103 protein-coding genes and 9 pseudogenes (2 of these 112 cut by a window edge) are annotated in these 113,303 nt (G+C 59.8%); 59 read left to right on the top strand and 53 right to left on the bottom strand.

Going from position 1 to position 113,303, the window contains the following annotated elements; genetic code table 11:
• Positions 1 to 753 carry the 3' portion of a helix-turn-helix transcriptional regulator gene (locus tag AC1Z3V_RS32695; RefSeq protein WP_483504242.1) on the top strand. Its footprint begins 138 nt before the window's first position, so 753 of the gene's 891 nt are visible here — the last part of the coding sequence; the start codon falls outside the window, past its left edge; the stop codon is at positions 751 to 753.
• 396 nt (positions 754 to 1,149) lie between these two features.
• Here AC1Z3V_RS32695 and AC1Z3V_RS32700 read toward each other — a convergent pair whose 3' ends face one another.
• The 6 genes from AC1Z3V_RS32700 to AC1Z3V_RS32725 form a co-directional block, all read right to left on the bottom strand.
• Positions 1,150 to 3,465 (bottom strand): AAA family ATPase, encoded by a 2,316-nt coding sequence (locus AC1Z3V_RS32700; protein ID WP_483504243.1) that lies wholly within the window; start codon positions 3,463 to 3,465, stop codon positions 1,150 to 1,152.
• 109 nt (positions 3,466 to 3,574) lie between these two features.
• Positions 3,575 to 3,982, bottom strand: a complete 408-nt coding sequence (locus AC1Z3V_RS32705) for a hypothetical protein (protein ID WP_483504244.1) — start codon at positions 3,980 to 3,982, stop codon at positions 3,575 to 3,577.
• Positions 3,982 to 4,437 carry a hypothetical protein gene (locus AC1Z3V_RS32710; RefSeq protein ID WP_483504245.1) on the bottom strand — a complete coding sequence of 152 codons (456 nt, stop codon included), beginning with the start codon at positions 4,435 to 4,437 and terminating at the stop codon, positions 3,982 to 3,984. The genes AC1Z3V_RS32705 and AC1Z3V_RS32710 overlap by 1 nt, the downstream gene beginning before the upstream one ends.
• The gene (locus AC1Z3V_RS32715; protein ID WP_483504246.1) at positions 4,430 to 6,745 is read right to left on the bottom strand and encodes a hypothetical protein; all 2,316 of its coding nucleotides are present in this window, start codon (positions 6,743 to 6,745) and stop codon (positions 4,430 to 4,432) included. The genes AC1Z3V_RS32710 and AC1Z3V_RS32715 overlap by 8 nt, the downstream gene beginning before the upstream one ends.
• 38 nt (positions 6,746 to 6,783) lie before the next feature.
• Positions 6,784 to 8,316, bottom strand: a complete 1,533-nt coding sequence (locus AC1Z3V_RS32720) for a tyrosine-type recombinase/integrase (RefSeq protein WP_483504247.1) — start codon at positions 8,314 to 8,316, stop codon at positions 6,784 to 6,786.
• Positions 8,313 to 9,521: a tyrosine-type recombinase/integrase gene (locus AC1Z3V_RS32725; RefSeq protein WP_483504248.1), complete on the bottom strand. Its 1,209-nt coding sequence runs from the start codon at positions 9,519 to 9,521 to the stop codon at positions 8,313 to 8,315. The genes AC1Z3V_RS32720 and AC1Z3V_RS32725 overlap by 4 nt, the downstream gene beginning before the upstream one ends.
• Positions 9,522 to 9,777: 256 nt before the next feature.
• On the opposite strand from AC1Z3V_RS32725, the gene AC1Z3V_RS32730 reads away from it, so the two are divergent.
• Complete coding sequence (locus AC1Z3V_RS32730) at positions 9,778 to 11,151, top strand: ISNCY family transposase (protein WP_483499432.1); 1,374 nt, start codon at positions 9,778 to 9,780, stop codon at positions 11,149 to 11,151.
• Between the two features lie 6 nt (positions 11,152 to 11,157).
• On the opposite strand, the gene AC1Z3V_RS32735 is transcribed toward AC1Z3V_RS32730, so the two are convergent.
• The 7 genes from AC1Z3V_RS32735 to AC1Z3V_RS32765 all read right to left on the bottom strand — a co-directional run bounded on the left by AC1Z3V_RS32735 (position 11,158) and on the right by AC1Z3V_RS32765 (position 16,237).
• A complete protein-coding gene (locus AC1Z3V_RS32735) occupies positions 11,158 to 11,895 on the bottom strand; it encodes a hypothetical protein (RefSeq protein ID WP_483499430.1) in 738 nt (245 codons plus the stop codon).
• Positions 11,896 to 12,290: 395 nt separating this feature from the next.
• Positions 12,291 to 12,620 (bottom strand): sunset domain-containing protein, encoded by a 330-nt coding sequence (locus AC1Z3V_RS32740; RefSeq protein ID WP_483504249.1) that lies wholly within the window; start codon positions 12,618 to 12,620, stop codon positions 12,291 to 12,293.
• Between the two features lie 680 nt (positions 12,621 to 13,300).
• The gene (locus AC1Z3V_RS32745; RefSeq protein ID WP_483504250.1) at positions 13,301 to 13,717 is read right to left on the bottom strand and encodes a hypothetical protein; all 417 of its coding nucleotides are present in this window, start codon (positions 13,715 to 13,717) and stop codon (positions 13,301 to 13,303) included.
• A gap of 18 nt (positions 13,718 to 13,735) precedes the next feature.
• Positions 13,736 to 14,305 (bottom strand): hypothetical protein, encoded by a 570-nt coding sequence (locus tag AC1Z3V_RS32750; protein WP_483504251.1) that lies wholly within the window; start codon positions 14,303 to 14,305, stop codon positions 13,736 to 13,738.
• Between the two features lie 101 nt (positions 14,306 to 14,406).
• Complete coding sequence (locus AC1Z3V_RS32755) at positions 14,407 to 15,099, bottom strand: thermonuclease family protein (RefSeq protein WP_483504252.1); 693 nt, start codon at positions 15,097 to 15,099, stop codon at positions 14,407 to 14,409.
• Positions 15,096 to 15,632: a thermonuclease family protein gene (locus AC1Z3V_RS32760; protein ID WP_483504253.1), complete on the bottom strand. Its 537-nt coding sequence runs from the start codon at positions 15,630 to 15,632 to the stop codon at positions 15,096 to 15,098. The genes AC1Z3V_RS32755 and AC1Z3V_RS32760 overlap by 4 nt, the downstream gene beginning before the upstream one ends.
• Entirely contained in the window at positions 15,629 to 16,237 is a 609-nt protein-coding gene (locus AC1Z3V_RS32765) for a hypothetical protein (protein ID WP_483504254.1), read from the bottom strand. Before AC1Z3V_RS32765 ends, AC1Z3V_RS32760 begins: the two co-directional genes overlap by 4 nt.
• Positions 16,238 to 16,396: 159 nt before the next feature.
• On the opposite strand from AC1Z3V_RS32765, the gene AC1Z3V_RS32770 reads away from it, so the two are divergent.
• From AC1Z3V_RS32770 to AC1Z3V_RS32840, 15 genes are all read left to right on the top strand, one after another.
• Positions 16,397 to 17,356, top strand: a complete 960-nt coding sequence (locus AC1Z3V_RS32770) for a lytic transglycosylase domain-containing protein (protein ID WP_483504255.1) — start codon at positions 16,397 to 16,399, stop codon at positions 17,354 to 17,356.
• Positions 17,357 to 17,367: 11 nt separating this feature from the next.
• A complete protein-coding gene (locus AC1Z3V_RS32775) occupies positions 17,368 to 17,718 on the top strand; it encodes a TrbC/VirB2 family type IV secretion system protein (RefSeq protein WP_404528432.1) in 351 nt (116 codons plus the stop codon).
• 2 nt (positions 17,719 to 17,720) lie between these two features.
• Positions 17,721 to 18,020, top strand: coding sequence for a VirB3 family type IV secretion system protein (locus tag AC1Z3V_RS32780; protein WP_483504256.1), 300 nt, complete (start codon positions 17,721 to 17,723; stop codon positions 18,018 to 18,020).
• Between the two features lie 2 nt (positions 18,021 to 18,022).
• The gene (locus AC1Z3V_RS32785) at positions 18,023 to 20,479 is read left to right on the top strand and encodes a VirB4 family type IV secretion/conjugal transfer ATPase (RefSeq protein WP_483504257.1); all 2,457 of its coding nucleotides are present in this window, start codon (positions 18,023 to 18,025) and stop codon (positions 20,477 to 20,479) included.
• Positions 20,476 to 21,549: a lytic transglycosylase domain-containing protein gene (locus tag AC1Z3V_RS32790; protein WP_483504258.1), complete on the top strand. Its 1,074-nt coding sequence runs from the start codon at positions 20,476 to 20,478 to the stop codon at positions 21,547 to 21,549. Before AC1Z3V_RS32785 ends, AC1Z3V_RS32790 begins: the two co-directional genes overlap by 4 nt.
• A gap of 11 nt (positions 21,550 to 21,560) precedes the next feature.
• Positions 21,561 to 22,262, top strand: a complete 702-nt coding sequence (locus AC1Z3V_RS32795) for a type IV secretion system protein (protein WP_483504259.1) — start codon at positions 21,561 to 21,563, stop codon at positions 22,260 to 22,262.
• Positions 22,252 to 22,479 (top strand): hypothetical protein, encoded by a 228-nt coding sequence (locus tag AC1Z3V_RS32800; protein ID WP_483504260.1) that lies wholly within the window; start codon positions 22,252 to 22,254, stop codon positions 22,477 to 22,479. The genes AC1Z3V_RS32795 and AC1Z3V_RS32800 overlap by 11 nt, the downstream gene beginning before the upstream one ends.
• 16 nt (positions 22,480 to 22,495) lie before the next feature.
• Positions 22,496 to 23,524 carry a TrbL/VirB6 family protein gene (locus AC1Z3V_RS32805; protein WP_483504261.1) on the top strand — a complete coding sequence of 343 codons (1,029 nt, stop codon included), beginning with the start codon at positions 22,496 to 22,498 and terminating at the stop codon, positions 23,522 to 23,524.
• Positions 23,525 to 23,549: 25 nt separating this feature from the next.
• Complete coding sequence (locus AC1Z3V_RS32810; protein ID WP_483504262.1) at positions 23,550 to 24,245, top strand: VirB8 family type IV secretion system protein; 696 nt, start codon at positions 23,550 to 23,552, stop codon at positions 24,243 to 24,245.
• A complete protein-coding gene (locus AC1Z3V_RS32815) occupies positions 24,242 to 25,054 on the top strand; it encodes a TrbG/VirB9 family P-type conjugative transfer protein (protein ID WP_483504263.1) in 813 nt (270 codons plus the stop codon). Before AC1Z3V_RS32810 ends, AC1Z3V_RS32815 begins: the two co-directional genes overlap by 4 nt.
• Entirely contained in the window at positions 25,051 to 26,262 is a 1,212-nt protein-coding gene (virB10, locus tag AC1Z3V_RS32820; protein ID WP_483504264.1) for a type IV secretion system protein VirB10, read from the top strand. The genes AC1Z3V_RS32815 and virB10 overlap by 4 nt, the downstream gene beginning before the upstream one ends.
• Complete coding sequence (gene virB11 / locus AC1Z3V_RS32825) at positions 26,243 to 27,268, top strand: P-type DNA transfer ATPase VirB11 (RefSeq protein WP_483504265.1); 1,026 nt, start codon at positions 26,243 to 26,245, stop codon at positions 27,266 to 27,268. Before virB10 ends, virB11 begins: the two co-directional genes overlap by 20 nt.
• Complete coding sequence (locus AC1Z3V_RS32830) at positions 27,265 to 29,361, top strand: type IV secretory system conjugative DNA transfer family protein (RefSeq protein WP_483504266.1); 2,097 nt, start codon at positions 27,265 to 27,267, stop codon at positions 29,359 to 29,361. The genes virB11 and AC1Z3V_RS32830 overlap by 4 nt, the downstream gene beginning before the upstream one ends.
• Before the next feature lie 97 nt (positions 29,362 to 29,458).
• Positions 29,459 to 29,800: a hypothetical protein gene (locus AC1Z3V_RS32835; protein WP_483504267.1), complete on the top strand. Its 342-nt coding sequence runs from the start codon at positions 29,459 to 29,461 to the stop codon at positions 29,798 to 29,800.
• Between the two features lie 56 nt (positions 29,801 to 29,856).
• Positions 29,857 to 30,273: a helix-turn-helix domain-containing protein gene (locus AC1Z3V_RS32840; RefSeq protein WP_483504268.1), complete on the top strand. Its 417-nt coding sequence runs from the start codon at positions 29,857 to 29,859 to the stop codon at positions 30,271 to 30,273.
• Positions 30,274 to 30,434: 161 nt separating this feature from the next.
• On the opposite strand, the gene AC1Z3V_RS32845 is transcribed toward AC1Z3V_RS32840, so the two are convergent.
• The 3 genes from AC1Z3V_RS32845 to AC1Z3V_RS32855 are packed head-to-tail and all read right to left on the bottom strand — an operon-like array spanning position 30,435 to position 33,506.
• Entirely contained in the window at positions 30,435 to 30,647 is a 213-nt protein-coding gene (locus AC1Z3V_RS32845) for a hypothetical protein (RefSeq protein WP_483504269.1), read from the bottom strand.
• 6 nt (positions 30,648 to 30,653) lie between these two features.
• Entirely contained in the window at positions 30,654 to 33,101 is a 2,448-nt protein-coding gene (locus AC1Z3V_RS32850; RefSeq protein WP_483504270.1) for a conjugal transfer protein TraA, read from the bottom strand.
• A gap of 3 nt (positions 33,102 to 33,104) precedes the next feature.
• Positions 33,105 to 33,506, bottom strand: a complete 402-nt coding sequence (locus AC1Z3V_RS32855; RefSeq protein ID WP_483504271.1) for a plasmid mobilization protein — start codon at positions 33,504 to 33,506, stop codon at positions 33,105 to 33,107.
• Positions 33,507 to 34,164: 658 nt separating this feature from the next.
• On the opposite strand from AC1Z3V_RS32855, the gene AC1Z3V_RS32860 reads away from it, so the two are divergent.
• The 5 genes from AC1Z3V_RS32860 (at position 34,165) to AC1Z3V_RS32880 (ending at position 37,749) form a co-directional block, all read left to right on the top strand.
• Positions 34,165 to 34,878, top strand: coding sequence for a ParA family protein (locus AC1Z3V_RS32860; RefSeq protein ID WP_483504272.1), 714 nt, complete (start codon positions 34,165 to 34,167; stop codon positions 34,876 to 34,878).
• A complete protein-coding gene (locus AC1Z3V_RS32865; RefSeq protein WP_483504273.1) occupies positions 34,871 to 35,308 on the top strand; it encodes a hypothetical protein in 438 nt (145 codons plus the stop codon). The genes AC1Z3V_RS32860 and AC1Z3V_RS32865 overlap by 8 nt, the downstream gene beginning before the upstream one ends.
• Before the next feature lie 595 nt (positions 35,309 to 35,903).
• The gene (locus tag AC1Z3V_RS32870) at positions 35,904 to 36,359 is read left to right on the top strand and encodes a helix-turn-helix transcriptional regulator (RefSeq protein WP_483504380.1); all 456 of its coding nucleotides are present in this window, start codon (positions 35,904 to 35,906) and stop codon (positions 36,357 to 36,359) included.
• Between the two features lie 336 nt (positions 36,360 to 36,695).
• Positions 36,696 to 37,265 (top strand): hypothetical protein, encoded by a 570-nt coding sequence (locus AC1Z3V_RS32875; RefSeq protein WP_483504274.1) that lies wholly within the window; start codon positions 36,696 to 36,698, stop codon positions 37,263 to 37,265.
• A gap of 112 nt (positions 37,266 to 37,377) precedes the next feature.
• Positions 37,378 to 37,749 (top strand): hypothetical protein, encoded by a 372-nt coding sequence (locus tag AC1Z3V_RS32880; RefSeq protein ID WP_483504275.1) that lies wholly within the window; start codon positions 37,378 to 37,380, stop codon positions 37,747 to 37,749.
• A 30-nt stretch (positions 37,750 to 37,779) separates the two neighbouring features.
• Here the strand turns inward: AC1Z3V_RS32880 and AC1Z3V_RS32885 are convergent, their stop codons facing one another.
• Entirely contained in the window at positions 37,780 to 38,691 is a 912-nt protein-coding gene (locus tag AC1Z3V_RS32885; RefSeq protein WP_483504276.1) for a nucleotidyltransferase and HEPN domain-containing protein, read from the bottom strand.
• Between the two features lie 215 nt (positions 38,692 to 38,906).
• Here AC1Z3V_RS32885 and AC1Z3V_RS32890 point away from each other — a divergent pair, with 215 nt between their 5' ends.
• Entirely contained in the window at positions 38,907 to 39,392 is a 486-nt protein-coding gene (locus tag AC1Z3V_RS32890; RefSeq protein WP_483504277.1) for a ProQ/FINO family protein, read from the top strand.
• A 144-nt stretch (positions 39,393 to 39,536) separates the two neighbouring features.
• On the top strand, positions 39,537 to 39,809 hold the full coding sequence (locus AC1Z3V_RS32895) for a WGR domain-containing protein (RefSeq protein WP_483504278.1): 273 nt from the start codon (positions 39,537 to 39,539) through the stop codon (positions 39,807 to 39,809).
• A 561-nt stretch (positions 39,810 to 40,370) separates the two neighbouring features.
• Here the strand turns inward: AC1Z3V_RS32895 and AC1Z3V_RS32900 are convergent.
• The 4 genes from AC1Z3V_RS32900 to AC1Z3V_RS32915 form a co-directional block, all read right to left on the bottom strand.
• Positions 40,371 to 40,661 carry a hypothetical protein gene (locus AC1Z3V_RS32900; RefSeq protein ID WP_483504279.1) on the bottom strand — a complete coding sequence of 97 codons (291 nt, stop codon included), beginning with the start codon at positions 40,659 to 40,661 and terminating at the stop codon, positions 40,371 to 40,373.
• Positions 40,662 to 40,745: 84 nt separating this feature from the next.
• Positions 40,746 to 41,288 carry a hypothetical protein gene (locus AC1Z3V_RS32905; protein ID WP_483504280.1) on the bottom strand — a complete coding sequence of 181 codons (543 nt, stop codon included), beginning with the start codon at positions 41,286 to 41,288 and terminating at the stop codon, positions 40,746 to 40,748.
• A 112-nt stretch (positions 41,289 to 41,400) separates the two neighbouring features.
• Positions 41,401 to 41,814 (bottom strand): SyrB-like regulator, encoded by a 414-nt coding sequence (locus AC1Z3V_RS32910; protein WP_483504281.1) that lies wholly within the window; start codon positions 41,812 to 41,814, stop codon positions 41,401 to 41,403.
• Between the two features lie 235 nt (positions 41,815 to 42,049).
• Complete coding sequence (locus AC1Z3V_RS32915) at positions 42,050 to 42,289, bottom strand: tautomerase family protein (RefSeq protein WP_483504282.1); 240 nt, start codon at positions 42,287 to 42,289, stop codon at positions 42,050 to 42,052.
• Positions 42,290 to 43,216: 927 nt separating this feature from the next.
• On the opposite strand from AC1Z3V_RS32915, the gene AC1Z3V_RS32920 reads away from it, so the two are divergent.
• The 12 genes and pseudogenes from AC1Z3V_RS32920 (at position 43,217) to AC1Z3V_RS32975 (ending at position 59,169) form a co-directional block, all read left to right on the top strand.
• Positions 43,217 to 43,588, top strand: coding sequence for a hypothetical protein (locus AC1Z3V_RS32920; RefSeq protein WP_334197001.1), 372 nt, complete (start codon positions 43,217 to 43,219; stop codon positions 43,586 to 43,588).
• A gap of 175 nt (positions 43,589 to 43,763) precedes the next feature.
• Positions 43,764 to 44,042 carry an HU family DNA-binding protein gene (locus tag AC1Z3V_RS32925; RefSeq protein WP_058321208.1) on the top strand — a complete coding sequence of 93 codons (279 nt, stop codon included), beginning with the start codon at positions 43,764 to 43,766 and terminating at the stop codon, positions 44,040 to 44,042.
• Positions 44,043 to 44,800: 758 nt separating this feature from the next.
• Positions 44,801 to 45,404: pseudogene (locus AC1Z3V_RS32930) on the top strand (ANTAR domain-containing response regulator).
• Positions 45,401 to 46,618 carry a CmpA/NrtA family ABC transporter substrate-binding protein gene (locus AC1Z3V_RS32935; RefSeq protein ID WP_483504283.1) on the top strand — a complete coding sequence of 406 codons (1,218 nt, stop codon included), beginning with the start codon at positions 45,401 to 45,403 and terminating at the stop codon, positions 46,616 to 46,618. Before AC1Z3V_RS32930 ends, AC1Z3V_RS32935 begins: the two are co-directional and overlap by 4 nt.
• 308 nt (positions 46,619 to 46,926) lie before the next feature.
• Positions 46,927 to 48,189 carry an MFS transporter gene (locus AC1Z3V_RS32940; RefSeq protein WP_483504284.1) on the top strand — a complete coding sequence of 421 codons (1,263 nt, stop codon included), beginning with the start codon at positions 46,927 to 46,929 and terminating at the stop codon, positions 48,187 to 48,189.
• Between the two features lie 16 nt (positions 48,190 to 48,205).
• Entirely contained in the window at positions 48,206 to 50,656 is a 2,451-nt protein-coding gene (gene nirB, locus AC1Z3V_RS32945) for a nitrite reductase large subunit NirB (RefSeq protein ID WP_483504285.1), read from the top strand.
• Between the two features lie 10 nt (positions 50,657 to 50,666).
• On the top strand, positions 50,667 to 50,996 hold the full coding sequence (gene nirD / locus AC1Z3V_RS32950) for a nitrite reductase small subunit NirD (RefSeq protein WP_483504286.1): 330 nt from the start codon (positions 50,667 to 50,669) through the stop codon (positions 50,994 to 50,996).
• A gap of 2 nt (positions 50,997 to 50,998) precedes the next feature.
• Positions 50,999 to 53,653, top strand: coding sequence for a nitrate reductase (locus AC1Z3V_RS32955; RefSeq protein WP_483504287.1), 2,655 nt, complete (start codon positions 50,999 to 51,001; stop codon positions 53,651 to 53,653).
• Positions 53,625 to 55,094 carry a siroheme synthase CysG gene (gene cysG, locus AC1Z3V_RS32960; protein ID WP_483504288.1) on the top strand — a complete coding sequence of 490 codons (1,470 nt, stop codon included), beginning with the start codon at positions 53,625 to 53,627 and terminating at the stop codon, positions 55,092 to 55,094. The genes AC1Z3V_RS32955 and cysG overlap by 29 nt, the downstream gene beginning before the upstream one ends.
• On the top strand, positions 55,094 to 55,405 hold the full coding sequence (locus tag AC1Z3V_RS32965; protein ID WP_483504289.1) for a hypothetical protein: 312 nt from the start codon (positions 55,094 to 55,096) through the stop codon (positions 55,403 to 55,405). Before cysG ends, AC1Z3V_RS32965 begins: the two co-directional genes overlap by 1 nt.
• A 1,738-nt stretch (positions 55,406 to 57,143) precedes the next feature.
• The gene (locus tag AC1Z3V_RS32970) at positions 57,144 to 57,347 is read left to right on the top strand and encodes a cold-shock protein (protein WP_334197010.1); all 204 of its coding nucleotides are present in this window, start codon (positions 57,144 to 57,146) and stop codon (positions 57,345 to 57,347) included.
• Positions 57,348 to 58,386: 1,039 nt separating this feature from the next.
• A complete protein-coding gene (locus AC1Z3V_RS32975; protein WP_334197013.1) occupies positions 58,387 to 59,169 on the top strand; it encodes a universal stress protein in 783 nt (260 codons plus the stop codon).
• Positions 59,170 to 59,398: 229 nt separating this feature from the next.
• On the opposite strand, the pseudogene AC1Z3V_RS32980 reads toward AC1Z3V_RS32975, so the two are convergent.
• From AC1Z3V_RS32980 to fsa, 5 genes and pseudogenes are all read right to left on the bottom strand, one after another.
• Positions 59,399 to 59,598: pseudogene (locus AC1Z3V_RS32980) on the bottom strand (hypothetical protein); the annotation flags it as partial.
• Positions 59,599 to 59,916: 318 nt separating this feature from the next.
• Entirely contained in the window at positions 59,917 to 60,294 is a 378-nt protein-coding gene (locus AC1Z3V_RS32985; protein WP_483504290.1) for a GreA/GreB family elongation factor, read from the bottom strand.
• 289 nt (positions 60,295 to 60,583) lie between these two features.
• On the bottom strand, positions 60,584 to 60,898 hold the full coding sequence (locus tag AC1Z3V_RS32990; protein WP_483504291.1) for a hypothetical protein: 315 nt from the start codon (positions 60,896 to 60,898) through the stop codon (positions 60,584 to 60,586).
• A gap of 50 nt (positions 60,899 to 60,948) precedes the next feature.
• Entirely contained in the window at positions 60,949 to 62,487 is a 1,539-nt protein-coding gene (locus AC1Z3V_RS32995) for an FAD-dependent oxidoreductase (RefSeq protein WP_483504292.1), read from the bottom strand.
• Between the two features lie 184 nt (positions 62,488 to 62,671).
• Complete coding sequence (gene fsa / locus AC1Z3V_RS33000; protein ID WP_334197016.1) at positions 62,672 to 63,328, bottom strand: fructose-6-phosphate aldolase; 657 nt, start codon at positions 63,326 to 63,328, stop codon at positions 62,672 to 62,674.
• A 122-nt stretch (positions 63,329 to 63,450) separates the two neighbouring features.
• Here fsa and AC1Z3V_RS33005 point away from each other — a divergent pair, with 122 nt between their 5' ends.
• Positions 63,451 to 63,822, top strand: coding sequence for a DUF488 domain-containing protein (locus tag AC1Z3V_RS33005; protein WP_483504293.1), 372 nt, complete (start codon positions 63,451 to 63,453; stop codon positions 63,820 to 63,822).
• A 209-nt stretch (positions 63,823 to 64,031) separates the two neighbouring features.
• Positions 64,032 to 64,883 (top strand): LysR family transcriptional regulator, encoded by an 852-nt coding sequence (locus AC1Z3V_RS33010; protein ID WP_483504294.1) that lies wholly within the window; start codon positions 64,032 to 64,034, stop codon positions 64,881 to 64,883.
• On the opposite strand, the gene AC1Z3V_RS33015 is transcribed toward AC1Z3V_RS33010, so the two are convergent.
• From AC1Z3V_RS33015 to AC1Z3V_RS33025, 3 genes are all read right to left on the bottom strand, one after another.
• Entirely contained in the window at positions 64,880 to 65,674 is a 795-nt protein-coding gene (locus AC1Z3V_RS33015; protein ID WP_483504295.1) for a two-component system sensor histidine kinase NtrB, read from the bottom strand. The genes AC1Z3V_RS33010 and AC1Z3V_RS33015 overlap by 4 nt on opposite strands.
• 97 nt (positions 65,675 to 65,771) lie before the next feature.
• Entirely contained in the window at positions 65,772 to 66,194 is a 423-nt protein-coding gene (locus AC1Z3V_RS33020) for a plastocyanin/azurin family copper-binding protein (RefSeq protein WP_483504296.1), read from the bottom strand.
• 101 nt (positions 66,195 to 66,295) lie between these two features.
• On the bottom strand, positions 66,296 to 66,709 hold the full coding sequence (locus tag AC1Z3V_RS33025; protein ID WP_483504381.1) for a DUF5602 domain-containing protein: 414 nt from the start codon (positions 66,707 to 66,709) through the stop codon (positions 66,296 to 66,298).
• Between the two features lie 465 nt (positions 66,710 to 67,174).
• Between AC1Z3V_RS33025 and AC1Z3V_RS33030 the strand changes: the two genes are divergently transcribed.
• From AC1Z3V_RS33030 to AC1Z3V_RS33040, 3 genes and pseudogenes are all read left to right on the top strand, one after another.
• The gene (locus tag AC1Z3V_RS33030) at positions 67,175 to 67,744 is read left to right on the top strand and encodes a PTS sugar transporter subunit IIA (protein WP_483504297.1); all 570 of its coding nucleotides are present in this window, start codon (positions 67,175 to 67,177) and stop codon (positions 67,742 to 67,744) included.
• Positions 67,714 to 67,911: pseudogene (locus AC1Z3V_RS33035) on the top strand (Tn3 family transposase); the annotation flags it as partial. The gene AC1Z3V_RS33030 and the pseudogene AC1Z3V_RS33035, both read left to right, overlap by 31 nt.
• Positions 67,912 to 68,066: 155 nt before the next feature.
• A pseudogene (locus tag AC1Z3V_RS33040) lies at positions 68,067 to 68,806 on the top strand (Tn3 family transposase); the annotation flags it as partial.
• Positions 68,807 to 68,887: 81 nt separating this feature from the next.
• Here AC1Z3V_RS33040 and AC1Z3V_RS33045 read toward each other — a convergent pair.
• Positions 68,888 to 70,684: a chloride channel protein gene (locus tag AC1Z3V_RS33045; RefSeq protein WP_483504298.1), complete on the bottom strand. Its 1,797-nt coding sequence runs from the start codon at positions 70,682 to 70,684 to the stop codon at positions 68,888 to 68,890.
• Between the two features lie 146 nt (positions 70,685 to 70,830).
• Between AC1Z3V_RS33045 and AC1Z3V_RS33050 the strand changes: the two genes are divergently transcribed.
• Positions 70,831 to 71,271: a MarR family winged helix-turn-helix transcriptional regulator gene (locus AC1Z3V_RS33050; protein WP_334197023.1), complete on the top strand. Its 441-nt coding sequence runs from the start codon at positions 70,831 to 70,833 to the stop codon at positions 71,269 to 71,271.
• A gap of 781 nt (positions 71,272 to 72,052) precedes the next feature.
• Here AC1Z3V_RS33050 and AC1Z3V_RS33055 read toward each other — a convergent pair.
• Both AC1Z3V_RS33055 and AC1Z3V_RS33060 read right to left on the bottom strand, forming a co-directional pair.
• Positions 72,053 to 72,235: pseudogene (locus AC1Z3V_RS33055) on the bottom strand (hypothetical protein); the annotation flags it as partial.
• Between the two features lie 584 nt (positions 72,236 to 72,819).
• A pseudogene (locus AC1Z3V_RS33060) lies at positions 72,820 to 73,286 on the bottom strand (IS6 family transposase); the annotation flags it as partial.
• A 156-nt stretch (positions 73,287 to 73,442) separates the two neighbouring features.
• Between AC1Z3V_RS33060 and AC1Z3V_RS33065 the strand changes: the two are divergent.
• From AC1Z3V_RS33065 to AC1Z3V_RS33075, 3 genes are read left to right on the top strand one after another with little or no spacing between them, the layout of a single operon-like run.
• Positions 73,443 to 75,059: a transposase gene (locus tag AC1Z3V_RS33065; RefSeq protein WP_483504299.1), complete on the top strand. Its 1,617-nt coding sequence runs from the start codon at positions 73,443 to 73,445 to the stop codon at positions 75,057 to 75,059.
• A gap of 6 nt (positions 75,060 to 75,065) precedes the next feature.
• Positions 75,066 to 75,947 (top strand): TniB family NTP-binding protein, encoded by an 882-nt coding sequence (locus tag AC1Z3V_RS33070; protein ID WP_483504300.1) that lies wholly within the window; start codon positions 75,066 to 75,068, stop codon positions 75,945 to 75,947.
• Positions 75,944 to 76,807, top strand: coding sequence for a TniQ family protein (locus AC1Z3V_RS33075; protein WP_483504301.1), 864 nt, complete (start codon positions 75,944 to 75,946; stop codon positions 76,805 to 76,807). The genes AC1Z3V_RS33070 and AC1Z3V_RS33075 overlap by 4 nt, the downstream gene beginning before the upstream one ends.
• On the opposite strand, the gene AC1Z3V_RS33080 is transcribed toward AC1Z3V_RS33075, so the two are convergent.
• From AC1Z3V_RS33080 to AC1Z3V_RS33100, 5 genes are read right to left on the bottom strand one after another with little or no spacing between them, the layout of a single operon-like run.
• Positions 76,799 to 77,326: a succinylglutamate desuccinylase/aspartoacylase family protein gene (locus AC1Z3V_RS33080; RefSeq protein ID WP_483504302.1), complete on the bottom strand. Its 528-nt coding sequence runs from the start codon at positions 77,324 to 77,326 to the stop codon at positions 76,799 to 76,801. The genes AC1Z3V_RS33075 and AC1Z3V_RS33080 overlap by 9 nt on opposite strands.
• Positions 77,327 to 77,340: 14 nt before the next feature.
• Positions 77,341 to 78,945 (bottom strand): sugar ABC transporter ATP-binding protein, encoded by a 1,605-nt coding sequence (locus tag AC1Z3V_RS33085; protein WP_483504303.1) that lies wholly within the window; start codon positions 78,943 to 78,945, stop codon positions 77,341 to 77,343.
• Positions 78,942 to 80,096 carry a sugar ABC transporter substrate-binding protein gene (locus tag AC1Z3V_RS33090; protein WP_483504304.1) on the bottom strand — a complete coding sequence of 385 codons (1,155 nt, stop codon included), beginning with the start codon at positions 80,094 to 80,096 and terminating at the stop codon, positions 78,942 to 78,944. Before AC1Z3V_RS33090 ends, AC1Z3V_RS33085 begins: the two co-directional genes overlap by 4 nt.
• Before the next feature lie 37 nt (positions 80,097 to 80,133).
• A complete protein-coding gene (locus AC1Z3V_RS33095; RefSeq protein ID WP_483504305.1) occupies positions 80,134 to 81,156 on the bottom strand; it encodes an ABC transporter permease in 1,023 nt (340 codons plus the stop codon).
• A 31-nt stretch (positions 81,157 to 81,187) separates the two neighbouring features.
• Positions 81,188 to 82,444, bottom strand: coding sequence for a M20 family metallopeptidase (locus tag AC1Z3V_RS33100; protein WP_483504306.1), 1,257 nt, complete (start codon positions 82,442 to 82,444; stop codon positions 81,188 to 81,190).
• A gap of 123 nt (positions 82,445 to 82,567) precedes the next feature.
• On the opposite strand from AC1Z3V_RS33100, the gene AC1Z3V_RS33105 reads away from it, so the two are divergent.
• From AC1Z3V_RS33105 to AC1Z3V_RS33115, 3 genes are all read left to right on the top strand, one after another.
• A complete protein-coding gene (locus AC1Z3V_RS33105; protein WP_483504307.1) occupies positions 82,568 to 82,984 on the top strand; it encodes a MarR family winged helix-turn-helix transcriptional regulator in 417 nt (138 codons plus the stop codon).
• Positions 82,985 to 83,261: 277 nt separating this feature from the next.
• Complete coding sequence (locus tag AC1Z3V_RS33110; protein ID WP_483504308.1) at positions 83,262 to 84,596, top strand: ISNCY family transposase; 1,335 nt, start codon at positions 83,262 to 83,264, stop codon at positions 84,594 to 84,596.
• A gap of 221 nt (positions 84,597 to 84,817) precedes the next feature.
• Positions 84,818 to 85,150: an Abi family protein gene (locus tag AC1Z3V_RS33115; protein WP_483504382.1), complete on the top strand. Its 333-nt coding sequence runs from the start codon at positions 84,818 to 84,820 to the stop codon at positions 85,148 to 85,150.
• Here AC1Z3V_RS33115 and AC1Z3V_RS33120 read toward each other — a convergent pair.
• Positions 85,109 to 85,546 (bottom strand): annotated as a pseudogene (locus AC1Z3V_RS33120) (ATP-binding protein); the annotation flags it as partial. The gene AC1Z3V_RS33115 and the pseudogene AC1Z3V_RS33120 overlap by 42 nt on opposite strands.
• Before the next feature lie 174 nt (positions 85,547 to 85,720).
• Complete coding sequence (locus AC1Z3V_RS33125; protein WP_483504383.1) at positions 85,721 to 86,083, bottom strand: P-loop NTPase fold protein; 363 nt, start codon at positions 86,081 to 86,083, stop codon at positions 85,721 to 85,723.
• Positions 86,084 to 86,571: 488 nt separating this feature from the next.
• Between AC1Z3V_RS33125 and AC1Z3V_RS33130 the strand changes: the two genes are divergently transcribed.
• Positions 86,572 to 89,001: an argonaute/piwi family protein gene (locus AC1Z3V_RS33130; protein ID WP_483504309.1), complete on the top strand. Its 2,430-nt coding sequence runs from the start codon at positions 86,572 to 86,574 to the stop codon at positions 88,999 to 89,001.
• Positions 88,989 to 90,269, top strand: coding sequence for a PD-(D/E)XK nuclease domain-containing protein (locus AC1Z3V_RS33135; protein WP_483504310.1), 1,281 nt, complete (start codon positions 88,989 to 88,991; stop codon positions 90,267 to 90,269). Before AC1Z3V_RS33130 ends, AC1Z3V_RS33135 begins: the two co-directional genes overlap by 13 nt.
• 144 nt (positions 90,270 to 90,413) lie before the next feature.
• Here AC1Z3V_RS33135 and AC1Z3V_RS33140 read toward each other — a convergent pair whose 3' ends face one another.
• Positions 90,414 to 91,553: an RHE_PE00001 family protein gene (locus AC1Z3V_RS33140; RefSeq protein ID WP_483504311.1), complete on the bottom strand. Its 1,140-nt coding sequence runs from the start codon at positions 91,551 to 91,553 to the stop codon at positions 90,414 to 90,416.
• A 184-nt stretch (positions 91,554 to 91,737) separates the two neighbouring features.
• Between AC1Z3V_RS33140 and AC1Z3V_RS33145 the strand changes: the two genes are divergently transcribed.
• Genes AC1Z3V_RS33145 through AC1Z3V_RS33160 form a run of 4 tightly spaced genes read left to right on the top strand, consistent with a single transcriptional unit; the run spans position 91,738 to position 94,679 of the window.
• Positions 91,738 to 91,995: a type II toxin-antitoxin system VapB family antitoxin gene (locus AC1Z3V_RS33145; protein WP_077498148.1), complete on the top strand. Its 258-nt coding sequence runs from the start codon at positions 91,738 to 91,740 to the stop codon at positions 91,993 to 91,995.
• Positions 91,992 to 92,408: a type II toxin-antitoxin system VapC family toxin gene (locus tag AC1Z3V_RS33150; protein WP_483504312.1), complete on the top strand. Its 417-nt coding sequence runs from the start codon at positions 91,992 to 91,994 to the stop codon at positions 92,406 to 92,408. The genes AC1Z3V_RS33145 and AC1Z3V_RS33150 overlap by 4 nt, the downstream gene beginning before the upstream one ends.
• On the top strand, positions 92,405 to 93,496 hold the full coding sequence (locus AC1Z3V_RS33155) for a hypothetical protein (protein ID WP_483504313.1): 1,092 nt from the start codon (positions 92,405 to 92,407) through the stop codon (positions 93,494 to 93,496). The genes AC1Z3V_RS33150 and AC1Z3V_RS33155 overlap by 4 nt, the downstream gene beginning before the upstream one ends.
• A gap of 10 nt (positions 93,497 to 93,506) precedes the next feature.
• Positions 93,507 to 94,679, top strand: coding sequence for a site-specific integrase (locus tag AC1Z3V_RS33160; RefSeq protein ID WP_483504314.1), 1,173 nt, complete (start codon positions 93,507 to 93,509; stop codon positions 94,677 to 94,679).
• Between the two features lie 6 nt (positions 94,680 to 94,685).
• On the opposite strand, the gene AC1Z3V_RS33165 is transcribed toward AC1Z3V_RS33160, so the two are convergent.
• The 5 genes and pseudogenes from AC1Z3V_RS33165 to AC1Z3V_RS33185 all read right to left on the bottom strand — a co-directional run.
• Positions 94,686 to 95,027, bottom strand: coding sequence for a hypothetical protein (locus tag AC1Z3V_RS33165; RefSeq protein ID WP_483504315.1), 342 nt, complete (start codon positions 95,025 to 95,027; stop codon positions 94,686 to 94,688).
• A gap of 75 nt (positions 95,028 to 95,102) precedes the next feature.
• Positions 95,103 to 96,317: a plasmid replication protein RepC gene (gene repC / locus AC1Z3V_RS33170; RefSeq protein ID WP_483504316.1), complete on the bottom strand. Its 1,215-nt coding sequence runs from the start codon at positions 96,315 to 96,317 to the stop codon at positions 95,103 to 95,105.
• A gap of 193 nt (positions 96,318 to 96,510) precedes the next feature.
• The gene (gene repB, locus AC1Z3V_RS33175; protein WP_483504317.1) at positions 96,511 to 97,503 is read right to left on the bottom strand and encodes a plasmid partitioning protein RepB; all 993 of its coding nucleotides are present in this window, start codon (positions 97,501 to 97,503) and stop codon (positions 96,511 to 96,513) included.
• Positions 97,500 to 98,717 (bottom strand): plasmid partitioning protein RepA, encoded by a 1,218-nt coding sequence (gene repA / locus AC1Z3V_RS33180; protein WP_483504318.1) that lies wholly within the window; start codon positions 98,715 to 98,717, stop codon positions 97,500 to 97,502. The genes repB and repA overlap by 4 nt, the downstream gene beginning before the upstream one ends.
• A 247-nt stretch (positions 98,718 to 98,964) precedes the next feature.
• A pseudogene (locus AC1Z3V_RS33185) lies at positions 98,965 to 99,072 on the bottom strand (antirestriction protein); the annotation flags it as partial.
• A 145-nt stretch (positions 99,073 to 99,217) separates the two neighbouring features.
• On the opposite strand from AC1Z3V_RS33185, the gene AC1Z3V_RS33190 reads away from it, so the two are divergent.
• Positions 99,218 to 99,664 carry an NUDIX hydrolase gene (locus AC1Z3V_RS33190; protein ID WP_483496785.1) on the top strand — a complete coding sequence of 149 codons (447 nt, stop codon included), beginning with the start codon at positions 99,218 to 99,220 and terminating at the stop codon, positions 99,662 to 99,664.
• A gap of 59 nt (positions 99,665 to 99,723) precedes the next feature.
• Here the strand turns inward: AC1Z3V_RS33190 and AC1Z3V_RS33195 are convergent, their stop codons facing one another.
• Positions 99,724 to 101,133: a cation:proton antiporter gene (locus AC1Z3V_RS33195; protein WP_483496783.1), complete on the bottom strand. Its 1,410-nt coding sequence runs from the start codon at positions 101,131 to 101,133 to the stop codon at positions 99,724 to 99,726.
• Between the two features lie 317 nt (positions 101,134 to 101,450).
• Here AC1Z3V_RS33195 and AC1Z3V_RS33200 point away from each other — a divergent pair, with 317 nt between their 5' ends.
• From AC1Z3V_RS33200 to AC1Z3V_RS33210, 3 genes are read left to right on the top strand one after another with little or no spacing between them, the layout of a single operon-like run.
• Positions 101,451 to 102,683: a site-specific integrase gene (locus tag AC1Z3V_RS33200; protein WP_483496781.1), complete on the top strand. Its 1,233-nt coding sequence runs from the start codon at positions 101,451 to 101,453 to the stop codon at positions 102,681 to 102,683.
• Positions 102,680 to 104,056, top strand: coding sequence for a tyrosine-type recombinase/integrase (locus AC1Z3V_RS33205; RefSeq protein ID WP_483496779.1), 1,377 nt, complete (start codon positions 102,680 to 102,682; stop codon positions 104,054 to 104,056). Before AC1Z3V_RS33200 ends, AC1Z3V_RS33205 begins: the two co-directional genes overlap by 4 nt.
• Positions 104,053 to 105,057 carry a tyrosine-type recombinase/integrase gene (locus AC1Z3V_RS33210; RefSeq protein ID WP_483496778.1) on the top strand — a complete coding sequence of 335 codons (1,005 nt, stop codon included), beginning with the start codon at positions 104,053 to 104,055 and terminating at the stop codon, positions 105,055 to 105,057. Before AC1Z3V_RS33205 ends, AC1Z3V_RS33210 begins: the two co-directional genes overlap by 4 nt.
• A gap of 119 nt (positions 105,058 to 105,176) precedes the next feature.
• On the opposite strand, the pseudogene AC1Z3V_RS33215 reads toward AC1Z3V_RS33210, so the two are convergent.
• A pseudogene (locus tag AC1Z3V_RS33215) lies at positions 105,177 to 105,269 on the bottom strand (antirestriction protein); the annotation flags it as partial.
• Between the two features lie 488 nt (positions 105,270 to 105,757).
• Here AC1Z3V_RS33215 and AC1Z3V_RS33220 point away from each other — a divergent pair.
• Positions 105,758 to 106,213 (top strand): NUDIX hydrolase, encoded by a 456-nt coding sequence (locus AC1Z3V_RS33220; RefSeq protein WP_483504319.1) that lies wholly within the window; start codon positions 105,758 to 105,760, stop codon positions 106,211 to 106,213.
• A 51-nt stretch (positions 106,214 to 106,264) separates the two neighbouring features.
• Here the strand turns inward: AC1Z3V_RS33220 and AC1Z3V_RS33225 are convergent, their stop codons facing one another.
• From AC1Z3V_RS33225 to AC1Z3V_RS33250, 6 genes are all read right to left on the bottom strand, one after another.
• Positions 106,265 to 107,662: a cation:proton antiporter gene (locus AC1Z3V_RS33225; protein WP_483504320.1), complete on the bottom strand. Its 1,398-nt coding sequence runs from the start codon at positions 107,660 to 107,662 to the stop codon at positions 106,265 to 106,267.
• Between the two features lie 158 nt (positions 107,663 to 107,820).
• On the bottom strand, positions 107,821 to 109,608 hold the full coding sequence (locus tag AC1Z3V_RS33230; RefSeq protein WP_483504321.1) for a cation:proton antiporter domain-containing protein: 1,788 nt from the start codon (positions 109,606 to 109,608) through the stop codon (positions 107,821 to 107,823).
• Between the two features lie 304 nt (positions 109,609 to 109,912).
• A complete protein-coding gene (locus AC1Z3V_RS33235; RefSeq protein WP_483504322.1) occupies positions 109,913 to 110,830 on the bottom strand; it encodes an ArdC family protein in 918 nt (305 codons plus the stop codon).
• A gap of 213 nt (positions 110,831 to 111,043) precedes the next feature.
• Positions 111,044 to 111,484, bottom strand: a complete 441-nt coding sequence (locus AC1Z3V_RS33240) for a hypothetical protein (RefSeq protein ID WP_483504323.1) — start codon at positions 111,482 to 111,484, stop codon at positions 111,044 to 111,046.
• The gene (locus tag AC1Z3V_RS33245; protein ID WP_483504324.1) at positions 111,481 to 111,876 is read right to left on the bottom strand and encodes a hypothetical protein; all 396 of its coding nucleotides are present in this window, start codon (positions 111,874 to 111,876) and stop codon (positions 111,481 to 111,483) included. Before AC1Z3V_RS33245 ends, AC1Z3V_RS33240 begins: the two co-directional genes overlap by 4 nt.
• A 30-nt stretch (positions 111,877 to 111,906) precedes the next feature.
• On the bottom strand, positions 111,907 to 113,303 hold the 3' portion of the coding sequence (locus AC1Z3V_RS33250; protein ID WP_483504325.1) for a hypothetical protein. It continues 340 nt past the right edge of the window; the window shows 1,397 of its 1,737 coding nt (coding positions 341-1,737); its start codon lies off the right edge, out of view; it ends in the stop codon at positions 111,907 to 111,909.

The raw sequence follows: 113,303 nt of genomic DNA on the forward strand, positions 1-113,303 counted from the left end.
CGTGGAGAAAAGATCTTCACAGCCGCCAAGGAAGAATGGCTGGTAAAGTCAGGCGAGGCGGTCGTTATCGCCAAGGGACATCGCTTCGACATAACCAACCGCCCGGATGCCAATGGCAGCTATCAAGCGAATTGGCTCGTGTTTGAACCGGAAGTCCTTCAATCTTGCGCATCGGTTGCGCCCCCGATGTCTCAACCTCTCCATTCGCTCGGCCGCTTAGAGATCGACTTTATGGAGGCTTTCGCGCGCGCGCGGGATGCAATCCAGAACCCGGCGGTTGTCCCGCATGAGATTGCGCGGCACAGGATGACGGAAATTCTTCTGTGGCTTAACCAGCGGGGTGTGAGTCTGGCAGACACACTCCCCAATACGTTCTCGCAACGCGTGCGCGAAATACTGATGGCGACGCTAGATGGAACCTGGACGGCGGCAATTGTCTCGCGTCAACTTCATATGAGCGAGGCGACCCTGCGGCGGCATCTCGCCGCGGAAGGCTCGAGCCTCAGCTCCCTTCTTGCTGACGTGCGGATGTCGCATGCACTTTCGCTCCTGCAGTCGACGGATCTGCCTGTGGGCAACATCGCTCGCGATGTCGGCTACGAATCGGCTTCCCGATTTGCGACCCGGTTTCGCAAGCGCTTTGGATTCACGCCCACCGCTGTTCGAGGTCATCGACGCCACAATTCTCTCTCAGCCCCAACGCACGCCTCGTGGAGGGAGGAGGTCGCTCACCCAAAGGCACGCCGCCGATAATTTTGAGCAGGCAGAGGGCGGTCACCGAGACGCGTGCTCATCGATGTGTGAAGTTGGAGCGCCTTCTATTTCGTGATGACATAAGCTTTGCCATTTTTGCAGCGCGGGAAGGAACTGGAAACGTTATCGGTTCCTCACTTAAAGCACGGAACCTCTGACCTTCGGGCCTCAGGGATATTTCGGCTTCCCGATCTAAAGTTCCAAAGAGTGCAATTTCGGCCGCTGTAGCTGAGTGAGTGAGTGGCTGAATGCTCGCCAGGGCAGGGGCTGAAGGCGTCACGCCCTCTGTCTCGGTGTTGCGGTACCGATTTTGGGACGTTTGTTGCTCTTATTTCGGAGACCATTCGCAACAACGAACGGCACTGTAGCGCGGCCTGCTGAGGCCGTTGTTGCTTTTTATTGCGTTTCGAAGTTCAGGGCACTGTTCCGTTGCAGGTTCCTCGGAGCCATGGAGATGACCTCGTTGAGGAGGACTGGATCCCCGACCAAAACCACGGTTTCGACGGCCCGAGTGATGGCGGTGTAAAGCATGGTCCTGTCCAAGAGCCTGGATCGGACCAGAGGAATGATTACCCGGCTGAAGGCGGAGCCTTGCGCCTTATGAACGCTGATCGCCCAACCGTGGGTCAGCTTTTCGAGGTCGGTCGCCGTGATAGCGTCCTCGGCGCCGTCGTCGAAGACGACCCAAGCGCCCTTGGGATCGGCCTTCGTCACAACGCCGAGGGACCCATTCATGAAGCCTGAGCAGATGGGTTCGCCCGTGGCCTTGTCGAGCACCGGATTGCCCACTGCATCGAACCGCGGCGACTTCGAGTAATCGTTCTTGAGCCACATAATCTTGGAACCGACGCTCAGGCCCCAATCGTCGATATCAGGCTGGCGGGCCATGTATTCCGCCTCTATGGCGCGGTTTAGCTCCTTCGACCCGGCCGGACCGTTCTTCGCCTGGGTTAGAATCTGAACTTTGTCGTGCAGGGCGGCGATTCGGCCATAGGCTGGAGGCTGACCGCACATGGCACGGAACGCGGCCAAGGTTCGTGCCGCCACTTCCTCCTTCTGCGCGGGAAACAGGTACACGCCAGGCGACAGAGCCAAGTTTGGATCGAACCGGCGCAAATCGACGGCCTTGCCCGACCGGACCGCAGCCGCGACGACAGGAATGCCGGTGGCGTCATCCTGACGGTGGACAACATCGAGGGTGACCGAAGGAATGCCGGTCGTCTTGACCATCGTATGGAACGGCAGGCCCGGTCCGATTGGCGGAAGCTGCCCTGGATCGCCGATGAAGATCAGATTGACCTCGGTCGGCAACTGCGTGAGCACCCGGTAGATCGAGGGCGTGTCGAGCATCGAGGACTCGTCGAAGATGATCGTCCCGGCCCGAACCCGGCGGCCTGCGTCCTCGATGTCGTGGACCAACCGGGAGAGTGTGCTTCCCGGACGACCGGTAGCCTCGGTAATCCTTCTGACCGCGCGTCCTGCAAGCGCCACCTGCAAGTGCTCGATCCCGTCGCGCCGGGTAGCCGGGAGATCGTTCCGCAATGTTTCCAGCGCAGCGAGGATCGCCCGGACGACCGTCGTCTTGCCCGTTCCCGCGCCCCCGCTGATGACGCAGATGCCGCAGGAGGTTGCCATGAACACCGCCTCGCGCTGGGCATCGGTAAGGGGGTAGCCGATCTCCCGCTCGACCTTGGCGATGGCATCGACGATGAGGTTTCCGTCGCAGTCCGGAAGCTGCCGACGAACCCGCTCCGCGATCAGTTGCGCGAGCTCGTCCTCCATGAACCGGCATGCCCGCGACTGCAGCATCTCAGGGGTCGGAGACACCACACGGCCGCTCTCCAGCGCGACGTTGACGGCCCGCGCCGGATCGCCGTTCCAAGGCGCCAGCAGTCGGCGAACCAGTTGCTTGACGACGGGAGCAGGGGAGGCCATGTGCCCCGATCGGAACCGAATGGCCAACGCCTCCTCGACCGCCGCGGCAAGCCGCTTCTCGTCGTCGAGAGCGACGCCAAGACGGAGTGCGCGCCCATCGACATCCTGCCATGCTTCTAGAAGCGTCATGGTGTAGGGATCGGCCTTGATCCGCTCGAGTGCCCTGGCACCCCAGATACGAGCCGCTGCGCCCGCCACGCGGGGCGAGACGCCGTACCGATCCAGCCAGCGGAAGATTTCGACCTCCTCGGCGAGCATTCCGAATCCGTCGACGATGGCGATGGCTCGATCAGCGCCGACGACCTCCGCAAGTGCCTTCAAGTCCCTATTCCGGATGTAGTCATAGATAGTCTCGCCGAACTGCCCCCACAGCTTCTCCGCCGTCGCCCAACCGATACCGGGAAAGCGCTTGTCGGTGGCCAGATGCCGGATGATCGCCCTGCCTTTCGTCACCAGCGGGAGCGACACTTCGGCATGGAGCTGGGGGCCGTATTCCGGATGGGTCTTGATGGGGCCAGTGACGCGCCAGGTCTCGCCAACTGCTGGGTCGCGCGGCGACCTCCTGGAAGGAACGAGGGCACGACGGAGCTGCTCGGTTTCGTCTCGACCGATGATCACATGGTCGCCGAACCGGCTGGCATGAACGGAGGTGATGGACAACTCCCAGGAGGACTGCTCAGAACGCTCACCAAGGACCAGGGCCGTCTGCCCCTCTGCGCCACCCCGTCGTTCCGCGGCCCCTGCCATGGCGTCCGGCTCTCCGTTCACTGCGGCCACCCACGACGTGCCGTCGCGGGTCCCTGTGCCTCGTTCACTTCGATCCGGTCTCCACGGCCTCTCGGGGCCACGACGGCGCGGCTCCGAGGACCAGACTTCGAGAACCCAATCATGGAAGCCTGCCAGTCTCGGCGATCACAGCGCTCAGTCGTTTCAGACGATCCAACTCCCGGCGCAGCGAGGCATTCTCGGCCAACAGACGAAGGTTCTCCTCCTCAAGCGCCATCTGGTCGGCATCGGTCTTCGCCTTCTGCTCCCGGACGGCCTCAGCCTGGTCCAGTCGTGTCAGGTTCACCTTGCGGTCTCTGTCGTCGGCGTCGCGGAGGATTTCGGCGCAACGCGGATTGGTGCGGAACACCTGCCGGTCAAAGCCGCATTCCTTGGCTATGATACTTTTGTTCAGATCGACGCCGTATCTCGGAAGCGGCTCGTCCTTGTGCCGTTCCAGGTATTCGATCAGGGCATCGACATGCTCCTGGGCGATTTCGACGCCGCTTTTGCCGGTGCCCCGCGCCATCAGGTGTCCCTCCGCGACGACAGGCTGATGACGCTCGCCGCGGGGAGGCTACCCAACTGCTCCAACCGGTCGATGGCTGCCTGATATCGCTCGAAGAACCGCTTCCATGTCGCAAAGCCGCCCATTTCGGCGACGGACAGGATCATCGCACGATGCGACGCGATCAGCAGTTCCTTGTCGGCCTGCAACTGCTCGATCTCGGCGTTCTTCGCTGCTGCGAGCTTCTCAAGCTCCGCGCGGGACTTTTTAGTGGATCGGTTGACAGCTGTGCGGATGGTTTCCTGCTTTTTGATCGCTCCCTCGACCGTCCGGCGACGGGCTTCATTTCGGGTAATGTCAGTGGCGTGCTTGAAGATGCCGTCGCTGCGCCTGCAGACGGCACGGACGGTGACGTCCTCATCTTCGGCAATCATCGCCTCCAGCAGTTCCTCGAGGACCTGGCTCTTATCAATCATCGAGATCCCTCAGGCGCTTCATGGTGTCGATGATCGTGGCGCCGGCCTTCTGCTCGGCCGTCACGGACAGGTCATTGCCGTCCGGGAAGACCTGCATTCCCGGCTCTGTGCCGAGCGCCTTGATGATGTTTTCATACCGTAGGCGGGCGTGGAGAAGCTGGTTCGCCCAGCCAATGTTGCGGCGATCCTCGGGCAGCGCCTCCAGCGTGATGATCACCTTTGCGAACTTGTCTCGCATGCGCTCCAGGTTATCCTGCTCGCTGATGACACCCGTCCGCGCCAGATGGAGGCATCCGTTGAAGCATTCGAGATGTTTGGGGCAGGGGTCGCTGGTGAAGCTGTTGATGCACAGGCCGTAGGGCGTCACGTGCAGGCCGTCTGCCTCGGCGTTCAAGTAGTCGAAAGCGGCCTCGTCACCGTATTCGAGTTGGACGCGGTGGAACTCATCGACGACGGGACCACGCGCCTTGTTGGCCGAGATCAGCTTGAAGACCTGCATCGCCTTGTCGCCAAGGCGCTCCTCAGCTTCCGGCGGAAGATCGATGTCGGCGAGGTCCTCGGCGAGGCTGCGGTGGTCGTAGACGTGGCTCTGCTGGACGCTACGCCGGTTGAACCTCTTGGTGATGATCGTATCGGCGACGCCGAGACGGAATAGCTCGGTGTTCTGGAGATGGCGCAGGGCGTGCGGGGTAAGCCGAAGAGCGCGATCTTCCTCGGTCATTCCATACCGCTCGAACAGGGTTTCGCAGCCCTTGCCGCTGGTCGAGCCGATCAGGTCGCCCCTGTCGATGCGACCAATTGCGGAATACATCGTGGTGTCGAGGATGCCGTTGTTGCGACCTTCGATTACGTTCCTGACCGGCATGATGAACATGAGTTCGTGAGGGTAGAGCAGGGTACCGTCTGTGATCCTGGTCGGCATCGTATCTGACAGCTTGGTCGTGCGATTTTCCCAGACATGTCGCTCGACATCTCCCACGCGAACGCGGGCCGTCCGCCAGTCGGCCCGGCCGTACATAGAGTTTGCCCATGGTTTTCTGACGGGGATGCCTCGTTGCGCAGGAGCGCCCCAGAACCGGGGAAACATCCGAGGGCAGCCGCTAAGTTGGTACTGCCTGATTTTATCGAGTGCCTCGATATCATAGGTTTGTCGGTAATTCTCGACCAAGCTCATGGGGATGTCTGGATCAGAGAAAGCAATATTGCCCGTCATCCTGACGTACATTTCCCAGGCGGGAACCAGTGCGTCCTCGGGGTATTCGGGAAAGATGCGCCCCGTCTCCGTCTGCCGTCTCAGCCGCTCGCGTAGCGGTGCTGTGATCTTTTCGACGTGCTCGAGCGTCTCGATGAGGATTTCCTCGAACATCGGCGGGACATGCTGAGTGTTCTCATAAAGCGATATGCCTTCAGGGCGCTCGTCCTCGTCCTGCTTTTCCGCGAAGTGCCGGATCATCAACGAGCGGGAGAAGCCGCCGCGTTCTGCGGCCGGACGCCCGTCGGCATCCAGATATTCGCGCCATCTCTTCCAGTCCAAGGGCAAGCGGGCGGCTTCGCCGATCCGAAAGCCCATGATGATCTGCACCTTGAAGACGGCGAACCGGATCGCGTCGGAGAAGGAGCGAGGCGTTTGCGTGAACACGATCCGCGCCAACTCCCAGAACGCGCGGTCCTCGGGTAACTTCGCCGCCGATTTCCTTTCGGCGAGCGAGCGGCGGAGGCCCTCCTTTCCGCCATGAGCATTCTGCCGCTTTCGAAGGGTCTCGGTCTGCTGCTGGGCGGAACGGGATTCGCTGGTCGGGTAGGGGATGCAAAAACGGGCGAGCGCGGGGATGTCGGCGAGCTTCTGCCGGTCGAGGATGTTTCTTACCGTGGTGACGAAGTCGAGTGCCAGCTTGCCCGAATCCCCGGAATGCAGAACTGCGTTGTAGGCCTGCTGGATCTGCTCGGGCGTCACCGCCCACGGAGGCGTGGTTCCAGCGGCGGGCGCCATCCGTCGGACGCCCTGAGCCACCAGCATTGCACTTTGCGGCTTGGTCTTGCCAACGAGGAGCTGATGAACGAAGACCGCTTGATACAGGTCACGCCAATGTTGCGGCATCGGGCCAGAGACAAGAGGCTGCTGATTCATTCGTCGCCTGATCTCGTTGAGCTTGCCGAATGCCACCGGATCGACGCCGATCTGCCCCAGCCAAAGCGTTGGGGGCGGCAACATGCCGACCAGCTCGGTCAGGTTCCAGCGGGTATCCTTGCTGACCTTGCCCTGATCGTCGCAGACGAGATCCCAATTGAGGCCGCGCGCCTTCGCCAAGATCTTGGCCGTGGCGATGTATTCCGCATAGAACGGGTTCATGTCTGATCCTCGGACATGCGGTCTGCCTTCAGCTCCTCGACAACGCGGCGGACGGCGTCGAGGGTCGTCTTGAGCTGCCCGTAGGCGGGAGACTGCTGGTTGTAGCGGGAGGCAGCTGCGAACTCGGTCACCACGGGCCGCAGGCTCTCAAGCACTTCCTGGTGGATGTCCGGCTCGCCAACCGGCATGAACTTCGAACAGGTGTAGCAGGATAGGACCGGGTTCTTGAAGCAGAGGCTCTGGCCGAGGCCGCAACCGCCGATCCCCGCGATGAGAATGCCGTGCGGCACGGCCCCGATCTGTTGGTCGGCCGGGAGCCCGAGCAGCATTGCCTTGTCGATGGTCCTGGTCTTGGCGATCTTGGCAAGGTTCGAATAGATCGGCGAGATCGCCAGGGCCTCGTTGATGCGCTGCGCCTGGGCGGGCGAGGTGTCGAAGTAGACGTTGGCGATCCGGTCGCTGGTCTGCCCGAGGAACTCTGTCAGTCCGACATGGGAGATGCCGCCGTCCGCGAGGCGCTGCGCAGCCGTGTGCCTCAGGGCGGTCGGCGTCCAGGCTTCGCCGGTCAGGTCCTCGGTCAGCTCCATGATGGCGCGGCTAACGCCTTGCGGCTTGAGGCCGAACAGCAGGCGAGGGGGCACCCCCTCCTCCGGCGGCATGACACCACTATCGCGGCGCCTCACCAACTCATTGAACAGCGCACCCCATTCGCGCTTGATCCTCCTGGTGACGCGAATTCGCTTGATGTTGTCCTTCTGCTTGATCAGCGAGACGGCGACGTGCACTGCGCCCGTCGAGAAGAGCCGGACATCGGCAAGCTCGATCCGCGCGATCTGCCCAGGCCGGAAAGCGTACTGGTACGACATGACCAGCATGCAGACGTCGCGCAGGCCGGCATTCTCGATAGCGTCAGGCTCAGCGGCCAGCGCCGCGCACATGTCATCGATGTAGTTGACGATCATCGCCTGCTGGTCGAGCGGCAGAAAGCAGTCGCCAGCGCGCACGACACGGTATTTGTCGACCTTCGGGCTTTTGAGCCCTCGTACGATCGAGGCTGCTGGAGATGACCAATGACCGATGTTGAGGCGACAGAGCGAATGAAGCATCGCTCTCAAAGCCCATGATTGGGATGCTGTTACTTTGGGGAGAATCTTCAATGTCCATACGGTGCGAGCTTCGTGTGGAGGTGAGATCATCAATTCGAGCAGCGCCTCGATGTCCTGATCTTCGGCGAACTTGATCGTGCGTTCTGTGTTGATTGCAACAGTGTGTGGGTCGTGACGGCTCAACCAGTCGGTCATAATTTGGCGCATGATCGGCTCAGCAGGCCCGAGCTTCCAAAGTTCGAGGCGGATACGGGCGCCATCGAGGTGGAGAACAACATCACCTTCGTCCCACCTTATAGACCGTGTCTCATTCGAGAAGTCGTCGAAGTAGCGGACGACGGACGGAAGCGGCGGCAGCTTGGCGGACACATTGACGATTTCAGCAAGCAACTCGAGATCAAGCTCGGCGGCAAAAGTGTTCAACGGCCTGCCTCCGGAACCGTGCGCCTGAGAGCGTCGACGAAGTGGTCGAACTTCTCGTCCCAGACCTCCGCCAGCCTGGTCTCGAAGTAGGCCTTGGCATAAAGGCGCGGCATGTTCGAGGCCTTGGACCAGCCGAAGAACACGCGCAGCTTCTCCTGTGCCTTGTCCACGTCGTTGCCTGCATCTTGATACCGCCTCATGCGAATGACCGCCGACGTGTGCCGCAGGTCGTGACAAGAAACGCTCTCAAGCCCCTGTTTCGAAAGGGAGTCTTTCGCTCTGTCCGATAGGGCGTCAGTTACGATTTCGAACATTTTCCCGAACGAGCGGAGTGCCAAGGGCTTGGCTTTCTGCGAGATCAGCAAATAAGGACAGTTCGCCCGACCGCGATAATTGCGGATGTAATGCAGCGCCAAGTCGACGATCTCTTGAGAGAGTGGAAGCTGTCGCCGCGATGGGTCGGTTTTTAAGCCCGGCTGTTCGTATCGTGGATCAATGTCTTCGGTCTCCTCAATGTCGAGCCAGTGGACGCTTTTTCCGGCCTCCGGATCGAAGTCTTCCTTGAAGGAATTGGTGTGCAGCAGCGCTGCCTCGCTGCGACGCAGTCCGAGACGCAGCAGCAGCATGAAGATCAATAGGTTGCGCCAGCGCAGCGCCTCGGTCTTGAAGGGATTTCGCGGCGAATCTGGCCGGAAGATTTCATATAGGTCCTCGACCACCGAGGGCGGCAGCGCACGGACCGGCGGCGCCGGCGTTCCTGGATTCGGTGCGAGCTGCCGGTACAGGGTGTCGATCCTGAGCAGCCTGGCTTCCATTTTGGAAGCCCGAGCGCCGGAGTTTCCAGAAAAGCGGAGCATGTCGGACACGAAGCTGACGGCGGATGTCCAGGTCGATGTCTTATCGACATTGGTGACGGCGGCCTCGTTGCGGAGCTGCGCCAGAAAGCCGACCAAGCAGTCCTCAAGTGCATCGGCGTCGGCCTCGGCGATCAGCCGGTCGAGGCAATCACTGCCGCGCTGGCGCTGTACGGAGTTATAGAGACGATCCAGAGCGGACAGATGTTTGCGGCGCGTCGAAGGCGCCAGCGACGTTTTCATCACGTCAATCCAGATCGTCGCCCAGAACCGAGGGATCCCGGACGAACCGGCGCTGATCAAACCAGCCGTCGCTGGCGGCAACGATGTCGAACTGAGATTGAGTGGCATGTTGCGTTGCAGGTGAAAGGACGCGCTACACTTCGATGTAGCGCGAGAACGCAACAGCCAAATGACCGTTCACGACGGTTTCGGACGATTGCCTAAAAGGTCATTAGGACCGAAAAAGCAACACTTCCCAAATGACCGTCCAGTTCCATAATTAAGCTTATGTGACATATATCTGTAGCCGCAAAGTTGAAGTGTCCTGATCCTGCAAAGTTGGAATGTCACTCTCCCCGGGTTTTGATGACCTGGGAGATTGCGGATGGGATTGATTGCGATGAGCGAACGCGATCTGCAGCGGATTGAGGTTTTGTCGAAAGTGGTCGCCGGACGTATGTCGTTGGTTTCGGCGGCGCATGTGCTTGGCTTAAGCACCCGTCAGGTGCGTCGGCTGCTGGATCGGATCCGCACAGACGGCGCAGCGTCGATAAGGCACAAGGCGATTGGCCGGCCATCGAACAATCGGATTCGTGACGGCGTGCGCGATTATGCCATGGCGATCGTGCGCGAGCGCTATGCGGACTTTGGTCCGACGCTGGCGGCCGAGAAGCTTGCGGAGCGTGATGGTCTGACGGTGTCGCGCGAGACCTTGCGCCAATGGATGTCGGAGGCCGGCCTGTGGCTGTCGCGCAAGCAGCGACGGACGTTCCATCAGCCACGATTGCGGCGCGAGGCCTATGGCGAACTGGTGCAAATCGATGGATCCGAGCATCGTTGGTTCGAAGATCGCGGTGACCCCTGTTCATTGCTGGTGTTCATCGATGATGCGACTGGCAAGCTGATGCAGTTACGGTTTGTGCGCTCGGAAAGCGCGTTCAGCTATTTCGAGGCGCTCGAGCTCTATCTGAAGGCGCATGGTGCTCCCGTCGCCTTCTATTCCGACAAGCATTCGGTGTTCCGGGTTGCGAAGAAGGATGCCAGGGGCGGTCAGGGCATGACCCAGTTCGGGCGTGCGCTTTGCGAGCTAAACATCGAGATTCTTTGCGCAAACTCGAGCCAGGCCAAAGGCCGGGTCGAGCGAATGAACCGGACGCTACAGGACCGGTTGATCAAGGATCTGCGTCTGGAGGGCATCTGCGGCATGGATGATGGCAACGCTTTCCTGCCTCGGTTCATGGAGCGCTATAACCGCCAGTTTGCCATTACCCCTGCCCGAGCTGAGGATCTGCATCGGCCGCTGAACCTTGCCCCGGATCGGCTACGCGACGTTCTGTGCAAACGTGAGCAGCGTTATGTCGGTGCCCAGCTGACGTTTTCGTTCGAGCGCCAGCGGATCATGCTGGAAGAGAACGAGGTGACGCGCGGGCTGGTCGGTCGTTATGTCGAGACTTACGCGCTTGCCGACGGCAGGCTGGATGTGCGCTGGAAGGGGCATTCCCTGCCATACCGGGTGTTCGACAAGGACCAGCGGGTGACGCATGCGGCGATCACCGAGAACAAGCGGCTCGGTGAACTCCTGACCTACATCAAGGAGCGCCAGGACCAGGAGCAAAAGCCGGTTGTGAAGACGAACAGCGACAAGAACGGCTACAAACCGCGTGGCCGCAGGCCGGGCAAGCGGACGGATTTCATGAACGATCCGGCGGTGATTGCGCGACGAGAGAAAGCGTTGATGAGGCGGCCAGCGGCGGAATAAAGAGCGTCAATGCACGCCGATGTCGCTCTGCGTATCCGATTCCAACTGCAGGCAAGCTGGCCAAAGTGGCGTCTTGTGGAAGGCTCCATCCTGGAGGAGCGTGAGCCCCTCTCGTGCCTCATAGAGCACACCGAGCCAGCACAAGCGTCGAAAGACGCCATATTGGAGGTCGGATTTCAACTTCCAGGTTTCTATGGTCATTTCGGTGTCCGACAGAGGCGCCAAGTCTGGATAGAGGATCTTCACAACGTCTATTGGCGTGCACCCTTCTCTGGCTTTGATATTGAGAAGATTGAGGAACATGCGCCACCAGCGTAACCGCGCTCGGACCTCCTCCTCCCGCTCGGTGGTATGGACATACGAATAGAGATAATCCGTGGCGACCAGATCGAAGAAGGCTTGCGGGTTCACCAGGAACTCCCGGCCGCGTCTGGTTGGCAGCAGCACATCTTTTTTCCGGCGAAGAAGCTTCAGATGACGGGTCATGTCGCGCACGACCCAAAGCGGTGGCATGTCGCTTTCATTGAGCACCTTGTTCATGCTGTAGAGGTCTTCGGCTGTGAAGCCTGGCCAAAGGAAGTGCACAGCGGCCCAATGCACGAACTTGCGGTTCATGGCGCCGGTCGCCGTCAATCCTATGCCGCCCTCACCGTCAGCATAGGCAACCGAAAGAAGCATACCGCGCAGAAGTGGGGACAGTGCGGCGACATCGACGTCACCCTTCAGCTTGATTTCCGGAAGCATCGTGCGGCTGTGATCCCTACTCGCCCTATGCAGGTGCAAGCGAGTATCAACCGGCGACAAAACAATTGCTACTGAGAAAGCTAAAGCCGAAGGGGAGCGTCACCACCCGCCCCCTCCCTGCCCTTGCAACCCGGTCCAGCCGGTCCGGTCGGGGGCTTGCCTCTGTCCCAGTGGAGATGTCGCGTGTCGCATGTCTAAATGGCTGAAGACGTGTCCAAAGTGACATTTTAACTTTGCGCAGCGGCGGACAGTTCAACCTTGCCGCCACAATATCATCCCCATCGAAACCTCAACTGCGATAATGTTCGAGTTCCAAATCGTCCTCGATCAGGACTTCGCACACAAAACTAGATCCCGCAGCAGCCAGGAAGTAAGGGCCAGTGCCGCCTCAGTCCTTATCTCCGTGCACGGCGCCATCCAGCTGCACGCGCCTCGGCCTCACTGCAGAACCAGCGCTCGCCGTAGCGCGAGTTGATCACCGTCTCCGAATAGAACGTCTGCCCCGGGACGTGGTAGATTCGCTCTCCGGTATTGATGCTGACATTGCCCTTGATATTGCAGCTTGGGTCGATCGTGGAGAGGAGCGATGATGGCTCTGCGACCCACCCCTCGATCGAAGACACTCCAGCGATGCCGGTGACCCCGATGAGTACTAGCAGGGCCGGCGCTTCACGCAGCAGTGAGGTTTTGCGGCGATGTGGAATTCTCCGGTATTGATGGCGCATGTCTCCCCCATGCCATCGCGGTTGCACAGGAATTGAACGTCAAAGTCGCAAGATTGTCAAAGCAATCGCTAAAATATGATTCTGAGGTCAGCTCATCGCCACGAAAGCGCATCTTTTCAACTCGCTGAGAGGGGGAGAGTGCCCGCTGCCCTCTCTCCCCCCACAAAGCACTAAACCCGTCTCCCCATGCTTCGGCCTCGGCCTGCAGCACGAGTCGGCTGCGCCGACCGGCCCTGCGGATGGGTGATCCCCCTCCGGTTTAGCGCTTGTCCCCCTCGCTTCCGCTGCTCCGCGCGAGCTCGGGGAGCAGCAGCGGGGCTGCTGCCCTCCCCTTCAATTTCGAAGCCGAGGGGTAACATCTGAGCCTGGGATTGAGGGTTACGATGACGGAAAATTTGAAGCCGAGAGCTCCAGCTTCCTTGGCTGGCCTAATGAAGAGCCATATTGCTGCGCAACGGGGCGCTGCGCGTGAGGAAGAAACCGCAAGGGCAGCGATCGTGAACTATGAGCCCCGCGACGATCAGGAATCGAGGCTGAAACTGACCTATATTGCAGCTTATCTAATGGCCACACGGGGCCGTTTGAATGCCCATGAACTGGACGCGGCCTTGCATACGGCTCTCGAAGGGATTAGCGCCGCCTGCGGCCGCCGCTTCTTCTCCCGACCAAGAACGGTCGGCTTAGTTGATTGTTGCCACCCATTCGCCCGTGGCGGACTTCGAGAAGCCTACAACACGATCTAAAGGCTGAGCTTGTGGTGACATTTTTACAGACGTCATGCAGACCACACCGGGATCGGTGTCGATTTTGTCACACTGGCCGAGCTTCAAGGAGATCTCGGGCATGTTGTTTCGATCCCATACGAGTGGCGAGGCGGCGTGCGCCTTTCGAAACGCTGCAAGAGCCTGCTCCTCTGAGGGCGTTTCGACCATCGGCACGGCGCAAAGTGACGGATCAGCGGAGATAGCCGCGACCAACTCCGCCTTGGCTATTGCTTGAGAGTCCACATCAGGTCCGGACGTGGCGAGATATGTGCCGCCAGCGCCGGCTGCGAGACCGACGCTGGCGGCGATCACCAAAAGCATGTTCTGATTCATTGCAGCCTTCCCGACAGATTAGGTTCTGAGGTTGAACCAGAAGCGTTCCTTGACCCCCTTGTCGTTCGGAATGTCGAAGAAATAAGGATTTGAACGTTGGGGTCGAGGCATGGTGACTTGGACCTTGCATCCGTTTTTGCTCAGATTGTCCCAGTCGTTGTATAGAGTGCGCAGTTCGATATTTGCTCGAGCATTGGCGTCCGCGTTGCCGTAACGGGCGTGGAAGTCACTGCGGTTCTCGCACCGGTCGACGACCTGAACACATTTGTTCGGAGTCCGCTTCACCCCATCGCGACCGCTTTCACTGTAGCCAATGTTCGTGCCAGCCAGGCAATCCTCAAATTGCTCGCGACCAGGTTTACCCGCCTTCGCCTCGTGGCAGATAGGCCAAGAGAAGCCGGGCTTCTTCATCGCGTTGATGAGCTTCGTCATCGGCGGTACGCAATAGGGGACGCCTTGCCACGACGGACTTTGGGAGGCGGCGCAGAGGAGTACTTGACAGCCCCAGGTGGCGTCTTGTGCCTTGGCGCCTTGGGGAGCAAGCGCAAACGCGGCGAGACCGACTGTGGCGAAAAACATACGTTTCATTCAGGTGGTCCTCGTGATGGTTGCGGCGGGAAACAGCCGATCGACGAAGATCCGCGTCGATCGCGCGCTGGCGGGTGCTCAATTTGAGCGAAATCCGTCACCTATCGGTCTGTCCTCCTTGGCTTCCGTCGAGCATCGATAAAGGGTGGCGAGATTTCGCTCTCGCGATCCGCGAGAAGATTGGCGTCCGCGATCGGCTGGCGGCCGAGCGTCTTGTCTACGGCTTTGCGCCGCCACTCGTTCATATCGAGAACGTAGGTCGCCCACATGCCATAGCGGGCTGCCATGGCGTACCGCTGATAGGCCATGTACGGAGTGTTGTGCGAGTATGGTGAGGCCACGCGCGCCCAACCAACCCGAAGCATCTCTACCGCAATATCTTGCCCGCTCGTCGTGCAACGGGCCTGCGGGATACCATCATGACCATAGGCGATGACGCTACATTCGACCGGTTTGCTGCCGATGGTCCTTTTGAGCCAGGACTTTGCGAGCGGGCCGCAGGGAACGGGCGAAGGTGCTTGTTGTCGCCGGCGGTCCAGCCACTTAGGGTCGAGCGCCCATTGTGGCAGCTCGCAGGCGTCTATATCAGCGAGGCGGACACGCTGGGGGAATTGCGGATACCAGAGAGTCCGGCCATCTATGACCGCGACGCGACCCTTAAAGACCGGATACGCGTGGGCCGGAGTGTCGCCCTGCCGCCGCCAGGTTGCATCGGGATTCCCGACGAGGTCAGCCGCGGTAGCTGGCAGAATGATCGCGGTGAGAACTGCGGTAGCGGCTAGGTATCGCTTCATTGATCCGCTTTCTTGTTTCGCGCATTCACCTCGCGGCTCAGAAGAATGGCCGGGTGCTGAACGTCTTCGAACTGCCAAAGGCCGGCGCGCTTATCGCGGGCAAGCTGCTCGGCCACGGCATAGGGAACGTGGTAGGGCAGGCCCTCACCGTTGAGGGCCGCGAAGGCGTAGCCGCTCGTGATCAGCACATTCGCCAGATCGAGCCGGTCGTTTCCAACGGTCGCGTAACAGACCACGTAGGCGATACCGTCCTTTTTAACGATCGGTGCGCAAACAGGCTTGGTGTCTTTGATATATGCCGCGAGTACGGCAAGGGAGGCCTCGCCGCAATCGCGCTTCTGCCCGTGATTGTCCGTGTAAGACGTGCCGCGCAGGCAAGATTGAGCACCATAGAGCCGATAGCGCTTGCCATCCGACGTCCACGTATCGCCGGTTTCCAAGGTGACGCCAGGCAACAGATCGAAATATCCATCTGGCGCGGCGGCGGCGGATGTCGGGAAGAGGGTCAGTAGGAGAATGAGAAACTCTCTCATTGCCCCTTTACCCTTGGATCGGCCCACATCCCGAAAGAGCCTTTTTGCCCGATCTCCTCAGCTTTGGTGAGATCCGAGCGAGCGGGCGTTCCGTCAGGCTTCTGCGACAGGCGTAGTGCGCCCAGCGATAGCAGTTGCTCTTCGAACATATCGACGGAATCGAGACTGCCAGGAAAATTGTAATAGCCGTAGCACGTCGCGTTCTGAAGGGGCGCGCCTTGTTCGCTCACGAACGCGCGGCAAAAGACGACCTTTGGGTTTTGCAGCATGATTTGGAGCTGCTTCTGTGCAAAGTCGTCGCAGCTCCCGGCGAAGTCTTCACTACGGTTGACCATTTCACCTTTGCAGGGCTCGAGCCCGTAGAGGCGAAGTGTCGTCTTGTCGTCAACGCTGAAGTCCGTGGGCGATACGGCCTTGAACCCAGCCGTGGTCGCGTAACCCTTGCGATCGGTGACTTTGCCACTTCCGTCGTAATACTCGATCACCAGCACGGTCTTACCCGGCGCTGCCAGTGACTTGATGTAGTTCTTGTCGATGTCCGAGGCAGACAAAGCGGGTGTTGTCATTACACCACCTACGAGCGCGGCAATGATGGTCAGTTTCATTTTCTAGCCCTTATCCAAATTGCTTCTGCCGATCCCCCGGCAAAAGGGGGTTTAAGTGATCCGCAAAAAGTTGTATCGCTGAACCAAATCGATGTCATCCGCGCACCAACTTAAACAGTTTTTATTTCAATCACAACACCGCAAGTCAGGCGGAGGACGATGGAAAAAAGGGCTAGAACAGCAGGCATTTCGGGCAGGCTCACTTTCGTGAGCGCCGCCCTTTTGTCACTGATTTGGGGTGGGACTGCTCACGCCAAGGACGATAATACAATTCAAAATATTGTAAATAATAGAAGCACTTGGCAAAATCTCGATGGACCTGCACTCGCGACGAATTTCGAGGAGCGTTGGTCTGGATCCGAAAGAGAGTTCGTCTTTGGCGCTGACGGCGTTGTGAAACCAGCGACCGAAACGCAAGAGGACCTCCGTAATCTTGGGGGATCGAATCAAATTGATGCACAAATAGGCCACACTCGATCTGCAGGTGATGGCACTTTTCGGCCTGGAGTTTTGCAACCTCCGATCGGAAACTTAGAGCAAATTGATGCATCCCGAACGGCTGAGGGCGGCCAATCCGAAGCACAAACCTGCGGCCCCTCTCCGTTAGGCGCAGACGAAATCAAATCTTTGGTTGTCCGGACGGCTCGGAAATACGGTGTGGACGAGCGTTTTGCGACGGCGATCACTTGGGCGGAAAGTGGTTTTGACCAGAGCCGCAATTCACCAAAGGGCGCCCGCGGACCGATGCAGCTCATGCCGGCGACGGCTGCACGCTTGGGCGTCGAGGACATCTGTGATCCAGCTCAGAACATCGAGGGCGGGGTGAAGTACCTGCGGGCGCTCCTCGACGAGTTTCAAAACCCCCTTCTTGTTGCGGCCGCCTACAACAGCGGCGAACATCGGATTTATGAGCACGGCGGTATCCCGCCGTTCAAGGAAACCGTCGGCTACGTGGCCAAGGTGATCAACTACCAGCTCGGGCTGCCGATGCCGTCGGCAAAAGGCAAGGCGAGAATAGCCGCTTCGCAAGCGGTCTCAGATGCGGATGACAGCGGCGATGCCGGCGTCATCGCCGTGAAGAAAACCGGCACGTTTGTCGGTGGCGTAATGCACTTCTGAAGGAGAGATACATGCAGACGGGTGTACAGAGAGACAAAACCCAAGCGCTGAAGCTTATGGCGATATTCGGCATGGTAGCCGCCATTCAGGTTGTTGGCGCCGATATTGCTTTTGCGCAGGCAGGCGGCGGAGCCGGAGGCGCCTTTGCGCCACTTCAAACGGCCGTCCAGATGATCGTTGACTTCATCACCGGTCCGTTCGGCCGCCTGATGGCGATCATTGCTGTCATCGGCCTTGGCTTCCTCGCCTTTGCCGGACGTCTCTCGTGGTTCACAGCGGGTGCGGTTGTTATCGGTATTGGTCTTGTGTTCGGAGCCCCGGCGATCGTCGACCAGATGATTTCGTCCGTCGGCAGCAACTGAGCATGAGCGAGTTTTCCGACGAACGGCCGGCTCTTACTCCGTTGGTGATCGGGTTAACTCGATCTCCAACGCTTTGGAGCGTGCCATACATGGCGGTGGTGCTGATCGTCGGGGTCACCATTATCGGCTGGCTGGCGACGAACCACTTCCTCGCGCTGCTCATCGCGCCGGTCGCTTACATCGTTCTGTTCTCCCTCTGCACCTGGGACAACAAAATCCTCGACGTGCTGCAGGTGACGTCTCGCAAGACGCCACGCACGCGCAACAAGCGTTTTTGGGGCACCAACTCTTACGGACCGTGATCATGCTGAAAGTCGTGAAAGAAGAGCTTGGATTTGGACGGGTCGCTAGTAACGAGCGGCCCATGTCGACCCATATACCCTACCTCAGTCAGGTCTCCGACACTGTGATCGGGTTGGAAAACGGTTCACTCTTGAGCGTCATCAAACTGGATGGGCTGTTCTTTCAAACCGAGGACCAGGCTGAACTTAACATGCGGTCCGTTGTGCAAAACACGATGATCCGCGCATTGGGGTCGAGCCGCTATTCCCTTTGGTCCACTGTAATCCGCCGCGAAGTCGAAACCGAGATCGGTGGCGCGTTCGACGAGCCATTCTGCGATCTGCTGAATAGGCGTTACGTTGAGCAACTGCGTCACAAGCGCATGTTCACGAACGAAATCTATCTGACCATCGTGCGGTCTGGAATGCGGGGTGCTCTCGGCGTTGGCGACTCGCTAAAGAAGCTCTTCGACAAGACCAGCAAAGACGCACGGGTCCAGCAAACCCGTGAAGATGTTTCCGAGCTTGTAGAGTTGATCGGCAACATCGTGCGGGACCTGCATAAGTACGGCGCCCGAGCACTTGGAATTACCTATCGTCGCAGAAATGACGACGAGGCGACGATCGAGGGGCATGAAAAGAAACAGGGCGAACCCTATTCCGAGCCCTGCGAATTCATCAATGCTATCCTGACCTGTGGTGTGCCGCGCAAAATGCGCCTGCCGCGCATGGGCATCCGCAACTATGTCGGCACGTCGCGGCTGCATTTCAGTAAGCGGACAATGCAGGCTCAGGCGGCAGTCGACGAAGATACCCGTTTTGGCGCACTGCTATCGATTAAAGAATATCCGCCCTTTACGGGACCGGGAATGTTGGACGGCCTGCTGCAGGTGAACCATGAGTTCATTCTGACGCAATCTTTCACCATCGCCGACAAGCCGATTGCGCAAGAGCGAATAAGCCGTCTGCAACGGCAAATCAGGGCATCGGATGAATCCGGCAGCGCGGTCGAGCAGGACATCGACTATGCGCTCAATAGCCTAATGAACCAGGAAGCCGTGTTCGGCTTCCACCATCTTTCGCTGCTGTGCTTGTCCCGCGACCTCGCCGGCGTCAGTCGCACCGTCTCTGAACTTGGTGCGTGCCTGACCGACATGAACATCAATTGGCTTCGCGAGGACCTGAACCTCGAAGCGGGATTTTGGGCGCAACTGCCCGGCAACCACAGCTACATTGCCCGCAAGGCAATGCTGTCGAGTGCGAATTTTTCCGGTCTCTCGTCGATGCACAATTTCGCAACGGGTCTGGCTGATCGCACCCATTGGGGACTGCCGATCACGATCCTCGAAACGACGTCGCAAACGCCGTATTGGTTCAACTTCCATCGCCGTGACATCGGCCACTTCCTTGTCACCGGGCCGACCGGCTCCGGTAAGACGGTCGCATTAACGTTCCTGCTCGCGCAGGCGATGCGCGTTTCACCGACACCAAGGGCCGTGTTCTTCGACAAGGACCGTGGTGCGGAGATCTTTGTAAGGGCGATTGGAGGCTCATATGAGGTATTGTCGCCGGGGACGCCGACCGGCTTCAACCCGCTGCAGCTCGATAATACCGGCCCGAACCGCGAATTCCTGCTTCGGCTGCTGAAGGCGATGCTGCGGTCCGGTGATCGGAGCGAATTCAATCAGGAAGACGAGGACACTCTTGAACGGGCAATCGTCCGTTTGATGCAGGAGCCTGCGGCGGAGCGGAATCTGCCGAACCTGGCCGGGTTGCTGGTCGGTCGGTCGCGGGCGGACGCCAACGATCTTCATTCGCGCCTTCGACCTTGGATCGACGGCGAAAAGGCCTGGCTCTTTAACGCCGCGCATGACGTCCTTTCCTTCTCAGGCCGGAGCGTGTTCGGCTTTGACATGACAAACATTCTCGGAAACGAGGACCTGCGCACACCGGCGCTGATGTATTTGTATCATCGGTTGGATGAGCTGCTGGACGGAAACCCCGTCATGTTCTTCATGGACGAAGGTTGGCAGCTTCTCATGGACGAGACCTTTTCGGCGTTCATCGTCGACAAGATGAAGACCATCCGCAAGCTCAACGGCATTGTTGGTTTCGGAACTCAGTCCGCGGCGGATATCGCCAAGGCAAAAGCCTCACACACGTTGATCGAGCAGTCCGCAACCAACATCCACTTCCCGAACCCCCGCGCCGACGAAGAGAGCTACATCAAGCGTTTTGGCCTGACGGTGAAGGAATTTAACTTCATCAAGAATACCCCACCCGAAAAGCGAACCTTCCTCATCAAACACGGCAATGACTCGGTCATTGCCCGGCTCGATCTCTCCACCATGCCCGATCTCGTGAAAGTGCTCTCGGGGCGCAAGGAGACGATTGAGGAATGCGCAGCGCTTCGGGAACGACATGGCGACGAGCCGGAAAACTGGCTGGCTGAATTCTGCGGATGGGAGAAGGCCGAATGAGGAAAAGTCCTGCTTTGTGGGTAATTTCTGCACTGTCTCTTGTCGAAACCGCACCGGCGCTCTCTCAGGTGCCCGTCATCGATGACAAGGTTCTCAAGACCGATACCACCCGCGACCAGACGACGAGGGAAATCAAAAAGACCGACAGCGATCGACACGCCGTCAGCAAAGGTGTGACGTGCTCGGTTTATCGGCCAGGGAGAGGCGGCGATCCGGCCTCGGCGGCGACTGCCAATCCGGAGATTGCCGGTTTGGTAAAGCGTGTTGCTCAGGAAGAAGGTGTCGATGAAAAACTCTTCATGGCGCTTGTCTACCAGGAGAGCCGCTTCAATCCCTGTGCGAAATCGCCCGTGGGGGCGATCGGGCTTTCTCAGCTTATGCCGGGCACGGCACAAGACCTTGGAGTCGATCCCCACAATATCGAAGACAATCTTCGGGGTGGTGCGCGCTATCTAAAACAGCAACTCCGCCGCTTTAACGGCAACACCAATCTGGCGCTGGCCGCCTATAATGCCGGTCCTGGGAACGTCCAGAAGTATGGCGGGATCCCCCCTTTCAAGGAAACGCAAGGGTACGTCGCGAACATCACCCAAAAGTGGCTGCCGGCCTTCGGCGGTTCCGATGTTGCCAATATCCCGGTGAACTACGGCGGTGGCTCGACGGCCTTCACCGGCATGCGCGATTCCACGATTAATTCCATGGCGACCTCTCAGGCGGTCGGCGAGAGCAGCGGAAACGTCGCGTCGTGGCTGCAGCAATTGGGCGGAATGTACAGCGGCACGGTCCAGGACAGTTGGGACCACAACTCCGGCGCTCGCAATGCCAACCTCGAAATGATGAACCAGGTCATTCGTCTTGGCACGACGATGGCGGATCTCATGAACTCTCGTAGCGCCGTCGATGTTGGCGGCCTGTCCGGATCGTCGCGCACAAGCGATTTCGGAACTAACCGCGAAACGACTGGGCTTTGCGACCCACGGGAACGGCTTGAATGGAGCCCAAAGGAGAAGGCTTGCGTCCAGAAGCGTGAACGTGAGGCCAACGTAGAACTGATGTTGAACGCTCAATGAGGAGAACTGCGATGAGACGTTTGATTTTGACGGCCTGTTCGCTGGCTTTTGCATCCACAACTCTTGCCCAGGTACCGGTCATCGACGGCGCCAATCTTAAGATTGCGCAGCAAACGTCGGCGACGACCGACAAGATTCTTGGCACCAACAAGGAAGTCCTGAAAACGGTCCAGGAGACCCTTCAGGCAGTGACCGGTGATCGCGGTAGCGACGCCAACCAGATGCAGAACCTTGCCATTGGCAATGGGTTCAGCGTCTCCCAAATGCCGTCCTTCGACAGCCTTATGTCAGGCGGCGTGCCGAATTTCGGCAGTATGGGCGGTGACATCGGCAAGGTCGCGACAACCTTCATCAACGGCCTGCAACTCGTGAAAAACCTCTCCGGCCAGACAGGCAGCTCGTTCTCGGGCGACAAGTCATACGAGGAAATGGTCAACACCGTTCTCGGTGTCGCCGCCCTCGTCACCGGCTCGCAAAAGGCCGTCCAGACCCGCCGCACGTCTTTCGAGCAAGCGGGGGCAAACATCGGTCAAGCCAAGGATATCAAGGGCTCGATCGACCAGAATACACAGCTTCAAGTGCAAGCCGGCCTGACGGTCAACGAATTGATCGGCGTGATGAACGGCGCCGTGTCCTCCCTCCAGGCCGATAACCAGCGTCGCCTGACGGACATCTCCAACTCAAAGAAGGCACTCACCTATAGTGACCAGTAAAATCATCCTGACAGCACAGGTTCTCCTTCCCGTCGTGATCGCGGCCGGCCTCGCCGGTTGCGGCACGGCCGCAAAAGAGAAGACCGCGCCCTGCAAGAGGCCTGCCAACCTGACCTCTTACGCGCCGGATCCTCGTCAGGAATGCGGCCCTATGACAAGTGTAAATGGCGAGGCGGCAGCGGCCCTCGCCGGAATCGACGCGATGGCGACTGAATGAGGAAGGGTTCCCACCGATGAACGATTTCCTTGGCGCGCTGCTGGATAGGATCGAACAGACTGGCGCGAATTTTTCAGCAAGAGCATACGGGATCGTCGGCGACGAAATCGTGCCGCTGCTGACCATCATGTTCATCGCATATGCGGGCTACTACGGGCTACAACTCTTCATGGGGACTGCCCGAGTCAGCGTTAGCGAGATTATCGGGCGTGTGACCCGTATGTTGATCATCCTCGCGCTCGTGAGGGAGTGGGACTACTTCAACACGCTGTTCTACTCCTGGCTGAACGACACGCCGGAAGACGTCGGCCGGGCGATCCTAACCGCCACAGGGACCGGCATCACGGAACCGACAAATGGCCTTTCGATGATCTGGAGAACGGCCAACGAGGCCGCTTCCGCGTTTGCAGAACAGTCGGGATATTTTTCGGTGCTGCCGTCGATGGTCGGCATCCTGATCATGTTTGCCGTGGCGGTGTTCATTGCCGTGGCATTGGCGATCCTACTGCTCGCCAAAGTGATGATGTGGGTCCTGATCGGGACCGCGCCGATTTTCATCGGCTGCATGCTGTTCGACCAGACAAGAGGCTTGGGCGTTGCATGGTTCCAACAGGTGCTGATGTATGCGCTGATCCCGCTCTTCGTTTATGTCGTGGCCGCGTTCCTGATCGCAGCAATGGACCCGGAACTGACAAAGGTCAGCAGCGCTGCGAGCGAAAGACGCCTTCAGCTCAGCGACATCTCCGCGTTCCTGTTGCTCTGCGCCGCGGGCGCGTTCGTCCTCTTCAACATTCAGGTTCTCGCCCAGGGCATTACCGGCGGCGTAGCGGCCGGCATTGGCAACGCTGCGCGTGCTTTCGGTCGGTTGACCGGTATTTCCGCGCCTATGTCGGCCCTGTCGGGAGGACAACGGCTGGCGGGGGCCGTTGCCAGTGCAGGCATGCGGGCCAGGGCGCGGACCCAGGAAGGCATGAGAGCCAACATTAGAAATGCCAGTGCTGAGGCGATGCAGAACCGCATCAGCAACAACAGCATGCCTCGCTGAGGGGCGAACCTAAGGGCTAGAACGAATGGCGGAAACAAACGAAACAGCTCTTCGGAGCTATTTTCAGGATGGCGATCGCTGGGAGCAGGAGATCGTGAAGAAGGCCAAGCGATCGCGCACGCTCGCGTGGTTGGTCACGACGATTTTCGCAGCGATAACCTTGCTGTCATTGACGGCTTTGGTGATGCTCGTCCCGCTGAAGAGTTTTGAACCCTATATCGTCGAGGTCGACAAAAACACAGGTTACATGGAAGTTAAGACCGGTCTCACGCGCCCGGCGAATCTCACCGATCAGCAGGCTGTAACTCAGGCCTATGTCGTTCGTTACATTCGGTCGCGTGAAGGCTACGATCCCTTTGCCATCGAGCAGAATTTCGGCATTGCCGCCCTGCTCTCCACTGGCGATGCAGCTCGCGAGCTGCAGGAGCTCTACAGCGCGGCAAATCCCAATAACCCGGCAAGGGTCCTGGGCAAGAACAAAAAGGTGACCGTCGATATCAAATCCGTCACCTTCTCGAATGCAAGCACCGCCTTGGTCCGGTTTTCGACAACCGAAAAATCGGACACGGACTCGATCGTCCGGCATTACATTGCCGTCGTCCGCCATCGCTATACGGATACACCGGCGACCAATGAATGGCGCTTCGAGAACCCCTTGGGTTTCCAGGTCTATAACTATCGTCGCGACCAGGAGACGGTGACACAAGGGGGCGCTGAGTGATGAAACGCCTCCTCCTCTCGGTGGCATGCGCGGCCGCGATGATGACTCACGTCGATGCGGCGCAAGCGCCCCGTCCCGGTTCGCTCGACTCGCGTGTAACCAGCGTCGTGTACCAGTCCAACAACGTCGTGAAGGTTTCCGCGACCTACGGCATTTCCACTATGATCATCTTCGACGAGGACGAAAAGTTCGAGACGATCTCGCTAGGCGACACGGACAGCTGGCAGGTTGCGCCATCCGAAAAGGGCAACATCCTGTTTGTGAAGCCGATCGCGAAGAATGTCGCCACCAACATGAACGTTGTGACCAGCAAAAGGATTTACTTTCTCGAGCTCAACGACCACGCACCGACTGACGGCAAGCAGGTGTTCGGGATCCGATTCGTGTACCCCGAAAAAGACCTGAACGCTTCGCTCCGCAAAGAAGCCGAGTACCGGGCGGCAAACCCGAACATGTCGAACATCGACAAGGCGAACGTGAACATCGACTATTCCTTTTCCGGCGACCCGGCTTTGAAGCCGGCAATGATCTTTGACGACGGCAAGAAAACCTTCTTCAAGTTCGGCAGCCGTGTTCCGGCGATCTTTGCCGTCCAGACCGATTTTTCCGAGACACTCCGAAATTTCCGCAAAGAGGGCGAATACATCGTCGTCGATGGCGTTGCGACGCAGTACACGCTGCGCGACGGCAACCAATGGACCTGCATCTTCAACCTCCGCAAGCCCGACTTCGGCGCTCCGGACCCTGACATACTCGGGCCGGTCCATGACACAAAGGCGGCGAAACGTAGAAGGAGCGGCAACGAATGAAAATCAGCCCCGAACTTGAAGCCATGACGGCGGCCGACGAAACGGCCGTCAGCAATCGTCGTGTCGGTCGCAACCAATCCCTGGGCATGGCTGCCCTCATTGTGGGCGGCGCCGTGGCCGCCTACTTCGTTCTTGCCGGTGCCAACGAAAAGCCGCGTGACGTCGCAGACAGCGACGAGGAGTTTCAAACCACGACCTTCCGACCACCATCATTTGTGCGAGACGAAGAAAAACCGCAGCCGCAGCCCGAGCCGGAAGTTATCAAGCTGCCTGAGCCTCCTGAGGCGGTCGAAGAAGCGCCCGTCGATACGACCGAGTTCAAGGTTCCAGCCCCCCCTGAGGTCGTTGAACAAGCGGCTGAGATTGCGCCTGCCGAGGAATTTCCCGAACGATATAAGTCCGGCCTGATCTCGCTTGATCAAAAAGGAAACGGGACCGGCAGCGGAAACTTGTCGGACGAAGGGGATTCCGGACTGACTGTTGCCGGCGAGGACCGCAACAGCAAGTACCTGGCCACGGCCTCGAGCCTTGCCGACCGAACCGCGAAGGCTCGGCAGATCGAGCGGATCGACGCGATGATACCGGAAGGAACTTTGATTCCCGGAATTCTCGAAACCGCTATCAACAGTGACCTTCCCGGTCAGATTCGTGCGATCATATCGCAGGACGTTTATTCGTTCGACGGCCGGCGCGTGTTGATCCCGACCGGGACGCGTCTCATCGGCGAATACCAGGCCGAAGTGACGCGCGGGCAGAAACGCATTTTTGTCGTCTGGACCCGGCTTCTTCGTGACGACGGCGTCTCAGTGCGGCTCAACTCTATCGGTGCAGACAGCTTGGGTCGCTCCGGTTTGACCGGCCACGTCGACAACAAATGGCGTGAGCGGTTTGGCTCGGCGATCATGCTTTCGGTCGTCGGCGCCGGCGCCAGCTTCCTGACGGGATATGGAAGCGACCAGGCGTTCGGTGATGACGATAGCGACGCACAGCGCGGCGAAGAGCTGGCCCGCGAAACGATCGCCGAGACCTTCTCCGACATGGCCAACCAGGTCTTGGGCGAAAACCTCCGCATTCCTCCCACCATCAGCGTCAGCCAAGGCGAGCGCGTCTTTGTCTATGTACGTCAGGACCTCGATTTCGGCGCCCTGTACGATGATCCGGTCACCGAAGCGATGAAGGAGATTCAGCGTGAACGTCGCGGCAGGTAACGCCACCACCAGGCGCGATCCGCATTACTTCCTCAATCGCGCCCTCGAACCAATCAAGCATTTTCTTGACGAGCCAAAGGTGGTGGAGATCGCGGTCAACAAGCCGGGTCACGTCTACGTCGAACGACTCGGCGCCGATCATATGGAGCATCACCTGATCGAAACGCTGACGGTCGATGAAATCCAGAACATCGGTGAGCGCGTTGCTGCGGCAACCAACCAGTTTATCAGCCGTGCCAAGCCGATCCTCAGCGCCGCGCTCCCCACGGGTGAGCGGATTCAGATTGTCCTGCCCCCCGCGACACCTGATGGTGGCTCGATCTCGATCCGCAAGCAGGTGGTCAACAATTTCACGCTCGAGGAGTATCGCGACAATGGCTCACTCGAAAAGGTATCGGTGGCCGTTGGGGGCCTCAGCGACATTGACCGGGAGCTGATCGGGCATCTGCGCGCAAATCGGATCTATGAATTCATCCATACCGCCATCACCAAGCGGGTCTCTATCCTGATTAGCGGCGGCACGTCCTCTGGTAAGACGACCTTCCTCAATGCCTGCCTGAAGAGCGTGAACCCGCATGAACGCATCATTACGCTCGAAGACACGCGTGAGCTGTTCCCCCCTCAAGCAAACGCGGTTCACATGATTGCGTCGAAGGGCGATCAGGGCACAGCGGATGTGACCATTCAAAACCTACTCGAGTCATCGCTGCGCATGCGTCCGGACCGCCTGTTTGTCGGCGAAATTCGTGGTTCCGAAGCCTTCGCTTTTCTGCGTGCGATTAACACCGGCCATCCGGGCAGCATGTCCACGGTCCATGCGGATACGCCTATGGGCGCCTATGAGCAGCTCGCCATGATGATGCAGCAGGCCGGCATGTCGGCCGGTTTCTCCAAGCAGGATCTCATGTCGTATATCCAGATGGTGATCCCGATTGTTATCCAGCTCCGCCGGGAGGGCGGCAAGCGCGGCGTTTCTGAGATTTATTTTGCCCGGGATGAAACATGACCAAGGGGCTCCAGGCCTTCTATCTTCTCTTCTGCATCGGGATAGCGTTTGTTGTCTGGATGCTTGGGTACGGCCTGGGCCTTCAGCTCTTCTATAAAGACGGGCGGATTCTTGAAACGACCATCACCAGCAATCCTTTTGCTCCAATTCAACAGTTCTTGCTCTACCGGACGAGTCCTTCCCTGCAGAAGGTCGCGCTTGGCTCGATCGCGCCGGCACTGCTGGTCGCTGGTCTTGTTGCTTACATCGGTCTCAAGCCGGTCACCAATCCCCTTGGAGACGCTGCTTTTCAGGACATGACCTCGCTTCGGCGAGGGAAATGGTTCCGCAAGCAGGGCCATATCTTCGGCCGCATCGGGCGCAGCATTCTTCGCACCAAGGACGACCGGCATCACCTGATCATCGGCCCGACGCGCTCCGGCAAGGGCGCCGGATATGTAATCCCGAATGCGCTCATGCATGAAGGTTCGATGATCGTAACCGATCTCAAGGGCGAGGTGTTCAAGGCAACCGCGGGCTATCGGCGCCAGAACGGCAGCCAGGTCTTCCTGTTCGCACCGGGCTCGGAAACAACCAATCGCTACAACCCTCTCGATTTCGTGCGCTCCGAGCGCGGAAATCGGACGACCGACATACAAAACATCGCCAGCATCCTGGTGCCCGAAAACTTGGCATCGGAAAATTCAGTCTGGCAAGCGACCGCACAGCAAGTCCTTGCCGGTGTGATCAGCTACATCACCGAAAGCCCGTTCCATAGGGACCGCCGGAATCTCGGCGAGGTCAACTCCTTCTTCAACAGCGGCGTCGATCTGCAGGCGCTGATGAAGTACATCAAGGGAAAAGAGCCCTACCTGTCGAAGTTCACCATCGAGAGCTTCAACTCCTACATCGCTCTATCCGAGCGGGCGGCCGCCTCAGCCCTGTTGGACATTCAAAAGGCCATGCGGCCGTTCAAAAATGAGCGGATCGTCGCCGCCACCAATGTCACGGACATGGATCTGCGGGCAATGAAGCGCCGACCGATCTCGATCTACCTGGCGCCCAACATCACTGATATTACGCTGCTGCGTCCGCTCCTGACATTGTTCGTGCAGCAAGTGATGGATATCCTCACGCTCGAACACGATCCCAACTCCCTCCCTGTGTACTTCCTGCTCGACGAGTTTCGGCAGTTGAAGCGGATGGACGAGATCATGACGAAGCTGCCCTACGTGGCCGGCTATAACATCAAGCTCGCCTTCATCATCCAGGACCTGAAGAACCTCGACGAGATCTACGGCGAAACCTCGAGGCATTCCTTGCTCGGCAATTGCGGCTATCAGCTCGTCCTCGGCGCCAATGACCAGGCCACCGCCGAATATGCCTCCCGGGCGCTCGGGAAGCGCACGATCCGCTACCAGTCAGAATCGCGCACGATCGAATTGCTGGGCCTTCCTCGCCGCACGAAAGTGGAGCAGATTCGCGAACGCGATCTGATGATGCCGCAGGAGGTCCGGCAAATGCCGGAGAACAAGATGATCCTGCTCATTGAAGGACAACGGCCGATCTTCGGCGAAAAGCTCCGGTTCTTCGCAACGCAGCCGTTCAAGTCGGCGGAGGCGTTTTCGCAGGCCAACATTCCGCAAGTACCGGAGGTCGAATATCTGCCCCCGAAAGCCGTTCCGGCCACGACCCCGGAATATGCGAGGGCTGGAGATCCTTCCGTCGAGGTGCTCTCGCCGAAGCCCGCGGAGGAAGAGAAACTGGAGGCGGCCGCCACCATCGAGCCGATTGTCGCAAAGCTGGACGTTGCTCCAGTGGAGAACGCCGCTCCGACCGCCAAGCGAACCGTCAACAAAAACGCGCTGCGACCAAACCCAAAGTCGGCGCCTGCCAAGACGGAGGCTGAAGCGTCCGCAAGCCTTGCGGCCACGGAAGCCCGGATAAAGGCGATTGAGGACGGCCTGACACCAAAGGCCGCGCAGTTCAAGGCGACGGTCGAAATGAAGGTCGAAAAGCTCGGCGGTAAGTCACCGACTGCGCGCCGCAATTACATCGACATCTTCAACACGACGATACCTGATCCCGTCGAGGTTGGGGTGTCAGCCGAATAGTGATCAGAGCTCTAGAATAGGGAAACCAATGGGGGAATGGCGGTGGCGAAATGGACCCTTTATCTCTTTGCGCTTGCGAGAGAGAGCCGCTGCAGCCTTGCGTGCCTACCGGGAGGTGGAGGCGCGCTTTCATGCGATTCAAGAAACCAAGGATGCACTGGACGCCGAGGAGCGGGTCATTCTGCATATATGGGCAGTGAAGCTGTCAAAAGCTTCACTCAGTCCGGAAGATTGCGAAGCGTTCCAGGCCGCATATCGGTCGCTCGGAGAGCGGCGCCTAGAGCTATTCGAGCCGTGGCAGGTCGCTAACGCGGACTTGGTGTCTGCTCATGAAGACGCGCAGCGCCTGCTGCAGGACATCGGTTCAGGTCTCCCCGAGACGCCTGATGTGTCACTTTGCGTGCACACGGACGACATCGTAACAGAGAAAGGACAGTAATTTACGTTCTCACGGCGTGGCGCATTCCTTTAGCCGCGCATCCAATTGAGGTCATGATGCCCCATAGACTGCAGACCAAGACGCCAAATGCCATTGATCTTCACGTCGGCAGCCGTATCCGCTTGCAGCGGACGCTCAAGGGAATGAGCCAGACGACATTGGCCGAAGGGCTTGGCGTCACATTCCAGCAGGTTCAGAAATACGAAAAGGGCACTAACCGGGTCGGCTCGAGCCGGCTACAGGCCATCGCCAACATTCTCGGCGTCCCGGTGGCTTGGTTTTTCGAGGATGGACCCGTGAGCCCTCCGACTTCGCAAGGACCGGAGTCGGGAGCCGGCAGGGAAATCACGGAGTTCCTGAACTCTGTCGAGGGGCTGTCGCTCAATCGCGCCTTTGTGGCGATTCAGGATGACAAGGTCCGACGGAAGGTCGTTGACCTGGTTAAAACCCTGGCAAGAGAGTCTTCGGCGTAAGACCGGAATCTATTCGGGCAATCGAGGTACCACGACGGCGATCGTCTCGTAGTTTCCGAGCGGTTGCCGTCGACTGTCGAGACATATTTCGGGCGGTTCGATCACCGGCCGATGGTACGAGGGTCGGCCTGCTTTGCTGAGCTGGATAGGTAAACCGGCACCTAAAGCGGCCAGAAGCTTCCCACGTATGCCGCTGTCTCACTTACCCAAGCTATCGTCTCATGATACCAAAACATGACCGCTTCATAGGCATACTGAACCGCAGCCAGAAAAATCACGAACAACACGATTACGCCCATCGCCTTACCGACACCTTCTTCGCCTTTCGCGTCATTGGTCTGGATGACGTATTGCTGCCGGTTTTCGTTCAACATTTTGCCTTAACGGTCCCGATCGTCGCGGTCGCGTTCCTTCTGTTCGATCTGTTCCTGCTCAAGCTCCTCGAGGCGAGGGATATGCTGTTGGGCGGGATCTGTGCGTGTCTCTCCGGTACGTTGTGCGGCTTCCCGATCCTTATTTAACCGATCTTGCAGTCGATTTGTAGCATCGATGGTGGAGCCGAGTTCGTGAACTTCCGGCGCATCGTTATCGGTTGGCGTCCGGTCCGCATCCTCGGCACGCAAACCGCGCTGCTGTTCATCAACGGTCTCGGCAGTCGAAGTCATTGCCTTGTCCTTTACCTCGGACGGACGATCGGCATTGTTTTCCGCCTGATCGATCGTCAATTGTAGATCGGGATCCTGCTCGGCTACTTCTCGAAGGTAGCTGTTGCCCTCGACCGCCATTTTCGCAGCTCGCTCCAATGCCTGGTCCAGCCCAGCCTGCATTGCCTGCTTGCTGTCGGCTGAAAATTCTCCGGTCTCGATCCGATCGAGACCTTGTCGGTAGTGATCGATGTCAAGCATGGCTTCGTTGCCAGTCTCGACAGTAGTTTGGCCGTGTTTCGCGACTGCCGCATCCCATTCGGCATCGGCAGGACCACGCGGCGCATGGCGCGGTTCTTCGCCACCTTGCTCCGCCAACGCTTCTTTGCGCTGCTCGTAGAGGTCCACCAGCTCGCGCTTCTGATTGACGAAATCTCGGGCTAGGCCCGCGACTTCATCAAAGTCAGCCCGATCCTCCGGCGCGACGGAGCGCTCAAGCTTGAACAAGGCCGTCTCCACCTTTTTCTCGTACACCTCAAATTCTGCCCGTGACGTTTCGCGCAATTGCTGACCCTCCAGAACCATCTCCTCCAATGTAACCAAATTGATGCGAAAATTCGATCCAAAATCAGCATGAATTACGGTGTCTCTGGTTTCCGTCGGCGTCTCAGAAAGTCCAGATTGCAAGTATTCTCCATGCCTTATGGCATAAGCTACGATTTGACGGTCCCCGCTCACCCGGGCGATCGACTGCCATGAATTCTGCACCTTTATGATGTATTTCCGACTCCTATCGCTCTGAGGGACCGTCCGCCGGCCGCTGCGCTTTGCGTCATATCGCGCCTGTGCAGGCTCGCTCGTGCCGACATGCTCTGTGCGACCTTCCCGGCTTACCGGTCGAACCTGTGTGCGGGTGAATGCCGGTGGGCTGGCAAACTCGCGCCGATCAGTCATTTCCATCTCGATGCCATGATCGCGCGCCTTCTCGGCCATGACTGTTCGCCATTCCCGGAACACAGCTGGCGTCGTTTCAATGCGATCACCGGAATCTGATTTCATCGCGACGATCGCATGAGCATGAACATGCGGGCGCTTGCCCCCCTCCCCTTCTTCCTTCGGATCGCTCGACGGATCGTGCATGGCAAAAACATAGCGGTGTCCGGCAAATTGATGCGCCAGGAACTCGCGCGCCGCCCCTTCGAATGCCGCAACGTCAGTTCCCGCCCGCGCCGACATGATGACATGCATCACGTCGCGGCTCTTCCGGCTGTGCAACTCGCCGCGCCATTCCTTTTGTACCAGGTCACCCGCTGTCTTCTCGTCAGCGATTTGACGACCGCGTTCGTCGCGGAGATCCTGATGCCGATCGACCAGGTCGCGCAGACGGCCGGCGCCGAACTCGACGCCATTGCCGTAGCCATAAAACGAGAACTTCGCCTCAGCGTCGCGAGCGGCCGAACTAACATCGAATCGGCTCTGGATGATTGCTGCCGCCTTGGCGTCGCCTGTTAGCCGCTCCCCCTGCCCGCTCCTGAGCACTACAAGCCCCTGAACCGTCAGAGAGCCGTCGCCGTGTTTCTCCACGGCATAGGCATAACGGCGATCGCCAAAGCCACTCGACAACGCACTTCGCACCAGCTCGTGCATTGCCGCATCGGATGCGAAGGCCGACGTCGCGATCTCAACTGTGAAACTTCCGATGTCGCGACTTTCTGCCCGGTTTTGAAAAAGGTGATCCCAATCTCCCCGGATCCGCGCCAGCTCCTCACGCCCTTCGAGGACCCTGCCGTTCTCGTTCTCCACCTTCAGCTCGCCGCCGCGGGATACGTAATTCAGCATCGCACCGACGCGAGCGCCGCCGCCATAGGACGCCATTTTCACGACGGCCGGTTGGCTGCCCTTCGCAACTGCCGCCAACCTGACCTTCATCGGACGGCTCGCCGCTTTCGCCGGCGCAACTGGTGATCGAGGCCCGCTCCGCCCCTTCCCTGCACCTCCTCGGGCGGCGGTTCCGGCGCTCGCACTCCCACCGCCACCGGCGACGCCAAGTTCCGCCATCTTCTTCAGGCGCTTGCGCATTTCTTCCTCGGCCGAAGCACGACGCCCACCAGACGACATTTCATGCAACAGCGCTGCGCGCCGCTGCTCCCACTCATTGGTGAATGCGCCGAAGAAGATTTCCAAGCGCTACTTCTCCCCTCGGCGCTGATAACCAGCTCGCCGGGTCAGGCCACGGAGCTCGCTCATGATGGCGGCCTGCACCCGCTGCACGTTCTCAAGGTTGATGTCCAATTCGCTCGGGTGGACACCCCGACCGCTATTCAGCGCCCTCGCGACTTGGTTCAGGTTGATGCCGATCATCCGCATGTCCTCAAGCAAGGCCGCCATAACCAAGCGATCATCGCCGGTCAGGATTGGCCGAACGCCGGCGCCTTCCAAATTCAAAGATCGAAAAAAGCTGGAGACTGTCATGCCGGCCGCGGCGGCGGCCGTTTCGATCGCTGCATGTTCGTCATCCGTGACGCGCACATGCAAAGTGCGATCCTTCTTCGGCGGCTCAAGAAAACCGTTGAATTTCCCCTCATCCATTTGGCCGTGGGCCCCCTACTGGCGCTTGCGACGGATGATCGAGGGCTCGTCCCTCGATTGCAGGAAAAGGCGTAGCACATTTTTCCGTATCCTGCCACTCCCAATATAGATCAACTCAACCTAACAACTTCGAGCCGCACTCGCTTCGCTCGCCCGTTTAATTCCTAGGACCGGGACTTCGCCCGGTCCTTTAAACGTGGGAACGCTCACCAGGGTTCACCTCCGAAATCCGCTTCTGAAGGCCTTTGTCTGCCCCTCGTACTCAGCTGCAAGGGACGCTCCGCTCTTCGCCCTTGCAGCTTCCGTGCGAGCGTCAAAGCCGGCCTTACGCGGCTCCGGGGTTCACTGATCTGACGGCGCCTGCAGGAGCAGCCGTCAGATGTCCGCATTCGCCGGCGTGTGAAAATTCCACACGAGTTAGCAACACGGAATCTCCACACGATGTGGTCACATGAACACACTGACATACCATGGGAATGATTATTCACACGGTACGAACTTGGTTTAATGGCAGAGATCGTCTACACCGTATGGTAGTAGCATGTTGCGAAATCGTGTGGGCGATTGCTCACATCATGTGTGCGTCGACCTGGAAATAGCCGCACACCCAACGAGCGGCCGAGACACACCTATCGGCTGGCAAGAGGAGTTGCCACATATGCCTCTATGCATTTCAGCCGTCAGCGGCAAAGGCGGAGCTGGAAAGACGACAGCAGCAATTCTGATCGCGGGGGAATATGCCCTGCAGGGAAAGCGCGTCCTTCTCGTCGATGCCGACGGTCGGCAAAACCTGCAGGAATGGTGGAAACGCAGCGAGGCGAAAGACAATCTTCCTGAAAACATCGAGCTGGTCACCGCCGCGCGCCAAACCGCTATCGAACAGCTTTTGGAAAACGACGCGAACAGGTTCGACGTGGTGCTTATCGACTCGCCTGGCCAGGACACGGTTCTAAGAGATGCGATCATCTCCGGATCAGATATCGTGCTCACGCCAATTCAGCCGAACCAGGACGAGATCAAAGCTGCAGGACAGGCCGCGGCCGACACTGCCGATATCTCGGACAAAGTAGGCCGTCTGATCCCCCACGCCAATCTAGTCACCAGGATAACGTTGCCGGCCAGAGCGCTTGAAGCGTATCGGCTGATCAGACCTTTTGTGGAGAACCTGCGGGAAGGCGGCTACGACTCCTATCTGCTCGAGACCGAACTCATGGAGCGCAATTGCTATCGTGAGATCCGAAACGGCTACGGCACTTTGCAGATGTTGGACCTCACGGATCCGGTAAGGAAAGCGAGAGCCGAAGTGATGAGCCTGATTCAGAACATCGAGGACCTGCTGGCAGGACAGAAAGAGGTAGCGGCGAATGGCTAAGGGTCAAACAACGGTTTCAGACTTTGCGGTCGCACCGCGCCGCAGCCGCACAGTGGACCCGGCTGCGAAACAGGGTGATGCTCTCCTGAACTCGGAGCGGACGTCAGAGGAAGTCGGCGCCGAAACACAGTCTAAGGCCCCCGCGCCGCACGCTGTCGAGGCTGATCAACCGCCAAGCCGCTTGATAGCACCGACAGAAGAGGCCCGGCGCGAGCGGTCGGTGAGCAAGGCGCTACAGCGAGAAGATTCGAGAGTTCGCCTCCGTGACCTGAAGAGGGCGCGCGATCGCGAATCCAAACATTACGTCAACTGCCCATTGAACTATGAGACGAAGAAACGGCTGGAGAGAGCCTCCTTCGAAAACGACGTGAAGATGACCAAGATCATGCAGGCCGCAATCGATCAGTATCTCAAAGATAACGGCTATTAACCGAAGATCGCCCACGGTTTCCCTTTCGGCTGCGCTTCGGTGAATTGCCCCAGGGGAAAAGAGCTCTGACCGAAAGCAAATTGGCCCAACAGGATCCGGCTGCGATACCCGAAAACGTCATTTGCCGACGGATGTTGAAGCGAGACCGCAGTTGCTCGCACGGGCGAGATGAGACGTACGTGAGCATCGTATTGGCTCTGGGTTAACGTCGGTCGCTGCCTTCGAGTTTCTCAGACAGACTCCGCCAGCGGACAGGCGACGCGGCTCGGCCGGGATCAGTAACGAAACACATTGAAGCTGTTTTCCGAGCGAAGTCTGGAGGTTGGAAGAGGATAGCCGCTAAGAATCGCTAGTTGCGCTATTTTCCCGATTGCTCTCTTCTAGGCGCAAATAGGCTCGAATCTCCGGGCAATGTTGAAGCATTTCGGTTCACGGCCTGAGGGAAGCTCTCCATCGAAAATTCCCCCAAAAAGATAGTGGACTCCGCAGCGTTCATCTGGGATGGACGTGCCAAATTGCTGCAACTGGGTGCATAGTGGCTGCCGAGGGCGGCTCGCAGAAGAGGGTATGATCGGTGAGTGATTTAAGCAGCTATATGCGCGCTCGAGATTTGGTGGAAACAACCGATCCCGAGCTTGAGCGGCCCGTCTATCGAAAGACTGGCTTCGACGGCATCCAAACATCACATGAAATGGATGAGCGCATCTCCGCCTTCCTCAAGAAAACGCGAGAGGACAAGGGGCTTTCCCGCGCCGAGGTGGCGCAACTGCTTGGACTTTCCGTGTCCGTTTACGGGAGATACGAACGCTCCGAGTCGCGCATGACTGTTCCTCGCCTTATTCATCTCTGTGAACTGATGGGCTTCATGCCGATGGACATGATTTTCGAAACCGCTCCCCACCTTTGGGGCAAGACACTTGAAGAAGCAGAGGACCGTCGGACTTTGACGAAACTCATTGAGCAGTTGCCGCATGACACCATGCGGGATCTGATCGGACTCCTGAAGCGCATGACGCCGGCGGAGCCAGCGGCTGCGGTGGCTAAGAGGTGAGAAAGCTCTCTTCCTGCTTGAAGCACCTGTCTTTGAGTGCGCTGCAATTTGGCCGAGCGACTCCTGGTCACGTGCCTTACGTCTATTTCGTCCGGCTTCGCTCTACTTGATACTGCGGCCCGCCGTTACCGTAACTGTCGGTTGCGCTTTCGTTCTGGTCTCTGACCATCTTTGTTCCCCCTAATTTTAGGGGTTTCTCATTGACGCATATGAGTAAATGTGGTCCGGCTTGAGGAGGAAGCTGTTCGCGCGCAGGACCGTTGAAACGAGCAGTTCTGCGCTGTATTGGGGGCTCAGTAGAATGCGGCACATCAGCAAACTTCAGGTGCAGTACTCATGAAAACACCACAACGCAGATTCGTTGTTGAGTTTAAATCCGGTCGCCGCCTGCCAAAGAGTGGAGGAAACTCGATTTGGGGGGACACAGATCTCAAGGCGCTCGCCCGCGAGGTTGAAGATCAATCCTATCATTTGTTCAGGGCCGGAAAGGCCTCTGCTCAAGACGTCAGCGAACCAGCGCCTGGCACAAATGTTTCAATTCCTGCAAGCGAGCTTGCGGTAGAAGATGTCGCTCTTGAGCCGCCGACAAATCTGATAAGCGCAGGCAGCCTCGGATCCGTTTCAGCTGTCACCGATGAGGTTTCCGAGCCCGCGCCGACCGCAATCGAGCCGGCAACAGAGACTGTTAATGCCCCCAAAAAGGCTCCTCGAAAGCGAGTTGCTCGGGTCTTGCCGGCACCTGTTCCGAACGCAAAAGATGTGCCACCGGCGAGGGCTGTGACAGCAGCGACTACCTCGGACGATTTGGCCACGCTTGACGCGGAAAACAAGCGTCTTCGGCACCTGTTGGCAAACAAGCTTCGTGCGCAAAATGCAGAGCTCAAGAGAATGCTTGAGCGGTTTTGACCGTCTCCGAGGGAAGCTTCGGCCCGTGAGCTGAAGTCGTTGCAGGCCCAAAGCCCGATCACTGCGGCGAAGCTCGCCTGTTATACTGACCCAGAATTCGAGGGAGCATTCGATGCAGTTTGAACTTGCGCTTTTGACTATGGTCACCAGGCAGATCATGGCCAATCCGCTGGAGGACGAAACGTCGGCTGCCCGCCTCAAACAGATCGCACTCATGACGGTGATCGTGGTCGAGAACCTGCATACCACCGCCTCGCCGATCACGCTGGCACAACTCGTTGACATGACCGGTCTCGCAAGAAACGTAGCTGCCCAGACGGTCGACCCGCTCGTAGAGCGCGGCCTTCTGATCGAGGAAATGGGCAAGAACTCCATGGGACGCGGCATGGCGCGCCAATTTCAGATCGCGCCTGCGGTGCTCGAGGCTGTCGCACCGTTGATGGGCGCGCCGCTCGGCCGATCGAAGACGAAAGCCGAGGCTTGATGACGGGCTGACTTGCGCGCGAGCGCAGAGTTAGATCGCGTCCGCTGCCCGTGCGAGTTCACTTAACCGCTCCTGACAAACTGTCTCAACAAGCTGAAGAAGATGCTTCGTCCGCTCGAGCAGCCAGCCGAGCCCCTCGTCGGTAATCTCGAAGTGCTTGGAGTAGCGTGCTTTCACATAGGCTTCGTTGAGAATGTTGTACCAGGCGGTATAGCGATGCTGGTCCCGTGGCCAGGCCTCGACCAGTCGCTGATCACGATCCTCGGCGAGACCGCGGAGAAATTTGAGATTGTGCGAAGGCGGGCTGTAGTTGGTAAGGACCAAGAGAACCGCCGCGTACGATTGTTCGATCGCTTGGTGCAGTAGAAAAGCCGCTTCTTTGAGGTCCTGTTCCCTGACGCAGAACGTTGCAGTCTTTAAGAAGACCCTGGCGTGAGGTATCCGGTCATCGAAATACTCCTTGGCAAATCGAAACGCATCAGCTGGGGAGAGCCGTTTCGGCTCGGCCAGCGGCCGGTCATCGAGCTCGTAAAGCACGATACCTTCGCGCAGGATGTCGACAAAGAAGTATTGCCCGTCGGCCAGGAAGTTGTTCACCTCTCGGGCGCCATGGACGATCAGCCCAACCGGCGTCGAGATCCCCTTGTCCCATATGAGACGGTCAGTCGTCTTGTCCCAGTATTGCGGTTCTGCGAGCTTCTTCGAATTGACGATGACGAGGATATCGTAATCTGAGCGATAGCCCTTCATCGTATGCGGTTCGTCAACAAAGGTGCCGCGGGCGTAGGAGCCGAACAGGATGACCTTCAGGATCCGCCCGCGCTTCTTGAAGTCGGCCGAGCCACCCTCGAGCGCATCGGCAAACTCCTCGTGGAGGATTTCCACAACGCGGGCAAGCTCGCGCTGCTTCTTCTCGGGAAGATGTTCCAGGCTCGTTTTCATGTGCAACCGATAGGATAAAGACGACTCGCCGTCTACTACAGGAATTATCAGGCAGGCGCGCTTCTCCTCGATGGCACAGGTGGGCCGTGGCTCGCCGCACTTCACGTTCCGGCACGCACGCTATAGATGCTTTGGAACGCAAGTGGATGTCGCTGGTTCGTGCCGTCGAATGACGTATTCTTAAAGCGTGACATCCTGGATTGGCGGGGGCTGCGATGGGTCAGAAAGCGGACGCGACGAAATCTCCCCGAACGCGCTCTGCGCCGGTTCTGGCGCGCGAACGAGAGGTCGCGAAAACCGCGGCGATCAACGCTCTCCTCACCCGGCCAATCGGGATCCTTCCGGCGAAAGTTGGTGACCCGGTCAGACCCTTTGCGCTCGGGCTCTGGAATGACGTCCGTCCCCTGCTGAAACCGGAAGTCAGCGTCTCGGCTCTGCGCAAGGCAGTGGCAACCTATGTGCACTCGCGATGCTATCAGATGGCGGTGGCAAAGGCCGGGTCCGTCCGCCATGACATCAATGGCGAGCCGGTCGAACCTGTCTCGGATGCTGACCGGATGGATGCGCTCAGGAAGTATGAAGGCTTCCAAGCGCGCGACGGATCCAGCAAGCCCAAGTCGGCATCTCCGGCTCAACCGACAAAGACGGAGGCGATCCAGAGCGCCCTTCTGAGAAGGAAGGAAAAACCGCGCTACAGATAGATGCCCTGGCTCCCGACTTGGCAGCTCGCGGGCGGCGATCGCTGCGCATCGACAGACCGGTCCATCACGAAAATGAATCAGTCAGGCTCAATCGATTCATAACTCTCGTTGGACGGGCGCGGCGCAACGCGCGACTCTGCGCGCATGATCACGCAGCCCTATCGCCTCTATATAGAACGCACGGACGCGATGAAGAACATGGCGCGCTTTTATTCGCTCGAGATCGGCAGCAACCTCTTCGGCGAAATCTGCCTCACACGTCGCTGGGGACGGATTGGCGCGCGCGGACAAACGGCGGCGCATCAGTTTTCGCGCGAAGAAGACGCGGTCGGCCTCTTCCTTGATTTGGCGCGCCGCAAGCTGCGGCGCGGATATCGCCCGCGGACGCGGGCGCGGCCAGAAAAACAGACAACTTGATCTTGACGCCCCGCGCGCGGGCGACCGCCCGCAAAATGCTTCCAGGCGGGATCTGAGAAGAGCCACCCAACCTGGAAGCAAATACGGTGAGCGATGCACCTCACGCGGCGGCCGGATTGCCTGCAGTCGCGATCGCGACATTCGAACCTCGCTGCAGTCCGTGCAGGTAAGCGCACGCTGACAGCGTCAGGACGCCAGGCACTCTTCACAGATCCCACAACCGTCTGAGTCCATGCTCGTCGCTGGGCGCTTTTGACAACAGAGGTAGGTGACGGTGTCGCGCGCGCTCCTGTTGTCGCGCTTCGGCGGTATGATTTCGATGGGATGGTCGGAGACCGCTTGTCTACCTTGTTGATCCATCTCGGCGCTCCGTGTCGAGGCTGCTATTTCAGATAGGAAGCCTTGAGACGGCAACAAGATGGGTAAGCGGCAACAGTATGCTTCCGGCGTCACTCGGTCGGGCGGATAGGAGCGAGATGCGCAACCCCGACTGTGAGAACGTATGGCGCACGAACGGAGACGGTATTTGGGCTGAAATCGCGCTTGAGCCGATACCGGAGCTCATTCCTCACCGTCTTGCATGATCCGCAGCGCCCGGATGAGGTCCGCCGCATCGAGAAGAGTATCTCTCGCGTCCTCTGGTGACAAATCTCGGGCGCGCGACGACGCAACCTGCAAGTCGATCAGAACGTCCCTCGCGCGCCGACTACCAACCCTTCCGGCCTGCTCGCGCATATCGCGGATCGTGTCGACAGACCGGTCAAGAAGACGGCTCATCTCGTGCGGTGTCAGCTTCTCGATCTCATTGGCGGCTCTGATCAATTCGGAGATAAAGGCGGGAATGGAAGACATGGCGGGGAACGTGTGGATGCTATGCCACTTTAATGTTGCGTTCGTCGTGCTCGGGTCAAACGATCGTCGAAAAGCGCGCTCAGATCACGATGCGTCAAACCGCTTCAGCAATCCTGCAAGCTGCTTGTTCTGCAGCCGCAGCTTTTCTGTGAGTTGCCGCCTGAGCTGCCGGACCTCTTCATCCAGAGCAGCAACTTCGTCGGACAACGTCGGTGGCGGCCGCACGACGACGGGCGCTTCCCTCGGCTGAATCGCTTTAACCACAGCAACTGGCCTGGCGCTTGGCTTCCGGACGCGCCGCTGCACTTTTCTCGGTTGCGCCGATTGTCCGCGTTCCGACGCGTGATCGTCGGCGCGCGGAGAATCGACCGTAATGGCCGCGGACACCTGCTCGACTATTTCGGCCGGGACAACGAGGTTACCGGTCGGGTCTGTCGGCTTGTCGGGCACGTCGACTGCCGCGCTTGCAGCGTTGTCGGTCCGATCCAAGGGTGCCGGAGTGCCCTCTTCCGGCGCGGGCGATGGTTCGTCCGGCTTCGAAGAACCGGCTTCTGGCGGGCTCACGGGCTCCTTGATTGTCCTGCCAAAAGACGTCAATCCGGCCAGGTATTTCCAGGGTGACCTCATCGTGCGCCCTCATCTCACGCGGTGGCGTCGGCACCCATCGCTAGGACCGGTAAGCCACCAAAATGTAGGAGGAGGCCGATCGCGCAGACCGATCGGCCATCACCGAAATCGATCAGGAAAGACCGAGCCGCTTGCGCAGGTCCGCGTTCTCGGCCCGCAGCTTTTCGGCCAACGCCTTACGGAGTCGTGCATTCTCTTCTTCGAGCTGAAGCAGGTCCGCGATGTCGTCAAGGACCGGAGCTGCCGCTGCGGTGGTTTGCTTCGGTGCTCGGGTCTTTCCGACGCCCCTGGCGCTGTTCTTTGCCGAGGTCTTGCCGCCGGTCGCGACAGTGGTCACGCCTTCGGCCGACGTCGCGGAATTCTTCCGGCGTCCCCTTCGCGTCTTGACACCATTTTCCTTTGGGGCTTCGGCGGTCGCTTCCGCAGCGACGTTCTTCGGCTTCGGGCCCCGGCGCTTTTTCGGCGGCGCAATTTCGGCCGGGGTGGTCGTCGTCTCGACGGTCTCGATATTGTTGTCGTCTGCCATGGCTGTTCCCTCTGCAACTATCAGGCTTATTTCCAACGCGGAAAGGGCAGAGTCAATGAGACTCTCCGGTCCGCAACAACCCGGCGTCAAAAGACGGCGCCGCTTTTCGGCAGCTTGAGACTTTCGCAGAGGCGTGAACTCAGCGAGCGGGTTTTGTACCGGAGCCCTCTCCATCCAAAAACGCTGGACAGGCGTTGGCGGGCTCCGCTGATCAGAGCCCTTGCTCGGCCTACCACTACGACTGTGCCAGAGGTCCGTAACCCGGTCTCTTGTAGAGTATACTCTCGTTGGCCGCGATTTCAGGATCGTAAACTCTTGCGTCCCACTCCGCTGGTTCAACTTCGGAGATGGAAACGGAAAGCGAAGCATCGCTTGAACCTAAGATGGTTTTCGCGGCTTCGACTACTTTGGCGGCGAAGTCCTGCTTCTGCTCCTCGGTGCGGCCGGGGAACATCTTTACGGCGATGTGCGGCATTTCCATTCCATTCGTTGGTAGCGAGTGCATTGATGCAGACAGAAACGACCTCGAGTATGACGCGGGTCGCGTCTCTGATCGATATCCCACCCGCTCACCGGGCGATAGCCCCGTTGTCGCGATCAAAACGCTAAGAGCGGCAAGCAGGATCAGCCCATCACGGCTGATGCCTGTGCGGTCGCGCATCGCCCGGTCATTCGCAAATCGATGCTGCTTCCTATTGGTCCACTCCGGCGCGCAATCGACTGGAAGCTGGACGCAGATTTTTCTGGCGCCGGAATAAGCTTCAAAAACATAGAGATAGCTGATCCGCAGGAAGAACGCAGCTCTATTAGCTGATTAGAAAATTTTGATGCAAAGCAAGCGATTAACCAGTATAGCTAAATTGGTATGCATCTATTCGCTCGGCGCGCGGTCCGGGATAGGAGCCCGAGGCACGCGCGCTCAGGAGGTATTTCTGCCGGCAGATTGCGCAACTTAGAGGGGAGTCAGCTTGCATAGAAAAGATTGGAGCACAGACGGACGAGGCAATATTCGAGCATCTGCCGTCATCGATTGGAAAGTTGAGGCCGTCACTGCGGATGCGAGTGGCGACGTCTTCTTGAGGATCGAATTCAGCGTCGATCCGAATCGAACTGACGTGTCGTCACTGCAGTTCAGATTAACCGAGCAGCAAGCGAAACACCTTGCTGCGAAGTTGGCGTCCATCTCAAACCAGTCACCGCAATCATCGGGGCTTTTCAGCACAGCCCGACAGTGCGTTTCGACATAAAATAGCCAGCAACCAGGAACGACGAAGGCACCAAACGCCCGCATGCGAAGTACGGTCCCGTGCCGATTGGCGGCCGTGTTCCAGACCGTTCGAACCGTGGATCACCTGCGAAGCGCGCATCGCGCAGGCCCAAGCGCTATTCTAGGAGGCACTGCATGACAGCTGAAGAAATGTCGCCAAAGTTTCTCACGCTCCAGCTTGGCGGCGCCATTGGAGAATTTGCATTGAACCAGGAAATCGCCGCAGCGCTCACGAGGCTTCCGGATGACCCTTCGCTTTACTTCGATCTTTGCGAAGAACACCTGCTCATTCCGCTCGAGCAGTTGGTCAACGCGCGTGCGCGCGAAAGAGGGATCGTCAATGCAAACCGCCATATGCTGGCGGCGGCCAATGGCCGTCAGGAGAGAAGGAAACCGCTCACCGTTCGCGCGCTGGGTAAGGAGCTATGGCTCGTGGTCGATGGGAATTCGACACTGCTCAACGCCCGACATTCGAATTGGCGGGCGCTCCCCTGCAGCGCCGGATGACCAGAGCGCCTTATCCAACAGGTATGGACCCAAGGGCCCAATGGAACGGCTTTCGACGAAAGGCCACAATTGCGCTGTGGAAATCGTCGGCATTTGGGCCGTGCACGCTGGAACGCCAGATGACAAAAGGGATCCCGTCGGATGAGAATTCCCGCGTCATCAAGAGGGGAAAAAAATGACAACAACCAATGAGATTGCAGAAAAGATCGCGACCGAACATGGCTTGACCAAAGTCCAGAGCAAGGCGGTTGTCGAAGCGGTCTTCGCTGCCGTGACTGCCGCCGCCACAGCTGGCGCCGAAACATCGATCCCGGGCTTCGGAAAGTTCAAATTGAAGGACACGCCAGAGCGCGAGGCGCGCAACCCGGCAACCGGTGCGACCATCAAGGTTGCTGCGGCGAAGAAGCTGACCTTCGCGCCGGCCAAAGCTCTCAAGGACGCGTTGAACGGCTGACGCAAGCGGAGCGGCTTCACGCCCGCCGACGGCCTGAAGCGGCGCTCATCATACGGCGCTTATCGAACGCTTACACCTGGCGAGTGACGATCACCGCACCGATCCTCCCTGGAGGGGGTCGGCTTGGCCCCGAAGGGACGAGATATGCGTCGATCGTTCCGGTGCAGCATCGAGGATGCGACTGCAGCACAACCCTAGTGGTGCTCCGGCCCCAGAGCTTCTGCCGCGAGCAGAGGCTCACGCCGACGTCCAGTGCCGCGGTCGGAAAGGCTCATTTGCTCCTCGATTGCGACCCGCAGGTTTACTGGCGGCGGCGCAAACCTGCCCCAGTTCCGGACGATACATTATGCGATGCCAACGCCCAAAATGGGAAGAAGCGCTTCACAATGCTCGTGATGGTCTCACCACGTGGAGTGAGCAGCCGCACCAGGCAACATCCGAGGTCGGCCTCGAATGCGGCCTCACCTGGTTGCCCACGGCGTGACCCAAAGACTGATCCGCAGGCTGTGCGATTTTTTTCGAAAGCGTACCCAAATTGGGGATTCAGACCTTCCCTCCCCTGAGATTTGCCTCCAACGTACATCAACAACGCCTGTTGGATTGTAATCCTGCGCCGGACAGGCGAGATCGCCCGTCCGGATCCGAAACAGCTGTCGAGTGCTCCCGCATCGACCCGCGGTAGTCGACGGCTTCGTTTGGCGAAGTCGTGTTATTCCTGGGTCGAATTTGAATGTCAGTAAATCTGTGTCGTCGGTTTCATGAAACCTAGCAGCCTTAACGTACTGGTCATCGATGAAAACCGCATTCGCGCATCAGTCATTGAAGACGGATTGCGGGATGCAGGATACGTTCAGGTGACAATCATTGCCGACATGAATGGACTTGCCAGGAAGATCACCGAGATCGATCCTGATGTCATCGTCATTGATCTCGAAGAACCCCAACCGGGACATGCTGGAAAGCATGTTCCAGATATCGCGTGCAGTAAAACGACCAATCGCGATGTTCGTCGACAAGTCCGACGAAGCATCGATCGAAGCGGCTGTGGACGCCGGCGTCTCGGCATACATTGTCGACGGTCTGAAGCAGGAACGCGTACGCCCCATCCTCAAAATGGCAATTAGCCGTTTCAATGCGTTTTCGCGACTGAGCCGGGAGCTCGAAGAAGCTCGTGGCGAGTTGGAAAACCGCAAGTTGATCGACCGGGCCAAAGCGGTGCTGATGCGCACCCGGGGGCTATCAGAGGAAGAGGCCTATGCTCTATTGCGGCGAACGGCCATGGGCCAGAATCGGAAAATCGTCGAGATCGCTCAAAGTCTTATCACTGCGGCTAGCCTGCTCGATCCCGGAGCTGAGGTATGAAGAAATACAGGCACGAAATCACAGCGGGCTTCCTGCCACTTCTGGACAGTGCCCTCCTGATCATCGCCAAAGAGAAGGGCTTTGCGGAAGTCGAGCAGATCGACCTTACGCTCATGCGTGAGCGATCCTGGGCAACGGTCCGAGACAGACTGGCGGTCGGACATTTCGAGGTAGCCCACATTCTTGCGCCAATGCCAATTGCCTGCAATCTCGGTCTGACCGCGCCTGCACCGCGAATGATCGTTCCCATGGCGCTCGGGCTCGGCGGCAATGCCATCACTGTGGCGGGCAATCTCTGGTGGAAGATGGTCGACAACGGTGCGACCGCTGACCTCGATGCCCGCTCAACCGGCGACGCCTTGCGCAAAGTGATCACACAACGGGCCGGCGACCGCCTTCGGTTCGGGGTCGTTCATCCCTACTCCGCGCATAACTACGAACTGCGGTACTGGCTTTCAGCGAGTGGCATCGATCCCGAACGCGAGGTCGAAATTCTAACGCTGCCTCCCGCAGACATGGGCAACGCACTCAAAGACGGGACAATCGATGGCTATTGCGCCGGCGAACCCTGGAATACATTTGGTGTTCTCAAACGCGGGGGCCATCTCGCGACCGTCAAGGCAGCAATCTGGAAATCCAGTCCGGAAAAGGTGCTCGGCGTCAACGCACGCTGGGCTGATAGCCATCCCGAAGCGCTCGCCGCTCTTTTGAGAGCGATCTACCAGGCGTCCGTCTGGTGCGCCGAGCCGGCCAACCATGAGGAACTTGCCCGATTGCTCTCGGGAGACGCCTACATAAACAAGTCCGCGGAATGGCTGCGACCCGCGCTGACGGGCGAGCTCAAAATTGGCCTGCGCCACACGCAGACAGTGAAGGATTTTTTTGTCCCGAACGCCAAAGCGGCGACGTTTCCATGGAAGAGCCATGCACTCTGGTTTTATACGCAGATGGTTCGGTGGGGCCAGGCCGCGCATACCGATGCTCATCAGCGGGTGGCCGGCAATACCTATAGGCCGGATATTTACCGGAGCGCGTTGAAGACGCTGGGTCTCGCAATGCCGTCCGCAAGCTCCAAGGTGGAGGGCGCGTTGCGCATGGAGACGCCGGTCGGCTCCAGCGGCGCTTTGACGCTCGGTCCGGACGGATTTTTCGACGGCAACCTGTTCGACCCAGATCGCATCGAAGAATATCTCTCTGCCCAAAAGCAGCTGTGAGCTCTGCTCATAAACTGTGCAGTGCACAATTTTTAGCACCGCCAGCCGATATTTTTGGCCTCCGGCTCAGTCCAGTTCGGGCAGGATTCCGCGGAAAAGGTCCGAACCATACCAATTCTGAAACTGGCATGGCCCTTGCATAATTGTTCTTGAGCCGAAAGGCCGCACAGTGTCCAACGATGGGCGCTTCAAGCAAAGTCGCTGAGCAGGAGATCCCGCGTACATTCGTGCGCGTGCCCTGACGTGCCCTTTCGCATTCTTCCCCTCAACGTTTCACTGGCACGACCTCGTCGGGCCGCGGAGAAGTCATGTCTAGTTCTAAGAAAAGCTATTCGATGCATAGCGGCGAACCAGCGAAAGCACTGTGGATCTCCACCGCCGCCTTTACGGTCTGTTTCGCGGTTTGGACGATCTTTGCGATCATCGGCGTTCGCATCAAGCAGGACCTCGGCCTCTCCGAAGCGCAGTTCGGCTTGTTGGTTGGCACGCCTATCCTGACTGGATCCCTCGTCCGCCTTGTCCTTGGAATCTGGACCGGGCGTTATGGTGGTCGTTTGGTCTACACGCTCACCATGCTGGCATCGGCATTGGCGACCTTCCTGCTTAGCTATGCCACGACCTACACGGAAATGCTCATTGCGGGCCTGGGCGTCGGTCTCGCCGGCGGGTCCTTTGCGGTCGGGGTTGCCTACGTTTCACCGTTCTTTCCGCCGGAAAGACAGGGGACAGCGCTCGGCATCTTCGGCGCAGGCAATGTTGGCGCCGCCGTTACGAAGTTCGCAGCACCCTTCGTGCTGATCGCATGGGGGTGGCAGACCGTTGCCGACATCTGGGCCCTCGTGCTCGCGGCAACAGCAATCATTTTTTGGTTTTCGACCACCGACGATCCTGCATTCCGCGAGCGCCGCAATCGCGGCGTCGCATCCAAGAGCCTTTTGCAGGAATTCGCTCCGCTAAAGAACGTTCAGGTCTGGCGCTTTTCGCTCTACTACTTCTTCGCTTTCGGCGGCTTCGTCGCGCTTTCGCTCTGGCTGCCGCGCTATCTCGTCGGCGTCTACGGCTTCGATATTGCCGTGGCAGGCATGGTTGCCGCCGCCTATTCCATCCCCGGCAGCATCTTCCGCGCCTTCGGCGGCATGCTTTCTGACCGCAAGGGCGCGCGCACCGTCATGTACTGTATGCTCGGCGTCTCTGCCGTGGCGACACTGATCCTATCGCTGCCGGCAGCGAGCGAGGGGCATTCCTTCGGCATCACGCCCGCCGCATTCATCGTCACGGTTTTCGTTCTGGGTTTCGTCATGAGCCTCGGCAAGGCCGCCGTCTACAAGCACATCCCGGCCTATTATCCGGAGAATGTCGGCGCCGTCGGCGGCATCGTCGGCATGATGGGTGGCCTCGGGGGCTTCTTGCTCCCAATCGCCTTCGGCCTTCTCAAGGACCTGACCGGCCTGTGGTCCAGTTGCTTTCTGCTGCTGTTTGCGATCGTCGCGATCTCTCTCATCTGGATGCACGTGTCCGTAAAGCGGATGCAACGTCGGGCGCATTCCGCGACCGCCACGGCAACTGCCTAACCTAGGAATTGGAATTATGATTCAAAAGCTCGTCATCATCGGCAACGGCATGGCGCCCGGACGCATGCTGGAGCACCTTTTCGAACAGGCCCCCGAGCAGTACCAGGTCACGATCTTCAACGCCGAACCGCGCGTCAATTACGACCGCATCATGCTGTCGCCAGTGCTGTCGGGCGAGAAGGACTACGAAGAAATCATCATCCACGGCGATGGGTGGTACATCAAACACGGCATTACGCTCTACAAGGGTCACAAGATCGTTGCCATCGATCGAAACGCCAAGACCGTCACCTCCGACCATGGCGTCACCGAGAGCTACGACAAGCTGGTCATCGCCACCGGTTCGGTGCCCTTCATCATTCCGGTCCCGGGCAAGGATCTGCCCGGCGTCATCACCTATCGCGATCTCGACGACGTGCAGGCAATGCTGCTTGCGGCGCAGTCGCGCGAAAAAGCGGTCGTCATCGGTGGCGGCCTGCTCGGACTTGAAGCGGCAGCCGGCCTTGCCTCGCGCGGCATGGACGTCACCGTCCTGCACGTCATGCCGACGCTGATGGAGCGCCAGCTCGATCCGGCCGCCGGTTACCTGCTGCAGAAAGCTGTCGAAGATCGCGGCATCAAGGTCATCTGTAAGGCCAACACGAAGGCCATCATTGGCGACGGGAAGGTCGAGGGCATCGAGCTCGACGACGGCCGCATCATCCCGGCGACCCTAGTGGTGATGGCAGTCGGTATCCGACCGAACGCCGGTCTTGCCAAGGACGCCGGCCTGGCGGTCAACCGCGGCATCGTCGTCGACGACGGCATGATGACCTCCGATGGGGACATCATGGCGCTCGGCGAATGCGCCGAGGTCGGCGGCATGGTCTATGGCCTGGTGGCGCCACTCTACGAGATGGCTCGCGTCGCAGCATCGCATCTGGCTGGCGACCGCAGCGCCGCCTTTGTCCACTCCGATACACCGACGAAGCTGAAGGTCACCGGCATCAACCTGTTCTCGCTTGGCGATTTCGCCGACGGTGATGACCGCGAGGAGATTGTGCTGCGCGATGCAGCGGGCGGCATCTACAAGCGGGTCGTTTTGAAGGACAACCGTATCATCGGCACGGTGCTCTACGGAGAGACAGCCGACGGCGCCTGGTTCAACGATCTGAAGAAGAAGCAGACCGATATTTCCGAAATGCGGGAAACGCTGATCTTCGGCCAGGCCTACCAGGGAGGGTCGCCGCTGGACCCTATGGCGGCCGTTGCAGCCTTGCCGGATGATGCGGAGATCTGCGGCTGCAACGGCGTCTGCAAGGGCAAGATCGTCGAGACCATTACCGGTAAGGGCCTGAGCTCGCTCGACGACGTGCGGGCCCATACCAAGGCGTCCGCCTCCTGCGGCTCCTGCACCGGGCTTGTCGAGCAACTGATGTCGCTGACGCTCGGCGATAGCTACAATCCGGCCGCCGTCCAGCCGATGTGCACCTGCACCGAGCTCGGCCATGACGACGTGCGCCGGCTGATCAAGGCCAAGGGGCTGAAGACCATTCCGGCGGTGATGCAGGAGCTGGAGTGGAAGACCTCCTGCGGCTGCGCCAAGTGCCGCCCGGCGCTCAACTACTACCTCGTCTGCGACTGGCCGGACGAATATGCTGACGACTACCAGTCGCGGTTCATCAACGAGCGCGTCCATGCCAATATCCAGAAGGACGGCACCTATTCGGTCGTGCCGCGCATGTGGGGCGGCGTCACCAATTCCGGCGAGTTGCGGGCGATCGCCGATGTGGTCGACAAGTTCGAGATCCCGCTCGTCAAGGTGACGGGCGGCCAGCGCATCGACTTGCTCGGCATCGAGAAGGAAGACCTGCCGGCCGTCTGGGCCGATCTCGGCAAGGCCGGCTTCGTTTCCGGTCAGGCCTATGCCAAGGGCCTGCGCACGGTGAAGACCTGCGTCGGCTCCGACTGGTGCCGCTTCGGCACGCAGGATTCGACCGGTCTCGGCATTCGCATCGAAAAGTTCATGTGGGGTTCCTGGACGCCCGCCAAGCTGAAGATGGCGGTCTCCGGCTGTCCACGCAATTGTGCGGAAGCCACCTGCAAGGACATCGGCGTCATCTGCGTCGACAGTGGTTTCGAGATCCATTTCGCCGGGGCGGCCGGGCTCGACATCAAGGGCACGGAAGTTCTTGGCCTGGTGAAGACCGAGGACGAGGCGCTGGAGCATATCGTGGCGCTGACGCAGATGTATCGCGAGCAGGCGCGCTACCTCGAGCGCATCTACAAATGGGCGAAGCGCGTCGGCCTCGACGAAATCCGCCGCCAGATCATGGGCGATGCCGAGAAGCGCAAGGCCTATTTCGACCGCTTCGTCTTCAGTCAGAAATTCGCCCAGGTCGATCCCTGGTCGGAGCGCGTCTCCGGCAAGGACAAACACGAGTTCCGGCCGATGGCGACGGTCGGTTATCCAGAAGCTGCGGAATAGGAGATTGGCCATGACCTGGTTTGCCATTGGAAATATCGCTGACATTCCGCTGCGCGGTGCGCGCTGCGTCAAAACCCCTCAAGGCAAGATTGCCGTGTTCCGCACCGCCGAAAACGAGGTCTTCGCCATCGAGGATCATTGCCCGCACAAGGGCGGTCCACTCTCGCAGGGCATCGTTCATGCCAAAGCCGTGACCTGCCCGCTGCACAACTGGGTTATATCGCTCGAAACCGGCAAGGCGCTCGGGGCGGATGAGGGGGCGGTGAAGACGATCGCTCTTCGCAACGAGGATGGTGCCCTCTTCATCGCGCTCGAAAGCCTCATGATGGCGGCGGAATAGCCATGGAGCGGGAGGTCAAGACCACCTGTCCCTATTGTGGTGTCGGTTGCGGCGTAATCGCAACCGTCACTGACAACGGCGCCGTCTCGGTTCGGGGCGATGCCGATCATCCCGCCAACATCGGCCGGCTCTGCTCCAAGGGGTCGGCGCTCGCTGAAACCTTGTCGATGGACGGAAGGGCGCTCCACCCGGAGATCCATGGAACGAGCGTAAGGTGGGGTGAGGCCCTCGATCTTGTGGCCTCGAAATTCCGTGACACCATCGCCGAGCACGGGCCGGACTCGGTCGCCTTTTATGTCTCGGGCCAATGTCTGACCGAGGACTACTATGTCGCCAACAAGCTGATGAAGGGCTTCATCGGCTCGGCCAACATCGACACCAATTCCCGGCTCTGCATGGCCTCGTCCGTCGCCGGCCATCGGCGCGCCTTCGGTTCGGACACGGTTCCCGGCTGCTATGAGGATCTGGAACTCGCTGACCTGATCGTTCTTGTTGGTTCGAACCTCGCCTGGTGCCATCCCGTCCTCAACCAGCGCATTCAGGCGGCAAGACAAAGCCGACCAGACCTGAAGATCGTCACTATCGATCCTCGCCGCTCCGTCAGTGCCGATCTCGCGGACATGCACCTGATGATCAAGAGCGACGGCGACGTTGCCCTCTTCAACGGGTTGCTCGCCCATCTCGCCGGATCCTCGATATTCGACCGCGACTATGTATCGGCCCATACGAGTGGCTTCCAGGATGCGCTTGAAGCAGCGCAAATCCGGAGCCTCTCGGATATCTCGGCGGAGACAGGTCTATCGATCGCCGAACTGCTGGCCTTTTACCGTCTGTTTGAAACGACAGAAAAGGCCGTCACCTGCTACAGCCAGGGCGTCAACCAGTCTTCGATCGGCAGCGACAAGGTCAATGCGATCATCAACTGTCATCTGGCAACCGGACGCATCGGCCGGCCGGGCATGGGCCCCTTTTCGCTGACCGGTCAGCCCAATGCGATGGGCGGCCGCGAGGTCGGCGGTCTCGCCAACATGCTCGCCGCCCACATGAACATAGAAGACGATGCCGCGCGCGATCGCGTGCAGCGTTTCTGGAAATCCCCGACGATCGCGGCAAGGCCCGGACTCAAGGCTGTCGAGATGTTCGAGGCCGTTGCCGATGGGCGCATCAAGGCGCTCTGGATCATGGCCACCAATCCGGTCGTTTCGATGCCGGACGCCGACCGGGTGCGAGAAGCCATCCGCAACTGCCCCTTCGTCGTCGTTTCCGACATCCAAAAGAACACCGATACTGCTGCCCTCGCCCATGTGCTGCTCCCTGCAGCCGGTTGGGGTGAGAAGGACGGAACCGTCACCAACTCCGAGCGGCGCATTTCCCGCCAGCGCAATTTTTTGGATCTGCCCGGCGAAGCAAGACCGGACTGGTGGCAGATGGCGGAGGTCGCCAAGCGCATGGGCTTTGACGGCTTCGACTACACAAGTCCCGCCGAAATTTTCGTCGAGCATGCTGAACTTTCAGCCTTCGAAAACGACGGCACCCGCGACTTTGATATCGGCGCGAAAGCCGGGATTTCATCTGATGCCTTCGAGGTTATGACACCGTTCCAATGGCCCCATCGCGCCGGCACGCTCGAGAGCGCCACGCGCTTCTTCGCCGGTGGTCAGTTCTACACACCCGACCGCAAGGCGAGATTCATTGCCGTAAGGTCCGAGCGCGAAGAGCGTACCAGCAAGGACATGCCCTTCGTTCTCAATACCGGGCGCATCCGCGACCAGTGGCACACCATGACCCGCTCCGGTAAGGCAGCGCGCCTCTCGTCGCATCTCGCCGAACCATTCGTCGAAATCAACCCGGCCGACGCCGCCGAACTCCAGATTCCCAAGGCTGGTTTGGTGAAGCTGGAGAACGCCTTCGGTTCCGTTGTGCTGCGCGCACTGATCACGGAGCGACAGCCGCGTGGCAGTGTCTTCGTGCCGATGCATTGGAATGACGAGTATGCGGCCAACGCGCGCGTGGATGCCTTGCTCGCACCACGCACAGACCCCGTTTCCGGCCAGCCTGCGCTGAAGAATATTGGCGTCAAGGTCAGACCGGCCGAAATCCCATACTACGGTTTTGCCGTTGTTGCCTCACGACCCGAGAGACTGAATGCGCCGTATTGGGCAATTGCCAAGGCGGAAGCCGGCTGGCGCGTGGAATTCGGCTTCGACACGCCGCTTGACGATATCGAGACGTGGTGCCGCGATACCTTTGGTCTTTGGGATCGCGGTGAACATCTCGCTTATGTAGACAACCCCACGCAACAGCAGCGCCACGGCTTCTTCGACGGCGAACAGCTGCTGCTGGCGTTCTATGCCGCGCCGGAACCTGTCGGCGTCTCGCGCGACTGGGCCGTGAAACAACTCAGCGTCCCATTAGAGACGATGCGGGCACGCGTAGCGGTTCTTGCTGGTCGGCCGGGAGCAGATCAGATGGATCCCGGTGCAACCGTCTGCTCCTGCTTTTCGGTCGGCGTCAATCAGATCGTGGGCGCGGTCGCCAGCGGCTGCCATACGGTCGAAGCGGTCGGCAAGCAACTCAATGCCGGAACCAATTGCGGCTCCTGCCGCGTCGAAATCAAAGGGATTATCGATGGTTGCCTCCGTCAAGCTGCAGAGTGATCGAAAGGAGCGTATCGCTACGCTCGCTTCGCTACCGGTGTTCTTCGATCTCAAGGGAAAATCCGTTCTGGTCGCCGGCGGCAGCGATGGAGCAGCGTGGAAAGCTGAACTCCTGGCAGCAGCCGGCGCAGAGGTCCATGTCTTTTGCGCAGCCAGCGAGCTTGCCGAGGTCTTCCAGGAGAAGCTTGACCAGTTTGTCTACCACGATGCGCCGTGGCAGACGGCATATTTCAAGAGCTTTGCTTTGGCCGTGGGCGACTGCGAGACCGAAGAGGAGGCGCGTGCCTTCCACGATCGCGCAGTAGCCGCCGGAATTCCCGTCAACGTTATCGACAAGCCCGCGTTCTGCCAGTTCAAGTTCGGCTCGATTGTCAACCGTTCGCCCGTGGTGATCGGCATCTCGACCGATGGTGCCGCTCCCATCCTCGGCCAGGCGATCCGCCGGCGCATAGAGACCCTCCTCCCGCAGTCACTCAAATCCTGGGCTCAACTCGCGCAGACCGTGCGCACCTATGTGACGGACACCCTCACCTCGGTTCAACGTCGAAACTTCTGGGAACGTTTCGTTGATCGCGCCTTCGGCGCTGGCGAGCCGGATGCAAATACAATGCGTGGCCTCATCGCTGATGCAGATCGAATCCGTAGCAATGCTGGCACGGCCGGCCACGTCACACTCGTCGGCGCCGGCCCGGGCGACGCCGAACTGTTGACGCTAAAAGCTGTACGCGCCCTCCAAGCTGCCGATGTCATCCTGTTCGATGATCTCGTCTCCGGCGAGGTTCTGGAACTTGCCCGCCGCGAGGCGAAACGCATGCTGGTCGGAAAACGCGGCGGCCGCGAAAGCTGCAAGCAGGAAGACATCAACGCAACGATGTTGGCCTTCGCCAAGGCCGGAAAGCGCGTCGTCCGCCTCAAGTCTGGCGACCCGATGATCTTCGGGCGCGCCGGCGAAGAGATCGCCCACCTCAATCGAGAGAACATTCCCGTCGACGTTATTCCCGGGATCACGGCTGCAAGCGCCATGGCCGCGTGCCTCGGCATATCGCTCACCCACCGCGATCATGCCCAATCGGTACGCTTCATCACCGGCCATTCCCGTCATGGCGGATTGCCCGCCGACATTGACTGGGCGACCGTCGCAGATCCCCGTACGACAACCGTGTTCTACATGGGCGGCCGGACAGCACCGCTCATTTCCGAGCGCCTGATCAGAGAGGGCCTGCAGCCTTCGACCAAAGTGATCGTGGTCAGCGACGTCAGTCGCGCTACTCAGCGCAATTGGCATGGCAATCTCGCGAACCTTGCGAGCGGCATGGAGAAGATCGGCTACGAAAGTCCCGTTCTGATCGCAGTGGGCGAGGCTTTGGCAGCTCGCGGAAATGAGGTCATCGATGCCAGCGACATCGCCGGGGTTCCGGTCCGAGCAGTCGGATTTCACTGATGGAACTGGACGTGATTTCGCCGGCATTCCTCGTTCTCGCGATCAGCCTCAGTTGGAACCGGTTCGCGTGCATTTTTCGCGCGGAGTCAAGCGCCGCGCTTGCGGCCACGCCACTGACCACGGCCGCCACCGCCATCAGTCTGTCGGCCTTGGGGCTAGCGTTCGCTGACAACACCCTATGGCTGGGATTCCTGATCGTGGCGGCCGGCGTGCTCATCGGCTCGACCCTGAAGAGACAGCCCGCCGGGGTAACCGTAGCTCTATCTGCGATCAGCCTCGCTGCGTATCTGCCGTTTCTCCCCGCACCTTAAGCCGCGCGTTAGTCAAAGAGTTTGCCGGTCAAGGAGAATGCACTCCTTTTCGACCTTCGCCCTGAACCTCGGACGTGCCGGAGTATCATGGCATGAGACTGTCGAGCTACCAGTCGTCACGTTGAGGGGGAAGAAAATCAAAGCGACCGTGGCTCCTCCTTGGGTCGCCGTTTTGCAGAACGGGCTCCGGCACTCCCTTTCTCCTACTGGGGCCGCGAGCACAGCACACACTGCATTTGGCCCCATTGTCGCCTTTCGGGGCCATTTTTTGCCCGTCGAGGTCATGTGCGCCGCCGCTGGCAGCGAGGTTGGTAAGGCTCGGTCATGGGTTATACGCCTTGAAAGCTGAAAGTGGTTCCCGCCCGCCGAGTTTTCCTTCGAGTGCTGCATAAACTATGTCGGTTCCGACAATTGCGCCCATGTGTTGCGGATACCGGGCTTCACAGGCTGTTCGCTCATCCCGAGAAGGGACATGCTTGGTACATGCTCACTGTTGGCCCCTCGTCCGTTCAGGGGCCATTTTTCCGGATCCCAGGAATTGGAACCTTTTCCCCCTGTGCACGTTTCGTACTCTCGATCCCCTGCTCTCGCTCGGGGGTCAAACGCTGGCAGGCTTTACCACCCCTGAGTGAAGCCAGAAGCGGCCTCGTCGTACCCCCGGCGGGGCCATTTCTTTTATAACCTTCAGAACACACGCGCTGCTAAGCTTCCCATGATCCCACCGACGTCGGGTGGAGTTTGGGCTCCTTTCTCGCGGCGCGCGCGGAACACCTTGTGCCCTCGTTGGTTTGCTTACTGTCGAAGATCTATAATCTCGACGGGGATCAAAAGCCGGACTCCTTTCCTCCATATGGTGCGGAGTTCGGCCGACTTGCGGACTTACCAGCCCACACCGTTAGTTGCGCTGCGCACACGTCAGAAATCGCTTTCACTGCCCATTACAATCGTGCATTGTGCGCACCCGAGAGAAGGAACATCATGTCCTACGATTGGGAAGGCGCCCGACGTCGACGGTATAAGCACGCCCGGCTCTGGTTTTTGATCGCCTTGGCAGCTTGGCTTGTCGCCCTCGCGTTGACGTCATAGCCGCGCGTCTGAGTGTTAAACCGGGATCTCGCACGAGTTCGAGATTCCCCTGGTGGACGGCGCATCCACGACTTGGGCACCTCTTGAAAATTCTGGGGGCCTCATTTCAAACCCAGCCACTATGCTGTTGGAGCGCCAACTGAATCGGACAGCCCCCGTCACTGGCGCCAAGTGACCGCGGAGCGCGACCCCGGCCCCAAGCGACCCAGCGCTCTCGGGTATGCCTCATCGACAAGACCGAGAGCCAAGGACGCCGCAGAGGTCTCGGGTGTGCTGTGGCTACGAGCAGGGGTGAAGGCCGCTAAGCATCCTGGTTGCTTCCTGCTTGGATAACAGTTACCGCTACCCCGGTATCAGCTAAGGCCACGAACGCGGGTACAATTGGGCGCGACCGTTCTAGAAGAGGCTGGCATTGGCGGCGATATTCCTTTCAAAATTACTCGACTTTTTGTTGTGGTCGTCACGATTGGAACTACGGCATGGTTGCGCCTTCGTTCTGGTCCCGGCTACTTTTGCTCCCCCTAATTTTAGGGGTTGCTTATTCTACACAACGCAACGGATCGAAATTCACCCGTTTGCATGATTGCGGCAAGCCAAGAGGGTGAATAGGCCCCGCACGCATGCAAAAGCCCCACAGTGAACGAGGATGATGATGGCAATTGGTACCGTTAAGTTTTTCAATCAGGACAAGGGTTACGGCTTCATCTCACCTGAGAACGGCGGAACGGACGTGTTTGTCCATGTGTCCGCGGTTGAAGGCGGCAGTCCGCTTCGAGACGGTCAAAAGGTCAGCTACGACCTTGGCCAGGACCGTAAGACGGGAAAATCGCGAGCCGAAAATGTTAGGTCGGCCTGAGCTGCGACGACTGTCGCGGGCCCTTATCCAACGAAGAACGCGCTGACCTTCGAAGCGGAGGTCAGCAAACCACGCTCAGCTTGTTTTGAAGCGTTCAAGTTTGGAGCAGGAGGTTTCCGGCCGACGGCCCGATCAATATGGCGCATCCCGGCGTTTGGCGATGATGCCTTCGGGGCCGAGCTCACACGCGGCGCGGGAGAACTCGGCGCCGTCGGCGTGCGCCTCCGCCGAGAAGCGAAACGCGCCAGTCCTGCCGGCGACAATCGGCTCGAGCCTGCGCCGACGCTCCGCCAACGGCCGCGATCGCATACCGTCGCCGCCGAGTTAGAGGAGGTCGAAGGCATAGAAAATTATCTCACTCGGCTCGTGCAAGCTCGGTTTCTTGCCGACCGCGCGCTGCAGCAACCTGAAATCTGACCGGCCCCTGCTAATCGAGAACGACCGCTTCACCATTGATGATCATGGAAGCAACTCCGGAGCCTCTGCTTTATCCCTCATCGAGCCTGATCGGCTTATCTGATCTGACCACACTTTTGCCGCGAGGAGCGGCAATTGCCGAGCCATGTGAGCAAAGTAATCTTTAAAATGCAGAGCGCAAAGACCAACTGGACCAAACCCTGGTGGAAGCCGGTCCTGATCGGTACCTGCATCGTCCTTGGACTCGCGCAGGTTTTCGGCAGCATTGTTGTGTATTCAACTTATCGATGACTCGGGCGGCGATCGTGCTCATGACGTCGAAAGAGCGGTAGCGAATATGGATCGGACGGCGATCAACGGAATCGAGCGCAGCTAATACGCTCTCCGGACTTCTCGATCGCCAGGTCGTTGTGTCAGATGTCCTTTTAAAGACCAAATGGCACGCCTCGGGAACCTTCAACCACAGCCAACGTTGAATTGGGAGGCGATGCGATTGACCGCAGATTGCCTGTTGGTTGATGACGCAGGTCTCGGAGCGGGGTCGACTATAGCGCGACGATCAGGATGAGACGAATCTCACCGTGATTGTCGCCGCGCAGTCGACTTTCGATCGGAGAAGACCATGTCCTTTCAAGATATCGTTGTATATCTGGATGCGGGGCCAAATACCGCCGGACGCGTCCGTACGGGGGCCGATCTCGCTACAAGATACAATGCGAGGCTCATCGGCGTCGACATTAGCACGAAGGCGGCTTTTGACGGAGAGAGCCACAATGCTGCACTCGCCATTCAACAGCAATTTGTGACAGCACTGCGGGGAATGAAGGTCGATTTCAAATATCGAAAGGCCCCGCCGGATGCGCGGACGTCGGAGGAACTGTTTTCCCATTGCGCCGACCTCCTGGTCGCCACGCAAACCAACCCCGACGACAGCCGCCTCTCCAATTCGGCCGTCCCGGAGGACGTGCTGCTGAGCGCAGGGGTTCCGATGTTGGTGCTCCCCGCTGGATGGACAGGTGAAAAACCAATCGGGACTAACATTGTTGTCGCCTGGAATTTCAGTCGCGAGGCAACCCGCGCCGTTCACGATGCCCTGCCACTCTTGAAAGCGGCGCAGAGGGTCTATCTGTTCATGTTCGCTCCCAACTACAGTGATGACAACGAAGACGTTCAGGATATGAAAGCGCACTTGGAACGCCACGGCGCCAACGTCACTTTGGCAGGTTGGCGCGACCGCGGCGAAACGGATATGACCAGCGCTTTGTTTGCTAACCTTGATCGGGAAGATGCCGACCTTATTGTGTGTGGGGCCTACAGTCACTCGCCCTTTTCTGAAGCCGTGTTCGGCGGGGTGACCAAAATTCTGCTGAGCAACATTTCCATGCCGGTACTGATGTCCCACTGAGCCGCGGTTGATCGGCCAGAATGCGACGCAGAGACTAACGATATGAGCTTATCGGTGACCATGACGCGTGGCCTAGCGCGTTGGCGATTGCGCAGCTTGCGCATCAGCCGACGAACTATCTTCTTCTCCAGCTGTCCTGCACCGTCAAGAGGTCGTTCCAAAACGTAGTGCGGGTCGCCAGTCCATCGTAGGGCGACCGTACGGAGGAGAGAGGGCATGAACCAACAACGGCGGCTTGATCCGTCTGAAACTGCGTCAATTCCTGTTGTAGGCGCCGCTGGATCTCCTTGGCTTCTTCGAGGGAGAGGTCAAAATCGTTGAGACGGGCCCCTCGAGAGACCGGCCGACCTTGGCAATTTCGCAACGCTGCGACACGCCGTCAATGCCAACAAGCTCGACCGAGATGATCATCTTTAATTGCGACGCCAACGAATGCCCTTTCAGAAAAGGCACCTGCTTACCCGAAATTTCTTACCCCCACCTTTTTCCCACTCCCGCTGGCGTTCCACTCGATCGCTGGCTGGACTGCGCGGTCCTGTGCTCGGTCACATCTTGCGCTGAAGTCAGTCGCGAGGATGATGTGGCTTGGATTCGATCGGTCCACGGCAGGTTCTGCATTTCTGGATATCAACCTGGTTCATTCGGCCTCCCTCATCCCTAGGCAGCATCCGGACTGCGATCCCAACAGATCCTTGGCAACAACAACGTCGAGGTGATCACTATTGGGGTGCCTGGAAGCGCAAGGGCTTAAAAGGCAATCGTGATTGCGTTGATCTTCTGTAAGCCGCCCGTTTCTGTCTCCACGGCAATTGCCCGACCTGCTCTCAAGCCGAGCAGCCCCAGCCCCAAAAGCGACCCTACAGAAACGGTATAATTGGGAAAGTCCTGGCTCTCATTGCGGACCAGATTGGCTGTTCTCGGCACACCTGCATCGACGCAGAAGGTTACGCGACTGTTTATCGTCACGACATCATTGGGGACGCTTTGGGGGGAGCAGATTTCAGCTTGCGCCAGCTTTCTCCTGAGCAATCGGCCGTAAGCGCTGTCCCGCGGACGCTGATCAAGTATTTCTCTGAGGACCGCATGGTCGTGTACTGTTAGATAACATTGAAGCCGATCGCTCATGGCAAGCTCCTCGGAGCAGATCTGCTCCGGAAAAACAACTGGATCTCGGTTCGATTTCTCCGACTGCTGGGTCGTACTGGCGCCAGGGCTCACGGTCCTGAAGTGGAGCTACCGCCTTGAGCCCCGAGACGCGGGAATCGTTGAGAAAACAGGACGAAATCCGCGTCCGTTGCAGCTGGTAGACGATAGACAGTCGATGTCAGCGCTGCGTTGCCACACTCAACGCAGCCTTTCGGGAAGTGGCGCGACCACTCGGGCCACTTCACTACAACGCGCTCAATTTGCGTCATCACCAATCCTCTCCGCTTCGCTCGAAGACGAGCCAAGCGGTTCCCTTTTGCGCGATGCGCGTCCTGCGGGCCTCCTGAATCCGCTCCGCTCGTCGTTTGGTAAATGGCCCCATCGGCTGGGTCTTCCGTTGGCCGCAACGGACCTGACAGTACCATTTGTTGCCATCGTGCGAGAAGATATCGACCGAGGTGGACGTGCCAGGAGGCTCTTGCCTGGCGATCTCGTCGATAAAAATGATTGGCCGTGAGTAACGCATAGGTGGCGCATTCTTACGCACGCCAGGAGCCGGATTGCGGTCGGCCGATGTTGACATCGTTGAGCTCCTTTCTTCGCTGCGGTGGTGGATTTGGCGCACCTAGATCGTCAGCGGGAAACCATTTCATGCTCCATTGCCACCTCGATCATCAGATTTTCGATGTCACGGGAAATCGAAGCGGCAGCCAATACGCGGCCGTCGCGCTTGAAGCGAAGCAGACAGTCCCGGCCGGTTATGTCGCCTTCGACCATGACTTCGTCCCACCGTTCCGCATGACCGACATAATTGATTCTGACGTCGTAGTGCTGGCTCCAGAAGAACGGCACGGCATCAAACTTCTCGCGCCGGCCGAGCATATTGACCGCCGCGGTCTGCCCTTGCCTCTCGGCGACCACCCAATGTTCGACGCGAATGCTCTCTCCGCTATGAGGATCGGGCCAGCGCGCGATGTCACCGGCCGCGAAGATTTCCGGTTCGCTGGTTTCCAGAAAACCATTCACGACGACGCCGCGCTCCGTTGCCAGCCCTGCCGTTTCAGCAAGTCTTGTCCGCGGCTGCACACCGATGCCGGCGACCACGAGGTCAGCGACCAGGATATCGCCGCCGCGCAGTTTTACCTCGCTCTCGCTGATGCTGCTTGCAGTCTCCTCCAGGTGGAAAATGACTCCGTTCTTCTCGTGAAGGGTCCGAATGAAATCGCCCAACTGCGGACCCAAGACCCGCCCCATTGGGTGCTTGTCGGGTGCAACGACATGGACTTCGATGCCGCGAGCGCGCAGGGCTGCGGCGACTTCGAGGCCGATGAAACTCGCTCCAAGCACGACCACCCGACGAGCCATCGCGGCCTTCTCTATTATGGCTCGGCAGTCGACGAGCGAGCGCAGCGTGTGAACATGCGGCTGGTCGGCACCCGGAATCGTCAGGCGAACCGGCTCTGCACCGGTCGCGAGCAGCAACCTGTCATAAGGGACGGAGACTCCGCCAGTGAGGACGACCTCGCGGGTCTGCGGCTCGATGCGAACCGCTTGCGTCCGAAGGCGCAGGTCGATCTGGTTCTTGGAATAGTAGCTCTCCCCCCGTAGCGGGACCCAGCTCTCCGGCGCCTTACCGGCAAGATAATCCTTTGAAAGGTTCGGCCGATCGACAGGCGCCGCCTCGTCGTCGCTGAGCATGACAATGCTGCCGCGATACTGCTCTCGCCGCAACATCTCCGCGGCAGCAAAGCCGGCCGCGCCGCCGCCGACGATGACGATCTTCTCGGGCGTTGCCTCGACAGGACGCTCGCTTGTTGTCGGCTCAGCTCCCTTGCGCTTGCCCAACACGAAGATATAGCCGTCACGCTCCTCCACCCGCCAGCATGCCAGCGGCGTGAAGGCGGGTGCGCGCAAGGCCTCCCCGGTTCGCAAACTGAAACACGCGTGATGCCATGGACAGCGGACGGTGTCGCCGGCCACCAGTCCTTCGCCGAGCGGACCGTTGTAGTGCGTACAATGCGCGTCAACCGCGAAAATCTCAGCCCCGCGGCGCACAAGCAGCACCTGCGCATCGCCGCAATGGCCGACCAGCTTGCTGCCGTCAGGAAGATCGGCAAGTCTGATGCCCTCTGCCAGATCAGGTCCAACCATGCTTGTAGGCTCAGCAGCCATTGGTTTCTCCTCCTTGGCGATCGTGATAGCAGCCGTTGCGAGGGCTGAAAGCGACCTCTGCGGGTCGTGGCCTTTGATCTCACCGACCAGTTTGTGGCCGCCGCGTCTGTTAAGCAAACGAATTTAATCATCCGTTGAGTGCAGTTTTTCTGCTGGATAGCTCATTGGTTCGGCAACAGGACATCTAAAGGATGGCCTGCCCCGTCCTGCTCCAGTCGGCGAGGAAGGCCGCCAGTCCCTTCTCGGTGAGCGGATGTTTGGCCAGGATCATAAGCACTCCCGGTGGCACGGTCGCAATATCGGCGCCTGCCATTGCGGCTCGTGTGACATGCAGCGGCGTGCGGATTGATGACGCCAGAATCTCCGTCGTGAAGGATTTGTCGTTGTTGTAGATCGCCCGGATTTCCCGGACGACCTCCATGCCATCCAGGCCGAGATCGTCCAGCCTGCCGACGAATGGCGAGATATAGGCCGCACCGGCTTTTGCCGCGAGCAGCGCCTGGTTCGCTGAAAAGCAGAGCGTGACATTGACCTTCAGCCCGCGTTCGCTGAGAGCCCGGCAAGCCCTGAACCCATCCCACGTCGAGGGCACCTTGACGGCCACATTGGCGGCTATGCTGGCCAGCCGCTCCCCTTCGGCGACCATCCCGTCGAACTCAGTTGCGGCGACCTCCGCTGAGACCGGACCCTCGATCGCCTCGCAGATCTCCTTGATAACCTCCCGGATCGGTCGGCCGGTCTCTGCAATCAACGAGGGATTGGTCGTCACTCCGTCGACGACGCCTGCGGCGGTAAGCTCGCGGATTTCGGCAATGTCGGCTGTATCGACAAAGAACTTCATCGTTTTTCTCCCGGCGTAGTCGCGTGATGCAGTGGCGGCGCCATTCCCGAAGTGATTTGGGCGTAGCAGATGTGCTCGCGTGCCCTACCTCTGTGAAGGTAGGGCAGCAGGGAGCGACGTGCATGAGCGCCAAAATCTCCGGGAAGGACGTCAAGCTGAAGCGTGCCTATGAGAGTCCTACGGACAGTGACGGCACGCGTGTCTTGGTTGATCGGCTGTGGCCGCGCGGAGTGAGGAAGGCCGACGCAGCAATCGATTATTGGGCGAAGGAACTGGCGCCAAGCACCGAGCTGCGAAAATGGTTCGCTCACGATCCCTCCCGGTGGGCGGAATTCCGCCGGCGGTATGTCGAGGAGATCGAGGAGCATTGCGAGGAATTTGATCGGTTGCGCAACCTGACGCTTAAAGGTCCGGTCACACTCGTCTATGCGGCACACGACGAGATGCACAACGATGCCGTCGTTCTCAGGGAGCTCTTGCTGGCACATCGATAAAATGCCCCATCCAATGTGGGGGACGCCCACCAGTTGACGTGAGGGTCGCCCGCGGCGCGTCCATGACCAGCCAACCGCACCGCGTCGGCCCGCTGTCTTCGCGGTATGCAGCGCTAGGACTGCTGGATTCCACCCAAGCTTATGGCTCGGCTAGTATTTAGCAAACGAATTTGATTGACAATTTAGCGCAACTTTCATGCTATACTAAAATGGACATTGAGCTCGCCCGTACTTTCTTGGAAATAGTTTCAACGGGAAGTTTTATTCGAGCCGCCGAGCGCCTGAATGTTGGTCAGACGACGGTCAGCGCGCGGATTCGTCACCTCGAACAACTGCTTGGCCGGCCGCTATTCATTCGGAACAAAGGTGGCGCGTCGCTGACGCCGGCAGGCGAGCAGTTCCTGCGCCACGCCCCGACCTTCGTCCAGTTATGGCAGCGCACCCGTCAACAGGTCAAAGTGCCGGCAGGCCGCCGAGCGGTGCTGACGGTTGGCAGTGAAGTCACCCTTGCGCAACCGCTGCTGCTCGACTGGGTTAGTTGGATTCGTCGGTTTCTTCCCGATATCGCGCTTCGAGTCCATGTCGACGTGCCCCAGGATCTCATCGATCAGGTCGCCTCGGGAATGGTCGATGTAGCGATCATGTACGCTCCCCAGCATCGCCCCGGCCTTAGAATCGACCTGCTGATGGAAGAAAAGCTCGTGCTTGTGACGACCGATCCTGAAGCGAAGCGCCTTGACGAGGTGAATTACGTCTACATGGATTGGGGGCCGGATTTTGGGCGGCAACACGACCTGAATTTCCCGGAGGTCGCACCGGACCTCTCTTTCGATCTCGGTCCCCTGGCGCTCAGCTATGTTCTCGCGAGCGGCGGCTCGGGCTATTTCAGGATGAGCGCGGTGGAACCGCATCTGGCTGCCGGTGAGCTCCACCTCGTACCCGACATGCCGCAATACTCCTATCCGGTTTACTCGGTGAGGTCCGCAAACACCGATGAGAGTGTCGTGGGACCTGCCCTTGCGGGTTTGCGCGCGATCTCCGAAGGCAACCTCGAGGCCTAAGTGGCAGCCTCGGGCAATGGAAACAGCAGATCGACTGTGGTTCCGATCCCGCGCTCGCTGGAAATGCGCAGACGGCCCCCGACCATCCGCATGAACGCGTTCACCTGCGCCAATCCCATGCCGGTGCCGTTCTCGCCCTTGGTCGTAAAGAACGGGTCCAGCACCTTTTGCAAAACTTCCGGCGACATGCCGCAGCCGTGGTCCCTGACGCGGAGGCGGGCGTAGGTTCCCGGCTGGCCGGCTGCACAATCCGCGTCCACGAGCCGCTCGGTTCCAATCCAAATCTCGCCGCCGCCTGGCATAGCATCCCGAGCGTTGAGGACAAGATTAAGAACGGCAGTATCGAACAACGTCGGATCGACTAGACACTTGGGGACATCGGAACCAAGCTCGAGCCTGATGCGGATGTTTGGTCCCGCCCCATATTTGAGGAATGGCTCGGAAGAGTTGACAAGCTCATTCAAGTCACGTGCCTGGATACCGGGCTCCTTATTGTCTGCAAAGTCCAGCAACTGGGAGGTCAATTCGACGCCCCGATCGATGCCTTCGCGCGCCGCCGCGATATAGGCGCGCACGCTCTCCGGCCGGTCGGCTTTTCGTTCGGCGAGTCTCAGTCCGGAGTCAATAACGGCTAGGATGTTTCTGAGATCATGGGCAATGCCGCCGGTCATCTCGCCCAAGGAAGCAAGCCGGCGGATTGCCCGTTCGTTCTGTTTGGCAGTCTGTGTGCCGCCGCTACTCTCCGCCTGCTGGTGCACCAATAACTCTTCTCGGAACGCCATGTCTGTCATGATAGACCCTCATGCTTTCCGACGTCGTCCGGAAATTCCGGTTCTCCAACGTATTCATTATTCGCCCGTGTCACCGCCGCAACGCGCGGCGCGCTATCTAAACTCGGCGGACAGTCCGCTTTGCCATTATTTCTTCGACTGTCGGAAACGCCTTGAGGGCCTCATCCGGTAGGCCGCTTCTACCAGCGACCGCATCCATCCAGCCGCCATGCGCTTCCGGTTCGCCGACTATGATGCGGCCGACCATTCCAGACTGCTCGTGGGGAACGCAATAATAGTCATAAACCCCTTGCTCGGTGAAGGTTACCGAAAAGCTCTCATCCGGCAGGAGATAGCCTGAATCCCAGGATTTTGCCGATACTGGAATGCGCAGCGGCCTCCCGAAGTTTGCTGGATGATAGGCGGTCGTCGTATGCGAATTGCCAGGATTGAAGTTGGTCCAGCGGGCCATCTGACCCGGCTTGATCAGAACACCGATCGGGTCGAACCAGACATGCGAGCCATCGGCGCGCCCCTGCATCCTGATCTCCACGACCTCTTCGGCCCACACATCCCGATGGGGCAGGGAAAGGACGGCGGCGAGCCCGCCCCATAGGCCCAACACTTGACGGCGCGCGACCCTCATTTGGCGACGCTCGCTTCGTCGGCCGCTGCAACATGCCACAGGACGACGTGGAAATGTGGCTCTTCCACGCCTGGATGGCCGGCATTGTAGTAAACGTCGACATGGTCGACGTTGCCGCCGGGCGCTGCGAGGTTGTCGAATGACTTGTCCGGATTGAGATCCTTGGTCGGCAGCATATAGATCGTGCTGACAAGCTTTCCGTCATGATCATATGCGAGGAACGGACCGGCCGGCAATGTCGCCGGGTCAACGAAGAGCTGTCCCATGCCTGGGAGGAAATCGGGCAACTTCACCAGCTTGCTGAGCTGCTGATAGGGCGCGGCTGGCGGCGCTTTTGTGACTTCATCCGCCGCAATCGCACAAACGGAGCTGGCCAGTGTCAGAACAGGTACGAGGAAGAGTTTTTTCATCGGAGGAGATCCTTTTTCAAAGCGAGGTCGCGGCAATTCCGCGGTCAACGGCTGTTCGTACGACCTGTCGCGCGCAGCCATTGAAGAACTTGGCGGCAATATTAGTCCAATGAAATAAACTGGCACTTCAATGCAGTATTTCTGCATTCTTCCTAGTTTCCGGCTTCACCGCCTGTGGTTGCGGGAAGTACTGAACGGGAGGTGTCCACGGATGTATCTCGGTCAACGTTCGTGGCAGTGCGCTTGATTTCAAGAATTCCGCCCCCATGTTTGAGTTATTATGAATATTCGCGTGACCCAGAGAGAGCCCCAACGCCTCAAAGCAGGCCTCTAGCCCGGACGCGAACCTTACTGGGCTTTGCGTCCGGGGCAGCCAGTTCTTCAACTCAACGCGAGACCGCCACAGACGGAGTGCCGAACGCACTTCGCTCACGGTCGCGCGCATTCGGCTGAGAGGCGACCGTGATGATCTTCAGAAATCTGTCGAAAGACGACGTGACTCTTGATCTTGCGACAAAGGGAAAGCACTCGGCGCTCTCCAAGATCGCTGTAAGAATCGCGCGGCGAACCGGTGTCGATGATCGGGTGGTTCTCCGGGGCATTTGGCGGCGGGAAAGACTCGGATCGACCGCCATTGGTCGCGGCATCGCCGTCCCGCACGCGTTGCTGCGCACGATTTCGTCGCCCGTAGCATCGTTTACGCGACTGGCTCCTCCGATCGATTTCAAGAGTCCCGACCTCGATCCCGTCGATCTAGTCTTTACTCTGCTTTGGCCGCGCTCTGAGGCCCGCACCTTCTTGCCCGCACTATCGCAACTATTTCGGCTGGTGCGGACGCCGCTGATCCGGGAGGGGCTCCGGCGGGCCCGGTCACCCGAGGAGGTAATGGCGATCCTGCAGAGCGAGGCATGGTCGATCAACGACATTCCGTCGCGCGCCGGTGCCTCATTGAGGTCGATCAAAAGCTGCGCTTCACCGATGCCTCTACGGATCTCCGCACGGGGATTGCCTGCGGCGATCGGATCGGCGTCATGACCGTTCTGCTCGCCGATGGCGTCAACCTGGATCTCAGGAAGATGGCCGACGCCTGCGACGCCCACACTTTCTGGGAGTTGCTGCGGATCGGCAAATGGCACGTCAGGGAGGAGACGACGGCACGCGCCCTTGCGATGATCGTCGAGGCGCAGTCGCAATTGCCGATGGCCGGCTTCTGGGGCGGCGGAACGACATCGTCCTCGGATGGCCAGCACTTTCCGGCAGGTTCGACCGGTGAAGCAGTATCGTCAATGCCCGGTAAGGCAACGAGCCGGGTCTTTCGGCGTACAGCCATCTCTCTGATCAATACGCTCCCTATTCGACCCAGATCATTCCCGCGACCGCTCACGAAGCGCCTTACATGGTCTGCTGCAGAACGATACTGGAAGGCAAATCCGCGAGCATTATGCTGATACAGACGGCTTCACGGATCATGTTCTTGCCATCTGCTCCGTTCTCGGCTTCCGGTTTGCGCCGAGAATCCGCGATCTGCCGGACGTTCCCGCTCTTGATCAGGTGCCTCACGCGCCTCAGCCGCTGATCGGCGGCCGCATCAACATTCGGCTGATCCGCGAAAATTGGCCCGATATCCTGCGGCTCGCCGCCAGCATGGCCGCCTGGACCGTCGTGCCAAGTCAGATTCTTCGGAAACTCGCCGCCTATCCGCGTCAAAACAGCCTGGCGCTGGCGCTCAGGGAAGTCGACCGCCTGGAGCGTTCGATCTTCATGCTCGACTGGCTGAGCGACATTGATTTGCAGCGTCGAGCGCAGATCGGGTTGAACAAGGGCGAGGCCCACCATGCCCTCAAGCGCGCGGTCAACTTCAACAGGCTCGGCGAAATCCGAGACCGGTCGTCCGAGGGACAGCAACACCGAATTGCCGGTCTCAACCTCCTCACCGCCATCATCATCAATTGGAACACATGGAAGCTCGGCGAAATCGTCGCCGAGCAAATCGCCAGCGGCGAACAGATCGACCTCGGGCTCCTGCCTCACGTGTCACCGCTCGGATGGGAGCATATAACGCTCACCGGAGAATATCGGTGGCCGCCCTTAGGGTAGCATCTCGCCCCTCCCGCAAACACCCCCACCTTCTGCAAGCAACCAGGGTACAAGCGCCTGGTCAGACACTAATCAACGCCGCTATCGCATCCTACCAAGGTATGGTCGCCGTTCCAGTTCAGCGGATTTGTGGGATTGCCTGAGGCGGAGCAGATCCTTGCGGGCGACGAGGCCGACGAGCTTTCCAGAGACGGGATCGGTAATCGGGATCCGCGCCGAGTCGGTCATAATCATGATGTCCGCGATGTGACCAACGGTGTCGTCCGGATGCCCGATCGGGATCGAGGCGTCCGATACCCTGTCTGCCAGCAGATCGGGGCCAATGTCAGGACCTCGCTGCCACCGAAGCGCGTCTGCACGCGAAACCATGCCGACAAGCGCCCCAGCAGCGTCAACCACCGGATAGGTCCGGTGAGCATCGTCCGCCACGGCAAAATATGCACATACCTCCGCCACCGACATGGTCGCCGGCAAGGTATCGACGGTGCTGACCATGATATCGCGAGCCCGTGCGAACTCGAAGGGGTCGACCCCGTATTCCCGGCTGATGTGCTGTCCCCTGCGGGCAATTTTCTCCGTCAGGATCGAACGCCGCAGCAGAAGGACTGTCACCCCGTAAGCGGCAATCGTGGTGGCCAGCAGGGGAATGAGCGTGCTGAGATCACCGGTAATCTCGATGGCGAAAAACGTTCCCGACAGCGGCGCGCGCATCGTGCCGCCCATCATCGCCGCCATGCCCAGAAGCGCCCAGAACCCCGGATCTCCGGGAAGCATCAAACCCGTCAGCCATCCGAGTGCACCTCCAAGGATCAGCAAAGGCGCCAGCACACCACCCGATGTGCCGGACGAAAGAGCGATCAGCCAGATAACGGCCTTGACCAAGAGAATGGCGATGACCGTCGAGGTTGGCAGGCTGTTTTTAAGCAAACCTTCAATGACATCGTAACCGACACCGAGAGCATGGGGTTCGATCAGGCCACCAAGGCCAACTGCAAGACCGCCCAGCGCCGGCCACCACATCCAGTGGATCGGGAGGCGCTCGAACAGATCCTCGATCTTGTAGAGTAGGGTCGTCAGCAAGCCGGATTGGAGACCGGCAACCATCCCCACCCCGGCACAAAGCAGGATCCCCCACCAGGGAAGGTCGGCCCGGAAGTGCGTCGGGAACAGCGGTCCAGCGCCGAACAATAGCGGGCGCCAGGAGATGGCAACACAAGCTGAGGCCGCGACGGGAATGAAGCTACGCGGCTTCCATTCAAATAGAAGAAGTTCGACCGCAAGCATGACGGCTGCGACAGGCGAGCCGAAAATTGTCGTCATGCCGGCCGCCGCCCCTGCCACCAATAAGGTCTTTCGCTCTGCTGCGCTCATGTGGAAGAACTGGGCAAACAGCGAACCGATGGCGCCACCGGTCATGATGATCGGCCCCTCCGCCCCGAAAGGTCCTCCCGTGCCGATCGAAGTGGCTGACGACAGCGGCTTCAATACGGCGACCTTTGCCGACATACGGCTGCCGCCGATAAGGATGGCCTCTATCGCTTCCGGTATACCGTGCCCGCGGATCTTCTCCGAGCCGAAGCGCGCCATCAGGCCGATGACGAGCCCCCCCACCACCGGGATCAACACCATCAAGGGTGAGAAGATTACGTCGGCTATCCGCGCCTCCTGCGTGCTCACCCGACCAAACCAGACGATGTTGGTGACGAGGGATATTAGATTGACGAGAAACCAGGCCGCGAAGGCGCCCCCGGTTCCGACGATGAGCGCCATTCCGATCAACAGGAGCACGCGCCTGTCGGTGGTGAAATCGCCGGCTTCACGGCGTGCAAGGCCTCCCATGAAATCGTGCTGATGCGGACGAGAAGGTTTTGACGACATCGGGAAACCTGTGGGGCGGCTGAAGGGAGGGCGCGATCGCCCGCAGCGCACATATATCGTAGTACGATATAAATCAAGTCGGGTTGGCAGCTTGTCCCGCGAGCGCTATGCACATAGCCCGTGAAACACTCCTGGTGCCAAAGTCTGTGACCAAGAAACAAGACGCACTCACCGATGCCGATTACGAGGCGCTTGCCAACTTGCGCTACATCCTGCGCCGCTTTACGGAATTTTCGACGTCGGCAGCGCAGCACGAGGGGCTGCCAAGTCAGCAGCATCAAGCGCTGCTAGCCATCAAAGGCCATCGCGGCGAAACCCTCATGACGGTCGGGGACTTGTCCGAGCGCCTCGTCGTTGCGCGGCACACCGCTTCCGAACTTGTCGAGCGGCTCGTGGGGGGAGGCTATGTTACGCGCGAGCCCGATTCGCACGACAAGCGACGTCAAACGCTCGCGCTTACTGGCAAGGCGGAAGACGTCCTTACGCGATTGAGCGCCATTCATCTGACCGAGATCCGTGAAATGGCTCCGCGCTTGATAGAGTTACTTGGCGATCTCCAGACAAAGGGCCCTTCTTCGGAGCCTTGACCACTCAGGCGCCTGCGGCCTGCTCATCCCAACCTACGTGCTAAGTTGAACCGTTTCCCCAAAGGAGCCGCTCCGCTTTATTTATATCGTATTACGATATATATTACACCGAGCGGGATCGACGTTGTGCCTTTCCAGTCGGTTGTTTTCCGCCAAATGAGGAGCAGTTCAGTATGTTCTCGAATAAAGACACGTCACCACGGAAACGCGACCCTGGCTCCGTTTCCGTATCATCGCGATACATTCCCTTCGACTTCTGTTCGCCGACGGCAAAAATGGATCTGCTTCGTGCGCAACTTGCCGCACGTGGTCATGCGACTGGCGGCATGAGCTTGAGACTGCTCATCCTGGAGTGGAGATACGACCTTTTTGTTCTCTCGTTCCACCTCGGCAATTGGATGACGGAGGTCGATCGACGCTTTAGCCGGTTGCGTAATTGACGTGCCAGGCTGGGCGTGGCTCGTGTGCCGGGAGCAGGTCGACATAAACACGTCACCATTGCGATCTTCGAACAGACACTGACTGGCCGAAAAGACCGCCGTCCCATCGATTCCCTTGACGCCGAGCTTGGACAAGGCGTCGCTGTCGGCTGCCTTTTTTGACCATCAGCGAGGGGATGGCCCAGATGGTCTTCGGTCCGCCTCAGTCGCCCGATGGCGTTGCGCAACATTTGCGACGGTGTTCTTGCTGATTCCTAGATCACGCGCCCAAGCGCCTTGGCGCTCCGGCTCTCACGAGCCCGATCGCCGGGTGACAGGCACTGCCGACGGTTTCGCGCTGCTCAGCGATAGATATCGAGCGTCCGGTTCCGGTGGCTCGGGTGGGTGCTGTAGACGAAGATGCGGTTAAGGTCGCGGTCGGTCAAAAGGCGCAGGAAGCGTGGTTCGATGAGGTTGGTCGCAAGCACGCGAGTCAGCAGGCAGCCGACCATCTGGATGTGCGCGCTCGGGATGTCGAGATAGAAGGTAGCTGTCTGCGTTTAACCGTGTTGATCGCGCCCCGTGATCTCGAGGGCTGTTGGCACGGCTGAGGCCCTCACAGCAAGAAGGCGTTTTCTCGCCCGCGAGGCTTCACAGCCTCGGTTCGCAACTCTTGACCTATATTCGTTCAACCGGACTCTCGAAGCCGATTACCGAACTTGGCCTTATTGACTTGAACTGACTTTACACACGCGCGACGGCCCGTTGAGCTTGTAGTTAATTTGCAGAATTTGGCCGACATGTCGTTCCTCCCCTATTCTCTCACGGCCACAAGCGACCCTCCACGCGTCCCTTGTTGCGCCCCTTCAAGATACCACCTCAAGCGGCATAGAGGCGAGGGTATATCGCGTTCCGCTCCCGCATCTTCTATCGCGCCCCAAGGGCCGCTTCGGGTCATGGCTCCTCCTTCAAATTCTCCAACGGAGAGGCAGAGAGGGTCGAGTGCGGACATGGACCGACCCGTTGCAACGTCCGCCGTTGGCGCAAGGCGCGAGTTCTGGCAAGTGAGCCGAACTTCAGCTTCCCATCCTGCCGCGCCGGATTGAGAACCGGAAATATCGACCATAGCCGACCTTCTGTGGATTTTCATCGGCCGCTTAAAGCGGCCGTACATCTTAGAGTTCTCCGCCCGGTTATTGAGGCCCTTATGCATCGGTGTTCGACACCTGGCATGATGTCGCGTCTTGCCGCGCCGTACGAGCGCAGCTTGTCGGTGATGATGCGCTTTGGCGTGCACCCTTGCTTCTTCAGCAGCCTTATCAGCAATCGCCTGGCAGCCTTGGTATCGCGTCGGGTCTGGACGATCTCATCGAGAACGTAGCCGTCCTGATCGACGGCACGCCACGGCCAGTGCTTTCGGCCGTCGATGGAAATCACCACTTCGTCCAGGTGCCAGATGTCTTTTGGCGAGGGTTTCCTGCGGCGCAGTTGCTTTGCGTAGGCCGGGCCGAACTTGCGGCCCCATCGCCGGATCGTTTCATAGGACACAGCGACCCCACGCTCCAACAGCATCTCCTCAACCAATCGCAGGCTGATGTCGTTTTGCATTTAACCGCAAGACTCCGACGACAATAATTTCAATAAGATAGCCTGGCACTTAATTTGAGACTTGGCAGTTAATTTGAGATTAGCCCTTTGATTTTAGCACGTAATGTGAGATTCAACCGCCGACGAAATAGACGGTGTTTCTGCATGAACGATCCATTGCCCGACGAGATTGACGAAGCGCTTTGGGATGAGGCGTGTCGACGAGCCGAGGCGATCCGAGGATTTCTGATGCGTCGATCTGGCAAGGTAGCGGCCGGGGATATGGCGCTGCTGGCTGCCGAACTCGAAGTCAGTCGGGCAACCGCATTCCGTCTTATCAAGCTATTTCGAAATGGGGGAACGGTAATCTCGCTGGTGGAGCGTAAACCCGGCCGGCCAGACGGCAGCAGAGTGCTCGACGACAAGCGAGAAGAAATCATTCGCACCACTATCAACCGGTATTACCTGAATAAGAACCGGCCCAGCGTTTCTCAACTGGTTCGGGACGTACAAACGGGCTGCGTCTCGGCCGGGCTCAAGCCGCCGCATCGGCGGACGATTGAAACTCGTCTCGAAGACATCGACCTGCAGAAGCGCGCCAAACGACGGGGCGAAACCGAAGTCGTGAAGCGAACGACTGCTGTTCCAGGAATGCTCGCTGCCTCGCGTCCACTCCAGATCGTCCAAGTCGATCACACCAAAGCAGATATCTTTGTCGTCGACGAGGAAACGCGTCTGCCAATCGGGAGGCCTTGGCTGACTCTTGCGATGGACGTTTGCAGCCGGATGGTGACCGGGTTTTACCTCGCAATGGAAGCCCCTTCCCGGCTCTCGACCAGCTTATGCTTGCTACACTCCGTCTTTGACAAGTCCCCTTGGTTGCGGGAGCGCGAGATCATCGAACCGTGGCCCGTCGCCGGACTGCCAGAGACATTGCATGTCGATAACGGCAGCGACTTCAGGAGTCGTGCCTTCAAGAGGGGGTGTGAGGATGCCGGCATCGCGATCGACTGGCGACCGCCGGGTGAACCGCGCTTCGGCGGCCATATCGAACGGTTGATCGGCACCCAGATGGGAAAACTCTACTTGCTGCCGGGCACGACTTTCAGCAATCCGCAGGAGCTTGGCGAATACGACTCGAAGCGGCATTCAGCTTTGACTTTGCGGGAACTTGAGCGATACATCGCCCTCGACATTGTCGGCACCTACCATCAGTCGATCCACAGGAGTCTAGGCCGCCCGCCAATCGCAGTCTGGCGCGAGCACGAAGGTGAAATACCACTCCGATTGCCGCAGGACCGCATGCGTTTTTGGCTGACATTTCTGCCCGAGCAGGAGCGCACGCTGCAGCCAACCGGGATCCATCTCTTTGGACTACGCTATTGGTCGGCAGCCCTAAGTGCTGACGTCGGGAGTACGGATCGCCGACTGCTCGTCAAATACGACCCAAGGGATATGTCTCGTATCTTCGTGCGGCGGCCTTCGGGCAACTTCGTGGAAGCTCGCTACGCCGATCTCACCTTGGCCTCGGTAACGCTGCACGAAGCATTGGCTGCAAGGCGTACGCTGCTGGCGAAAGGGCGACGAGAGATCAATACCCGCACCATCGTTAGTACAGCCATTGAACGGCGAAAACTGGTGGATGCGGCAGTGAAGGCGACAGCGTCCGCACGACGAGGCCGCCCTGCCAGCACAAAAACGAAGGTGGATGACAGCGGGTGGGGCTCGCTTCGGGGTATCGACTCCAGCAAACCTGTGGCTTTTGATGAGGACACGGAGTGAGCGGGAATGAACACAGGAACCTCCCACCTGACTGCAAACGCCGCGGCATTGCTCGGTGAAGCGGACAAGCAGCGCGTCCGCGCGATACGATCACGTCGCTGGCTCGTCTATCCGCGTGCCAAGCAGGTGCTCGATCGCCTCAACTTCTTGGTAGACCATCCACGCGGGACGCGAATGCCTTCCATCGCCATATACGGCGACAGCGGAATGGGCAAAACAATGATCATGAAGCGTTTCCGTGACCAGCATCCGCCAAGCTTCAATTCGCTCACCGGCAGGCTGAAGACGCCTGTTCTCGCGATGGAGATGACCAGTCGGCCCGGCGAAAGACGGTTCTATGCCGAACTTCTGACCCTCCTCGGCGCACCACAGCGGCCGCGCGCCGATATCGCACAGATGGAGCAAGCTGCGTTGCGCATCATGGAAGCGATCGGCGTGCAAGTCCTAGTGATCGACGAGGTGCACAACATCCTCGCTGGAACATATCGCGAGCAACGCATCGTGCTCAATACGCTGCGTTTTCTGAGCAACCGCCTTCAGATCTCGCTCGTTTGCTTCGGGGTCAATGACGCCCGTGAGGCCATTGGTGGCGATGTACAACTGGCGCGCCGCTTCGAACAGTTCACGCTGAGCCGCTGGGCTGCAAACGAGCAGTTCGAAATCTTGGTCGCCTTGATGCTGCGAAACACGCCATTGCGTTGCCCATCTGTGTTAACCGCAAAATCACTGCGACGGATACTGCAGATCACCGAGGGCATCACGGCCAACATCTTCCACATGATCAACTCCCTGGCTATCGAGGCAATCGAAAGCGGAAAAGAGCGCATTACCGATGAAGCCATTGAAAAGTGGGAACCGGAATTTGACGCCGAAGCAGCGTTCGCATGACGGGGATATACGCACGGCAATTGCCGGTAAGGTTTCCTCCCTGCACCGATGAACTTCTGTCGTCGTGGATCATTCGGCACGCCGCATTTTACGCCATCTCTCCCTTGGCCATGCTTCGGCATTGCCTTCCCGAGGTGCTGTCATTGCGCACCGCCGATTTACATCTCACCGAAGATCAGGTCGACCGCATAGCCTCTATGTTCTCGGTCGATCCGGCCACGGTCCGCCGCATGACTTTCACGAATGTTCCGCAATCGTCACGGCGGCTGATTGCCGGCGAGCCTCGGCAATCATGCAGCAGCTGCCTCCGAATTGTCGACGGGTCGCACATTATTCTTCGAAGCCAACTTCTCGGCTGGCGGATCACCTGCCCGCTTTGCGGAGGTCACCTTCAAACCAGTGGCGGGCGTGACCGCCCCTCTCCTTTCAGCGGCTACCACCATGCTGCGCTGATCGGAGAAGGGATGCTTAACGACGAGGCCGAGCATGGTATCCAAAACTGGTTATCGCCAAGTGAGATTGCCCGCCTCCTTCTCATGCGGCGCGTTCCAAAGTCGCTCCCCGATCGCTACGAACCGTCAAGCTACAGAGTGCTCGGCGTCATCATTCCTGATCTCGATGACGTCTTAAAGATGGAAACTGGGGAACTTCCGACCCCAGCAAGTCCGATTTTGCCGCTGCACTTGCGGCCAGCTCTTTTAGCGGGTGTGGCCATCGTCCAGCGAGCTGGGCCGGAGATGCTTTCCATGCTGCGTGGCCATATGATGGGTGAGAATAAAGCCCGCTTCGGCAGCGCTATAGAAGAGATTGTGGACTGCGGGCGCCAGTCGCGGAGGTCTTCGCAGTTGCACTTAATTTGAGATTCTCAGCCCACAGAATCTCAAATTAAATGCCAACCAAGAAAGAAACGGCCGCATTCTTACGTTCAAGTGCCAAACGACATCGTGATTGCCATGCAGGTCGATGTAATAGTCCGCCATTTGATAAATGGGCCCGAGCAGCGCGCCCATGCGCGCTGTCAAAGTGCCCCTGGGGTCGGTCTTCCAATAGACGCCGGAGGCCATGTTACGGCCGTCCTGCGGCGTAAAGTACACCCCCTGCTCGAACGCCGCGACGTTTGCGACAGGTATTGCAATGACCGATCCTTTCATCCTCGATGGATCGAGCGCCTGCATCAGGCGAATGATCGCGCCTGTCCCGGCGATCTCGTCTCCGTGCGTTGCGCCGGACAGCACCAGGACGGGACCGTCCTCGACACCATGGGCGACGATGCACGGAATGCTCAGTTCGGAGCCAGAGGCCGTTCGAATGGCCCCCAGCAACGTGCGGGAAATTTTGCCGGGCTCGGCGTGGATTTCCCCGATCTTCAGCGGTTTCATAGGCTCTCTCTTCTTCAGTTAGTGGCCGGAGCGAGAGCGTCCGCTGCCCTCACCTCGTTCTGCGCGGAACCAGGGTTCTGATCGTCCATCATGCACAACGCCACGATCCGCTGCTCGCTGAGCGCCGCGCCGCTGAGTTCGGCCGCCTTGCGGCCATGCCGCATGATGACGACACGATCACACAGATTGGCAAGGTCCGCGTACTCGGTGCTGAACATGACGATCGCCGCGCCAGCGTCGGCCGCTTCCTTGATCAGCCGAAAAATCGTTCGCCGCGACCCCACATCGACGCCGTGCGTCGGTTCATGCAGCAGCAGCACATCGGGCTTCATCTGAAACCACTTGGCCAGCAGCGCTTTCTGCTGGTTGCCGCCGCTGAGCGCGGAAAGCGGCAGTTCCGGATCCGACGGGCGAACCTCAAACCGTGCGAGAAGGTCTCGCACATGATTGCGCTCGGACTTCTCGCGCAACACCCCGTTCTGCACGAACCGATTGAGGATCGGCAGACTGACGTTTTCGCGAACCGAAGCGGCGGCGACACCCGAGGCGTTGCGACGGTCGGCGGGCAACAGGACCATGCCTGCGCTGATCGATTTGGCAGGCGAAAGCTCTCCTTGAGGGAAGACCTGACCGCGCACGGCAACGGAACCGGAGCTCGCCTTCCTTGCGCCATAGAGCAGATAGGGGATCTCCTCCTGCCCTGCGCCGATCAGTCCGGTGATGCCCACCACTTCGCCGCGGCGAGCGGTCAGGGACAGTTCCTGGACGCGCGCGCCTGAAAGCCCGGCAACGTCGAGGACGATCTCGCCGGCGTTCGTGTGCCTTTCCGGATAAAGGGCATCGAGTTCGAAGCCGAGAATGGCCGTGACCAGCTCCTGTTCCGTAGATGATCGCGTATCGGCTGCGTGCGCAATGATGCCGTCGCGAATGACCGACACCTGGTCGGTCACCGCAAAGACCTCATCGAGCCGGTGGGTCACCAACAGGACAGCATGACCCTGGCTCGCCACTTTCCGGATCGCGGCAAAGACCCGATCGACACCATCACGAGGAAGATGGGCAGTCGGCTCGTCGAGGATCAACACACCCGGCCGGTCCGAAGGCAGCCCCTGCAAACCTCGAAGGATGGCAAGCATGGCGCGATCGGCTTCCGGAAGCTCGGCTGCCGCCTGCTCCGGCGTTGCGTGAATACCGAACTCGTCCAGCGCCCGCGCCACGTCGTTACGAACGCGGCGCCAGTCGATGCGCCATCCGCGTCCGGTTTCGAAGCGTCCGATCATCAGGTTCTCGAGCACACTTGCCGAATTGATGATCGGAAGGTCTTGATGAACGGCCGCTATACCGGCCGTTGCCGCGAAGTTTGGATCGAGAGGCAGGTCGACCGGCTCGCCGCGCAGCAGCATCCGGCTCTGCTGGTCCGTGTCCGGCTGGTATACGCCGGACAGGATCTTGATGAGGGTGGATTTGCCCGAACCGTTCTGCCCGAGGAGCGCGTGGACCTCACCCCTCGACAGGGTCAGGCTTACGCCATCCAGCACTTTGCGTGGGCCAAATGATTTCGAGATGCTCCGTAGCGAAATCACCGTGCTCGCAAGTGCCATGTCCCGTGCCACGCTCATGACTTTACGCCCCAGAGCTTGCGATAATGGCTTTGGAAGTCGAAGCCGTACCAGGTGGCGGCCGGCTTGGTCAGATCCACCCCATCGATGTTTTCGGTGGTGAACAGCCGCTGCGGCTCGACGCCTTCGAGCGCTGGCTGCTCGGTCAGGAGCCGCGCGACCTGATCAACCGTCGCCCATCCCATCCGCTCGTTGGAGGCGCCGAGATTGGCAACTTCCTGGTCGGTTTTGAGAGCGATCGCCTGCATGTCCGGCAGGGACGCATTGGTCGATACGATCTTGATCCTGTCGCCCGCGCCGACCGCAAGGATTGCCGGCTTGATCGACGGCACCATGGAATCAACCGAAGGAACGACATAGCTGAGGTCAGGATTGACCATGATCAGGGTGCGCACGAGCGATGGCAGTGTCGTCTGCCACTGCGGTAGTGGCGAGTCCTTGTGCACGATCTGGCAACCGGGGCAAAGGCGGGCCAATTCCTTGGTGAATTCCTCGGCAAACACTTCGTCGGAGCGGAACGTGGAACAACTGATGAGCGCGACCTTGGCTTCCGGCTCCCCCTTTGCGGCGATATAGGCGGCGGTGATCTTGCCCGCATCCGTGACGGAAATGTTCACATTGGCGGATAATCCCGCGTCCGCCATGTCTTTCGGAAGCGGTCCAGCCGGAATGGCGGCAGTGCTGACAACGGGAATGCCGGCCTTCTTGGCGTCCGCGATCGAGGCCTGGACGGTGTAGGGATCGATGCCCTGCAGCACGATCGCGGACGCGTTCCGGCTGATGGCACGATCGATGGCTGCCGATGCCTGGGACGAATCCGGGCCGTCAGCCGTGACGACCTCCATTCCGAGTGCGCCCGACGCATCCTCCACACCCTTCAGAACCTCCTGGCTGAACTCAAAGCTCAGGCCCGCCGAGATGTAGAAGATCGACTTGCCGGACAACCTTTGCCCGACGTCGATGGACGTTGCCCCCGGGCCCTCCGACAGCGTCGCACTCGCCTTCTCGACGATCTGCTTTGCCTGTTCGCTTCCCGACATATCGTCAGCCATCGCCGGGACGGCCAAAGACAGCATTAGCAACGCGGACGATAGCGTGAAGAGCTCCTTCGCTTTCGAGCAAAGGCGCGTGTTCGCGGCTGCATGTTTCATGGTTTCCTCCTCCACTTGATGAATAGGCGTGATGCCGTCAGCTCTTCTTGAGACGATTGGCGGCCAGGCGCGACAAGGTGACGGCGACGACCAGGGCGCCTCCGTAAAAGACCTGTTCGATCCACCCGGAGAGCCCGAGGATCTGCAGGCCGACAATTCCGGTAATCAGGAAGTAGACGGCGATGAAGGCGCCCCAGGGATTGAACCGTCCGGGGGTAATCGCCGTCGCACCCAGGAACGCTGCAGCGAACGGCGGCAGCAGATACCCGTTGGCAGCATTGGGGTCGGCCGAGCCCAGGACGCCTGCAAGAATGATCGCAGCGACCGCCCCGATCAGGCTGGAGACGACGAGAGAGCCCGCGCGAAGGCGATCGACGGCGATGCCCGATAGACGCGCCACTTCGCGGTTGGCACCCGTGAACAGCATGTTTCGGCCAAGCGGCGTGAACCGCTGGATGTACCACCAGGCAATCGTCAGAAGCAGGCCGTAGTAGAAAGCCATCTGGATGCCAAAGACCTTGGTCCTGGCGAGATCGGTAAGCAGCGGAGAGATGCCGATGATGCTGAGCCCGCTGATGCCGTAGGAGACGCCCATTAGCAGCGTTCCCATGCCGAGCGTCACAACGAGCGAGTCGACGCCCACCCGCACGGCGATGAAGGCATTGATCAATCCGACGGCAAGCCCAAGCAAGATGATGACGGGTATGACCCAACCGATCGACCAGCCGAACTGAACGTTCAGCACCCCGATCAACATCAGGCAGCACGACATCAGCCCCGTCATGGAGAGGTCGAATTCGCCGACAATGAGCGGAACGATCATGCCCATCGTCATGACGACCAGGATGGCCTGCGATCCGAAAATATTGGCAAAATTCGCCTTGCTCAGAAAGATTTCCGGGCTCGCGACGGAAAACGCCAGAACCAGCAGAAGCCAGGCGATCAGGAGCCCGTAGCGGCTCGCGGCTTCACCGGCATCAAAGCGTGACGCAGGACCGTTGCCCGGCTTCTTGTTTTTCTCGCTTGTCAGGTTCAAGGCCACCTCACCCTGTATTGTCATGGAAATCTCCTCCCTTTCAGATGAAACCCGACTACTCCGCTGCCGATGCGAGCGCGCCGCCGGCAAGGTGCGGGGGACACACCGACCGATCGGCTTGAGCGTTTCGAAAGGTTTCTTGGACTCTTTGGCGCAGGTTCGCATCGGTCATGAAATCGATGGCCGTCATCGCGAGAGCCTTGGCGCCGTCAATTGCGGCTCGCATGCCGTCGTCGGAGGCTGACCAGACCGCGAAGTCGCGATGGTGGTGGGCCGTGCCTTTCGGGGCCATGGCAATCATCGGATGGATCGACGGCACGCGATGGCTGACGTTGCCCATGTCCGAGCTTGCAGCGCGTGTAATCGGTATATCCTCGAAGCGCTCGAAGGTCCGCCCGATACGCTCGGCATTGCGCTGGTAGACTTCGGCCAACGGCCAGTTGGTGCGCATGTCTGCGTAAGCGACATCGTTCCAGCAGATTTCCGGTTTGGTCCCGGTTGCCAAGGCTCCGGCCTCGAGGCACGCGTGGACCCTTGCCTGCAACGACAGCAAAGCCTCAAGCGTCGGGGCTCTGACCACGAACCGGCCTTCGGTGAGGTCGGGCACGACGTTGGTGGCCGCACCTCCGTTCGAGATAATGCCGTGAATGCGCTGCCCTGCCGGCAGATGCTGGCGCAAGGCGGCGATTGCCTGATAGGCGGAAACCAGTGCGTCCAGGGCGTTCAGGCCCGCCTCTGGCGACGACGCGGCATGCGCTGCCCGGCCGTGGTAGCGGACCGTAACGTCGTTGACAGCCAGCAACGGGTAGGCGGCGACATCTTCCGTCGAGGGGTGAACCATCATCGCGCAATCGATGCCGTCGAACGCGCCGCGGCGCGCCATGATCTCTTTTCCGCCGCCGTCTTCTTCGGCAGGTGTCCCGAGGTAACGAACGCGGCCCGGAAGGTCCTTCCCCAGGGAGCCAAGCGCCAGCGTCGCACCAAGCCCGGTGACTGCGATGATGTTGTGCCCGCACGCATGTCCCACCTCAGGGAGCGCATCGAATTCCGAGATCAGGCCGACAAAAGGACCTGTCGCGCCAAACTCGGCGGCAAAAGCGGTTTCGAGGCCAAAGGCCGATCTCTGTGGCGCGTAGCCGAACTCTTCGAGCACATCGCACAGGGCCGCCGATGCCTTGTACTCTTTGAAGGCGAGTTCCGGATCGGCATGGATACGCAGCGACAACGCCACCAAGGTTGGCGCCAGCGTGTCGATCGCCTCAAGCGCTCGATCTTTCAAAGCCTCAATCGCCGTCTTGTCAGCAGCCGTCATGTTGTCGTATCCCAGTATGCAATATGTGAGTTTTGTAATTATGTTATTTTGTCACATATTGCGAAATACAACATGTTTGCGAGGTTGGCAATGGTGCAGTTGAAGCGCTCGTTTCGGAGTTACATGAACATTCGTCTGGAAAAAGTGGCCCGCACCGCCAAGGAGGCAGCCGACAGGGTCTATCGTCGTGACCTGAACATTGACATCCAGCACCTGCGCATCCTGACCATCGTCGTCGAGACGCCCGGCCAGGCGGTCAATTGGGTCGTTCAGGAATCCAATCTCGATAGGACCCTGGTCTCGCGCATCATCACCGCCCTTGCGAAGCGCGGACTGATCGAGCGCGTTCTATCCAAGGAAGATGCCCGGCAATTCCTTCTCCAGCCCACGCCGGCCGGGGAAAAACTCGCCGAGCAAGCCGATGTCATCGGGGACGAAATGAACGAAGACATGCTGAAGGTCCTAACGGAACAAGAGCTGGAAGTGCTCGACAGATGCCTGACGAAGCTGACCCAGTGGAAGCCAGCGGTTAAGGCATAGACCTCGCGAGAAACCACAGGCCGGTTCTTTCGGACTGGCTGAATGTTAGATTCGGACGCCTTGAAGGGAATCGAACCGGGCAAACAGTTGAGCTTCGGAAAAAAGATTGCCAGAGTGAGAAGCCTTAACGTGTAGCTAGTGCTCGTCCATAAACGTTAAACTGCTGAAATTATTGTATTAATCGCGATATCTCCGCGGGCAAAGCCCGGCGGCTTCAGGTATACTTTAGATCAAGCTACTGATTCTAAAGATAAACCCGTAACCGCCGGAGCCGACAATGCGCCAAGAACGCACCGTCCAGGCGAGCATATTCGATCTTTTCGCCGAACACGAGATCGGTTGTGAACTGAAGGTGATGTCGCAATGGCTGGATGAGCATCGCGATCTGCTCGGGCTGGTGACGCGGGACCTGCGCCGGCATGGCCTCAAGGAGACCGGCCGCGAGGGGCTGCCGGCCGAGGCTGTGCTGCGCTGCGCGCTGCTCAAGCAGCATCGCCAGTTGAGTTATCAGGAATTGGCCTTCCATCTCGAAGACTCCGCCTCGTTTCGGGCCTTTGCCCGGTTGCCGTGGGGGTGGAACCCGAAGAAGTCGGTCTTGCACAAGACAATCAGCGCGATCCGGGCGCAAACCTTTGAAGAGATCAACCGGGTGCTGCTGGCGAGCGCTCGGCAGGAGAAACTGGAAAGCGGCAAGGTCGTGCGTGTGGACAGCACCGTCACCGCCGCACCGATCCATGAGCCGAGCGACAGCAGCCTGTTATGGGACGCTGTCCGGGTGATGGTGCGACTGTTGCAGCAGGCTGATGCACTGGGTCGCGCCATCCCATGGCACGACCATCGTCGCGCGGCGAAGAAGCGGGCTCGAGCGATCGAATATACCCGCGGTCGCCCGAAACGGGTGAAGCACTACCGCGAACTGCTCAAGATCACGCGCACCACCTTGAGCTATCTGCAGCAGGCGAGTGGACAGTTGCTCCTCACGGCGGGCCCGGCGGTCGAACTCTGGCAGGCGCAAGTCTGCCGCTACAAGCCGCTGGTCGAGCGGATCATTGCCCAGACCGAGCGGCGGGTCCTGGCCGGCGAGGCGGTGCCGGCTGGCGAGAAGCTGGCGAGCCTGTTCGAGCCGCATGTCGACATCATCGTCAAGGGCAGCCGCGACGTCGACTACGGCCACAAACTCAATCTGACCACCGGCACAAGCGGACTGATCCTCGACCTTGTCATCGAAGCGGGCAACCCGGCCGACAGCGAGCGCTTGCTGCCGATGCTGGAACGCCACATCGCTTTTTACGGCGAGCCGCCGCGTCAGGCGGCGGCCGACGGCGGCTATGCCAGCCGCGAAAATCTCAGGCAGGCCAAAGCCTGCGGCATACGCGACATGGCCTTCCACAAGAAGCGCGGTCTCAAGATCGAAGACATGGTCAGGAGTCGCTGGGTCTATCGCAAGCTCAGAAACTTCCGCGCCGGCATCGAGGCCGGCATCTCTTGCCTGAAACGCGCTTATGGCTTGGGACGCTGCACCTGGCGCGGCCTCGACCACTTTAAGGCTTATGTCTGGTCCTCGGTGGTCGCTTACAATCTCTCCCTCTTCGCTCGCCTCCGGCCCACCTGACTCCCCTTATCTGGCAGTGTTCAGAGCAACCCCGGCGAGCGTCGGCCGATACCCCATGACCCATTGCCGCCAGATCGCTCTTCGGGTGATAAACCGGCATGGCATTGTGCCGTCACGCGTCCAAGAAACACGCGTCAGCCGGCAACAAACCTTTGAAAATCCCACAAAAACAGGCGTTTATGGACGGGCACTAGCTAGGTATCGGTGCTGCATGGCCGGAGCTGTTCCATGAGAGCTTTTCGGTAGATCTAAACAAAGAAGGCCTCACGAACCATCATGGTTGGCTTACAAAACACGCTGCCCTGATCAACCGCTCGAAGGAAGAATTCATAGCTCATAACAAGAGAAAATATGGGCTCCCGCTTCCGATCTGGGTTGCGTGCGAAGTATGGGATTTCGGCACAATGTCGACGTTATTCGCTGGCATGAAGGAAGAAGATCAGGACGCGATTATCAAGCGTCATCGTGAACTGGTCCTTAGGCGACACGCAAATCTGGTCCGCCAAGGGTGTTTAGTTACTCTCCATACCGGCTGCCGTCGTGGACTTTTGTAGAAGCCCGCTACGGCGCTTTTCTCGTAGCCTGTAGCTGTCGCCACGGATTGTGATGACGTGGCTGTGATGCAGCAACCGATCAAGGATAGCAGTTGCCACGACGGGGTCGCCGAACACTGTTCCCCATTCTCCGACACTGCGGTTGGAGGTGACGAGCATTGCACCGCGCTCGTAGCGCCTCGATACGAGCTGGAAAAATAAGTGGGCTGCATTGGGCTCGAGTGGAAGATAGCCAAGCTCGTCGATGATGAGCAGCTTGGGCTTGGCGAGAAACCCAAGTCGTTCTTCCAGGCGTCCTTCGCCATGTGCTCTCACGAGCGTTGCGACCAATGCCTGCGCCGTTGTGAACAACACCGTGTAGTTTTGACGGATGACCTCTCTTCCAAGCGCAATCGCGGGCGACCATGCCGCTCGTCTTTCACAAAAAAGTAGAACTTAAACGAGTTTCTTACCGAACCCAAAAAGTGGGAGACATACGAGCACCGACGTAACCGATGCCCCGAAGACCAGCAGCACGAGAGGTCCAATCGGGATCATCCAAAAGCTGCTGCCACGAACGCATTCTAACGGTTAACTGCCAAACAACACCACCGGCCAAAGGTGCCGGGCGAAGCTACGCACCTGCTCAACGACATCGCCGGCCGCGCGGTTGGTTTTCCCGCTCGCATCTCCTCGGGCGGCTTGAACCTCGGTAATGGCCTTGGCCAGGTCTTCGAAGAGTGCCGTCAACAGTTGATCACGATCACCGATCAACCACGGCCTGAACTCGACAGCTGCGACTTTGGCCCGGTCCATCTCGCGTAACCTCGCCAATGTCAGCGCGAGCAAGCTCGACTGCCCGGACCCCCATTTTCCTTCAAGGCCGAATACGAAGCCTTGGTTGCGGCTTGCGAGGTCAGGGATGCGGCGATGCGGTCGGCGAGCGCCGCAAATCCGAACAGGTCTTCATTTGTGAGATTGAATCGGCAGATCGCCGTTAGAAGTTTGTTCGCTCATGACGCCACAATGGACGGTTGATCGAACAAAGGCGAGGTAGTCCACCGGAGAGCAGCTCGATTTCCGCCCCTCATCAACACACACCTTCGATCATGAGCGCCCTGGCATGCTCCAAAACCGTGAGAGCCGGATTCGAGCCGGAATGTTTGGTTAGGCTCAACCGATCGAGGGGCAGCTTGCGCAAGCGGAAGTCCCCAACCGCTCCAGACAATCGCTGGCAAGCGGAAATTGGCTATCAGCGCATTCATTCGCAGTCGCCCGACCGGCCCTTCTCCGCATAGGGCGGTCGACTGCGGGTGACGGACATTCATCCCTATCCGAGCTAACTGTTCATTCTTGCGAAAGTTGCCGTATATCCACAGCGTATAGGCGAGAAGATCAAATAGCGCTCTGGACAAAGGGGGAACGTTTGCTAGCGTCTAACGGTGAACACGCGCGCACTGGTCGGCGATTCTTCTGCCAGCGGAGATCTCCACGAACAACAGAGCCGGCCCCTCATCAAGCCATTCACTTACGGTGGAGGGCTTGGCCTGAATCTCGCGCCAATCGGCTTTTCCGCAAAACGCTTCGAGGCTGGACGAACGCCCTATCGGGATGAGGACCAATACCTACAGATGCGTGAGGCCCATCAGGCCACGCACGCTCTACGGTTCGATCGGCGTGACGAGGCGATCTACGATATTCCAATGACGAGTGACGCCACCTTCATCGGCGAACGCGCCGTCCTCGACACAGACGAGCACCTCGGCTTGCTTGGCAAGGCCGTCAGTCACGCGCTCTTTACATGGTTGGCTCCTCGAAGAACGATATTGCGCCGCAGCCGGCCACTGCAATGCTGGGGAAACCGCAAGGCAGCGCTTCTTTCTGCAGCTATTCTCGACAACCAGATGGAGCCGACCCCGGGGCTCGACGTCCTTGTTCGCAACAGCTTTGATGTGCGCACGCTCGATGCTCCCGGCCATTTGAACATGTCGTTTCTGGCGCTGGTTCTCGATGTTAGCACGTCAAACGAAATGAACATCTCGGTGAAGGACTTGTTGTCGGGCGGTTTCGACCCCATCGGCTTTTACGTATGCCATCGGGACGAGCCAGCGGACGACAATGTTTTGTCCCGCCTGGAAACACTGGGGCGGGTCGTAGGTATCGACGGCTTCAAGCTTCAACTGGCGGATTTTTCCGGCGATGAATTCGTTGAAGCGCATGACGTAACCCTCGAACCACGCCAGGAAAACATCGAGGCGCTTGTCCGTCACTATTATCGCAACGGGGCCGACCGCATTCTTTCCGGGCTCCGGAAACGGAGGCTTCCCTATGGAAGCGCCAACGGGAAACTTGCCGAGATTCGCAAGGTTTTAGGCGGCGTCGCGGGCCGACTGGAAGCGGTCGAGATCGCCGGAATGAAACTGACAGTCGACCGATTGTTGGAGCAGGGCGACAAGCTCTTTCCGCAGAGTGTCGAAACTCAGCGGCCTGGCTTTTTGTTCGGCGCGCAAGGCCGGGACTCCGGGGCTTATCCCGATCCAGGGATCAAGCGGCATGGTCCGTACAAGTATATGCAGCACGAGCGCAACGAGCCCCTAATCGCGATCATCTGCGAGTCCCGATACCGCGGACGCATCGATCAGCTGGCGCAGGCTCTACGCGACGGCATAGGTGAAGATGCATGGCGTGACGCAATGCGTCGCCGCAACAAACCAGTCGACAACCCTTTCCAGGGCGGGCTTATCGGAAAGCTTCGCCTGTCTCGGGTCCAGTTCGAATTCGAAGAAGTCACCGACGACACCCCGGAAGCGTATCGTAATGCAATCGACCGGCTTCTGTCGCGCCTTCCCGAAACACCTGATCTTGCGCTGGTCCAGGTGCGGGCAAATTTCAGGACGCTCCGGAACGACCGAAATCCATACTTCGCCGCTAAGGCGGCATTCATGACGGTCGGCGTTCCCGTGCAGAGCATCCAGGCCGAAACCGCCGATATGCAGGTCTCCAATCTCGCCTACATGGCAAACAATCTGGCACTTGCATCCTATGCGAAGCTGGGGGGAACCCCCTTTGTCATTTCGACAAGGATGCCGGCCACCCACGAGCTCGTTGTCGGCCTGGGATACACCGAAATCAGCGAGGGCCGTTTTGGTCCAAAATCCCGCTTCGTCGGTATAACCACGGTTTTCCAAGGCGATGGACGCTATTTGGTATGGGGACAGACGCGCGAAGTCGAGTTCGAGAACTACGCGACTGCTCTCCTTGCCAGCCTGAAGACGACGATCGATGCGGTTCGCAAGGAGAACAACTGGCAGCCGAGAGACAGGGTGAGGCTCGTCTTCCACGTCTACAAGCCGCTCAAACATGTAGAGATGGATGCGATCCGCACCCTCGTACAGGATCTGCTTAAAGGCGACCATGAAGTCGAGTTCGCATTCCTCGATGTTTCGCGGTATCACGAGTTCGCCGTATTCGACCCAGCGCAACAGGGAACGACGTATTATTCAGATGGCAAACAGCTTCTGAAGGGCATCGGAGTTCCGCCTCGCGGGCTCTGCCTGCAGCTCGACGATCGCAATGTACTCCTTCAGATGATCGGCACGAAAGAGGTCAAGACCGATGAGCAGGGCTTGCCGCGTCCGCTGAAACTCACGCTCCATCACGAGTCCGATTTCCGCGACATGACCTATCTCGCAAGGCAAGTTTACAGCTTCTCCTATATGTCCTGGCGAAGCTATTTCCCAGCGATCGAGCCTGTGTCGATAAGCTATTCTCGGCTCATCGCCGGCGCACTAGGCAATCTTCGGTCACTGCCAAGCTGGAACAGCAGCGTTCTGACCGCAGGGTCTTTGAGGAATAGGATGTGGTTCCTGTAACGGCGGCGACGATTCTCGAGGATAGACTATCCGCGCTGACCGCGGCGGTGGCGGATTCGTGGGGCCTCGCCTCCGATACATCGATCGGTTTTGCTCTTGCCGTCCTTGCCGGTTTTGCAGGACTCATTCCGGTTCCCGAAATGCTCCGTGGCGACCTCGCCTACGGTGGAATCCCGGCCGTCGCGCGGACAGGCTTTCAAGCGTCGAGTCCGGGAAGTTTTGATCCGCTCCTTTTTCTACAGGCCGTCGACCGCATCCGAGGTCGCCCGAAAAATGGGCGCGATCAGCTGGGCGATGATGACATAGCGCTTCTGGGCATCGCCAACGGCCTGTCGAAGTGCGAGGGCGTCAATGGCGCCCTTGACGAGCGGAAGCGTTGGTTGCTCGCTATCATCGCCGAGGCCGGCCATGCTCCTACTTGGACACAGCGAGCTCGCCAGCTCGCAGGCGACCTTCTGGACGGTGCCGGGCGACTTCGGGCCGATCCAGCAACGGACGCCAACGCGCGCGCACTAGACCTGGCATTGCGAAACTCCTGGCCGCAAGCTTACAGCCGGACCTCTCTCATTGGCCCGAACGAAAGGCGGGAAATTTTAGCCGCCCTGCTTTCGTCGGAACTGCCGCCTGATGGAGAACTTGAAAGAAGTGCTGTCTGGCTTGTCGCTTTCCGTCTCCTTGTACAGAAGATGGCGACAGACCTTGTTCCGGATTACAACACGCTCGTAGAGGCCCTCAAAGCTACACAATCGGCGCTCCGCCGATGGGTGTGGGATGAGAAACCCAACCGCCAGGACATCGGTCCGGCTCGATGGCTGATTGACGACGAGTCCCATGTGCAGTCATTCCTGTGGGCAATCCTTGAGCCGCGGTTTGGCGATCAATTATACGACGAACAGTATCTTCCAGGTTTTGGGCAGAAGCAGCCAAGGTTTGATTTTGGCCTCGCAAACCTCAAGACAATCGTCGAGGTGAAAATCGCGCGGACGCACAGAGACTTTCCCAAGATCGAGGAGGAAGTTGCCGGCGATCTCGGACTGTATTTTTCCGAACCCGAGCGCTACGACCGCATGGTCGTATACGTCTACGACGACAGCGATCGCCCGCATCCAGAGCAATATGACACGTTGCGATCTGCGCTTACGAAGCGCGATCGGCGCATCGTCAATGTCATTATTGTCCAGCGACCTGGAAAAATACCGAGCCGTAATGCGCGGCAGCCATGGATCAAATCCGTGACAGCCAAAGGCAAGGGGAAGCCGAGACCGTAGGCACGCAATTTCTCCACTCGGTAGCTGTATGCTTGCCGCCATTCGCCTTTATCCGCCGCTGGCGAATCTTTGCCCGGGCGTTTCGACAGTCCATGCAAGACCGCGAAGCATTGAAGCGCATTCCACCGCACTTGGTGCACTGCTTCAGAGGATTGCCCATGCCCGAAACCTGCGCCTCCCCGTCATCTCGCGCAAGCCGAGCTCGCCAACAATCCGCCGCGCCGCCTGCGGCGTAACCTCGAGCGTCTTCGTGACCATCCCAGCCGAGACCAGCGGCTTTGCCATGACGAGCTCAATCAGCTGAGGCAGCTTTGACGAGGTTCGCCGGCCGGCCAATTTCCGCTCCATCATCTGCCGCGCCAGCGCCAGCCGGTCATGCTCCTTCAGCCCGAGCTCGGCGGCCGCGATCAGACCGTGGGCGATCGCCAGCAGCCTTGTCTCGCGATCGCGATGCCGGCGGCGATGGATGGGGATGGATTTCAGGCCGAGATTGAAGGCGGTGAGATGCGCCGCGGTGGTGATCCCGGCCTGGCGTAGAACCGACGCCGCCAGCAGCCGCCCGAGCCAGGGCGCGTGTTGCAGAACGGCGAGTTCGTTCCAGGCATCCAGAGCGACGATGGCTTGCAGCACCGGCGGCAGCTCAGCGATCATTGCGAGCACGCCGCGCCATTCCTCGAGGCGCTCGTCCTCGTCCCAATCGAGATCGTAGACCAGTGGATCCCTTTCGGCCCGAGCCGGGCCTGGCATTTTGGCCTGTTTGATAGCAGCCTCAGATCGCGCCAACACCGCATCGATCTCAGCAAGGTCGACATCGAACGAACTGGAATTTTGATCGGATATGTCCTTCCCCTCCCCTCCTTCCACAGCAGCAGGATCCGCCGTGGCGCCAACATTTCTTTCGGCACTGTCGGCTTGAAGTGACGCCGCAGGCCACGACTGCCGGAGGGTGCGCAAACCGTCGGGATCGAGAGCCCAGCCCGGCGGCTGCCCGGCGATGCGCCGGCGGCTGCGCAGTACGTCGCGCGCGATGGTGAGTTCGTGCGTCGGGGTACGGATGTCATGGCCGGCGTCGTGCAGCACCAGGTCCTCGAGGTGGACAAGTTCGCCATCAATCCACAGCGAGGCACAGGCGTCGGCAAAGTGGGCGCGTTCGAGAAAGCCTTCGCCGACCGCTGAGCGGGCGATGCGCTCATCGAGACGGGCGAGCGCGACGCCAGCGTCGGAGATTGGCCGCAGCAGGCTCTGGATGGGCAATCGGGCGAGATCGTAAGGCATTGAAATCATGGTAAATGATTTCTTAGGCGAACTCTATCTCAAAATTAGAGTTCCTCACTTGGTATGATCGCCGGAAAGCGCGCATCACTATCGATAGGTATCAAGTATCGATAGTGAGCCATCTCGTGGTGATTTTCTTGCCATCTAGGGCCGGAATCGCTATGTTCGATGGGATTTCGATCGAGGAAAACCAATGTCCGAACCGCAACTGTCCGTCCGCAGCACCAAGGCCAGGGATCTGGCGCACGCGCTGGCGCGCCGCACGGGTCAGCCGATCAACCGGCTCGTCGAGCAGGCGCTCGAGCACTACGATCTGGAACTGCGCCAGCAGTCTGCCCGGGCGCCGATCGATGTCCTGTCTGATTTGATGGCCGAAGGCCGGCGTGCGGTCCCGGCCGGCACGACGTCAGCGCATGACGATTTCTATGACGAACACGGTTTGCCGCGATGATCGCGGTCGATACGTCGGTCATCCTGGCAATGGCGCTGGCAGAACCGGAGGCCGAACGGTTCACGGCGGTGGTAGGGCAGCAGGCCGTTGCGATCGGTTGGCCGACCCTGCTTGAGGCGCGAATGGTACTGGCCGGCAAGGGGTTCCCCAACGCTTCGGAAATTGTCGATCAGCTCGTCCAACTGCCGAACGTCACGGCGATCGCTTTCGATGAAGCGCATTACCGCGAAGCGGAACGCGCGTTCGACCGCTTTGGCAAAGGCCGCCATCCGGCCATGCTCAACATGGGCGACTGTTTTTCCTATGCTGTTGCGAGGATCGCCAAGGCGCCGCTGTTGTTCAAAGGCAATGATTTTGGCCAGACGGACCTGAAGAGCCATCCGGCCTCGGCCGTCCCGGAGCGCCTGAAATGACCAGTGAACCGATCCGCCTGCCCGCCGCTACTGCCGTTGAAGCCGTGCTGGCTGCGCTCGACCCTCAAGCGGCGGACGCGGAACTCGTCCCTGCCCTGTCGCATGCCTTTCCCGGCTTTGCCTTCACGGCGGCGACGCTCGACGACGCCTACTGGCGCGACACCCGCACCGTTCTCGGCCCCGATGGCTCGCGGCTTGGTGATCATCGCGATTGGGTCGAACGCGAGCTCGCCGACCTCGGCGGTGACCTCACCGCGTTCTGGGCGCGGCATCGCACGAGCGCGTTCCGGTTCACCGAATGGCGCGGCACAAGCGTCTTTGCCGTCGCGCCCACCGGGCCCGGTCCGGCCGACTTCATCCAGATCTCGCTCGGCCGCGAGGTCGAATATCTGGCCGGGCCGGTCGTCGATCCCGATTTCCGTCCCTATAGCGCCGATGCCCTGTTTGAGCCCTCCTGGGTGCGGCGAGAGCCTGGCACGGATGCACCGGCGCTCTCAGGACCGGTCTATCGGCTGCGCGGCCGCGCCGGCGGCGGCATCGTCCACATGCGCAGCCTCCTGGCGCGGCGGGCGCGCCTCGAGCGCGAGCAGCGGGAAGCGCGTCGACCCGAGCTCGAAAGGCGCGTCATCCGCGAGGGCAGCCCCGAGGGCAACCGGGACATCGCCTTTCTTGACGCCAATCCGGGCTGGTTCGATTTCGTGCCGCGCGAAAACCGATTTCTTGCCGACTGGGATCGCTCGAGCGCAGCCGCGACCCACATTTTTCGCTACTGGGCCTTCGACATCCACGACTTCGACCAGCGTGGCCTGCGCGAGATCGGTTTCATCCCCCGGCCACTGCAATATCCGACCGAACGGTTGCGGCTCGACGAAGGCGTCTCGGTCCATCGATTGATGGAGCGGATCGAAGCGATCGACGCCGACGTCAGCCTGCCCTTCGCCTGGTTTTTTCTGATGACGCATGGCCATTGGGTCGATCCTGATGTCGGCCATGCGATCGCAACGGGGCTGCGGAGCGAGCGGGTGCGCCTGCCCGATCGCGACGCCGCTGTCCTGCTCGCCTGGGCGGACCAACCGTATCTGTTTTGAGGCGGTCGTCATGAATGTTCGTCGTTCCATGCCTGGGTCCGCGGCCGCTAACGCCCACCGCGCCGAAGAACTTGACGCGCTCGACGCCATCCTGCCGTTGGATCGGCGCGATCAGCTCGCCGCGCTTTTGACCGACGACGACGTCGCGACGCTCAAGCATCTGGCAAGCGAAGGCATGGGCGAGAACACGCTTCGGGCGCTCGCCTCCGACCTTGGCTATCTCGAGGCCTGGTGCCAGCTGGCGACCGGTGCCCCTCTCCCCTGGCCGGCGCCGGAATCGCTGCTGTTGAAATTCGTCGCCCATCACCTCTGGGACCCTGCCAAGCGCGCCGAGGATCCCGCCCACGGCATGCCGGCGGATGTCGAGGCCGGATTGCGCGCCGAGCGCCTGCTGAAGGTGCAAGGCCCACATGCGCCGGGAACGGTGCGGCGGCGGCTGACCAGCTGGTCGATCCTCACCCGCTGGCGCGGCCTGACCGCCGCTTTTGCCGCGCCGTCGCTGAAATCCGCGCTGCGTCTCGCCGTTCGCGCCAGCGCCCGACCACGACAGCGCAAGAGCAAAAAGGCGGTCACAGCCGACGTTCTGGCGCAATTGCTGCTGGCCTGCGCCGGCGAAAGCCTGGTGAACTTGCGCGATCGCGCCCTGCTGTTGATCGCTTTCGCCTCCGGCGGGCGCCGACGGTCCGAACTGGCAGCACTGCGCCTCGAGGACCTCACCGACGAGGAACCGGTGCATGCCGATCCCAACGACAAGAACTCCCCTCCCCTCCCCTGCCTGTCAATCCGCCTCGGCCGGACCAAGACGACAACCGTTGACGATGACGAACATGTGCTGCTGATCGGTCGGCCGGTAACCGTGTTGAAACGCTGGCTCGGTGAAGCCAATATCCAGGATGGCCCGGTGTTCCGACGCATCGATCAGTGGGGCAATGTCGATCGACGGGCGCTGACACCGCAATCGATCAACCTGATTCTGAAGCGCCGCTGCCAGCAGGCCGGGCTCGATTCGGCACTGTTTTCGGCGCATGGTTTGAGGTCCGGCTATCTGACCGAAGCCGCCAATCGTGACATTCCGCTGTCCGAGGCGATGCAGCAGTCGCTGCACAAATCGGTGGCCCAGGCGGCGAGCTATTACAACAACGCGGAACGAAAGAATGGACGCGCGGCCCGGCTGATCGTCTAAGCGTGACTAGGCGCCGAACAATGCATCGGCTCGCTTCTCGAACGACTGCCATTCTTCCGGCTCTGCTTCCGCCTCCGATCTGTCGCGTTGGTCGGCAGCCGACGCTGCCTTCCACCAGGCTTCAGCGCGCTGCATCAACGACGCCATCTCTGCCTTCAAACGATGCGAACGTTGCAAGTCAGCGGCATGCTCGACGTTCTGGCGAGGATCGTAGAACACCCCGATCGCCTCGCCGGCTGCCTGTCGTGCCGCCTCCAAATGTTCTTTCAAACTCTCCAGCTCAGCTTTCGTTGTGAAATATTGTCGCATCACCGCGATAAGTTCGCGGTCACTGGCGCTAATTTCCACGATCCCTCCTCCCGGAATTTCCTCGGGCCCTGATCTGTAAGATCGGCATAGCTTAGCAGTCGCTTCGCGATGGTACTATCCGGCTTTCCTACCCGCACCAGAGTTCGCCCGCATCTGCGCCATCAGCATTGGCCCGAGCGAAAACTCCCCTCGCCGCGCCTTCGCCGTCAGATCCCGAAGATAGCCGCCGGCGGAATTGATGTGCCCTGCCCTTTCGAGGATGCAGGCGATCGTCGCCGCCGCGTTCTCAGGCCCCATCACTTCGCAGGCATCCTGATAGGCACTCGGGCTCACGCCGAGCATGGATCGAACAACGACGGCGGCCGCCATCAGATCGCGCCAGCTCGAAATAGCCCCGCCTGGCCCGTACATCATGATCTCTGGGCAGGCCTGCAGCACCATACCCAACGGGAACGCCTTTATCGGTTCGTGCTTGGGCGCCGGTTTTTTCTCAGGTTTCGCCGCCTGCTCCTTTTCGGAGCTAGGTTCAAGTTCATGGATGGATTCGGTATTTGAATTCTGTATGTGACGCTCATCCGGAGCATCATTGGAGCTCATATTTTCAGAATTCATCTGCATTTCCAGCAGATTGAGGATTTCAGTCTGCAACATCTCCATTTCGTCGAGGATCGTGATGAGGTCACCAATCGTCGGCGTGCGGGGAATCCGGCCAACGAGCTCGATATACATCGCCTCGATCGCCCCCCAATCGCCGGAAGCACCCTCCTCCATGGCCGCGGAGATGAGCTTGCGCACGTCGCGCCGGCAGACAGTGAGCTTCTCTTTAGTGCGCCTGTATTGCGCGCGATCTGCGGCCACCTGCTGGGCCAATTGCGCGAGTTCCTCGGCTCGTGCGAGCAAGGGCGACAGGTCGAAGCCGTATGCCTCCTCGATCTCGCCAGTGCGGTCCTTGCGCGCGTATCGTTTTCCGTTGGCACTGTCCTTGCGTATGATCAGACCGGCATCAACAAGCGAGGCCAGCTGCCGGCGCAGCGTGGCGCCGGCGATGCCGTGCGCGCGCACTGAAAGCTGCGCGTTCGAGGGGAATACGATCATCGCCCGATCCTGCGACAGTTCTGGGTCCGGATAGAACGTTAGTAATGCATCGAGGACGGCCAGGCCCCGGTCCTGGATGCCAAGAAGTGCCCTCGCCTCCGAGGCGTCGCGAAACACTTTCCACTTGTCGGCTGTCTTGCCTGACTTGATTTCGGCCGTAGTGAACTGCCTTTTGACCAAGGCAAGCGTCATCGGCCGCCGCCCAAAGGGCGTCGTCACATTTCCAACCTGCATTTTTCTTCACCTCTCAGAAGGCAAAAGAAATCTGCTCGCCAAAACGGCGCCAAGACTCTTGACGGGGATTCGTGGAAATGCGATTCTCGATCTTGCTAGAAATACGAGGAAGGCTTCCACGACGGCGACGTTTGGGGGCCTTTTTCTTTTGCGGATCTACGCTCCTATTATTCGTTGTCAGCTGACAATCTTATTAATTGGCTGAATTCTCAGCCTTTTCTTGCTCGAACATCGCCACGAATTCGTCGATCCGAGACGACAGGAACTCTGCAAATTCCGCTGATGTCACCGTGATCTTCGAACCGCGGGTGGTGCGTTCGATCGATGCTAGGGGCAGGCCCTTTTTTGTTCGAACCACTTCAGGGTCCTTCGATTTCTTTTCGGCTACTGTCGAGGCCTTCCATAAACGATCGAACCGCTTGTTGGTCTCGGCAGCCAAAAAGTCGGTCGCCTGCATTTCCTTCTCGATTCTCTTGATGACGGCGTTGTCCTTCAGCCTGTCCGCAAAGGCTAGCCAGCGCGGCCGCCCGACCTTCGGCGCCGGACCTATTGCCAAGATGATTTCGGATGAGACACCATCGCCGACTTGCAGCAAACGCGATAGCTCCGGTTTGTCGACTGACAAGGCTTTGGCAATTGTATCCCGGTCGAACCCATGTTCACCTAAACGTCGGGCGAAAAGCGCCCGCTCAATGAAGCTGAGGTCAACTCGTGGACCGTTTTCCTGTCCCTGAGCGAGAATGACTTGCTCATCGGTCAAATTGCGAACAATCGCCTTGACGGGCCTGCCGAGGTCGGCGGCTGCACGTAGACGTCTATGGCCATAAGCTGCTTGATAATGGCCAGAGTTAGTTGGGTGAGCCCTGACGAGGATAGGCACCTGTTGACCGCTGGCTGCGATCGAGGCCTTCAATTCGTCAAAGTGGGGATCCGAGTCTAGGGGTATCCGATCCCGAATGAACGAGACCTCTACAAGAGCAGGATCGAGCTCAATGACCTTGTCGCCAGCCGCGATTGCTTCGCGCAACTCCTTCGCGGCGGCCGCCTCTTCATTGAGACGGCCGAGCGACAGGTTCATTGCGCGTACTGCCCCGGCGGGCTTATGTGAAACCGGCGCCTGCGGAGTTTCCGACTTAGCGTGCTCGGCCGAGTTCACCAAGCTCTTGAGGATGTCTCTGCCTTTCATGCCCTACCCCATGAAGTTTGAATAAGGGCCTCCACCTCGGAGTTTACGCTATCCATCGCTTCGACGGCCCTGTCGTAGGTTTGCCGGTGCATCGTTTCGCGGCCTGCTTCGTAAATCGTCTGCTTGGAAAGGCCAGCGTCGGAGACGGCAGTCGACTTTACCATCATCGAGGTGAGCACACGCTCGGCGAACAGGCTCCGGAGGAACGCAACGATCTGCGCTTGAGGCCCATCGTTGGGTTCGTACCTGGTCACCAAGTATCGCATCCAATCATAGTCGAGATTGCCGCCGGCCTCCTTGACGACGCTGAGCAGATCTGAAGTCATGGAGAGGAACTGGTTCATCGATGCAACATCGAGCATTTGCGGATGAACCGTAATCAGCACCGATGTCGCCGCACAGAGAGCCGATAGTGTCAAGAAGCCGAGTGTCGGCGGGCAGTCGATAACAACCACATCATACCGATCCTCTAGTTCCATGAGCGCGTTGCCGACACGCATGAAGAACATGTCCGTGTCGGTAGAGTCTCGCGACGCGAGCGCTCTCGGTGTGTCATGCTCAAATTCGTGAAGCTCCAGGTTACCCGGAATCAGATCCAATCCAGGAAAGTAGGTTTGCCGAACCACTTCTCCTACCGGGCGCCGTTCAGTGTCGTATCGGATGGCGCCGTAGAGCGTCTCGTTATCGTGCACATCGAACTCAGGCTGAAAACCGAGCATGGCGGACATGGAGGCCTGAGGATCGAGGTCGACCGCCAAGACGCGATATCCGCGCAATGCAAGGTATTGGGCGAGATGAGTGGCCGTCGTCGTCTTTCCCGAGCCGCCCTTGAAATTGGTCACTGCGACCACCTGCAGGTGGTCGCCCTCGCGGCGGCCGGGTAAATATGACGGTTTCGTCCGTCCGAGAAGCTGCCGGATGGTGTTTACTTCTTCTAGCGAGAACGTCCTTCTGCCTGCCGCAGACTTCTCGGATGTGACGGCTTCTTCTTGCGAGGCAATGTGCCGGACGTAGCTGTCAGTGACGCCGAGAAGCTTTGCCGCCTCCGTGCTACTGAACCGCCTCAGTGTTTTCTTGGCGTTTGGCGAAAAGAGCTTCTCGAATAAGATTTGCAACTGGCCACTGAGGGAGGCCGAGTCGTGCGCGATGGTTTCGTCAATCGAAACACGGTCGCGTTTCTGTCGGTTATCAATAATCGCAGCTTTTGTCGCCATTCACGCAAATTCCAGTAATTCATTGAATTTCCCGCAAATGATCTTGAATCACGCGCTCGCGTCAAGGAGTTTTTGGTTAACTGAAATTAACGGTTGTGGCTGGTCAAAATAAGATAGTAATTTTCGAGACTTAGAAGAATTGTCAGCTGACAATTGGGGGCGAGAGGCTTGACCTCAAAGTGACCCAACTTTCGCTTCGCCCTGAGAATCGTTTGATCGTCGCGACTCACTAGTAGGATGAAGACCGCTAGGCGGCCCTCTCCTGAGTCTGGAGCCCGTGCAGATAGTCGGCTGCTGCCTGAGCCTTGGCGGCGGCCGACACGATCGCACGCTTGTCGTTCTTCAGTACCTTGAGTAATCAGCAGCAGCTCATAATGTGAAGGATGGCCGAAGACGGCCATATGGACCAGATCGTCCAAGCTGTTTTTGCTGGCTTAATTCCACCGTTCCGCTTGATGGAATTTGTCGAAAGGCAGCATTAGCGTTAAATCTGAGCGGCAATGGCGAAAACAAAGACGACCGAATTTGATCTCGTTCTCCGACGGCAGGTTGCGGCGCTTCCTTTCCGTATTTCAGAATCGGGTGCCGTCGAAATTCTGGTTCTTACCTCGCGTGATACGGGGCGCTTTATCATACCGAAGGGCTGGGAGAAGAAAGGTCACAAGAAACCTGACGCCGCCGCGATAGAAGCCTATGAGGAGGCGGGCGTCATTGGGGAAGTGCAACGAAGGCCGGTCGGTACCTATACCTATTGGAAACGCGGCGCGACCGTGTTCGAACGACTCGAAGTGCTTGTATATCCGCTGCTGGTGACGAAGCAACGCACAGATTGGCCCGAGAAAGGTCAGAGGAGACTTGCTTGGCTCTCCCGTGACGATGCAGCGCTCCTCGTAGATGAGCCAGAACTTGCGTCCCTCATTCGGAGCTTCACGGGCAATTCTCGCTGATGGCGACTTCGCGTTCGGCTCCGACGTGTCGACGGCGTCACTTATGCGGGTGATGCTCCTTACCTGACGCGGTGCGGTTCGGCGGCGCCATGGCCGTAGCCGTTGGGCTGAGGGCCGGCACCAGCGAGTGGCGGTATCGGCTGCGGCGGCTCCTCGGGCTCCGGTTCGATCCCGCGGCGGCGCAGGTCGTCGCCGGACAGAAGCGGCCATCCCCGGCGGAGAACATATTCGAGCCAAGCCCCGCACGCCTGTGACGTAAACACCGCGGTAAGGACCAGGGTCGTGAAGAACGGGGCGTTGATGATGCCGGCGTCGAAGGCCACCGAGGCCATGACGATGCCGGGGCCGCCGCGGGCGTTCTGGGTGACGGCGAGATTGACGATGTCGAGGCGGCTCATGCCGGCCAGCTTGGCGCCGAGGCCTACGGAAAGGAATACCACGATGGATGTGCCGACCATGAAGCCGCCGAGCATCAGCGGGTCTAGCGTCTTGGAGAGATCGAGACGATAGCCAACAATGGCGAAGTACAGCGGCACAAGAAAATATCCGGCCACATCACTGATGGACTGCATCGGGAGTCGGAACCGGGCCTGCTCGGTACCTCTCATGCCGCCCATGACGCCGAATCCGGCCAGCAAGGCGGCGAAGGCCAGAGTCACATCCAGAGCCGCCGCCAGGGAGACGTAGGCGAGAAACACGGCGAGCATCCAGGCGACGGGGGAGTGCTTGGCCACGATGTTCCAGTTTGCTCGTGAGAGCTTGCGGAGCACCGTCGGCATGACGGTGAGGGCGACGATAACGTAAACGGCGTTGACAGCCACATGTTCGCCGACGGTGGTGGTTAGCACGTCGCCGGTGGAGCTGAGCGTGGCGGCGGCGATGGCGGTGGCCACGGAGAGGACCCCCCACAACGCAATATCCTCGAGGACGGCGGCTCCCAGTTGGAGGCTGGCGAAGCGGGTGTGGAGGATACCGAGGTCGTAGAAGATCTTGGTGATGACGGGGATCGATGTCACCGCCGCGGCAGCGGCGAAGACGAGCACGACCGCGTCTTCGCTACCTGCGGTCCCCGTAAAGTACTCAAGCGGCAGCAGCGGCGCCAGGAAGAGCGCGATGAAAAACGGCAGCGGCGTGCCGATGCCAAGGACCCAGGCCGTGGCCTTGCGGTTCTCTGCGCCCAACAGGTGCTTGGCCGCGCAGCCTGAGACGAACATCAGCATGAGCAACCCAAGGTGGTACATGAATCCCAGCACGACCGCCTTCGGGTCCGCCTTGTCGGCGCCGAAGAGGTCGGCGACGAAGTCGGGCGCGATTGTCCCGAGGAGTGTAGGGCCGAGAAGGATGCCGGCGAGGATCTCGCCAACAACCTTCGGCTGACGCAAGCGACTGCACAGCTGCCCGAAGAGATTCGCTCCCAACATGAGCAGCAGAATGGCGAGGAGGACTTGGCCCAGCTGTGGATTCGTCATTGCCGCTCTCCTAATGCCCAACGCCCCCGAGGGGCCACATGATGCCCGATGTGTGAACGAGCACGATACTCCAGGCCTAAGCAGGACCGCATTGGAGGAAAAAGGCGTAGTTCTCAATGGAAAGACAGTCTTTAGGAGAATCCATCTATCTCTGGCTAATGCGGAGGGGCTAGCCCGGATCGTCGACGACGAAGGCGGCGCGCACGGGAGGTTCATGCCCGGGCTCCGCAAAGGCCAAACCGCGAGAGCGATTTGCTGCGCATTATCTTTGGCATGAGACCCTCGGCTGTTTGTCAAATACAGTTGAGGGAAATGCCATGTCACATGAACACCGCGCCTTGGTCGAGCGATTTAGAGAGACCTTGACGCTACAACGATACAATCCAGTAGTGGTTCACAATTATTGCCGGAACGCCGATTACTTCCTTTCCTATCTGGCCGAACGGAAGATTGCTCTCGAATCGGTGACGCCGACGATCGTGTCGGATTATCTGCGCCTTGCGGTCCGGCAGTTTCGTAAGCGTCATGGCCGCGCTCCTGCTCGCGATTGGATATCCATCCCCCGATCTGGGATACACGGGTTTCTGAAGTTCGTGCTGAAACGCTGGCCGCCCGAACCTGTGGCCGCCGAAGCCGGCGGCATTCTTTGTCGAGAGGTGTGCGACCAATACCAGACATGGTTGCGGGAGGGACGTGGGCTGGCGGCCGCCTCGATTTACGCTTTAATGTGGGAGGCTCGGCATTTTTGTGCCTGGTACGTCGGGCACTCCGGCATGGCCAGCTTCATGAAGCTGAACGTCCGCGACGTCGATGCCTACATGGACATGCGGGCGCCCGGGCTGACGCGCAGGTCTTTGAAAGATGTCGCCGAGCGACTTCGATCGCTGCTGAAGCATCTGCACAGGACGGGTCACCTCACAACCGATCTCACCCCGCACGTGATCGCCCCGCTGCTCTATGCCTATGAGGGCATCCCGTCCGCCCTGAGTTCGGATCAGATCGCATCTGTGCTGGAATCCGCCCGGAAAGACAGATCACCGATCGGCTTGCGGGACTATGCCATCCTCCAACTCCTGGCAACTTACGGGTTGCGCTCGGGCGAAATAGGTCGTTTGCGGTTGGACGACATCGACTGGCGTGCCGACATCTTGAACATCCGCCTCTCCAAGTCGGGGGCGCGTTCTCAGCTGCCGTTGCTGGATCCAGTTGGGGAGGCGTTGATCGACTACCTTCGGCACGGCCGCCCGGAAACCGATGTGCGGGAAATCTTCGTCCGCACACGGGCGCCATATGTTCCCATGGTTCGCATTTACAGTGAGGTCCGCCGGCGAATGGAAGCGGCAGGTATCCTGCTGACCGGCAAACGCGGCCCGCATATCTTCCGCCATGCACGTGCGGTGAGCCTGCTGCGGGCAGCCGTCCCGCGTAAGGTGATCGGGGACGTGCTGGGTCATCGTTCAGCCGAGTCGACGATCCCCTACCTGAAACTGGCGACGGAGGACCTACGGGCGATTGCCCTGGAGATACCGGGACAGGAGGTGCGCCAATGAGCACCTGGCCCGACACGGACGGCAAGACCATTGCTCGCTATCTCAGCCGGCTCCGGCTGCGCGGTCCGATTAGCCCAATTTATTATCGCCAAACCCTGCACAGCTTCCAGGAGGTCGCTGTTCGGCGGCAATGCCGACCGTCGCAGATCACGCGGGAAGCTCTGGAAATGTGGTTGAACGAGCGGGCGCATATCTGGGCTCGGTCAACGTTGCTCCATCGCGCCCGGATCGTCACTCGCTTCCTCGACTTCCTGCAGCGGGAAAGATTGATCGTCAGCAATCCAGTAGCTGATCTGCGCGCCGAGTATAACGCAAGAAGCGACAAGGCGATCCTGCAGGCCCTGCTCGCTTCCGATCCCGATAAGGCGCTTGAATCGCTACGGCAGTTCCCGCCGTTCGGCAGTGTCCTCGGAGACCTAATGCGCAACCACATCGCGCTGATGCAGGCAAGAGGCTATCGCTACCAGACACAGGCCCGTTGGTTCTGGCGCTTCGATCGCTTCTTGCAGGCACATCCGGAACTGGCGCAGGAGCCGGTATCGGTGATGCTGCAGCATTGGGCGGCGGCGCGGCCGACCGTCAACCATGCCGCCGAGTGCGAACGGCTCGCTCAAGCCCTGAGCAAAGCACAGCATCATCTCGATCCCGACACCAAACCGAGGCGCCCGGATCCGCGGCCGGCACAGCAGGTCGCGCGGCAATGGCGTCGGCCTTACATCTACAGCCCGGAAGAGGTTCGTCGTCTCCTCGATATTGCGCGGACCTATCCATCCCCGCGCGCACCGCTGCGCCCGATTAGCCTCTATACCATGCTGGTCCTGGCTTATTGCGCTGGATTGCGGTTGGGTGAACTTGCGCGCCTGAATCTTGCGGATATCGATCTGCTGGCCGGCACGATCACCATCCGGGAGACGAAGTTCTTCAAATCCAGAATACTGCCATTGGCCGACAGCGCATTATCGGCGCTGCGGGAATATCTGCAAGCCAGATGCAAGGCGAAGGCGCCGCAAAGCCCCGATTCCGGCCTGTTCTGGCACGATCAGGGCGACGCGCGCTACACGTCTCACGCCATCGCGGGCCACCTTGTCGACATCCTGCGGCGGGCCGGAATCAAGCCGCCGACGGGCAAGACCGGCCCTCGCATCCACGACCTGCGGCATTCGTTCGTGGTGAACCGGATTCTCGAATGGTACCGCGCCGGCATCAATCCGCAGGACAAGCTACCGTTGCTTGCGACATATCTGGGGCACCGCGATATCCACTCGACGCTGGTCTACATCACCGTCACCCGGGAGCTCCTGCAGCAAGCAAACGAACGCTTCCGGACGTTCGGAGCGCACTGCCTGCATGCATCGGAAGGGGTGGAGCCATGAAGCCGGCCGACCCGTTCCCGAGGCTCCTGCATGCCTTCTTCTATGAATGGATGGTCCAGCAGCGGAACGCCTCTGTGCACACTGTTCGGTCCTACCGCGACACATGGCGCCTGTTCCTCAGGTTCGTGGCTCAACGTCGGCGCCGACCGGTCGCTCAGCTTACATTGGGCGACCTGACGGCTTCCGAGGTCAGCGCCTTTTTACACCATACCGAACAGGAACGCGGAGACACGATCGGCACGCGCAACGTCCGCCTGTCGGCATTGCGCAGCTTCTTCGGCTTTGTTGCCGGCCGCGAGCCGACTGCGATCGCGCAGTGCACCGAAATCCTGCACGTTCCGATGAAGAAAGCGCCGATCCGTGCGCCATGCTATCTGGAACCGGAGGAGGTGAAGGCCATTCTGGCGCAGCCCGATCGCTCGACGATCGAGGGCCAACGCGACCACGCACTCTTCTCCTTCCTCTACAACACCGGCGCGCGCATCCAGGAAGCGCTCGATGTCTGCCCGCAGGCGATCCGGTTCGACTCGCCAGCCTGTGTGCGTCTTTATGGCAAGGGACGGAAAGAACGGGTCAGTCCTCTTTGGCCGGAGACGATATCATTGCTGAGATCGTTGCTTCAGCGGCAGCCAAGACCCGCCGACCAGCCGATCTTCGTCAATCGGTACGGTGGCCCGCTCGGCGCATCGGGCGTCCGCTTCAAACTGGCGGAATATGTCGAGGCGGCAGCCAAAGATGTGCCAAGCCTGGCCTCGAAGCACGTAACGCCTCACAGCTTCCGTCATGCAACAGCGGTGCATTTGGTGGCGGCCGGCGTTGACGTCACGGTGATCCGAAGCTGGCTTGGCCACGTCAGCCTCGACACCACAAACCACTACGCTCAGGCAAATCTGGAAACTAAGCGTCTGGCGCTGGAACGCCTCGGAGGTCCATCACGTCCGGCCAAACCTCCATCGTGGAAACAAGACCACAGCGTGCTTGCCTGGCTCGATAGCCTTTAGCCATCCTGGAAATAATGTGGAGGAGATCGCCAACCATCGCCGCGTAACAGCTGAGACAAGGAGCTCCTCCACATTATGAGCTGCTGTTGATTACTCGAGTAATGGCGAGCTCGCCATTACTTCGGCCAGCTCTCCAGATAGCTCGCTGTATTGCCCCGAGGGTCGTGTGCGACACGAAGATCAGCGCAGAGGAATGAAGCGGAAAGCTCTGCATTTTATCTGAACAGTCAAGCTGTCTCAGCGCGATCTTGCAGCAGCATTTGCCCTGAAAATCCGCATGTTTCCGATTGGTCTCGGCGCATGAGACAAATTCGTGCGGCGCAAGGCACCCTGGCGCTGCTCGCCCGGCGCAGCAGGACAGCTTGGCGACGTCCTTGCGAACGTCAACGCCACGAGCTCCAGGGGCGTCGACCGTGAGGCCCTGCCGGATCGCGAACGTCGCGGTCTGGATGCGTCGGCGCCCTCCGGCGCGAGAATGCGCGCGCTATGCGGCGCCCCGGGGGTCGTGCTGGCGGGCGCCGGGTACTGCGCGGGCATCCTGTCGGCGGTCTCCTGCGCCTTGCTCTGGCGGTGAAGACGGCTCGCCCGAGCGCAGCACCTCAAGTAACCAGCAGCAGATCAAAGCTCATAATGTGAAGGCGGACCGTTGCCGGCAATGGAATTGCCTAGGGGGAGTATTCGCACTAAATTTTGAACGGTTATGGCAAAGATTAAGAGGACCGATTCGATAATTGATCCTGTTGTTCGACAGCAGGTTGCAGCGCTTCCTTTTCGTATTTCAGAAGCCGGTAGAGTCGAAATTCTGATTCTGACCTCTCGGGATACGGGGCGCTTTATCATTCCGAAGGGCTGGAAGAAGAAAGGCCACAGGAAACCCGACGCTGCGGCGCTAGAAGCCTACGAGGAGGCAGGCGTCATTGGTAAAGTGCAGCGAAAGCCACTCGGAAGCTATGACTACTGGAAACGTGGTGACAGCGAATTCGAACGACTTCGAGTGCTTGTCTATCCACTCTTGGTGACGAAGCAACGCAGAGACTGGCCCGAGAAAGGTCAGCGAAGAATAGCGTGGCTCTCCGTCGGGGATGCAGCGCTTCTCGTGGACGAACCGCAACTTGCATCCCTCATTCAGAGCTTCGCGGGCACTTCCCGCTCATGACAGCTTGGACCTCCCGACCACCTTGCCTGGTGGCCGGGCCGGCGGGCGTCACTACCCAACTCGGTGGGGTTGGACAGAACCGTTGCCGTTGGCGTAAGCATCGACGAGTTGCGGCAACTGCTGCGGCAATTCCTCCGGCTCCGGTTCGATGCCCCGGCGGCGCAAGTCGGCGCCGGACAGAAGCGGCCATCCGCGGCGGAGGACGTATTCGAGCCAAGCCCCGCAGGCCTGTGAGGTAAACACCGCGGTGAGGACGAGGGTCGTGAAGAACGGGGCGTTGATGATGCCGGCATCGAAAGCCACGGTGGCCATCACGATGCCGGGACCGCCCCGTGCGTTTTGGGCGACGGCGAGGTTGACGATGTCGAGACGGTTCATGCCCGCCAGCTTGGCCCCGAGGCCGACGGAAAGGAACACGACGATGGATGTGCCGACCATGAAGCCGCCGAGCATCAGCAGGTCCAAGGTCTTGGAGAGATCGAGACGATAGCCGACGATGGCGAAATACAGCGGCACGAAGAAGTAGCCGGCGATATCGCTGATGGACTGCATCGGCAGGCGGAAGCGGGCCTGCTCGGTGCCTCTCATGCCTCCCATGACGCCGAACCCGGCCAGCAAGGCAGCGAAGGCCAGTGTCACATCGAGAGCCGCAGCCAGAGAGACGTAGCCGAGGAACACGGCGAGCATCCAAGCAATGGGGGAATGCTGGGCCACCACGTTCCAACTCGCCCGCGAAAGCTGACGCAACACGGTCGGCATGACAGTAAGGGCGATGATCACGTAAACGGCGTTGACAGCCACGTGTTCGCCGATGGTGGCCGTCAACTCGCCGCCGGTGGAAGCGAGGCTGGCAGCGGCGATGGCGGTTGCCACCGAGAGGACACCCCACAAGACGATGTCCTCAAGGACGGCAGAGCCCAACAGGAGGCTCGCGAAGCGGGTGTGGAGAATGCCCAGATCGTAGAAGATCTTGGTGATGACCGGGATCGACGTCACCGCCGCTGCCGCGGCGAAGACGAGCACAACTGCCTCTTTGCTCCCGGCGACCCCCGTGAAATATTCGAGGGGCAGGAGGGGCGCGACGAAGAGTGCGATAAAGAACGGCAGCGGTGTCCCGATGCCCAGGATCCAAGCCGTGGCCCTACGGTTCTCCGCGCCCAACAGATGCTTGGCCGCGCAACCGGAGACGAACATCAACATGAGCAGCCCGAAGTTGTTCATGAACGCCAGCACCAGTGCCTTCGGATCCGTTTTGTCGGCGCCGAAGAGGTCCGCCGCAAAATCCGGCGCAATTTTCCCGAAGAGCGTGGGTCCGAGGAGAATGCCGGCAAGGATCTCGCCGACAACCTTGGGCTGACGCAAGCGGCTGAACAACTGCCCCAGGAGGTTGGCCCCCAACATGAGCAGCAGGATAGCGAGGAGGACTTGCCCGAGTTCCGGATTCTTCATCGCGACTCTCCCTTTCCGACGCCCAACAGGGATCACGCCGTCTGTTCTGAACCGATAGACTATCGCACGGCGGAGAGGGGCAGCATTGGATGAATAAGTCGTAGGTCTCGACAGAGAGACAGCCTTTTGGCGTAAGCGCGTACCGCCGATTGACGACTTTATCGGCCAGTCTCTGTGTGCTGGCCTGGCTCGGTCCCGTCCCTCGACAGCGTTTCACTCTCCTCGGTCTTCGCCGCAGCTATGGTCTGCATCCTGCTCAGAATGTGCTCGGAAATGCCGCGGGCGATCTCCCGTTCGACCATGATGATCAGGCTGGCGCCACACTTCTTGAGGTATTCCACCTCCGCATCCGAGTGGGCGCGGGCGATGATCTCCAAGGCGGGGTTTGCGGCATGTGCCTGTTCGATGAGGTTGCCACTCTCGAACGGATTCGGAATAGCGCTGATCAACCATCGGGCTGCGGCAACATTGGCCGCCTCAAGCAGCCCCGGCTGGGCGGCGTTGCCGGCGATCACCTCGATCTTCCGCGCGCGCAATTGATCGACCGTCACCTGCCGTTCCTCGATCACGAGATAGGGCACCCCGGTTCGTTCCAATGTCTCGGCCACCAGACCTCCAACCCGTCCATGGCCAACCAGCACGGCGTGCCCCGTAAGTTTGGTGACCGGCGGTTCGGCGTGGTCGGCTGCATCCGTTCGTTGTGCGGTTCCGGCAGGCTCTGTCGCCTCGAGCCGAGGCGCGAGCCGCTCGCGGACGACGAACAGCAGCGGATTCGCAAGGATGGAGAGGATCGCACCGGCAAGGATAAGGTCACGGCCGGCTTCGGGCAGAAGTTCTAGGTCGACTCCAAGGCCCGCCAGAATGAAGGAAAACTCGCCGATTTGTGAGAGGCTGACACCCAGCGTGAAGGCCAGTTGACCGGAATGGCGGAAGGCGAGCGCCACGCCTGCTACTGCCGCGGCGTTGCCGATAATGATGATGAGCAGAACCGCGCCAACGAGCAGCGGCTCTCGCCAAAGGATCATGGGATCGAACAACATTCCGACGGAGACAAAGAACAAGACAGCGAATGCGTCGCGGAGTGGCATCGTTTCCTGGGCAGCCCTTTGGCTCAACTGCGATTCCGCCAGTATCATTCCTGCAAAGAACGCCCCAAGTGCGAAGGAGACATCGAAAAGGGTGGCGGCGCCGAAGGCGACGCCAAGCGCGTTTGCCAGAACCGCTAACCGGAAAAGCTCGCGCGATCCGGTATGGGCAGCATAGTGAAGCACCCACGGAACCACGCGTCGGCCGACAATTAACATGACGGCGAAAAAGGCCGCGAACTTGCCGAGAGTGAGCGTGAGGGCACCTGCAATGGTATGCGGCTGGAGAAAGGCGAACGCGTCATTGTCGTTCGTGATTGTTGCGTTGCTCTCCCCTCCGACGACAGCAGCAAACGCCGGTAACAGAATAAGAGTCAGGATCACCGCAAGATCCTGCACGATGAGCCATCCGACGGCGATGCGGCCTTGTGCCGTCGCGAGCAGGCGCTTGTCTTGCAAGGTTCGAAGGACAACTACGGTGCTCGCGACGGATAGCGCGAGCCCGAAAACGACTCCCGTTTCCACAGACCAGCCGATGATCTGAGCCAACACGAGCCCGAGCACGGTGACGACGGCCATCTGGCCGACTGCGCCGACAAAGGCAATCGTTTTTACCGGCAGGAGGTCGTCGAGCGAAAACTGCAGGCCGATGCCGAACAGCAGCAGAATCACGCCGAGTTCCGCGAGCAGGCGTGCCAACGCCTGGTCTGCGACAAAGCCCGGCGTGAAAGGACCAATCAGCACCCCGGCAACGAGATAGCCAACCAGCGGCGACAAGCGAAGCCTGTTCGCCAGCGTGCCGAGCACGAAGGCGAGCCCAATTGCGGCAACAATGGTGGCGATCAGCGGTGTCTGAGGCATTGGTCGTGCAGTTGTTTGAGGGTAAGCAGCATCCTTTTGTGCTTGGACGAACTCTGCCAATAATGATTGATCACAGCGCGTTCGGACAGGCCCGGAAAAGTGCGCATGGCGATGTGCAGGGTGCTGAAAGACGCGGTCGCGCAATGCGCCGGGGCACACGACAGGAATGTCCGCTGATCGCGTTCGGCTTTCCGGTAGAGCAGGCGCGTTCGCTGGCGGCGCGCGTCGAGATCCGAACTGCTCCTGCCTCGAAGCGCGCGATCTGACGCGGCAGGATCTATCTGAAACGTCTTGAAAGGGGCGCCTATGCGACGCCCCGGACCTCGTCCTGCTGAGCCTGTTGTGCATGCATCCAGTCGGCAATCTGCTGCGCCTTGCTCGCGGCGGTGAAGATGGCGCGCGAGTCGGAACGCAGCACCTCGAGCCAGGAGGCGATGTAGCGGGCATGGTCGGGGCGCGGCTCAACGCTGAGGCCCAAGTCGGCGCAGATCATCGCGCTCAACAGCTCGACCGTGCACTCCTCCATGGCATAGGCGGCCGAGCCGAAGCGTCCGGAAAGATCGCGGTCGAGGCGATGCTTGGCGCCGGAAGCGTGGCCGCATTCATGGAGCAGCACGGCGTAGTAGGCGATCGCATCGCGGAAGCAGGCGAACTCCGGCATCTGCACATGATCGGTAGACGGACGGTAGTAGGCCTGTGCTCCGCCATGGCGGATGTCGATGCCGAGCGCCGTGCAGAAGCGTTCGGCCCGCTCGATCCGCTCGGCCTCGGGCAGCGCCGGCATCTCGGGCGGCGTATAACCGTCGACCTGGGCGCAATTGAAGACGGTGTAGCCGCGGGCGAACAGACGCCGGGCGGGCTCGTCACGATCCTCGTCGCCGTGTTGAGAGTTGGCCGCGTCACGATCGGCAGTCTTCCAGAACACGACCAGATGGCCGCGTTCACCCTTGCGAACCTGAGCGCCGAGCGCCTGCCATTGGCGGTAGGTGCCCCAGATGCCAGCGGGATAGCCGGCCGCGTGCGCGGCAGCCCAGAGCGTGAGGATGTTGACGCCGCGATAGGCCTTGCACGAGGCGATGTTGACGGGCGTGGTGATGGCCGATCCGTCGTGGTGCCAGGGCATCCGATAGTCGCCGGCGCCGGTCTCGATGGCGGCGATGATCTGGCTGGTGACGCGCTCGTAGATATCGGTCGGGGTCTGGGTGGTGCGATCTGTGGTCATGGGTGCCTCCTTCAGCTCGCCCTCTCCGTCGAGGGCGAGGCGGCAGGGGCAGACGCGGGAGGCCGGCCCGTCACACCCTGTTCTCGGTGCTGGTGCGGAACAGGGTTGATGGGCTGGCAGCGTCTGCCACACCCGAGCCCTGCCTCGACGGGCGAGCTGAAGGAGATGCCGACCATGATCGGCGCCCGGAACGGCCCGGATGATGCGCCGCCCTCAGCCGGGGTCGTCTCGCGGCGACCGCTTCAGGGGGACAACCCGGGCGTTACCAGATCGGGCCAGCTCCTGCCGAAGACCCTCGATGACGGCATCCCGCTCGGCGATCTGCAACGTCAGCACCTGGATGTGCTGGGCGAGCTTGCGGGCGAGACTGCGCAGTTCGGCGATCTCGGCGCCGCGCACGGCCCTCAGATCGGCTTCGAGCGCACGGACGCGCTCCTTGAGGGCCCTCGGGGAGGACTGCCGGTGACGCGCTTCGGCCGCCCGGAACTCAGCGAGAAGACCGACCGCACGGTTCGCCGTCGCCCGGCTGACGCCCGCTTCGCGCGCCAGGTTGGCGACGGTGAGCGCGCCGTCGGTGCGCTCGGGGCGGCCGTCGAGCAGCCGCGCCATCGCCGCCCGCAACGCCGCCTCGCTCTTGGCGCCGAGCGCGCTCATGCTCCGCCCTCTAACAGTGGTGCGATGAGCCGGCGCTTGCGTTCGTTGTCGCGCGCGATGGCTTCGCGTTGCAACGGCGACAGGCGGCCTACAGCAAGCAACCCTTCGCCCTCGGCGATCGAAGCCTGCCATGGCTCGCGATGCCGGGCGGTCAGACAGGCGTTCGGGCAGCGATCGGGACTGCATCGGGACAGGACTGGCGCCGTTTGCTCGGAATCCGGGGAGCCGGATAGGCAGAGGGCGGTCGCCGCATCGAAGAGGCAGTCGTTGAGGAAGCCGACATGCAGCGTCCGTCCGAGATGGGCAAGCATGGTGCGTAGGCGCTTGCGGTCCATGATCCGACCGGGAAGATCGCCGAGTTCGTCCTGGACGCGGGCGAACTCCCGTCGCAATCGGGCCGCGCCCGGTCCGGCCGGGCCTTCCTAGCGAAGGAACGCCTCGTAATGGGCGACAATGTCGTCGAGCTGACCGAGTGCACGCTCTCGCTCGACGGCCAGGCGGAAGTCAGCCTCACTTGATCCCGCATAACCTTCGAACATGGCGACGGAGGCGTGCTTGTACTGGATCTTGCCGGCGATGGTGCCGAAGGGTCGGTTGGCGATGTACCAGGCGATCGTGCGGCGCAATTGCCGCGTCGTGAACTTCCAGGGCTCGTCTCCAATGCGCGGGATGACTGGTTCGCCTTGCGACCGCGCATCAAGACCGTCGCGGAAAAGATTGAGCGTCGGCGCCGCACCGATACCGAGATGATCGGCGCTCCAGGGCCAGTCCTTCAGGGTCACCCACAGGGACGAGAGCCCCTTCTCCTTGCGATTGCGCGCCGAGAGCACCTCCATGACTTCGACGGCGCGGGCGACCGGCTCGATCGTGATCCAGTCGGCGGTCACGCCGCGCGGTCCATGACGTTTGTAGACGGTGCTGCGCACCCGATAGCGTTCGACCAGGCCGTCGGCGCTTCGCACCGGCGACACGCATCCCGGCTGCATGGCCTGAACCTCGCTATCGCGCATGCCGGTGAGATAGGCGCAGACGATATAGCAGGCGCCCTGCAGCATCCGCTCCTCGCGGGCGAGGCTGAGGCTGTCGAAGCGCTCGCGCCATGGCAGGCCGGTGTCCGGATCGACCGAGATCGGCGTATCGAGACCGCCGACCTCGGTCCCAAGTTCGGCGACCATCTCCTCGATCAGCCGCGCGGTCGGCTCGGACTGGCTGACGCGGCCGCTCTCCGGCGCGCCGGCGTGCAGCCGCATCAGGTAGAGGTTGTAGGGTGGCAGCTCTTGGCCGGTCAGCGGATCGATCCGCCGGGCGGCGTTGGGCGCACGCTCCCAGATCGGCACGCCCCGGCGGGCGGCCCGGCGCGCGTCGAGCCACCTCGCCACGCGGGCCCGATAGGTCCTGGCGACGGCCCGTCCGGTGCGCGCATCCCGCGCCATCAGCCGGGCGCAGCGAGCTTCGAGAGCGTCCAGTTCCGCCCGCGCGGCGAGAATGTCGGGTGCGTAAATCTCGACATACTTGAGCGCCCAGCGGAGCATGGCGCCAATGATCGGCTCGGGAATGCGCGGCGTGGCGTTCTCGGCAGGCGCCGGAGGCCGACCGGCAACACGGTGCGCGGCACGGCCGCGCCACGGCAGAAAGCCGATGCCACCGCCGGTCAGCCACGGCGCCAGGTGGTGCAGGTCGATCGGCACCTCGACATACTTCACCGTCTCATGCGGCGTTCTCCGGCCGCTGTCGCGAGCATGCATCAGATAAGCGTCGAGCAGAGCCTGGTCGACTCGACCGATGTCGACGGCGCCGAGCCGCGCCCGAAGGAACGCGG

Source organism: Ensifer sp. 38_S197, assembly GCF_056924495.1.

Coding starts and splice junctions, on each gene's coding strand:
- AC1Z3V_RS32705 (WP_483504244.1), bottom strand. CDS start 3,982: ATGGCGCGGGGCACCGGCAAAAGCGGCGTCGAAATCGCCCAGGAGCAT.
- AC1Z3V_RS32710 (WP_483504245.1), bottom strand. CDS start 4,437: ATGATTGATAAGAGCCAGGTCCTCGAGGAACTGCTGGAGGCGATGATT.
- AC1Z3V_RS32725 (WP_483504248.1), bottom strand. CDS start 9,521: ATGCCACTCAATCTCAGTTCGACATCGTTGCCGCCAGCGACGGCTGGT.
- AC1Z3V_RS32730 (WP_483499432.1), top strand. CDS start 9,778: ATGGGATTGATTGCGATGAGCGAACGCGATCTGCAGCGGATTGAGGTT.
- AC1Z3V_RS32735 (WP_483499430.1), bottom strand. CDS start 11,895: ATGCTTCCGGAAATCAAGCTGAAGGGTGACGTCGATGTCGCCGCACTG.
- AC1Z3V_RS32740 (WP_483504249.1), bottom strand. CDS start 12,620: ATGCGCCATCAATACCGGAGAATTCCACATCGCCGCAAAACCTCACTG.
- AC1Z3V_RS32745 (WP_483504250.1), bottom strand. CDS start 13,717: ATGAATCAGAACATGCTTTTGGTGATCGCCGCCAGCGTCGGTCTCGCA.
- AC1Z3V_RS32750 (WP_483504251.1), bottom strand. CDS start 14,305: ATGAAACGTATGTTTTTCGCCACAGTCGGTCTCGCCGCGTTTGCGCTT.
- AC1Z3V_RS32755 (WP_483504252.1), bottom strand. CDS start 15,099: ATGAAGCGATACCTAGCCGCTACCGCAGTTCTCACCGCGATCATTCTG.
- AC1Z3V_RS32760 (WP_483504253.1), bottom strand. CDS start 15,632: ATGAGAGAGTTTCTCATTCTCCTACTGACCCTCTTCCCGACATCCGCC.
- AC1Z3V_RS32765 (WP_483504254.1), bottom strand. CDS start 16,237: ATGAAACTGACCATCATTGCCGCGCTCGTAGGTGGTGTAATGACAACA.
- AC1Z3V_RS32770 (WP_483504255.1), top strand. CDS start 16,397: ATGGAAAAAAGGGCTAGAACAGCAGGCATTTCGGGCAGGCTCACTTTC.
- AC1Z3V_RS32775 (WP_404528432.1), top strand. CDS start 17,368: ATGCAGACGGGTGTACAGAGAGACAAAACCCAAGCGCTGAAGCTTATG.
- AC1Z3V_RS32780 (WP_483504256.1), top strand. CDS start 17,721: ATGAGCGAGTTTTCCGACGAACGGCCGGCTCTTACTCCGTTGGTGATC.
- AC1Z3V_RS32785 (WP_483504257.1), top strand. CDS start 18,023: ATGCTGAAAGTCGTGAAAGAAGAGCTTGGATTTGGACGGGTCGCTAGT.
- AC1Z3V_RS32790 (WP_483504258.1), top strand. CDS start 20,476: ATGAGGAAAAGTCCTGCTTTGTGGGTAATTTCTGCACTGTCTCTTGTC.
- AC1Z3V_RS32795 (WP_483504259.1), top strand. CDS start 21,561: ATGAGACGTTTGATTTTGACGGCCTGTTCGCTGGCTTTTGCATCCACA.
- AC1Z3V_RS32805 (WP_483504261.1), top strand. CDS start 22,496: ATGAACGATTTCCTTGGCGCGCTGCTGGATAGGATCGAACAGACTGGC.
- AC1Z3V_RS32810 (WP_483504262.1), top strand. CDS start 23,550: ATGGCGGAAACAAACGAAACAGCTCTTCGGAGCTATTTTCAGGATGGC.
- virB10 (WP_483504264.1), top strand. CDS start 25,051: ATGAAAATCAGCCCCGAACTTGAAGCCATGACGGCGGCCGACGAAACG.
- AC1Z3V_RS32830 (WP_483504266.1), top strand. CDS start 27,265: ATGACCAAGGGGCTCCAGGCCTTCTATCTTCTCTTCTGCATCGGGATA.
- AC1Z3V_RS32840 (WP_483504268.1), top strand. CDS start 29,857: ATGCCCCATAGACTGCAGACCAAGACGCCAAATGCCATTGATCTTCAC.
- AC1Z3V_RS32845 (WP_483504269.1), bottom strand. CDS start 30,647: ATGTTGAACGAAAACCGGCAGCAATACGTCATCCAGACCAATGACGCG.
- AC1Z3V_RS32855 (WP_483504271.1), bottom strand. CDS start 33,506: ATGGATGAGGGGAAATTCAACGGTTTTCTTGAGCCGCCGAAGAAGGAT.
- AC1Z3V_RS32860 (WP_483504272.1), top strand. CDS start 34,165: ATGCCTCTATGCATTTCAGCCGTCAGCGGCAAAGGCGGAGCTGGAAAG.
- AC1Z3V_RS32865 (WP_483504273.1), top strand. CDS start 34,871: ATGGCTAAGGGTCAAACAACGGTTTCAGACTTTGCGGTCGCACCGCGC.
- AC1Z3V_RS32870 (WP_483504380.1), top strand. CDS start 35,904: ATGCGCGCTCGAGATTTGGTGGAAACAACCGATCCCGAGCTTGAGCGG.
- AC1Z3V_RS32875 (WP_483504274.1), top strand. CDS start 36,696: ATGAAAACACCACAACGCAGATTCGTTGTTGAGTTTAAATCCGGTCGC.
- AC1Z3V_RS32880 (WP_483504275.1), top strand. CDS start 37,378: ATGCAGTTTGAACTTGCGCTTTTGACTATGGTCACCAGGCAGATCATG.
- AC1Z3V_RS32885 (WP_483504276.1), bottom strand. CDS start 38,691: ATGAAAACGAGCCTGGAACATCTTCCCGAGAAGAAGCAGCGCGAGCTT.
- AC1Z3V_RS32890 (WP_483504277.1), top strand. CDS start 38,907: ATGGGTCAGAAAGCGGACGCGACGAAATCTCCCCGAACGCGCTCTGCG.
- AC1Z3V_RS32895 (WP_483504278.1), top strand. CDS start 39,537: ATGATCACGCAGCCCTATCGCCTCTATATAGAACGCACGGACGCGATG.
- AC1Z3V_RS32900 (WP_483504279.1), bottom strand. CDS start 40,661: ATGTCTTCCATTCCCGCCTTTATCTCCGAATTGATCAGAGCCGCCAAT.
- AC1Z3V_RS32905 (WP_483504280.1), bottom strand. CDS start 41,288: ATGAGGTCACCCTGGAAATACCTGGCCGGATTGACGTCTTTTGGCAGG.
- AC1Z3V_RS32910 (WP_483504281.1), bottom strand. CDS start 41,814: ATGGCAGACGACAACAATATCGAGACCGTCGAGACGACGACCACCCCG.
- AC1Z3V_RS32915 (WP_483504282.1), bottom strand. CDS start 42,289: ATGCCGCACATCGCCGTAAAGATGTTCCCCGGCCGCACCGAGGAGCAG.
- AC1Z3V_RS32920 (WP_334197001.1), top strand. CDS start 43,217: ATGACAGCTGAAGAAATGTCGCCAAAGTTTCTCACGCTCCAGCTTGGC.
- AC1Z3V_RS32925 (WP_058321208.1), top strand. CDS start 43,764: ATGACAACAACCAATGAGATTGCAGAAAAGATCGCGACCGAACATGGC.
- AC1Z3V_RS32935 (WP_483504283.1), top strand. CDS start 45,401: ATGAAGAAATACAGGCACGAAATCACAGCGGGCTTCCTGCCACTTCTG.
- AC1Z3V_RS32940 (WP_483504284.1), top strand. CDS start 46,927: ATGTCTAGTTCTAAGAAAAGCTATTCGATGCATAGCGGCGAACCAGCG.
- nirB (WP_483504285.1), top strand. CDS start 48,206: ATGATTCAAAAGCTCGTCATCATCGGCAACGGCATGGCGCCCGGACGC.
- nirD (WP_483504286.1), top strand. CDS start 50,667: ATGACCTGGTTTGCCATTGGAAATATCGCTGACATTCCGCTGCGCGGT.
- AC1Z3V_RS32955 (WP_483504287.1), top strand. CDS start 50,999: ATGGAGCGGGAGGTCAAGACCACCTGTCCCTATTGTGGTGTCGGTTGC.
- cysG (WP_483504288.1), top strand. CDS start 53,625: ATGGTTGCCTCCGTCAAGCTGCAGAGTGATCGAAAGGAGCGTATCGCT.
- AC1Z3V_RS32965 (WP_483504289.1), top strand. CDS start 55,094: ATGGAACTGGACGTGATTTCGCCGGCATTCCTCGTTCTCGCGATCAGC.
- AC1Z3V_RS32970 (WP_334197010.1), top strand. CDS start 57,144: ATGGCAATTGGTACCGTTAAGTTTTTCAATCAGGACAAGGGTTACGGC.
- AC1Z3V_RS32975 (WP_334197013.1), top strand. CDS start 58,387: ATGTCCTTTCAAGATATCGTTGTATATCTGGATGCGGGGCCAAATACC.
- AC1Z3V_RS32985 (WP_483504290.1), bottom strand. CDS start 60,294: ATGAGCGATCGGCTTCAATGTTATCTAACAGTACACGACCATGCGGTC.
- AC1Z3V_RS32990 (WP_483504291.1), bottom strand. CDS start 60,898: ATGTCAACATCGGCCGACCGCAATCCGGCTCCTGGCGTGCGTAAGAAT.
- AC1Z3V_RS32995 (WP_483504292.1), bottom strand. CDS start 62,487: ATGGCTGCTGAGCCTACAAGCATGGTTGGACCTGATCTGGCAGAGGGC.
- fsa (WP_334197016.1), bottom strand. CDS start 63,328: ATGAAGTTCTTTGTCGATACAGCCGACATTGCCGAAATCCGCGAGCTT.
- AC1Z3V_RS33005 (WP_483504293.1), top strand. CDS start 63,451: ATGAGCGCCAAAATCTCCGGGAAGGACGTCAAGCTGAAGCGTGCCTAT.
- AC1Z3V_RS33010 (WP_483504294.1), top strand. CDS start 64,032: ATGGACATTGAGCTCGCCCGTACTTTCTTGGAAATAGTTTCAACGGGA.
- AC1Z3V_RS33015 (WP_483504295.1), bottom strand. CDS start 65,674: ATGACAGACATGGCGTTCCGAGAAGAGTTATTGGTGCACCAGCAGGCG.
- AC1Z3V_RS33020 (WP_483504296.1), bottom strand. CDS start 66,194: ATGCAGGGGCGCGCCGATGGCTCGCATGTCTGGTTCGACCCGATCGGT.
- AC1Z3V_RS33025 (WP_483504381.1), bottom strand. CDS start 66,709: ATGAAAAAACTCTTCCTCGTACCTGTTCTGACACTGGCCAGCTCCGTT.
- AC1Z3V_RS33030 (WP_483504297.1), top strand. CDS start 67,175: ATGATCTTCAGAAATCTGTCGAAAGACGACGTGACTCTTGATCTTGCG.
- AC1Z3V_RS33045 (WP_483504298.1), bottom strand. CDS start 70,684: ATGTCGTCAAAACCTTCTCGTCCGCATCAGCACGATTTCATGGGAGGC.
- AC1Z3V_RS33065 (WP_483504299.1), top strand. CDS start 73,443: ATGAACGATCCATTGCCCGACGAGATTGACGAAGCGCTTTGGGATGAG.
- AC1Z3V_RS33070 (WP_483504300.1), top strand. CDS start 75,066: ATGAACACAGGAACCTCCCACCTGACTGCAAACGCCGCGGCATTGCTC.
- AC1Z3V_RS33075 (WP_483504301.1), top strand. CDS start 75,944: ATGACGGGGATATACGCACGGCAATTGCCGGTAAGGTTTCCTCCCTGC.
- AC1Z3V_RS33080 (WP_483504302.1), bottom strand. CDS start 77,326: ATGAAACCGCTGAAGATCGGGGAAATCCACGCCGAGCCCGGCAAAATT.
- AC1Z3V_RS33085 (WP_483504303.1), bottom strand. CDS start 78,945: ATGAGCGTGGCACGGGACATGGCACTTGCGAGCACGGTGATTTCGCTA.
- AC1Z3V_RS33090 (WP_483504304.1), bottom strand. CDS start 80,096: ATGAAACATGCAGCCGCGAACACGCGCCTTTGCTCGAAAGCGAAGGAG.
- AC1Z3V_RS33095 (WP_483504305.1), bottom strand. CDS start 81,156: ATGACAATACAGGGTGAGGTGGCCTTGAACCTGACAAGCGAGAAAAAC.
- AC1Z3V_RS33100 (WP_483504306.1), bottom strand. CDS start 82,444: ATGACGGCTGCTGACAAGACGGCGATTGAGGCTTTGAAAGATCGAGCG.
- AC1Z3V_RS33105 (WP_483504307.1), top strand. CDS start 82,568: ATGAACATTCGTCTGGAAAAAGTGGCCCGCACCGCCAAGGAGGCAGCC.
- AC1Z3V_RS33110 (WP_483504308.1), top strand. CDS start 83,262: ATGCGCCAAGAACGCACCGTCCAGGCGAGCATATTCGATCTTTTCGCC.
- AC1Z3V_RS33140 (WP_483504311.1), bottom strand. CDS start 91,553: ATGATTTCAATGCCTTACGATCTCGCCCGATTGCCCATCCAGAGCCTG.
- AC1Z3V_RS33145 (WP_077498148.1), top strand. CDS start 91,738: ATGTCCGAACCGCAACTGTCCGTCCGCAGCACCAAGGCCAGGGATCTG.
- AC1Z3V_RS33150 (WP_483504312.1), top strand. CDS start 91,992: ATGATCGCGGTCGATACGTCGGTCATCCTGGCAATGGCGCTGGCAGAA.
- AC1Z3V_RS33155 (WP_483504313.1), top strand. CDS start 92,405: ATGACCAGTGAACCGATCCGCCTGCCCGCCGCTACTGCCGTTGAAGCC.
- AC1Z3V_RS33160 (WP_483504314.1), top strand. CDS start 93,507: ATGAATGTTCGTCGTTCCATGCCTGGGTCCGCGGCCGCTAACGCCCAC.
- repC (WP_483504316.1), bottom strand. CDS start 96,317: ATGCAGGTTGGAAATGTGACGACGCCCTTTGGGCGGCGGCCGATGACG.
- repB (WP_483504317.1), bottom strand. CDS start 97,503: ATGAAAGGCAGAGACATCCTCAAGAGCTTGGTGAACTCGGCCGAGCAC.
- repA (WP_483504318.1), bottom strand. CDS start 98,717: ATGGCGACAAAAGCTGCGATTATTGATAACCGACAGAAACGCGACCGT.
- AC1Z3V_RS33190 (WP_483496785.1), top strand. CDS start 99,218: ATGGCGAAAACAAAGACGACCGAATTTGATCTCGTTCTCCGACGGCAG.
- AC1Z3V_RS33195 (WP_483496783.1), bottom strand. CDS start 101,133: ATGACGAATCCACAGCTGGGCCAAGTCCTCCTCGCCATTCTGCTGCTC.
- AC1Z3V_RS33200 (WP_483496781.1), top strand. CDS start 101,451: ATGTCACATGAACACCGCGCCTTGGTCGAGCGATTTAGAGAGACCTTG.
- AC1Z3V_RS33205 (WP_483496779.1), top strand. CDS start 102,680: ATGAGCACCTGGCCCGACACGGACGGCAAGACCATTGCTCGCTATCTC.
- AC1Z3V_RS33210 (WP_483496778.1), top strand. CDS start 104,053: ATGAAGCCGGCCGACCCGTTCCCGAGGCTCCTGCATGCCTTCTTCTAT.
- AC1Z3V_RS33220 (WP_483504319.1), top strand. CDS start 105,758: ATGGCAAAGATTAAGAGGACCGATTCGATAATTGATCCTGTTGTTCGA.
- AC1Z3V_RS33225 (WP_483504320.1), bottom strand. CDS start 107,662: ATGAAGAATCCGGAACTCGGGCAAGTCCTCCTCGCTATCCTGCTGCTC.
- AC1Z3V_RS33230 (WP_483504321.1), bottom strand. CDS start 109,608: ATGCCTCAGACACCGCTGATCGCCACCATTGTTGCCGCAATTGGGCTC.
- AC1Z3V_RS33235 (WP_483504322.1), bottom strand. CDS start 110,830: ATGACCACAGATCGCACCACCCAGACCCCGACCGATATCTACGAGCGC.
- AC1Z3V_RS33240 (WP_483504323.1), bottom strand. CDS start 111,484: ATGAGCGCGCTCGGCGCCAAGAGCGAGGCGGCGTTGCGGGCGGCGATG.